General features: G+C 68.4%; 69 protein-coding genes and 1 tRNA gene. 35 read left to right on the top strand and 35 right to left on the bottom strand.

What is annotated here, in order from left to right:
• Positions 1-50: 50 nt before the first annotated feature.
• Both AC3WQR_RS17215 and aptA read right to left on the bottom strand, forming a co-directional pair.
• Positions 51-1,148, bottom strand: a complete 1,098-nt coding sequence (locus AC3WQR_RS17215) for a C45 family autoproteolytic acyltransferase/hydrolase (protein ID WP_492742947.1) — start codon at positions 1,146-1,148, stop codon at positions 51-53.
• A 56-nt stretch (positions 1,149-1,204) separates the two neighbouring features.
• Positions 1,205-2,563: an omega-aminotransferase AptA gene (gene aptA, locus AC3WQR_RS17210; protein WP_492742945.1), complete on the bottom strand. Its 1,359-nt coding sequence runs from the start codon at positions 2,561-2,563 to the stop codon at positions 1,205-1,207.
• 164 nt (positions 2,564-2,727) lie between these two features.
• On the opposite strand from aptA, the gene AC3WQR_RS17205 reads away from it, so the two are divergent.
• The 3 genes from AC3WQR_RS17205 to gabT are packed head-to-tail and all read left to right on the top strand — an operon-like array spanning position 2,728 to position 6,249.
• Entirely contained in the window at positions 2,728-3,675 is a 948-nt protein-coding gene (locus AC3WQR_RS17205; protein WP_487849427.1) for a GntR family transcriptional regulator, read from the top strand.
• A 14-nt stretch (positions 3,676-3,689) separates the two neighbouring features.
• Positions 3,690-4,928, top strand: coding sequence for a serine hydrolase domain-containing protein (locus tag AC3WQR_RS17200; protein ID WP_492742943.1), 1,239 nt, complete (start codon positions 3,690-3,692; stop codon positions 4,926-4,928).
• Positions 4,929-4,959: 31 nt separating this feature from the next.
• Positions 4,960-6,249 (top strand): 4-aminobutyrate--2-oxoglutarate transaminase, encoded by a 1,290-nt coding sequence (gabT, locus tag AC3WQR_RS17195; protein WP_492742942.1) that lies wholly within the window; start codon positions 4,960-4,962, stop codon positions 6,247-6,249.
• A 4-nt stretch (positions 6,250-6,253) separates the two neighbouring features.
• On the opposite strand, the gene AC3WQR_RS17190 is transcribed toward gabT, so the two are convergent.
• Complete coding sequence (locus AC3WQR_RS17190; RefSeq protein ID WP_062473196.1) at positions 6,254-6,637, bottom strand: response regulator; 384 nt, start codon at positions 6,635-6,637, stop codon at positions 6,254-6,256.
• 236 nt (positions 6,638-6,873) lie between these two features.
• On the opposite strand from AC3WQR_RS17190, the gene AC3WQR_RS17185 reads away from it, so the two are divergent.
• The 4 genes from AC3WQR_RS17185 to AC3WQR_RS17170 all read left to right on the top strand — a co-directional run bounded on the left by AC3WQR_RS17185 (position 6,874) and on the right by AC3WQR_RS17170 (position 10,510).
• Positions 6,874-7,671, top strand: a complete 798-nt coding sequence (locus AC3WQR_RS17185; protein WP_492742940.1) for an acetoacetate decarboxylase family protein — start codon at positions 6,874-6,876, stop codon at positions 7,669-7,671.
• Between the two features lie 46 nt (positions 7,672-7,717).
• Positions 7,718-8,533, top strand: a complete 816-nt coding sequence (locus AC3WQR_RS17180) for a helix-turn-helix transcriptional regulator (protein WP_492742938.1) — start codon at positions 7,718-7,720, stop codon at positions 8,531-8,533.
• Between the two features lie 31 nt (positions 8,534-8,564).
• Positions 8,565-9,560 (top strand): tRNA dihydrouridine(20/20a) synthase DusA, encoded by a 996-nt coding sequence (dusA, locus tag AC3WQR_RS17175; protein WP_492696866.1) that lies wholly within the window; start codon positions 8,565-8,567, stop codon positions 9,558-9,560.
• A 164-nt stretch (positions 9,561-9,724) separates the two neighbouring features.
• Entirely contained in the window at positions 9,725-10,510 is a 786-nt protein-coding gene (locus tag AC3WQR_RS17170; RefSeq protein WP_062473201.1) for an IclR family transcriptional regulator, read from the top strand.
• 138 nt (positions 10,511-10,648) lie between these two features.
• On the opposite strand, the gene AC3WQR_RS17165 is transcribed toward AC3WQR_RS17170, so the two are convergent.
• A complete protein-coding gene (locus AC3WQR_RS17165) occupies positions 10,649-11,296 on the bottom strand; it encodes a GntR family transcriptional regulator (protein WP_062473203.1) in 648 nt (215 codons plus the stop codon).
• A 130-nt stretch (positions 11,297-11,426) separates the two neighbouring features.
• Here AC3WQR_RS17165 and scpA point away from each other — a divergent pair, with 130 nt between their 5' ends.
• The 7 genes from scpA to AC3WQR_RS17130 are packed head-to-tail and all read left to right on the top strand — an operon-like array spanning position 11,427 to position 20,313.
• Positions 11,427-13,592 carry a methylmalonyl-CoA mutase gene (gene scpA, locus AC3WQR_RS17160; RefSeq protein WP_492742936.1) on the top strand — a complete coding sequence of 722 codons (2,166 nt, stop codon included), beginning with the start codon at positions 11,427-11,429 and terminating at the stop codon, positions 13,590-13,592.
• A gap of 11 nt (positions 13,593-13,603) precedes the next feature.
• A complete protein-coding gene (locus AC3WQR_RS17155; protein WP_062473207.1) occupies positions 13,604-14,077 on the top strand; it encodes a GNAT family N-acetyltransferase in 474 nt (157 codons plus the stop codon).
• A 44-nt stretch (positions 14,078-14,121) separates the two neighbouring features.
• On the top strand, positions 14,122-15,120 hold the full coding sequence (gene meaB / locus AC3WQR_RS17150; RefSeq protein ID WP_447748775.1) for a methylmalonyl Co-A mutase-associated GTPase MeaB: 999 nt from the start codon (positions 14,122-14,124) through the stop codon (positions 15,118-15,120).
• Positions 15,121-15,179: 59 nt separating this feature from the next.
• Positions 15,180-16,724, top strand: a complete 1,545-nt coding sequence (locus tag AC3WQR_RS17145; RefSeq protein WP_062473211.1) for an acyl-CoA carboxylase subunit beta — start codon at positions 15,180-15,182, stop codon at positions 16,722-16,724.
• Between the two features lie 21 nt (positions 16,725-16,745).
• Complete coding sequence (accC, locus tag AC3WQR_RS17140; protein WP_492742935.1) at positions 16,746-18,794, top strand: acetyl-CoA carboxylase biotin carboxylase subunit; 2,049 nt, start codon at positions 16,746-16,748, stop codon at positions 18,792-18,794.
• Positions 18,794-19,831 carry a biotin synthase BioB gene (gene bioB / locus AC3WQR_RS17135; RefSeq protein WP_062473215.1) on the top strand — a complete coding sequence of 346 codons (1,038 nt, stop codon included), beginning with the start codon at positions 18,794-18,796 and terminating at the stop codon, positions 19,829-19,831. Before accC ends, bioB begins: the two co-directional genes overlap by 1 nt.
• Positions 19,828-20,313 carry a VOC family protein gene (locus AC3WQR_RS17130; protein WP_056580047.1) on the top strand — a complete coding sequence of 162 codons (486 nt, stop codon included), beginning with the start codon at positions 19,828-19,830 and terminating at the stop codon, positions 20,311-20,313. Before bioB ends, AC3WQR_RS17130 begins: the two co-directional genes overlap by 4 nt.
• On the opposite strand, the gene AC3WQR_RS17125 is transcribed toward AC3WQR_RS17130, so the two are convergent.
• Positions 20,303-20,800 (bottom strand): Lrp/AsnC family transcriptional regulator, encoded by a 498-nt coding sequence (locus AC3WQR_RS17125; RefSeq protein ID WP_062473217.1) that lies wholly within the window; start codon positions 20,798-20,800, stop codon positions 20,303-20,305. The two genes, AC3WQR_RS17130 and AC3WQR_RS17125, sit on opposite strands and share 11 nt — an antisense overlap.
• A 116-nt stretch (positions 20,801-20,916) precedes the next feature.
• Here AC3WQR_RS17125 and yedA point away from each other — a divergent pair, with 116 nt between their 5' ends.
• Entirely contained in the window at positions 20,917-21,840 is a 924-nt protein-coding gene (yedA, locus tag AC3WQR_RS17120) for a drug/metabolite exporter YedA (RefSeq protein ID WP_369629169.1), read from the top strand.
• A 12-nt stretch (positions 21,841-21,852) separates the two neighbouring features.
• Here the strand turns inward: yedA and AC3WQR_RS17115 are convergent, their stop codons facing one another.
• The 4 genes from AC3WQR_RS17115 to AC3WQR_RS17100 form a co-directional block, all read right to left on the bottom strand.
• Complete coding sequence (locus AC3WQR_RS17115) at positions 21,853-22,488, bottom strand: LysE family translocator (RefSeq protein ID WP_492676657.1); 636 nt, start codon at positions 22,486-22,488, stop codon at positions 21,853-21,855.
• Entirely contained in the window at positions 22,485-23,117 is a 633-nt protein-coding gene (locus AC3WQR_RS17110) for an RnfABCDGE type electron transport complex subunit B (protein ID WP_492742933.1), read from the bottom strand. The genes AC3WQR_RS17115 and AC3WQR_RS17110 overlap by 4 nt, the downstream gene beginning before the upstream one ends.
• 19 nt (positions 23,118-23,136) lie before the next feature.
• Entirely contained in the window at positions 23,137-24,597 is a 1,461-nt protein-coding gene (locus AC3WQR_RS17105; RefSeq protein ID WP_492684071.1) for a polyhydroxyalkanoate depolymerase, read from the bottom strand.
• A gap of 155 nt (positions 24,598-24,752) precedes the next feature.
• A complete protein-coding gene (locus AC3WQR_RS17100) occupies positions 24,753-25,949 on the bottom strand; it encodes an amino acid aminotransferase (protein WP_492742931.1) in 1,197 nt (398 codons plus the stop codon).
• A 105-nt stretch (positions 25,950-26,054) separates the two neighbouring features.
• Here AC3WQR_RS17100 and uvrB point away from each other — a divergent pair, with 105 nt between their 5' ends.
• The 10 genes from uvrB (at position 26,055) to AC3WQR_RS17050 (ending at position 34,713) form a co-directional block, all read left to right on the top strand.
• A complete protein-coding gene (uvrB, locus tag AC3WQR_RS17095; RefSeq protein WP_492742929.1) occupies positions 26,055-28,172 on the top strand; it encodes an excinuclease ABC subunit UvrB in 2,118 nt (705 codons plus the stop codon).
• 238 nt (positions 28,173-28,410) lie between these two features.
• Complete coding sequence (iscR, locus tag AC3WQR_RS17090; RefSeq protein WP_056580055.1) at positions 28,411-28,947, top strand: Fe-S cluster assembly transcriptional regulator IscR; 537 nt, start codon at positions 28,411-28,413, stop codon at positions 28,945-28,947.
• An 87-nt stretch (positions 28,948-29,034) separates the two neighbouring features.
• Entirely contained in the window at positions 29,035-30,255 is a 1,221-nt protein-coding gene (locus AC3WQR_RS17085; RefSeq protein WP_062473230.1) for an IscS subfamily cysteine desulfurase, read from the top strand.
• Between the two features lie 50 nt (positions 30,256-30,305).
• Positions 30,306-30,728 (top strand): Fe-S cluster assembly scaffold IscU, encoded by a 423-nt coding sequence (iscU, locus tag AC3WQR_RS17080; protein WP_062473231.1) that lies wholly within the window; start codon positions 30,306-30,308, stop codon positions 30,726-30,728.
• Position 30,729: 1 nt separating this feature from the next.
• The gene (iscA, locus tag AC3WQR_RS17075; protein ID WP_007828190.1) at positions 30,730-31,053 is read left to right on the top strand and encodes an iron-sulfur cluster assembly protein IscA; all 324 of its coding nucleotides are present in this window, start codon (positions 30,730-30,732) and stop codon (positions 31,051-31,053) included.
• Positions 31,054-31,116: 63 nt separating this feature from the next.
• Positions 31,117-31,635 (top strand): Fe-S protein assembly co-chaperone HscB, encoded by a 519-nt coding sequence (gene hscB / locus AC3WQR_RS17070; protein ID WP_095947180.1) that lies wholly within the window; start codon positions 31,117-31,119, stop codon positions 31,633-31,635.
• Positions 31,636-31,641: 6 nt separating this feature from the next.
• Positions 31,642-33,504 carry a Fe-S protein assembly chaperone HscA gene (gene hscA, locus AC3WQR_RS17065; RefSeq protein ID WP_492742927.1) on the top strand — a complete coding sequence of 621 codons (1,863 nt, stop codon included), beginning with the start codon at positions 31,642-31,644 and terminating at the stop codon, positions 33,502-33,504.
• Between the two features lie 13 nt (positions 33,505-33,517).
• Positions 33,518-33,856 carry an ISC system 2Fe-2S type ferredoxin gene (gene fdx / locus AC3WQR_RS17060; RefSeq protein ID WP_070061051.1) on the top strand — a complete coding sequence of 113 codons (339 nt, stop codon included), beginning with the start codon at positions 33,518-33,520 and terminating at the stop codon, positions 33,854-33,856.
• Positions 33,856-34,563 (top strand): DNA polymerase III subunit epsilon, encoded by a 708-nt coding sequence (dnaQ, locus tag AC3WQR_RS17055; RefSeq protein ID WP_095745690.1) that lies wholly within the window; start codon positions 33,856-33,858, stop codon positions 34,561-34,563. Before fdx ends, dnaQ begins: the two co-directional genes overlap by 1 nt.
• A gap of 75 nt (positions 34,564-34,638) precedes the next feature.
• Positions 34,639-34,713, top strand: a tRNA-Val gene (locus tag AC3WQR_RS17050).
• 120 nt (positions 34,714-34,833) lie between these two features.
• Here the strand turns inward: AC3WQR_RS17050 and gmd are convergent.
• From gmd to AC3WQR_RS16955, 19 genes are read right to left on the bottom strand one after another with little or no spacing between them, the layout of a single operon-like run.
• Complete coding sequence (gmd, locus tag AC3WQR_RS17045; RefSeq protein WP_159271506.1) at positions 34,834-35,871, bottom strand: GDP-mannose 4,6-dehydratase; 1,038 nt, start codon at positions 35,869-35,871, stop codon at positions 34,834-34,836.
• A 35-nt stretch (positions 35,872-35,906) separates the two neighbouring features.
• The gene (locus AC3WQR_RS17040; protein ID WP_492742925.1) at positions 35,907-37,394 is read right to left on the bottom strand and encodes a mannose-1-phosphate guanylyltransferase/mannose-6-phosphate isomerase; all 1,488 of its coding nucleotides are present in this window, start codon (positions 37,392-37,394) and stop codon (positions 35,907-35,909) included.
• A gap of 60 nt (positions 37,395-37,454) precedes the next feature.
• Complete coding sequence (locus AC3WQR_RS17035) at positions 37,455-38,201, bottom strand: LuxR C-terminal-related transcriptional regulator (RefSeq protein ID WP_070061303.1); 747 nt, start codon at positions 38,199-38,201, stop codon at positions 37,455-37,457.
• A gap of 40 nt (positions 38,202-38,241) precedes the next feature.
• On the bottom strand, positions 38,242-39,351 hold the full coding sequence (gene galE / locus AC3WQR_RS17030) for a UDP-glucose 4-epimerase GalE (protein ID WP_492742924.1): 1,110 nt from the start codon (positions 39,349-39,351) through the stop codon (positions 38,242-38,244).
• Positions 39,348-40,619 carry a glycosyltransferase WbuB gene (locus AC3WQR_RS17025; protein ID WP_492742922.1) on the bottom strand — a complete coding sequence of 424 codons (1,272 nt, stop codon included), beginning with the start codon at positions 40,617-40,619 and terminating at the stop codon, positions 39,348-39,350. The genes galE and AC3WQR_RS17025 overlap by 4 nt, the downstream gene beginning before the upstream one ends.
• On the bottom strand, positions 40,616-41,884 hold the full coding sequence (locus tag AC3WQR_RS17020; RefSeq protein ID WP_492742920.1) for a polysaccharide biosynthesis protein: 1,269 nt from the start codon (positions 41,882-41,884) through the stop codon (positions 40,616-40,618). The genes AC3WQR_RS17025 and AC3WQR_RS17020 overlap by 4 nt, the downstream gene beginning before the upstream one ends.
• Positions 41,881-42,837 (bottom strand): hypothetical protein, encoded by a 957-nt coding sequence (locus AC3WQR_RS17015; RefSeq protein ID WP_492742918.1) that lies wholly within the window; start codon positions 42,835-42,837, stop codon positions 41,881-41,883. Before AC3WQR_RS17015 ends, AC3WQR_RS17020 begins: the two co-directional genes overlap by 4 nt.
• Before the next feature lie 25 nt (positions 42,838-42,862).
• Positions 42,863-43,816 (bottom strand): hypothetical protein, encoded by a 954-nt coding sequence (locus tag AC3WQR_RS17010; protein ID WP_492742916.1) that lies wholly within the window; start codon positions 43,814-43,816, stop codon positions 42,863-42,865.
• On the bottom strand, positions 43,813-44,904 hold the full coding sequence (locus AC3WQR_RS17005; RefSeq protein WP_492742914.1) for a glycosyltransferase: 1,092 nt from the start codon (positions 44,902-44,904) through the stop codon (positions 43,813-43,815). The genes AC3WQR_RS17010 and AC3WQR_RS17005 overlap by 4 nt, the downstream gene beginning before the upstream one ends.
• Positions 44,905-44,928: 24 nt before the next feature.
• Positions 44,929-46,242 carry a hypothetical protein gene (locus AC3WQR_RS17000; RefSeq protein ID WP_492742913.1) on the bottom strand — a complete coding sequence of 438 codons (1,314 nt, stop codon included), beginning with the start codon at positions 46,240-46,242 and terminating at the stop codon, positions 44,929-44,931.
• A gap of 19 nt (positions 46,243-46,261) precedes the next feature.
• Positions 46,262-47,239 (bottom strand): GDP-L-fucose synthase family protein, encoded by a 978-nt coding sequence (locus AC3WQR_RS16995; protein ID WP_492742911.1) that lies wholly within the window; start codon positions 47,237-47,239, stop codon positions 46,262-46,264.
• Between the two features lie 37 nt (positions 47,240-47,276).
• Positions 47,277-47,957, bottom strand: a complete 681-nt coding sequence (locus AC3WQR_RS16990; protein WP_159276456.1) for a sugar transferase — start codon at positions 47,955-47,957, stop codon at positions 47,277-47,279.
• On the bottom strand, positions 47,954-50,233 hold the full coding sequence (locus tag AC3WQR_RS16985; protein ID WP_492742910.1) for a polysaccharide biosynthesis tyrosine autokinase: 2,280 nt from the start codon (positions 50,231-50,233) through the stop codon (positions 47,954-47,956). The genes AC3WQR_RS16990 and AC3WQR_RS16985 overlap by 4 nt, the downstream gene beginning before the upstream one ends.
• Before the next feature lie 43 nt (positions 50,234-50,276).
• Positions 50,277-51,455 carry a polysaccharide biosynthesis/export family protein gene (locus tag AC3WQR_RS16980; protein ID WP_062473261.1) on the bottom strand — a complete coding sequence of 393 codons (1,179 nt, stop codon included), beginning with the start codon at positions 51,453-51,455 and terminating at the stop codon, positions 50,277-50,279.
• A 28-nt stretch (positions 51,456-51,483) separates the two neighbouring features.
• Positions 51,484-52,407: a hypothetical protein gene (locus tag AC3WQR_RS16975; RefSeq protein WP_492742909.1), complete on the bottom strand. Its 924-nt coding sequence runs from the start codon at positions 52,405-52,407 to the stop codon at positions 51,484-51,486.
• Entirely contained in the window at positions 52,400-53,221 is an 822-nt protein-coding gene (locus AC3WQR_RS16970; protein ID WP_492742907.1) for a serine aminopeptidase domain-containing protein, read from the bottom strand. Before AC3WQR_RS16970 ends, AC3WQR_RS16975 begins: the two co-directional genes overlap by 8 nt.
• Complete coding sequence (locus AC3WQR_RS16965; RefSeq protein ID WP_492742905.1) at positions 53,218-53,991, bottom strand: 4'-phosphopantetheinyl transferase family protein; 774 nt, start codon at positions 53,989-53,991, stop codon at positions 53,218-53,220. Before AC3WQR_RS16965 ends, AC3WQR_RS16970 begins: the two co-directional genes overlap by 4 nt.
• A gap of 2 nt (positions 53,992-53,993) precedes the next feature.
• On the bottom strand, positions 53,994-58,991 hold the full coding sequence (locus tag AC3WQR_RS16960; RefSeq protein WP_492742904.1) for an amino acid adenylation domain-containing protein: 4,998 nt from the start codon (positions 58,989-58,991) through the stop codon (positions 53,994-53,996).
• Complete coding sequence (locus tag AC3WQR_RS16955) at positions 58,988-66,193, bottom strand: amino acid adenylation domain-containing protein (RefSeq protein ID WP_492742902.1); 7,206 nt, start codon at positions 66,191-66,193, stop codon at positions 58,988-58,990. Before AC3WQR_RS16955 ends, AC3WQR_RS16960 begins: the two co-directional genes overlap by 4 nt.
• 1,246 nt (positions 66,194-67,439) lie before the next feature.
• Between AC3WQR_RS16955 and AC3WQR_RS16950 the strand changes: the two genes are divergently transcribed.
• The 4 genes from AC3WQR_RS16950 (at position 67,440) to AC3WQR_RS16935 (ending at position 69,917) form a co-directional block, all read left to right on the top strand.
• Positions 67,440-67,562: a hypothetical protein gene (locus AC3WQR_RS16950; RefSeq protein ID WP_062479916.1), complete on the top strand. Its 123-nt coding sequence runs from the start codon at positions 67,440-67,442 to the stop codon at positions 67,560-67,562.
• 35 nt (positions 67,563-67,597) lie between these two features.
• Complete coding sequence (locus AC3WQR_RS16945) at positions 67,598-68,701, top strand: NAD(P)/FAD-dependent oxidoreductase (protein WP_492742901.1); 1,104 nt, start codon at positions 67,598-67,600, stop codon at positions 68,699-68,701.
• A gap of 133 nt (positions 68,702-68,834) precedes the next feature.
• Positions 68,835-69,131 carry a glycine zipper domain-containing protein gene (locus AC3WQR_RS16940; protein WP_056580064.1) on the top strand — a complete coding sequence of 99 codons (297 nt, stop codon included), beginning with the start codon at positions 68,835-68,837 and terminating at the stop codon, positions 69,129-69,131.
• Between the two features lie 84 nt (positions 69,132-69,215).
• Positions 69,216-69,917 carry a phage holin family protein gene (locus tag AC3WQR_RS16935; RefSeq protein ID WP_070061031.1) on the top strand — a complete coding sequence of 234 codons (702 nt, stop codon included), beginning with the start codon at positions 69,216-69,218 and terminating at the stop codon, positions 69,915-69,917.
• Positions 69,918-69,945: 28 nt separating this feature from the next.
• Here AC3WQR_RS16935 and AC3WQR_RS16930 read toward each other — a convergent pair whose 3' ends face one another.
• Positions 69,946-71,025: a quinone-dependent dihydroorotate dehydrogenase gene (locus AC3WQR_RS16930; RefSeq protein WP_492684050.1), complete on the bottom strand. Its 1,080-nt coding sequence runs from the start codon at positions 71,023-71,025 to the stop codon at positions 69,946-69,948.
• Between the two features lie 40 nt (positions 71,026-71,065).
• On the opposite strand from AC3WQR_RS16930, the gene rpiA reads away from it, so the two are divergent.
• Positions 71,066-71,770: a ribose-5-phosphate isomerase RpiA gene (rpiA, locus tag AC3WQR_RS16925; RefSeq protein ID WP_062479923.1), complete on the top strand. Its 705-nt coding sequence runs from the start codon at positions 71,066-71,068 to the stop codon at positions 71,768-71,770.
• Positions 71,771-71,810: 40 nt separating this feature from the next.
• Here rpiA and AC3WQR_RS16920 read toward each other — a convergent pair whose 3' ends face one another.
• From AC3WQR_RS16920 to AC3WQR_RS16900, 5 genes are all read right to left on the bottom strand, one after another.
• Entirely contained in the window at positions 71,811-72,440 is a 630-nt protein-coding gene (locus AC3WQR_RS16920) for a glutaredoxin family protein (RefSeq protein ID WP_255221182.1), read from the bottom strand.
• A 59-nt stretch (positions 72,441-72,499) separates the two neighbouring features.
• Positions 72,500-74,548: a M3 family metallopeptidase gene (locus AC3WQR_RS16915; RefSeq protein WP_492742898.1), complete on the bottom strand. Its 2,049-nt coding sequence runs from the start codon at positions 74,546-74,548 to the stop codon at positions 72,500-72,502.
• A gap of 128 nt (positions 74,549-74,676) precedes the next feature.
• On the bottom strand, positions 74,677-75,528 hold the full coding sequence (folD, locus tag AC3WQR_RS16910) for a bifunctional methylenetetrahydrofolate dehydrogenase/methenyltetrahydrofolate cyclohydrolase FolD (protein ID WP_062479931.1): 852 nt from the start codon (positions 75,526-75,528) through the stop codon (positions 74,677-74,679).
• Between the two features lie 80 nt (positions 75,529-75,608).
• The gene (locus tag AC3WQR_RS16905; protein WP_056580071.1) at positions 75,609-76,244 is read right to left on the bottom strand and encodes a response regulator transcription factor; all 636 of its coding nucleotides are present in this window, start codon (positions 76,242-76,244) and stop codon (positions 75,609-75,611) included.
• Entirely contained in the window at positions 76,241-78,781 is a 2,541-nt protein-coding gene (locus AC3WQR_RS16900) for a PAS domain-containing sensor histidine kinase (RefSeq protein WP_062479933.1), read from the bottom strand. Before AC3WQR_RS16900 ends, AC3WQR_RS16905 begins: the two co-directional genes overlap by 4 nt.
• Before the next feature lie 183 nt (positions 78,782-78,964).
• Here AC3WQR_RS16900 and aceE point away from each other — a divergent pair, with 183 nt between their 5' ends.
• Genes aceE through lpdA form a run of 4 tightly spaced genes read left to right on the top strand, consistent with a single transcriptional unit; the run spans position 78,965 to position 85,809 of the window.
• Positions 78,965-81,694: a pyruvate dehydrogenase (acetyl-transferring), homodimeric type gene (aceE, locus tag AC3WQR_RS16895; RefSeq protein WP_062479935.1), complete on the top strand. Its 2,730-nt coding sequence runs from the start codon at positions 78,965-78,967 to the stop codon at positions 81,692-81,694.
• A gap of 49 nt (positions 81,695-81,743) precedes the next feature.
• A complete protein-coding gene (gene aceF, locus AC3WQR_RS16890; protein WP_307586929.1) occupies positions 81,744-83,399 on the top strand; it encodes a dihydrolipoyllysine-residue acetyltransferase in 1,656 nt (551 codons plus the stop codon).
• Complete coding sequence (locus AC3WQR_RS16885; RefSeq protein ID WP_159276485.1) at positions 83,396-83,989, top strand: Ntn hydrolase family protein; 594 nt, start codon at positions 83,396-83,398, stop codon at positions 83,987-83,989. The genes aceF and AC3WQR_RS16885 overlap by 4 nt, the downstream gene beginning before the upstream one ends.
• Positions 83,986-85,809, top strand: a complete 1,824-nt coding sequence (gene lpdA, locus AC3WQR_RS16880; protein WP_492742897.1) for a dihydrolipoyl dehydrogenase — start codon at positions 83,986-83,988, stop codon at positions 85,807-85,809. Before AC3WQR_RS16885 ends, lpdA begins: the two co-directional genes overlap by 4 nt.
• Before the next feature lie 88 nt (positions 85,810-85,897).
• Here lpdA and AC3WQR_RS16875 read toward each other — a convergent pair whose 3' ends face one another.
• Positions 85,898-86,473, bottom strand: a complete 576-nt coding sequence (locus AC3WQR_RS16875; RefSeq protein WP_492734847.1) for a C40 family peptidase — start codon at positions 86,471-86,473, stop codon at positions 85,898-85,900.
• 322 nt (positions 86,474-86,795) lie between these two features.
• On the opposite strand from AC3WQR_RS16875, the gene AC3WQR_RS16870 reads away from it, so the two are divergent.
• A partial coding sequence (locus tag AC3WQR_RS16870) for a PQQ-dependent sugar dehydrogenase (protein ID WP_492742949.1) occupies positions 86,796-86,975 on the top strand: 180 nt, incomplete at its 3' end.

Below are 86,975 nucleotides of genomic sequence, written 5' to 3'. Positions count from 1 at the left end.
GGGCAGGTTCATGGCAACACTCCTGGCGATGGCTGGGCGGGGCGGGCGGATCAGAGGGAATACTCGGTGAAGCGGTGCGCCTTGAAGGGCGCCGGCGCGATGCGCATCTTTCGTGCCGCCGTGTCCATGACGATGGTCGCCACGGTGGCCGACGAGGCCCCGCCGGGGCCCGCGCTCGGGCTGCGGCACACGGCGCGCGGCGCGCCGAAACGGTCCTGCAATGCGTCGAGCACGTCCTGCTCGGTGAGCAGGCCCGCTGCGCGCCTGTTGTGCAGCGCCTCGGTCACGCGGCGGTCGCGGTAGAGCGAATCGGGCGTGGTCTCCAGGCTGCGGTCGACCACGCGCGCCAGCGCCGCCGGGGTCTTGAAGTGGTTGGCGTGCACCAGGATGCCGCCTTCGGGTTGCTGCCAGAACACCTGCTCGGGGCAGGTCTCCAGGCTCACGGCCTCGCCCTCGGCGTGCGTGATGATCATGTTGTTGGAGATCGAGCGCGCACTGCGGCACACCACGCCCAGCGCGTTGGCGTACAGCGTCGACTGCAGGATGCCGCGGCGGATCAGCGCCAGCGGCACGCCTTGCTGCTTGCCGTCGTTGTCGGCCTTGATGAAGTTGCCGGTGACGGCGATGCCCGCGCTGTTGAGCCCCGCGCGCGCCAGCGTGCCGGCCTCGGCGAAGGTGAGCATGGCCGGGCCTTCGTCGGGCTGGATGCGCAGCACCACGCCGAGTTCGAGGCTCTCGACGCGCCAGTCCCAGTTCTGCGCGTGGATGAGCTTGCCGTCGCGCGCGGCCGAGGGCATGACGACCACGCCGGTGCAGCCGTCGGGCGGTTCGGTGGCTTCGAGCTGCTGGAAGGCGTAGAGCATTTCGCTGCGCGCGTTGAGCGCCACGATGTCCTCGGCCGGCACGCCCGCGCCTTCGCCCACGCCCTCGATCTCGCGCAGCATGCCGGCGTCGAAGGCCTCGACCATCGGCATGAAGCGGCGTGCCAGCGCGCGCGTGCGCTCCCAGCTCAGGTCCACGCGCTCGAAGGCGGCGCGGTAGGTGCGCAGGCTCAGGTCGATGCGGTCGCCTGCGGCGCGGCCGTACTGGCGCCCGCGCTGCTGCGCGTCGCCTTCGATGTCGTACAGGGGGAACGATTCGATGTCCATGGTGTGTCTTGTCTCCGGGGCTTGTCTTGTGTGTCTGTGCGTGCAGCTTGAGGTGGTCAGGCTGTCGTGTCGGTGGCTTGTGCGGTCTGCGAGATGGCGGCGCGCAGGCTGTCGATGATCTGGTCGATGTGCCGGCGCTCCAGCGTGAACGGCGGCGACAGCGCAATGGTGTCGCCCACCGAGCGCACCAGCACGCCGCTGTCGTCCAGGCAATGTTGCGCCACCGCCTGCGCATGCGTGCCGGGGCCCGAGGGCCAGCCTTGCAGCTCGATGCCGGCCAGCAGGCCGACGTTGCGCACGTCGATCACGCCCGGCAGGCCGCGCAGGCTGTGCAGGCCGTCTTCGAAATAGGGCGACAGCTCGGCGGCGCGGGCGATCAGGCCGTCTTCGGTGTAGGCGTCGAGCGTGGCCATGGCGGCGGCGCAGGCCAGCGGATGGCCCGAGTAGGTGTAGCCGTGCGACAGCTCGACCGCGCTCACGCTGCCGTGCATGAACGCGTCGTGCACCGCGCCGCGCATGAGCACGGCGCCCATCGGCACGGCGCCGTTGGTCAGGCCCTTGGCGGTGGTGATGAGGTCGGGCGTCACGCCGAACAGGTCGGACGCGAAGTTGCTGCCCACGCGACCGAAGCCGGTGATGACCTCGTCGAAGATCAGCAGGATGCCGTGCTTGTCGCAAATTTCGCGCAGGCGCTTCAGGTAGCCACGCGGCGGCGGCAGCACGCCGGTGGAGCCGGCCACGGGCTCGACGATCACGGCGGCGATGGTCGAGGCGTCGTGCAGCGAGACCAGCGCCTCGAGCGCGTCGGCCTTGTCGATGCCGTGCGGCGGCTCGCCGCGCGAGAAGGCGTTGCGCGCCAGGTCGAGCGTGTGCGGCAGGTGGTCCACGCCGTTGAGCAGCGGCCCGAAGGTGCTGCGCTGGCGCCCGATGCCGCCCACCGAGATGCCGCCGAAGCCCACGCCGTGGTACGAGCGCTCGCGCCCGATGAGCCGGTAGCGGCCCGCGTCGCCGCGCGCCCGGTGGTAGGCCACCGCGATCTTCAGCGCGGTGTCGACCGACTCGGAGCCCGAGTTGGTGAAGAACACGTGGTCCATGCCGGCCGGCGCCATCTGCGTGAGGCGCTGCGCCAGCGTGAAGGCGGCGGGGTGGCCGATCTGGAAGTTGGAGGCGTAGTCGAGCACGTCGATCTGCGCCTTCATCGCCGCGCTGACCCGCGGGTTGCGGTGCCCGGCGTTCACGCACCACAGGCCGGCAATGGCGTCGAGCACGCGGCGGCCGTCGGCCAGGTCGTAGTGCAGGCCCTCGCTGCCGACGATGAGGCGCGGCGCTTGCTTGAACTTGCGGTTGGGCGTGAAGGGCATCCAGAACGCGTCGAGCGAACCGGGTGGCGTTGTCAGGGTATCGGCGGAAGCCACGGTGTTTTTCTCCTTGGGAAACGACCCGTCGTCCGGGTCGGCGTGGGGCCGATCTTGGAATCCAAATTGTATTTTTGGCGTGAGATGTACATGGTTTTTTAGGGCCAAAAATACAAAGAACCCGCGATGATCGGCACCCAGCCCGTGTTTCCGGAGACCCATGGATGGCCCCGCAGCAGCAGATGCAGACGCAGATGGACAACAAGTCGGTCCCGCCGCTCACCCAGCGCGTGAGCCGCTACATCCTCGACCAGGCCTTGGCCGGCGGCTACGAGAACGGCCGCCACATGACCGAGACCGACCTCGCGGGCCGGCTCGGCATTTCGCGCACGCCGGTGCGCGCCGCGCTGCGCCTGCTGCACGAGCGTGCGCTGCTGGCGCACGTGCCCAACCGCGGCTACACGCTGGTGGCCGACCGCGAGGCGCTCGACCGCGCACGCCGCGAGATGCCGGAAGACGAGGAGAAGACGCTCTATTACCGCGTGCTGCGCGACCGCCTCGCGGGCAAGTTGCCGACGCGCGTCAACGAACTCGAGCTGGCCCAGACCTACGGCGTGCCGCGCCCGCTGCTGCGCAACGTGATGACCACGCTGCTGCAGGACGGCGTGCTGCGCGGCCGCCACTACCAGCGCTGGGAGTTCACCGAAACCCTCGACTCGGTCGAGAGCGAGCGCGAGAGCTACCGCTTCCGCCTGGTGGTGGAATGCGCGGCGCTGCGCGAGCCGGGCTTCAAGGTCGAGCACGAGCGGCTGCTCGCCTGCCGCGAACAGCAGCAGACCTTGCTGACGCACGCCTCGCGCCATTCGTGGATGGAGTTCTTCGAGGCCAACGCGCAGTTCCACGAGCTGCTGGCCAGCGCCTCGGGCAACCGCTTCATCCTCGATGCCGTGAAGCAGCAGAACCGGCTGCGCCGCATCTCCGATCTGTCGGACTACCCACTGGTGAACATCGACCTGCTGCGCAAGTCGTGCCGCGAGCACCTGCAGATCCTCGACGCGGTCGAGGAGAACAAGCTCGAAGTCGCCGCCAAACACATGCACGCCCACCTGAGCCGTGCCAGCGACATCCTGGAGCGCCGCGTGATGGGCGACCTGGATGCGCTCGGCGAATGAGCCACCGCACACCCATGATCACCCTACAAACGACGGTTTCCGATGCCGCGCTGGCCGACGGCTGGCACGATGGTTTTCCCACGGCCGGCACCGCGGTGCAGCGCCCACGCGAACGCCCGATCTTCCAGGCGCCCGAGAACCGCTGGGCCTTCTCGCACCTGCGCGAGCTGCAGCCGACACGCAACGTGTCGCGCGGCACCGGCCCGGTGTCGGTGCTGCCGCGCGCCGAGCGGCCGGAGCTCGACACGCTGGCCTTCTCCTTGCCCGCCGACGGCTCGCGCACCGACTGGCACAGCGCGCTCACAACGATCTGCGCCGACGGTGCGGTGGTGCTGCACCGCGGGCGCATCGTCTACGAGCGCTACTTCGGTGCGCTCGACGAGCACGGGCAGCACATGGCGATGTCGGTCACCAAGTCGGTCGTCGGCACGGTCGGCGCGATGCTCGCGGCCGAGGGTTCGCTCGATGAGCATGCGCAGGTGCGGCACTACATCCCCGAACTGGCGATGAGCGCCTTCGGCCATGCGACGGTGCGCCAGGTGATGGACATGACGACGGGCATCGACTACTCGGAGGACTACACCGACCCCGACGCCGGCGTGTGGAAGCACGCACGCGCCGGTCAGTTGCTGCCGCGCCCCGCGGGCTACGCGGGCGCTGAGGGCTACCGCCAATTCCTGCAGAGCGTGCAGGGGCAGGGCACGCACGGAGAGGCCTTTGCCTACCGCACGGTGAACACCGACGTGCTGGGTTGGCTCATCAGTCGCGTGGCGGGCCAGCCGCTGGCGCGGGTGCTGGGCGAGCGCATCTGGTCGCGCCTGGGCGCCGAGCAGGACGCGGCCTTTGCCGTGGACGGGCAGGGCGCCGAGTTCGCGGGCGGCGGCCTGTGCACCGGCCTGCGCGACCTCGCGCGGCTGGGCGAAATGATGCGGCTGGGCGGCGCCTTCAACGGCGCGCAGATCGTGCCCGAAGCCGTGGTGGCCGACATCCGCCGCGGCGCCGATCCGGCGCGCTTTGCGCTCGCGGGCTACACGCGGCTGGCCGGCTGGAGCTATCGCAACATGTGGTGGGTGGCGCACGACGCGCGCCGTACTTTCACCGCACAAGGCATCCACGGCCAGGCGCTGCACATCGACCCCGAGGCCGAGATGGTGGTGGCGCGTTTTGCCTCGCACCCGCTGGCTGCCAACGCGCACCTGCCGACCTCGATGCACGCCTTTCGCGCGCTGGCCGAGCACCTGATGCGCGGCTGATTTCTGTCTCTTCTCTTTCTATTTTTTCTTCATGCTCACCCAAGTCACGACCAACGCGAGCCTGCAGGCTCGCAAGAACGCCGCCTGCGCGCAGGGCATCGGCACGCTCACGCCGCACTTCACCGCCCGCGCCGACAACGCCGAGCTGTGGGACGTGGAAGGCCGGCGCTTTGTCGACTTTGCCAGCGGCATCGCCACGCTCGCCACCGGCCACCGCCATCCGCGCATCGTGGCGGCCGTGCGCGCGCAGCTCGACGACTTTCACCACACCTGCTTCCACGTCACGCCGTATGAGGAGTACGTGGCACTGTGCGAGCAGCTGAACCGCGTGGTGCCCGGCCCGAGTGCCAAGAAGAGTGCGCTCTTCACGACCGGCGCCGAGGCCATCGAGAACGCGATGAAGGTGGCGCGCGCCGCCACGGGCCGCAGCGGCGTGGTGGCGTTCTCGGGCGCCTTCCACGGCCGCACCTTCATGGGCATGGCGCTCACCGGCAAGGTCGCGCCATACAAGGCGGGCTTCGGTCCGATGCCGGGCGACGTGTGGCATGTGCCGTTTCCGGCCGCGCCGCTGGGCGTGACGGTGGACGACAGCATCGCGGCGCTCGACAGGCTGTTCAAGACCGACGTCGATCCGCAGCGCGTGGCGGCGATCGTCATCGAGCTGGTGCAGGGCGAGGGCGGCTTCTACGTGGCGCCGCCCGCGCTCATGGAACACCTGCGCGCGGAGTGCGACCGCCACGGCATCCTGCTGCTCGTCGACGAAATCCAGACCGGCTTCGGTCGCACCGGCAAGCTCTTCGCGCTGGAGCACTACGGCATTGAGGCCGACCTGGTGACGACTGCCAAGAGCCTGGCCGGCGGCTTTCCGCTGTCGGCGCTCACGGGGCGCGCCGAACTCATGGACGCCACGCGCGTCGGCAGCCTGGGCGGCACCTACGCGGGCAACCCGCTGGCGGTGGCCGCGGCGCTGGAGACGATGCGCGTGATCGAGGACGAAGGGCTGGTCGCACGCGCCCGCATGCTCGGCGAACGGCTGACGGCGTGCCTCGCGGCGCTGCGCACCGAGGTGCCCCGCATCTGCGACGTGCGCGGCCTCGGCGCGATGGTGGCGGTGGAGTTTCGCGATCCGCACAGCGGCGAGCCCGACGCCGAGTTCACGAAGCGCGTCCATGCAGCGGGGCTCGAACGCGGCCTGCTGCTGCTGACCTGCGGCGTGCATGGCAATGTGGTGCGCTTTCTGTTTCCGCTCACCATTCCGGAAGCGGTTTTTGAAGAAGGACTGGGGCTGCTGGCCGAATCGATTCGCGCGGCCAACGTCTGAACGTCTAACGGCGCGGCGCAATGCCGAGCGTGCGGCAGAAGTCGTAGAAGTCTTCGAGCTGCAGCGATTTGTCGAACACCGCATCGACGCCCGCCGACAGCGCGCCTTCACGCACCTCGGAGGTCGCGTGGTTCATGAACACCACGGTGCGCTGCGCGGGCGACTTGCGTTCCCTCAGGTGGTTGGCCACGGTCAGGCCGTTGCCCTGCGCGAGGAACACGTCGATCACGGCGGCGTCCCAGGCGTCGGGGTTGGCGTCGAGCCAGTCGATGGCTTCATCGCTGCTGCTGGCGGTGGCGACGACTTCGCATCCGGAGAATTCCCTCAGTCCATCGGTCAGGGTGGTGGCGATCAGGGGGTTGTCTTCTATGAGGTAGATGCGGGTCATCGGTGCGTAGCCTGGAAATGAAATGCGTCGGCTCGTCTGCGCTTGTGGCGCGGGTCTGCCGGGCCGGTCCATTGTCACGAGGCGAGGGCGGGGCGGAGTCGGACAACGCCGCCACATGGCGTCCCCCGCGCACGCGAAAGCGCTGTTTGTGCATTGCATCACTGGCGTACAAGACGCGGAGGCGGGGCGTGCCTATCTTGCGGGGCTTCTTTGACTCCGTCACGACAGGTTGTTTGATGTCGCCTTCTTCTTCGTCTTCCTTCGCTCCCCCCTTCACCGCTTCGGGCCGCAGCGCGCTCGTGCAGGCGCCGCCGTGGCACTACGCCGGGTGGCTGGTCAACGTGGGCTTCTCGTTCGATGCCGCACGCGGCGCCGCGCTGGTCCCGCCGGAGGTCGGCGTGGCCACGGGCCATGGCTGCGTGCATTTCGCCGACTGGCAATCGTGCGGCGACGACGGGCGCGAAATGCTCGACCCCGTGTACGCGCAGTACCGCGAGACCATCGTGGTGCTCGAGATCGAACCGGCGCGCGGCGACACATCGCGCCGCTGCTTCTACTGCCCGCTCATCTACGTCGACCAGGACATCTCGATGCTGCGCGGCTGGCTGCAGGGCTGGCCCAAGAAGATCGGCCAGACCTGGCTCACGCGCAGCCTGCCGCTGATCCATCCGGCCGCCGCGCCGATGGCGGCCGGCAGCCGGCTCGGCGCGAGCCTCAGCGTGAAGGAGCGGCGGCTGGTGGATGCGACGGTCGCGCTGTCGGGCGAGGCGAGCGGGCCGCTCGGCTTCCTGGCCGCGCCCACCATCGGCGCCATCGGCTGGCCCGACCTGACGCAGCCGGGCAGCGTGGCGGTGCCGCGCTATCTGCGTGCCGACATCATCGACCGTGTCGAAACGGGCTGGGTGCGGGGCGAGGCCACGCTGCGTTTTCACGAGCACCCGGTGGAGGAACTCGCGCTGCTCGGCCCCGTGCAGGCGACGCAGGCCAGCGCGGGCTGGATGGGCCTCACGGTGCGCGGCGCGATCGCGGTGTGAGGAGGGCGCTGCCTTCGGCGGGCGGCTGCGCTACCCTCGGCGGGCCATGAGGCTTCCCGCCCCGACGACCTCGCACGTGATCGGCCTGCCGCTGGCCGACGGCACGCCGGTCGAGGTGATGTTTGCGGGCGATCCCAAGGCGCACTTCGCATTGCACTGGCATGCGGAGTGGAGCGTGGGCGCGATCGTCGAAGGCCGCTGCGAGTTCGTCTGCGCCGGCGCGCCCTGCACCGCGCAGGCCGGCGAGCTGGTGCTGATGCCGCCGTTCGCGCTGCACACGGCCGGCGTGAGCGCGCAGGGCTTTCGCATGGTGATGCTGTATGTGCCGCACGCCTGGGTGGCGGCGCGAATGGGGTGGCCGGTTGGTCGGCGCGGGTCGCTGCGGCAGGAGGTCTGGCGCGACGAGGCGAGCGTCGATGCGCTCGCGCAAGCGGCATCGGCGAAGGACGGTGCGCGCATCGGCGCGCTGCTCGACGGCATCTTCCGAACGCAGACGACCGAGCCGCTCGTGGCGGTCGCACGGGCCGCGGGCGATGCGCGCGTCGAGGCCGTGTGCGACCTGCTCGCGACCGAGGACGCCTGCCGCATCGAACCCACGTCGCTCGCCGAACGGCTCGGCGTGTCGCGCGAGCATTTCCATCGCCTGTTCCGCGCGGCGGTCGGCATGGCGCCGGCGCAGTACGCGCGGCTGGCGCGCATCGCTCGCGCCAAGGTGCTGCTGCGCGAGGGCCATGCACCCGCCGAGGTGGCCGCGCAATGCGGCTTTGCCGACCAGGCGCATTTCTCGCGCTGGTTCCGCCGCTGCTTCGGCGTGACGCCGGGGAACTACCGGGCAGGCGGCTCGCCAAAAACCGTCGCGTGAGAAACTACGCCCCCGAGCGAGCGCCCCGCGTATGAACGACAAGTCCTTGAATCTGAAAGAAAAAATCATCTCCGTCGCGCCCATGATGGACTGGACCGACAGGCATTGCCGTGTCTTCCACCGCCTCATGACGCGCCACGCGCTGCTCTACACGGAGATGGTGACCACCGGCGCGCTGATCCATGGCGACGTGCCGCGCCACCTGCGCTTTCACGAAGAAGAACATCCCGTCGCGTTGCAGCTCGGCGGCAGCGAGCCGCACGACCTCGCCCATTGCGCGAAGCTCGGGCAGGAGTGGGGCTACGACGAGATCAACCTGAACTGCGGCTGCCCGAGCGAGCGCGTGCAGCGCGGCGCGTTCGGGGCCTGCCTCATGAACGAGCCGCAGCTGGTGGCCGATTGCGTGAAGGCGATGGTCGACGTGGTCGATGTGCCGGTCACGGTGAAGCACCGCATCGGCATCGACAAGATCGAGAGCTACGAGTTCGTGCGCGACTTCGTCGGCGCGGTGAGCGAAGCGGGTTGCGGCACCTTCATCGTGCATGCGCGCAACGCCTGGCTGCAGGGCCTGAGCCCGAAGCAGAACCGCGAGATTCCGCCGCTGCGCTATGCGCTGGTGCACCGCCTGAAGCACGACTTTCCGGCGCTGCAGTTTTCGATCAACGGTGGCATCGCCACCAACGCCCAAGTCCACGAGCACCTGCGTCTGCTCGACGGCGCCATGATCGGCCGCGAGGCGTACCACAACCCCTGGTGGCTGGCCGAATGGGACGCCGAGTTCTACGGCGACGCCCCGCAGACGCTCACGCGCGAGGACATCGAGGCGCGGATGTGCGACTACATGGTGCGCGAGGCGGCCGAGCACGGCACGAACTGGTGGTCGATCGCGCGCCACATGCTGGGTCTGCGCAACGGCCTGCCCGGCGCGCGCCGCTGGCGCCAGGTCTGGAGCGACCACCGCCTGAAGACGCGCCCGCCGCACGAAGTGATGGCGCTGGCGCACGAACCTGCCGCCCAGGCCGCCTGAATTCCGGCCCCGCCGCCCCGACTTTGTAGACAGTCAACACAATTGAGCGAAGTTGACGCTCGATGGAACACAGTTTCATGACAATGCAACAACAAGTGTGAGCGAAGCACCTGTTTTTGCTCAAGAATAAGGCGGTCAGGGAAACAAGAAAAAGGTTCTGTCTTATGAGTGAAGCTGCAGGCAGCAAGGAAGAAGTCAGTGCGCTTGCCAGGGGGTTGTCGCTGCTGAAGGTCATCGGGATGGCGGCAGCGCCCGTCGGAAACCGGGAATTGGCCGACACCACCGGCATTCCGAAGGCCACGGTGTCGCGCCTCACGGCGACGTTGGTGGGGGCGGGGTATCTGCGGCAGTCGCAAGACAGCGAGCGTTTCAGCCTGGGGCCGGTGTTGCTCGACATGAGCAGCCGCTACCTGCGCAATTTCGACCTGAGGGCGCTGGCGCGTCCCCATCTGAGCAACCTGGCCGAACTGTCGGGCGCCAGCATCCACATGGCGGTGCGCGACGACCTGGACATGCTGGTCATCGATTCGCTGCGCCCGCGCTCGGCGCTCATCAGCTCCCGCATCGACGTCGGCTCGCGCATGTCCATCGCCACCTCCGCCTCCGGCCGCGCCTACATCGGCGCCTTGCCCGGGCCTGAGCAGTCGGCGTTGCTGGAGCAGATCCGGCTCGAAACCGGCGAGAACTGGCACGCCATCGAGCCGCGCCTCATCGCCAGCCTCGAAGAGCACGCCCGCCTGGGCTACTGCACCTCCTTCGGCGAATGGAACCCCCAGATCCACGCCTTGGGCTTCGCGCTCGAAGGCCCGCGCGGCGAACGCTACGGCGTGAGCTGCGGCGGCCCCGCCTACCTGCTGCCGAGGGAGGCCATGCTCAGCCGTGTCGCCCCGCGCATGCTGGAAATCGCCCAGCGCATCGCGACAGAGGCAGGCACCCTCACGCTAGGCTGAAAAAGGAAATAGACCGCGCCCGAAGGGCGCCGGTCACCTTCGTGAGACGCCGCGGAACCGGCTTCGCCGGGCCGCAGGCGTCGCCCCCGGAAGGGGGTTGGCGAAGCGACACGAAGTGCGCGAAGCCTGGGGGTGAACCTAGACCGCGGCTTCCAGGCCGTTGAGGAAGTGCTCGCGCATGCGTGCCATGGCCGTGGCCGCGTCGCGCGCCTCGATGGCCGCCATCACCGCCCGGTGCTCCGCCAACGACTCGCCAATGCGCCCCGCCTTCAGCAGCGAGTTGTGGCGATTGAGCTTCATCACCTTGCGCAGGTCGGCCACCATCTGGTCGCGCCACTTGTTGTTGGCAATGGCCAGGAGACTCATGTGGAAGCGCTCGTTCACCGCAAAGAAGTGCTCGCGGTCTTCCTTGCCGGGGGCGGCGGCGGCTTCCAGCTCGGCGTGCAGCGCCTTCAGCTCGGCGCGCTGGGCGTCGGTGGCGCGCTCGGCCACCACGCCGGCGGCGTCGCTCTCGAGCAGGGAGAGCAGGTGGTACACGTCGGCCAGGTCCTGCTCCGACACCTCGGTGACGTACGCGCCGCGCCGCACCTTCATCGTCACCAGCCCTTCGGCGGCCAGCACTTTCAGCGCCTCGCGCAGGGGCGTGCGGCTGATGCCGTATTCCTCGGCCAGCTTGAGCTCGTCGATCCAGCTGCCCGGCTCCAGCTCGCGGCGGAAGATCCGCTGGCGCAGGAGCTCGGCCACCTCTTCATAGAGGGCGCGGGGGGTCAGGGTGACGGCGGACATGGGCTGAACTGTACTTCAAAATCGCGTTTGAATTAATAATTACAGATGGGTTAGACTTGTGAACGGCTTGCAAATCCGTGCAAGCGACCTTGCGAATCCCGTCAGACCACCGCCTGGAGCGGCGCCTTCCATGAGCAGCAGCACACCCGAACCCACCTACAAGCCGGCCGATCTCGACGCCTGGGCCAAGTCCGCCGCCAAGTCGGCGCCCGGCGGCGACGTGAATGCGCTGAACTGGATCACGCCCGACGGCATCAGCGTGAAGCCGCTGTACACCGCGGCCGACCTGCAAGGCCTGAAGTACACCGACACGCTGCCCGGCTTCGAGCCCTACCTGCGCGGCCCGCAGGCCACCATGTACGCGGTGCGCCCCTGGACCATTCGCCAGTACGCCGGCTTCTCCACCGCCGAGGAATCGAACGCGTTCTACCGCAAGGCGCTGGCCGCCGGCGGCCAGGGCGTGAGCGTGGCCTTCGACCTGGCCACCCACCGCGGCTACGACAGCGACCATCCCCGCGTGACCGGTGACGTCGGCAAGGCCGGCGTGGCGATCGACTCGGTCGAGGACATGAAGATCCTGTTCGACCAGATCCCGCTCGACAAGGTGAGCGTGTCCATGACGATGAACGGCGCCGTGCTGCCGGTGCTGGCGGGCTACGTGGTCGCGGCCGAAGAGCAGGGCGTGGCGCAAGACCAGCTGAGCGGAACCATCCAGAACGACATCCTCAAGGAGTTCATGGTCCGCAACACGTACATCTTTCCGCCGGCGCCGAGCATGCGGATCATTGGCGACATCATCGAGTACACGGCGCAGAAGATGCCGAAGTTCAACTCGATCTCGATCAGCGGCTATCACATGCAGGAAGCCGGCGCCAACCAGGCGCTGGAGCTCGCGTTCACGCTGGCCGACGGCAAGGAGTACGTGAAGACCGCGCTGGCCAAGGGTCTCGACGTCGACGGCTTTGCCGGCCGCCTGAGCTTCTTCTGGGCCATCGGCATGAACTTCTACCTCGAGGTGGCCAAGATGCGCGCGGCGCGCCTCCTGTGGTGCCGCATCATGAAGGAGTTCAACCCCAAGAACCCCAAGAGCCTGATGCTGCGTACGCACTGCCAAACGTCTGGCTGGTCGCTCACCGAACAGGACCCGTACAACAACGTGGTGCGCACCACCATCGAGGCGATGGCTGCGGTGTTCGGCGGCACGCAGTCGCTGCACACCAACGCGCTCGACGAAGCCATTGCGCTGCCCACCGAGTTCAGCTCGCGCATCGCGCGCAACACGCAGCTCATCATCCAGGAAGAGACGCACATCACGAACGTGATCGACCCCTGGGCCGGCAGCTACATGATGGAAAAGCTCACGCAGGACATGGCCGACGCCGCCTGGACCATCATCGAAGAGGTCGAGGCGATGGGCGGCATGACCAAGGCCGTGGACAGCGGCTGGGCCAAGCTCAAGATCGAGGCCGCCGCCGCCGAGAAGCAGGCGCGCATCGACTCGGGCAAGGACGTGATCGTCGGCGTCAACAAGTACAAGCTCAAGAACGAAGACGCGATCGACAGCCTGTCGATCGACAACGTGAAGGTGCGCGAGCAGCAGGTGGCGCGCCTGCAGAGCATCCGCGCCTCGCGCGACAACGCCAAGGTGCAGGCCGCGCTGGACGCGCTCACCGATGCCGCCGAGAACAACACCGGCAACCTGCTGGCGCTGAGCATCGACGCGGTGCGCGCCCGCGCCACCGTCGGCGAGATTTCCGACGCCCTCGAAAAATCATTCGGCCGCCATCGCGCCGACACGCAGAAGGTGACCGGTGTGTACGCTGCCGCCTATGACTCGGCCGAAGGCTGGGAAAACCTCAAGACCGAGATCAACGCGTTCGCCGAGGCGCAGGGCCGCCGTCCACGCGTGATGATTTCCAAGCTGGGCCAGGACGGCCACGACCGGGGCGCGAAGGTCGTTGCCACGGCGTTCGCCGACCTGGGTTTCGACGTCGACATGGGCCCGCTGTTCCAGACGCCCGAAGAATGCGCGCGCCAGGCCATCGAGAACGACGTGCATGCCGTGGGCGTGAGCACGCTCGCCGCCGGCCACAAGACCCTCGTGCCGGCCATCATCGAAGAACTGCGCAAGCAGGGCGCGGACGACATCATCGTCTTCGTCGGCGGCGTGATTCCGCGCCAGGACTACGACTTCCTGTATGAAGCCGGCGTCAAGGGCATCTACGGCCCGGGCACGCCCATCCCGGCCAGCGCCAAGGACGTGCTGGAGCAGATCCGCGCGGCCGTCGCAGTCTGAGACGAAGCGACGTGGGCGATCTCTTGTCGCGGCTGTCGCTGCAGCCCGTGGATTCCAGCGATTTCGAAGACATGCTGGCCGTGCGCATCGATGCGATGCGTCCGAGCCTGGAGCGCGTCGGCCGTTTCGACCTCACGCGCTCGCGCGAGCGCCTGTCGGCCGGTTTCGTGGTGCCGTACATGCACCACATCGTGCTCGACGGTGAGCAGCGCCTGGGCTTCATCACGCTCAAGCCCGAGGACGCGGATGCGCTGCGCCTCGATCACCTGTACCTGCGCACCGGCTTCCAGGGGCGCGGCATCGGCGAATGGGCGCTGCGCTGGGCCAAGGCGCAGGCGCGCGAACAGAAGCTGGACATCAAGCTCACCGCGCTCGTGCAGAGCGACGCCAACCGCTTCTACCAGCGGCACGGCTTCGTGCTCGAAGGCGAGGAGGGCGTCGACCTGCACTACCGCTGGCGCGTGGCGTCGGAGGCCGCGTGCTGAACACCGTCGGCGCGCTCGAACGCGCGCTGGCCGATGCGCCGGGCATGGCGCAGCGGCGTGCCATCGCCAAGGCGATCACGCTGCTCGAATCGACGCGCGCCGACCACCGCGCGCAGGCCGACGAGCTGCTCACGGCCTTGCTGCCGCGCACCGGCGCATCGTTTCGTCTCGGCATCTCGGGCGTGCCCGGCGTGGGCAAGTCGACCTTCATCGAAACGCTGGGCCTGCTGCTGATCGGCAAGGGCCACCGCGTGGCGGTGCTCACCATCGACCCCTCGTCCACCGTGTCGGGCGGCTCCATCCTGGGCGACAAGACGCGCATGGAGCGCCTGTCGGTGCACGAGCGCGCCTACATCCGGCCCAGCCCCTCGAGCGGCACGCTCGGCGGCGTGGCCGAGAAGACGCGCGAGGCCATGCTGGTCTGCGAGGCCGCGGGCTACGACATCGTCATCGTCGAGACCGTGGGCGTGGGCCAGAGCGAAACGGCGGTGGCCGGCATGACCGACATGTTCGTGCTGCTGCAGCTGCCCAACGCGGGCGACGACCTGCAGGCGATCAAGAAGGGCGTGATGGAACTGGCCGACCTGGTCGCCATCAACAAGGCCGACATCGACCGCGACGCCGCCACGCGCGCGCAGGCCCAGATCACCTCGGCGCTGCGCCTGTTCGGCCACCAGGGCAACCCCGACCATGCGCACGCCGTGCACGACGCCCACAGCGGCGTGGAGCGCCGCTTCTGGCTGCCCAAGGTGCTGCAGCTCAGCGCGCTCGCTGGCACCGGCGTCGACGCCTTCTGGGACGCCGTGCTCGAATTCAAGGCGCTGCAGACCGCCAACGGCAAGCTCGCGAAGCGCCGCGAAAAACAGGCCACCGCGTGGATGTGGGAACGCATCGACGCCGGGCTCAAGCAGGCGTTTCGCCAGCACGCGCAGGTGCGCGAGCTGCTGCCGCAACTCACGCAGCAGGTGGCCCAGGGCAGCCTGCCGGCCTCGACGGCGGCGCGCCAGCTGCTCGCCGCGGCAGCCATCACCGCCCGGGTGTGACACCCCGGCCCCCACAAGTCTCTCCCAGCAATCCAGAACCACAGCTTCGGAAGCACACCATGCAAGAACTGATCGAACAACTCGAAAAGAAGCGCGCCCAGGCGCGACTCGGCGGCGGGCAGAAGCGCATCGACGCGCAGCACGCCAAGGGCAAGCTCACGGCGCGCGAGCGCATCGAGCTGCTGCTCGACGACGGCACGTTTGAAGAGTGGGACATGTTCGTCGAGCACCGCTCGGTCGACTTCGGCATGGCCGAGCAGAAGATCCCCGGCGACGGCGTGGTCACGGGCTACGGCATGATCAACGGCCGCCTCGTGTTCGTGTTCAGCCAGGACTTCACGGTCTTCGGCGGCGCGCTCAGCGAAGCCCACGCCGAAAAAATCTGCAAGGTGATGGACCAGGCCATGAAGGTCGGCGCACCGGTCATCGGCCTGAACGATTCGGGCGGCGCCCGCATCCAGGAAGGCGTGGCCTCGCTGGGCGGCTATGCCGACGTGTTCCAGCGCAACGTGATGGCCTCGGGCGTGGTGCCGCAGATCAGCATGATCATGGGCCCGTGCGCCGGCGGCGCGGTGTACTCGCCCGCCATGACCGACTTCATCTTCATGGTGAAGGACAGCAGCTACATGTTCGTCACCGGCCCCGAGGTGGTGAAGACCGTGACGCACGAGAGCGTGACGGCCGAAGAACTGGGCGGCGCCATCACCCACACCACGCGCAGCGGCGTGGCCGACATGGCGTTCGAGAACGACGTCGAGGCGCTGATGATGCTGCGCCGCCTGTACAACTACCTGCCGCTGAACAACCGCGAGAAGCCGCCGGTGCGCCTGGGCAACGACGGCCAGGGCGACCCGGCCGACCGGCCCGACTACTCGCTGGACACGCTGGTGCCCGACAACCCGAACAAGCCCTACGACATCAAGGAACTGATCCTGAAGGTGGTGGACGACGGCGACTTCTTCGAGCTGCAGCCCGACTACGCGAAGAACATCGTGATCGGCTTCGCGCGCATGGAAGGCCAGACGGTCGGCATCGTGGCCAACCAGCCGCTGGTGCTGGCGGGCTGCCTGGACATCAAGAGCAGCATCAAGGCGGCGCGCTTCGTGCGCTTTTGCGATGCCTTCAACATCCCCGTCATCACCTTCGTCGACGTGCCCGGCTTCATGCCCGGCACCGGCCAGGAGTACGGCGGCATCATCAAGCACGGCGCCAAGCTGCTGTACGCGTACGCGGAGTGCACGGTGCCCAAGATCACCGTCATCACGCGCAAGGCCTACGGCGGCGCGTACGACGTGATGGCCTCCAAGCACCTGCGCGGCGACGTCAACCTGGCCTGGCCGCGCGCCGAGATCGCGGTGATGGGCGCCAAGGGCGCGGTGGAGATCATCTTCCGCGAAGACAAGAACGACCCCGAGAAGCTCGCGGCCCGCGAGGCCGAGTACAAGGCCCGCTTCGCCAACCCGTACGTGGCCGGCGCGCGCGGCTACATCGACGACGTGATCCTGCCGCACGAGACGCGCAAGCGCATCTGCCGCTCGCTCGTGATGCTGCGCGAGAAGAAGCTCGAGAACCCGTGGCGCAAGCACGGAAACATTCCGCTCTGAGCCGCACGGAGAAAGAAGAACATGTTCAAGAAGATCCTGATCGCCAACCGCGGTGAAATCGCCTGCCGCGTGATTCAAACGGCCAAGAAGATGGGCATCCTCACCGTCGCCGTCTACTCCGACGCCGACAAGGAAGCCCGCCACGTCGAGCTGGCCGACGAGGCCGTGCACATCGGCGCCGCGCCCAGCCGCGAAAGCTACCTGCAGGCCGACCGCATCATCGCGGCCTGCAAGAAGACCGGCGCCGAGGCCGTGCACCCGGGCTACGGCTTCCTGTCGGAGAACGAAGCCTTTGCGCGCAAGGTCGAGGAAGAGGGCATTGCCTTCATCGGCCCGAAGCACTATTCGATCGCGGCCATGGGCGACAAGATCGCCTCGAAGAAGCTCGCGAACGAAGCCCAGGTCAACACCATTCCCGGCTGGAACGACGCCATCGAGACGGCCGAGCGCGCGGTCGAGATCGCCAAGGACATCGGCTATCCGGTGATGATCAAGGCCTCGGCTGGCGGCGGTGGCAAGGGCCTGCGCGTGGCCTTCAACGACAAGGAAGCCTTCGAGGGCTTCACCTCGTGCCGCAACGAAGCGCGCAATTCCTTCGGCGACGACCGCGTGTTCATCGAGAAGTTCGTCGAGGAGCCACGCCACATCGAGATCCAGGTGCTGGGCGACTCGCACGGCAACGTCATCTACCTGAACGAGCGCGAGTGCTCCATCCAGCGCCGCCACCAGAAGGTGATCGAGGAGGCGCCGTCGCCCTTCATCACCGACGCCACGCGCAAGGCGATGGGCGAGCAGGCCGTGGCGCTGGCCAAGGCCGTGAAGTACCAGAGCGCGGGCACGGTGGAGTTCGTGGTCGGCAAGGACCAGAGCTTCTACTTCCTGGAGATGAACACGCGCCTGCAGGTGGAGCACCCGGTGACGGAGTGCATCACCGGCCTGGACCTGGTCGAGCTGATGATCCGCGTGGCGGCCGGCGAGAAGCTGCCGCTGGCGCAGGCCGACGTGAAGCGCGACGGCTGGGCCATCGAGTGCCGCATCAACGCCGAAGACCCGTTCCGCAACTTCCTGCCGTCGACGGGCCGGCTGGTGAAGTTCCAGCCACCGGCCGAGAGCATGTTCGCGAGCGACACCGGCCACCTGCACGGCGTGCGCGTGGACACCGGCGTGTACGACGGCGGCGAGATCCCGATGTACTACGACTCGATGATCGCCAAGCTCATCGTGCACGGCAAGGACCGCAACGAAGCCATCGCGCTCATGCGCGAGGCACTCAACGGTTTCGTGATCCGCGGCATCAGCAGCAACATCCCGTTCCAGGCCGCGCTGCTGGCGCATCCGAAGTTCGTGGCGGGCGATTTCAACACCGGCTTCATCGCCGAGCACTACGGCAAGGGCTTCCATGCGGAAGACGTGCCGCACGCCGATCCGGCGTTCCTGGTGGCACTGGCCGCCTTCGTCAACCGCCGCTACCGCGCGCGCGCCTCGGGCATCAGCGGGCAGCTCGCGGGCCACGGCGTGAAGGTGGGCGAGCAGTTCGTGGTGGTCGAGCTGGGCCCCGAGGGCAAGCACGTGCACCACGCGGTGTCGGTGAGCGACTTCCAGGACAAGACCGGCGCCAGCGTTGTCACGGTGGGCGACAAGCGCTACCAGATCGAGAGCGACTTCGCGCTCGGCGCGGTGCGCGTGCAGGGCACGGCCAACGGCAAGCCCTTCACGGCGCAGGTGGAGCGCGGCGCGGGCAAGAACCCACTGGCGCTGCGCGTGTCGCACGACGGCACGCAGATCGAGACCATGGTGCTGTCGCCGCTGGGCGCGCGCCTGCTCGAGCTGATGCCCTACAAGGCGCCGCCCGACCTGAGCAAGTTCCTGATGTCTCCGATGCCGGGCCTGTTGGTCGAGGTGTCGGTGGAGCCGGGGCAGCAGGTCCAGGCCGGCGAGAAGCTGGCCGTGATCGAGGCCATGAAGATGGAAAACGTGCTGTTCGCCACGCAGGACGGCGTGGTGGGCAAGATCTCGGCGGCCAAGGGCGAATCGCTCGCCGTCGACCAAATCATTCTGGAGTTCAACTGATGGGTGCCAACGACCTGCAACAGGCAGCAATCACGCTGCACCGCCCGGCCAAGGCCGTGGCGACGCCCCAGGGCCCCTGGTCCGTGGAGGCCATCCAGGCGCTGCTCGACAAGCCTTTCATGGAGCTGCTGTTCGAGGCGCAGACCGTGCACCGCCGGCATTTCCCCGAGGGCGACATCGAGCTGGCCACGCTGCTGTCGGTGAAGACCGGCGGCTGCCCCGAGAACTGCGGCTACTGCCCGCAGTCGGCCGAGTTCGACACCGGCGTGAAGGCGCAAAAGCTCATGGAGGTCGACGAGGTGGTGCGCGCCGCGCAGGCCGCCAAGGACGCCGGCGCCACGCGCTTCTGCATGGGCGCCGCCTGGCGCGCGCCCAAGGACCGCGACGTCGAGAAGGTGGCGGTGCTGGTCGAGGCCGTGAAGGGCCTGGGCCTGCAGACCTGCGCCACGCTGGGCATGCTGGAGCCGCACCACGCGCAGCAGCTCAAGGCCGCGGGCCTCGATTACTACAACCACAACCTGGACACCGCGCCCGAGTACTACACCGACGTGGTCGACACGCGCACCTACCAGGACCGCCTGGACACGCTGGCGGCCGTGCGCAGCGCCGGCATCAGCGTGTGCTGCGGCGGCATCGTGGGCATGGGCGAGCAGCCGGTGCACCGCGCCGGGCTGATCGCACAGCTCGCCAACATGGACCCGTACCCGGAGTCGGTGCCGATCAACAGCCTGGTGCGCGTGCCCGGCACGCCGCTGGCCGATTCGGAGCCGGTCGATCCCTTCGACTTCGTGCGCATGATCGCCGTGGCACGCATCACCATGCCGACCGCGCGCGTGCGCTTGTCGGCCGGCCGCCAGCAGATGGGCGAGGCGGTGCAGGCCCTGTGCTTCATGGCCGGCGCCAACTCGATCTTCTACGGCGACAAGCTGTTGGTCACCGGCAACCCCGACGTCGATGCCGACGTGCAGCTGCTGCGCAAGCTCGGCCTGCGCTCGCACCGCACGCAGGAGCAGGCCGAAGAAGGCGGCTGCGCATGACCACGCCGCGTCCCTTCAAGGTGCTGGGCATCCAGCAGATCGCCATCGGCGGCCCCGACAAGCTGCGGCTGCAGAAGCTGTGGGTCGACATGCTGGGGCTCGAGGTGACGGGCACCTTCCGCAGCGAGCGCGAGAACGTCGACGAAGACATCTGTTCGATGGGCAGCGGCCCGTTCAAGGTCGAGGTCGACCTGATGCAGCCGCTGGACCCCGAGAAGAAGCCGGCGGTGCACACCACGCCGCTGAACCACGTCGGCCTGTGGATCGACGACCTGCCCAAGGCCGTCGAATGGCTCACGGCGCAGGGCGTGCGCTTTGCGCCGGGCGGCATCCGCAAGGGCGCGGCCGGTTTCGACATCTGCTTCTTGCACCCCAAGGCCAACGACGAGTTCCCGATCTCGGGCGAGGGCGTGCTGGTCGAGATGGTGCAGGCGCCGCCCGAGGTGGTGACGGCCTTCAACGCGCTCGCCGCTACGCGCTGAGCGCCTTGCGCACCGGCGGCTTCACGTCGGCGCGCTGCGGCGGCAGCATCGGCTGGTGCTCGCGCGCCGGGTTCAGGATGATCGAGGTCGCAGTCTCGGTCAGGATGCAGAACTTGGCGAGCACCGCATCGAGGTGCGGCACGTCGATCACCGCGATCTCGAGGATCCAGCTGTCCTCGCCGGTCACGTTGTAGGCATTGACGCACTCGGGCGTCTCCTGCACCAGCTTCACCACGAGGTCGTAGTCGGCCCGCCCGACGCGGATGATTCCGCGGATGCCGTAGCCCAGCCGTGTGAGGTTCACGGTGGCGCGGTAGCCGGTGATGACGCCGGCGGCTTCCAGCTTTTTCACGCGCTCGGTCACGGCCGGCTGGCTCAGGTGCACGCGGCGGCCCAGCTCGGCCATGCTCAGGCGCGCGTCGGCCTGCAGTTCGGCCAGGATGCGGGTGTCGTGGGCGTCCAGCGTGGGGGTCAAGGTGAAGTCCATGGAAGTCCTTTAATTCGACGGTGCGGTGCGAGCAGAACCATGAAATTCGCATGGCTGCCGGGCGGTGGCTTTCATACCATGACGGGCATCCGATACCAAGAAGAGACACCCTCGATATGTCGACACTCGCCACGCCCGCGCAGGCCGCGCCTGCCGCTTCCTCCTCGCGCCCCCGGCTGACGCCGCTGCTGTGGCTGTGCCTGGCCGCCACCTGGGTGGTCTGGGGCTCGACCTACCTGGCCATCAAGTACGCGCTGATCAGCTTTCCGCCGTTCCTGCAGATGGGCTCGCGCTTCCTGGTCGCGGGCGTGCTGCTGGCGGCGTGGATGCGCTGGCGCGGCACGCCCTGGCCGACGCGCCTGCAGTGGCGCAATGCGCTGGTCGTCGGCGCGCTGATGCTCGGCGGCGGCATGGGCGGCACCGCCCTGGCCGAGGTGTCGATCGGCTCGGGGCTGGTGGTGGCGTTCATTGCCGTCATTCCGTTGCTGATTGCGCTCTTGAACCTGATCTGGGGCGTGAAGCCGGCGCGGCTCGAGGCGGCCGGCATCGCGCTGGGGCTCGTCGGCGTGCTGATGCTCACGCAGGGCAGCGGCTTCAAGGCCTCGCCCGAGGGGCTGGTGGCGATCTGCGTGGCCTGCATCTGCTGGTCGCTCGGCAGCGTGCTGAGCCAGCGCAAGCTGCCGCTGGCACCCGGCGCGATGGGCTTCGCGAGCGAGATGCTGTGCGGCGGCGTGGTGCTGATGGTGCTGGCCGCGGCGTCGGGCGAAACGATGAGTTGGCCGCCGCAGCCGGTGGCGCTGGGGGCTTGGGTCTACCTCGTGGTGTTCGGCTCGCTGATCGCGTTCAACGCCTACATGGTGCTTCTCGCACAGGCGCCGGCCGGGCTGGCGGCGAGCTACACCTTCGTCAACCCGGTGATCGCGATGCTGCTGGGCGTGTGGATCGCCCACGAGACGGTCACGCGCTTCGAGTGGTACGCCGTGGGCGTGGTGCTGGCGGGCGTGCTGCTGTTGCTGTTCAAGCGCCCGCAGAAGGGCTGAGTTCGACGAGGCTCAGGCCGGGCGGCGCCAGAAGGCGAGGGTGGCGGCCAGCAGCCACATGCCGACCGCGCAGCTGCGGTTGAGCACCTTGAGGCCGCGGCGCGAGAGCCAGCGCACGGCCTGCGTGCCGGCGCCGGCATAGGCCAGCATCACGCAGGTGTCGAGCACCACGAAGATCGCGCCCAGCACCAGGTACTGCATGCCCTGGGGCTTGGCGGTGTCGATGAACTGGGGCAGGAAGGCGGCGAAGAACAGCACCGTCTTCGGGTTCGACAGCGCCACCATCAGGCTGCGCACGAGGGCAATGCGCCCGTGCGGACGGACCTCGACGGCCGACTTGGCCAGCGCCGTGCCCAGGTCGGTCGCCTCGCTGCGCCACAGCTTGATGCCGAGCCACACCAGGTAGGCCACGCCCGCGACGCGGATCGCGTTGAAGAGCCATTCCGAGGCCGCGAGCAGCGAGCCCAGCCCGAGCGCCACGACCGCGATCAGCGAGACGCTGCCCAGCGAGGCGCCCGCGATGCCCCAGCTGGCGCGGCGCATGCCGCCGTCGATGCCGTTGGACAGCGCCAGCAGCATGGTCGGGCCGGGGATCACCGCCAGGGCGAGCGAGGCGACGGCGTAGATCAGCAGGGTGTCGAGGGTCATGGTTTGGTGGCAGCTTGGCGTTGTTCGGCGGCGGCGCGGGCACGTGCCAGGGCGGCTTCGACGATGGAGCGCTTGCGCGTGTCGGCGGCCTGCGGTTCGGTGGCGGCAGGCGCGGGTTCGGCCTCACGCTTCGCGGTCTCGCGATGTCGGGCGTGCAGCTTGTAGCGCTGCAGTGCGGCCTCGGCCTGTGCCTGCGACCACGCCTGCCAGCCGCTGCGACCGGGTGTTTCGACTTCGAGCGAGATGCAATCGACCGGGCACACCGGAATGCACAGCTCGCACCCCGTGCAGTGCGCCTCGATCACCGTGTGCATGCGCTTGTGGATGCCGATGATCGCGTCGGTCGGGCAGGCGTCGAGGCAGAGCGTGCAGCCGATGCACCAGGCCTCGTCGATGACCGCCATGGCGCGCGGGCCCTCGGTGCCGAACTGCGGATCGAGCGGTTGCGCGGCGCGGCCCGTGAGCAGCGCGAGGCGCTCGATGCCCTCGGCACCGCCGGGCGGGCATTGGTTGATGTCGGCCTCGCCGTCGGCGATGGCCTGCGCATAACCCGCGCAATCGGGGTAGCCGCACCGTGTGCACTGCGTTTGAGGCAGTGCGTCGTTGATGCGTGCGGCCAGCCCGTTCACGGTGGGTGATGCGCGCGGCTCAGCGCGCGGCGCTGGCGCGGGGCTTCTTTGCCGCTGCGGCCGGCTTCTTGGCAGCCGGCGCAGCCTTCACGGCGACCGCTTTCTTGGCGGCGACCGGCGTCTTGCGGGCCGCGGCGGTTGCCACGACCTTCAGCTTCTGGCCCGGCTTGATGCGGTCTTCGGCCGGCAGCTCTTCGCGCGCACCGGCGCGGCGCTGGGGCTCGTCGCTGGCGGCGATGAAGTTGCGCACCTTCGGGTAGACCAGGTCGCGCCAGCGGCGGCCGCTGAAGATGCCGTAGTGGCCCGCGCCCTTGACCTCGTAGTGCTCGCGCTTGGCGTCGGCGATGCCGGTGCACAGGCTGTGCGCGGCCTGGGTCTGGCCCGAGCCGGAGATGTCGTCGAGTTCGCCTTCGACGGTGAGCAGGGCGGTGGCATGGATGTCCTGCGGACGCACGCGCTCCACCTGGCCGGCGGGGCTCTTCACGTCCCAGGTGCCGTTGACCAGGTCGAAGTCCTGGAACACGGTGCGGATGGTCTCGAGGTAGTAGTCCGCGTCCATGTCGAGCACGGCGTTGTACTCGTCGTAGAACTTGCGGTGGGCTTCGGCGCTGGCGTCGTCACCCTTGATCAGGTCCTTGAAGTAGTCGTAGTGGCTGCTGGCGTGGCGGTCGGGGTTCATGGCCACGAAGCCCGTGTGCTGCAGGAAGCCCGGGTAGACCTTGCGGCCCGCGCCCGGGAAGCCTTGCGGCACGCGGTAAATCACGTTGTTCTCGAACCACTCGAAGCTCTTGTTGGTCGCGAGGTTGTTCACGGCCGTGGGCGATTTGCGCGCGTCGATCGGGCCGCCCATCATGGTCATCGTGAGGGGCAGCGGCTCGCCGCGGCTGGCCATGAGCGACACGGCCGCCAGCACCGGCACGGTGGGCTGGCACACGCTCACGACGTGGCAGTTGCCGTACTCGGCCTGCAGGCGGCGGATGAACTCCTGCACGTAGTTGATGTAGTCGTCCAGGTGGAACTCGCCGTCCGACAGCGGCACCAGGCGCGCGTTCTTCCAGTCGGTGATGTAGACCTTGTGGTCCTGCAGCATGGTGCGCACGGTGTCGCGCAGCAGCGTGGCGTAATGGCCCGACAGCGGCGCCACGATCAGCACCACGGGCTGGCTCTTGAGCGTCTTGAGGATATGCGGTTCGTCGGTGAAGCGCTTGAAGCGGCGCAGTTCGCAGAAGGGCTTGTCGAGCTCGACGGCCTCCTGGATCACGACCTCTTCGCCGTCGACCTTGACGGACTTGATGTTGAACTCGGGCTTCTCGTAGTCCTTGCCCAGCCGGTACAGCAGGTCATAGCCGGCGGCCATGCGCTGTGCCATCGGCAGTTGGCTCCAGACGGCGCCGGGGCCGTAGAGCTTGGAGGCGGCCTGGGCGAAGTCCGAAAAGGGCTCCATCAGGGAACGCTGGGCTTCGTAGAGTTGATAGAGCATCGCGGGTCTTTGAGTGGATGTTGCAGTGCAATATATCAGTGCATTTGCCGCGGCGCAGGGGGCCGAACCCTAGCCCGCAGCGGGCTGGATTCGGCTTCTGTGGCCGAATGTGAACGAATCGTCAAAAAGTCGATTCACTCACACCCGGTTGTCACCTAGATGACCTTCGCAATCGACGCGCAGACGTAGTCGATGTTCTTGCTGTTGAGCGCGGCGACGCACATGCGGCCGGTGTCGGTGCCGTACACGCCGAACTCGTTGCGCAGGCGCACCATCTGGTCCTTGGTCAGGCCCGAGTAGCTGAACATGCCGATCTGGGTGGTGATGAAGCTCATGTCTTCCTTCACGCCGGCGGCCTTCAGGCCGTCGACCAGCTTCTGGCGCATGGCCTTGATGCGCACGCGCATCTCGCCCAGTTCCTTTTCCCACAGGGCGCGCAGCTCGGGGGTGCCCAGCACCGCGGCCACCACGGCGCCGCCGTGGATCGGCGGGTTGCTGTAGTTGGTGCGGATGGCGATCTTGAGTTGCGACAGCACGCGGCCGGCTTCTTCCTTGTTCTCGCACAGCACCGACAGGGCGCCGACGCGCTCGCCGTACAGGCTGAAGCTCTTGGAGAACGAGGTCGAGACGAAGAAGGTCAGGCCGGCGTCGACAAACTTGGCGACGGCCGCGCCGTCTTCCTTCAGGCCGTAGCCGAAGCCCTGGTAGGCCATGTCGAGGAAGGGCACCAGGCCCTTGGCCTTGACGGCGGCGACCACCTGGTCCCACTGCGCGGGCGTGATGTCGTAGCCGGTCGGGTTGTGGCAGCAGGCGTGCAGCACGACGATGGTACCGGCCGGTGCCGCGTTCAGGGCGGCCAGCATGCCGTCGAAATTGATGCCGCGCTGGGCGGCGTCGTAGTAGGGGTAGCTTTCGACCGTGAAACCGGCGTTGGTGAACAGCGCGCGGTGGTTTTCCCAGCTCGGGTCGCTGATCAGCACGGTGGCGTTGGGGTTGAGCTTCTTGAGGAAGTCGGCGCCGACCTTCAGGCCGCCGGTGCCGCCGATGGCCTGGATGGTGGCCACGCGGCCGGAGGTGACGGGCTCGCTCTCGGGGCCGAAGACCAGGCCCTTGACGGCGTTGTCGTAGGCCACGATGCCGTCGATCGGCAGGTAGCCGCGGGCCGAAGGGGCCTTCATCATGTTCTGCTCTGCGGCCTGCACGCACTGGAGCAGGGGCAGCTTGCCGTTGTCGTCGTAATACACGCCGACGCCGAGATTGACCTTGTTGGGGTTGGTGTCGGCTGCAAATTGCTCGTTGAGGCCGAGGATCGGGTCGCGCGGCGCCATTTCGACCGCGGTGAACATAGACATGGAAAGGTCCTTTGGGATGAAAGCTTCGCTGGCAACCGGAGGAGGCTTTATCCTTTCCGGTTGCCTTGAATTTTACCGGCGCCACGCCACCTGTCGGGAACAGCCATGCCAGAGAACACCGAAGCCATAGCAGACCTGAAGAAACTCGACCCCATCGGGCCGGCGAAGCAGGGCGAATTCATCCGCTACCCCGATTCGCCGTTCGAGCTGTTCCAGCCCTATCCGCCGGCGGGCGACCAGCCCGCGGCCATCGACGGCCTGGTGGCCGGCGTGCTCGACGGCGAGGTGTTCCAGACCCTGCTGGGCGTGACGGGTTCGGGCAAGACCTTCACCATGGCCAACGTGATCGCCCGCCTGGGCCGTCCGGCCATCGTGTTCGCGCCCAACAAGACACTGGCGGCGCAGCTGTACAGCGAATTCCGCGAGTTCTTCCCGAAGAACGCTGTCGAGTACTTCGTGAGCTACTACGACTACTACCAGCCCGAGGCCTACGTGCCGCAGCGCGACCTGTTCATCGAGAAGGACTCCTCGATCAACGAGCACATCGAGCAGATGCGCCTGTCGGCCACCAAGAGCGTGCTGGAGCGGCGCGACACGGTCATCGTGGCCACGGTGAGCGCCATCTACGGCATCGGCACGCCCGAGGACTACATGGAGATGCGGCTGATTGCCCGCGTGGGCGACAAGGTCGGCCAGCGCGACCTGATCTCGCGGCTCATCCGCATGCAGTACACGCGCAACGAGCAGGACTTTGCGCGCGGCACGTTCCGCGTGCGCGGCGACACCATCGACGTGTTTCCGGCTGAGCACAGCGAGCTGGCGATCCGCTTCGAGCTGTTCGACGACGAGATCGAGTCGCTGCAGCTGTTCGACCCGCTCACCGGACGCATCCGCCAGAAGGTGCCGCGCTTCACGGTGTACCCGTCGAGCCACTACGTGACGCCGCGCGACAAGGTGCTGGCGGCGGTGGAAACCATCAAGATCGAGCTGGCCGGCCGGCTCAAGGAGCTGACCGGCTCGGGCAAGCTGGTCGAGGCGCAGCGGCTGGAGCAGCGCACGCGCTTCGACCTGGAAATGCTGGCCGAAATCGGCCACTGCAAGGGCATCGAGAACTACACGCGGCACCTCTCGGGCGCGCAGCCCGGCGACCCGCCGCCCACGCTCACCGACTACATGCCGAAGGACGCGTTGATGTTCCTCGACGAGAGCCACCAGATGGTCGGCCAGCTCAGCGCCATGTACAACGGCGACCGGGCGCGCAAGGTCACGCTGGTCGAGTACGGCTTTCGGCTGCCGAGCGCGCTGGACAACCGGCCGCTCAAGCTCGAGGAGTTCGAGCAGCGGGTGCGCCAGTGCATCTTCGTGTCGGCCACGCCCGCGCAGTACGAGAAGGACCACGCCGGCAACGTCGTCGAGCAGCTGGTGCGGCCCACCGGGCTGATCGACCCCGAGGTCGAGGTGCGTCCCGCCACGCACCAAGTGGACGACGTGCTGGGCGAGATCCGCATCCGCGTCGACAAGAACGAGCGCGTGCTGATCACCACGCTGACCAAGCGCATGGCCGAGCAGCTCACCGACTACCTGGGCGACAACGGCGTGAAGGTGCGCTACCTGCACAGCGACGTCGACACGGTCGAGCGGGTGGAAATCCTGCGCGACCTGCGCCTGGGCACCTTCGACGTGCTGGTGGGCATCAACCTGCTGCGCGAGGGGTTGGACATTCCCGAGGTGTCGCTGGTGGCGATCCTCGATGCCGACAAGGAAGGCTTTCTGCGCGCGGAGCGCTCGCTGATCCAGACCATCGGCCGCGCGGCGCGCAACCTGAACGGCAAGGCCATTCTTTATGCCGACCGGATGACCGAGTCGATGAAGAAGGCCATGGGCGAGACCGAGCGCCGCCGCAACCGGCAGATCGCCCACAACGAGGCGAACGGCATCACGCCGCGCAGCATCGTGAAGCAGGTGCGCGACCTGATCGACGGCGTCTACAGCGAGAAGACCGGCAAGGAAATGGCCAAGCTCGACCTGGAACGCGCCAAGGTCGAGGACATGAGCGAAAAGGACATTGCCCGGGAAATCAAGCGGCTCGAAAAGCAGATGCTGGAGCACGCCCGCAACCTCGAGTTCGAAAAAGCGGCCCGGGTGCGCGACCAGCTGGCGCTGCTGCGCGAGCAGGCGTTCGGGGCGTCGGGCGGCGACAACATCGCCGGTTTGGCGTCCTGATTTCAGCTAGGTCATAAGTTCGCTTTCTTCAAGCGAACCGCGCTGGGGTTTACCCGAGCAGATCTCAGGGGCTTCTGCTATACTTGACCGAAATACTCAACAACAAAGAACTTCGCGATGAAGGACCGACTCCTACCGGCTGGTTCACCAGCGTCGGGGTCGGGCAGGGCGGAGACGAAGTCACCGCGGCCCAAGGCTGTGGTGTCATTTCAACGGTAAGCACTTGAAGGAGCTTGCGATGCGTCTCACTACCAAAGGCCGTTTTGCGGTCACAGCAATGATCGATCTGGCGTTGCGTCAGAACACCGGTCCGGTCACGCTGGCTGCGATCAGCCAGCGGCAGCAGATTTCGTTGTCGTACCTCGAACAGCTGTTCGGCAAATTGCGCCGCCACGAGCTGGTCGAGTCGACCCGCGGCCCCGGCGGCGGCTACAGCCTCGGACGCAAGGCGGCGGACATCACGGTCGCCGACATCATCGTGTCCGTCGACGAGCCGATCGATGCCACGCAGTGCGGCGGCAAGGAAAACTGCCTCGGTGAGCAGGGTCGCTGCATGACGCACGAACTCTGGGCCTCGCTGAACCAGCGCATGGTCGAGTTCCTCGACTCCGTCACGCTGCAGAAGCTGGTCGACGACCAGATCGCCAAGGGCGTGCAGATCGAGAACAAGCCGGTCGTCAAGCGCGCCATCTCGGCCCAGCCGGTGGTCAAGCCCATCCGCGTGAATGCGCCGAATTCGGTCTTCGCCCTCGGCAACGTCTTCGCGAAGTCCTGACCCGATGAGTCCGGCGATGCCTGCGGGCATCGCCCTGAGTTTGCCCTGATCCCAGAACACAACCCCCCACGCCAGCCCGAGCCAGCCATGGACGTCACTCCTCATTTCCCGATCTATCTCGATTACGGCGCCACCACGCCGGTTGACCCGCGTGTGGTCGACGCCATGATTCCCTGGTTGCGCGAACATTTCGGCAACCCGGCATCGCGCAGCCACGCCTGGGGCTGGGAAGCCGAAGAGGCGGTCGAGAAGGCGCGCGGCCAGGTGGCCGACCTGATCAACGCCGACCCGCGTGAGATCGTCTGGTCGTCGGGCGCCACCGAGTCGATCAACCTGGCGCTCAAGGGCGCGGCCCACTTCTACAAGGGCAAGGGCAAGCACCTGATCACCCTGAAGACCGAGCACAAGGCCGTGCTCGACACCATGCGCGAACTCGAGCGCCAGGGCTTCGAAGTGACCTACCTCGACGTCGAGGAAAACGGCCTCGTCGATCTCGAGAAGTTCAAGGCGGCCATCCGCCCCGACACCATCCTGGCCAGCGTGCTCTTCGTGAACAACGAAATCGGCGTGATCCAGGACGTGGTCGCGCTGGGCAACGCCTGCCGCGAAAAGGGCGTGATCTTCCACGTCGACTCGGCCCAGGCCACCGGCAAGATCGACATCGACATCACGAAGCTGCCCATCGACCTGATGAGCCTGGCTTCGCATAAGACCTACGGCCCCAAGGGCATCGGCGCGCTGTACGTGCGCCGCAAGCCGCGCATCCGCCTCGAAGCGCAGATGCACGGCGGTGGCCATGAGCGCGGCATGCGCTCGGGCACGCTGCCCACGCACCAGATCGTCGGCATGGGCGAGGCCTACCGCATCGCCAAGCTCGAGATGAAGGACGACATCGCCCATGCGGCGCGCCTGCAGAAGCGCCTGCTCGACGGCCTGAAGGATGTCGAACAGGTCTTCATCAACGGCGACCTCGAGCGCCGTGTGCCGCACAACCTGAACATGAGCTTCAACTACGTCGAAGGCGAGTCGCTGATCATGGGCATCAAGGGCCTGGCGGTGTCGTCGGGTTCGGCCTGCACCTCGGCCAGCCTGGAGCCCAGCTATGTGCTGCGCGCCCTGGGCCGCAGCGACGAGCTGGCCCACAGCAGCCTGCGCATGACCATCGGCCGTTTCACGACCGAAGAAGAAATCGACTACGCCATCTCGACCATCAAGCACAACGTCGCCAAGCTGCGCGAGCTGAGCCCCCTGTGGGAGATGTTCCAGGACGGCGTCGACATCAGCACGATCCAGTGGTCGGCCCACTGACCCAGGCCAGCCCAAGGCTCCACGATTGAACAAAGTTTGAGAGGTACACCATGGCATATTCTTCCAAGGTCATCGACCACTACGAAAATCCCCGCAACGTCGGCTCCTTCGAAAAGGGCGACGACTCGGTAGGCACCGGCATGGTCGGTGCACCGGCTTGCGGCGACGTGATGAAGCTGCAGATCAAGGTCAACCCCGAAACCGGCGTGATCGAAGACGCACGCTTCAAGACCTACGGCTGCGGCTCGGCCATCGCCTCGTCGTCGCTCGTGACCGAATGGGTCAAGGGCAAGACGCTCGACGAAGCGGCAGCCCTCAAGAACGCCCAGATTGCCGAAGAACTGGCGCTGCCGCCGGTCAAGATCCACTGCTCGATCCTCGCGGAAGACGCCATCAAGGCGGCCGTGAGCGACTACAAGGCCAAGCACGGCGCCAAGACCCCCGAGTCGACCGCCGAAGCTGCTGTTCACTGAGATGGCCGTCACGCTGACCGAAGCCGCTGCGCGCCACGTCACCCGCTACCTCGGCAAACGGGGCAAGGGCGTGGGCGTGCGGCTGGGCGTGAAGACCACCGGCTGCTCGGGCCTGGCCTACAAGCTCGAGTACGTCGACGAGTTCACGCCTGAAGACGTGGTGTTCGAAGACCACGGCGTGAAGGTGCTGGTCGACCCGAAGAGCCTGGCCTACATCGACGGCACGCAGCTCGACTTCGTGCGCGAAGGCCTGAACGAGGGCTTCAAGTTCATCAACCCGAACGAACGTGATCGCTGCGGCTGCGGCGAAAGTTTTCGCATCTGATGCGTCGTCGCTGACCGCGACCACAGCCGCCACCATGTCATGTGCTGGCGGTTTTTTCTTGCCATGAATCTGAACGACACCGACTTCCAACTGTTCGCCGTCCCGGCGACCTTCGCGCAGGACCGCGCCGTGCTCGACGCGCGCTGGAAGGAACTGCAGCGCGAGGCGCACCCGGACCGCTTCGCCGCGCAGGGCGCCGCGGCGCAGCGCGTGGCCATGCAGTGGTCGGTGCGCATCAACGAGGCCTACCAGCGGCTCAAGGACCCGATCCGTCGCGCGAGCTACATCTGCGAACTCAACGGCGCGCCGCTGAATGCCGAGAACAACACGGCGATGCCCGGCGCCTTTCTGATGCAGCAGATGGAGTGGCGCGAAGCGCTCGACGACGCCCGCGACATCGCCGCTGTCGAGGTGCTGCAGGAGGACGTCGAAACCACGCGCGCCCGCGCACTCTCGTCGCTCGACTGGCTGATCGACGAAAAGGGCGACTACCCCGGCGCCGTGCAGCAGGTGAGAGCCCTCATGTTCATTGAGCGCTTCAGCCAGGACGTCGAAACAAAACTCGATCAGTTGGGACAATAAGCCCTTATGGCTCTTCTTCAGATTTCCGAACCCGGCCAGGCGCCCGACCCGCACCAGCGCCGTATCGCCGTGGGCATCGACCTGGGCACCACGCACTCGCTGGTGGCCTCGGTGCGCAACGGCGTGGCCGAGTGCCTGCCCGACGACCAGGGCCGCGTGCTGCTGCCCTCGGCCGTGCGCTACCTCGACGGCGACCGCCGCCAGATCGGCTTCGACGCCGTGGCTGCACGCGCGCAGGACCCCGCCAACACCATCACCTCGGTCAAGCGGCTCATGGGCCGCGGCCTGGCCGACATCGCGAACCGCGATGCCATGTCGTACCGCATCGGCGGTGACGACGGCGGCATGGTCAAGGTGCAGACCTCGGCCGGCGAGAAGTCGCCCGTCGAGATCAGCGCCGAGATCCTGGCCACGCTGCGCTACCGCGCCGAAGACACCTTCGACGACGAGCTCTACGGTGCCGTCATCACCGTGCCGGCGTACTTCGACGAAGGCCAGCGCCAGGCGACCAAAGACGCCGCACAGCTGGCAGGCCTGAACGTGCTGCGCCTGATCAGCGAGCCGACCGCCGCTGCCATTGCCTACGGCCTGGACAACGCCAGCGAGGGCGTCTACGCGGTCTACGACCTGGGCGGCGGCACCTTCGACATCTCGATCCTGCGGCTCACGCAGGGCGTGTTCGAAGTGATCGCCACGGGCGGCGACTCGGCCCTGGGCGGCGACGACTACGACCATGCCATCGCCGACTTCGTGCTTGCGCAGACCGGCCGTCAGGCCGGCAGCGACAACGACCGCGCCGCGCTGCTCGTGGCCGCGCGTGCCGCCAAGGAGGCACTGACCGATGCCGAGTCGACCCTCTTCAGCGCCGCGCTGGCGGGCGGCAAGGCCGAATTCACGCTGACGCGCGCGCATTTCTTTGCCGCCACGCAGGCGCTCACCGACCGCACCCTCGCGGCCGTGCGCAAGGCGCTGCGCGACGCGAAGCTCAAGCCCGAAGACCTGCAGGGCATCGTGCTCGTCGGCGGCTCCACGCGCATGCCGCAGATCCGCAGCGCGGTGGCCGCCTATTTCGGCCGCGAACCACTGATCAACCTGAACCCCGACGAGGTCGTGGCGCTTGGCGCCGCGATCCAGGCCAACCAGCTGGCCGGCAACAACGGCGCGGGTGAACTGCTGCTGCTCGACGTGATCCCGCTGTCGCTCGGCATCGAGACCATGGGCGGCCTGGTCGAGCGCATCGTGCCGCGCAACCAGACCATCCCCACCGCGATGGCGCAGGACTTCACGACCTACCAGGACGGCCAGACGGCGCTGGCGCTGCATGTGGTGCAGGGCGAGCGCGACCTCGTGTCCGACTGCCGCAGCCTCGCGCGCTTCACGCTGCGCGGCATCCCGCCGATGGCGGCCGGCGCGGCGCGCATCCGCGTGACCTTCACCGTCGACGCCGACGGCCTGCTGAGTGTGAGCGCCAAGGAGCAGGGCAGCGGCGTCGAGGCCAGCGTGGCGGTCAAGCCGTCGTACGGCCTGTCGGACGACCAGATCGCGACCATGCTGCAGGAGAGCTTCTCCACCGCCCAGCAGGACATGCAGGCCCGTGCGCTGGTGGAATCGCGCGTCGATGCCGACCGCATGCTGCTGGCCACGCAGAGCGCGCTCGATGCCGACGGTGACCTGCTGAGCGCCGAAGAACGCGCCGCCATCGACGCCTCGATGGCGCGGCTGCGCGAAACCGCCAAGAGCAGCAACGAAGCCGCCGCGATCGAAGCCGCCACGAAGGCGCTGGCCAACGACACCGAAGCCTTCGCCGCCCAGCGCATGAACGCGGGCATTGCACGCGCGCTCGCCGGCCGCAAGGTCGAATCCCTGTAGACAGAACCATTTCATGCCCACGATCAAGATCTACCCGCATCCCGAGTACTGCCCGCAAGGCGCCGAGATCACCGCGCCCGCCGGCACCTCGATCTGCGAGGCCCTGCTCGACCACGACATCAACATCGAGCACGCCTGCGAGATGAGCTGCGCCTGCACCACCTGCCACGTGATCGTGCGCGCGGGCTTCGACTCGCTGAACGAGGCGGAAGAGGGCGAAGAAGATTTGCTCGACCGCGCCTGGGGCCTGGAGCCGCAATCGCGCCTGAGTTGCCAGTCGATCCTGGCGCAGGAGAATGTGACGATCGAGATTCCGAAGTACTCGATCAACCACGCCAAGGAAAACCACTGATGTCGCGCCAGATCGTTCTCGATACGGAAACCACCGGGCTCTCTGCGGAGAACGGCGACCGCATCATCGAGCTGGGCTGCGTGGAGCTGTTCGCGCGCAAGCTCACCGGCAACGACTTGCACATCTACTTCAACCCGGAGCGCGAGAGCCACGAGGACGCGCTCAAGGTCCACGGCCTGACCACCGACTTCCTGCGCGACAAGCCGAAGTTCGCCACGCTGGGCAAGGACATCATCGAGTACCTGCGCGACGCCGAGCTGATCATCCACAACGCGGCCTTCGACGTCGGCTTTCTCAACAAGGAATTCGAGCGCGCCGGCCTGCCGCCGCTCAAGACCTTCGTGAGCGAAGTGACCGACACGCTGGCCATGGCCAAGCTGGTCTACCCGGGCAAGCGCAATTCGCTCGACGCGCTGTGCGACCGCTTCGGTGTCGACCGCTCGAACCGCACCTTCCACGGCGCCAAGCTCGACGCGCAGCTGCTCGCCGACGTCTACATCAACCTCACGCGCGGGCAGGACGCCCTGCTGATCGACGTGGCCTCGAACGAACCCGCGCAGGGCACCACCGTCGTGGCCATCGACCTGAGCCAGTTCGAGCTGCCGGTGATCGCGGCGGCCGAGCACGAACTCAGCGCGCACGAGGCCGTGTTGTCGCAACTCGACAAATCCAGCGGCGGAAAAACTTTATTTCGCCAAAACAGCTGAAAAGCTATGGCATAATCTGAGGCTTCGCACAACGCGATACGTGTTCAAGACACTGAACTCAAAAGCAGTGTCTCAGGGCGGTTAGCTCAGGGGTAGAGCACAGCATTCACACTGCTGGGGTCGGAGGTTCGAAGCCTCCACCGCCCACCATTTCAGACCTACGACAGACGGCACCATCAGGTGCCGTTTTCGTTTCAGGCGGCACCTTCGGGTGCCGTTTTTGTTGGTCCCGCGCAAATCCTGGTGCGATTCAGGACGGGCCTTCTGCACTCAGAACGACCGGCCTTCGCGGTTGCGCCGCAGATCGGCCTCCACCATCATCGCGCACAGCTCCTCCAGCGTCGTCCGGGGCTCCCAGCCCAGCGTCTTCCTGGCATGCGACGCATCGCCGATGAGCAGTTCCACCTCCGCCGGGCGATAGAACTTCGGATCGATCCTCACGAGGACCTTGCCGCTCTCGCGGTCGATGGCGACCTCTTCCTGCGCCGTCCCTTCGAACCGGAGCTCATAGCCCGCGGCCCTGAACGCCATGTCGACGAAATCCCGCACGGTTTCCGTGCGGTTGGTGGCGAGCACATAGTTGTCCGGCTTGTCGGCCTGCAGCATGCGCCACATGCCATCGACGTATTCCTTCGCATAGCCCCAGTCGCGCTTGGCATCCATGTTGCCCAGCGTGAGCACATCGAGCTTGCCGAGCCGGATCTTGGCCGCCGCGTCGGTGACCTTGCGTGTCACGAATTCGCGGCCGCGCAACGGGCTCTCGTGGTTGAAAAGGATGCCGCAGCAAGCGAAGAGCCCGTAGCTCTCGCGGTAGTTCATCGTCATCCAGTGGGCGAAGAGCTTGGAGACGCCGTACGGGCTGCGGGGATAGAAGGGCGTGTCTTCCTTCTGCGGAATGGCCTGGACGTTGCCGAACATCTCCGACGTCGAGGCCTGGTAGTACCTGATGCCGCGGTCCGTCAGGCGGATCGCGTCGAGCAGGTGGAGGGTGCCCAGTCCGTTGATGTTCGTGGTGGCTTCAGGCTGGTTGAAGCTCGCGCCCACGTAGCTCTGCGCCGCCAGGTTGTAGACCTCGTCGGGCTGCGCATCGCGAATGAGCGTGATCGAACTGCCCAGGTCCGTCAGGTCGTACTCCACGAGATGAAGCTCCGGATGGTCCTGGATGCCGAGCGACTCGATGCGCCAGAAGTTCACCGAACTGGTTCGGCGGAAGGTTCCGTAGACGGTGTAGCCCTTGCCCAGCAGCAGCTCGGCCAGGTACGCCCCGTCCTGTCCGGTAATGCCAGTGACGACAGCACGTTTTTTCATGGCTTCAATGAGGTGAGAGGAAGGGAAGGGACGGGTCAGGCCGGCGCATCGACGCCACGTTCAGCCGTGGGCTGCAGGGCCGCTTGCAACGCGAGCGCCTCGCGCTTCTCGGCCGCGGGGCAGCGGCCGTAGGTGTCGTCGAAGCGCACGATGTCGTCTTCGCCGAGGTAGCTGCCGGTCTGCACCTCGATCACTTCCAGCATCGTCTTGCCGGGGTTCTCCAGCCGGTGGATGGTGCCCGAGGGCAGGTAGATCGACTCGTTCTCCCGCACCAGCAGCACTTCGCCGCCGCGCGTGGCCTTGGCCGTGCCCTTGACGACGATCCAGTGCTCGGCGCGGTGGTGGTGCATCTGCAGCGACAGCTTGCCGCCGGGCTTGACGGTCAGGTGCTTCACCTGGAAGCGCTCACCCGTGTCGATGCTGTCGTAGGCGCCCCAGGGCCGCACCACGCGGCGATGCTCGGTGGCCTCGACCGTGCCCTCGCGCGCCAGCAGGCGCACCACCTCGGCCACCTGTTCGGCGCAGTCCGCGCCCGCGACCAGCACCGCGTCCGGCGTGTCCACGATGATCAGGTCCTCGGTGCCGAGCGCCACCACGGGCCGGTGCGGCGCATGGACGAAGGTGTTGCGCGAGTTCAGCACGCTGCCCGCGCCGCTCACGCGGTTGCCCGCCTCGTCGGCCGGGTGCAGCTGGGCCACGGCGTTCCAGCTGCCCACGTCGCTCCATGCGCCCTCGAAGCGCACCACCGCGACGTCGGCGTGCTTTTCGAGCACCGCGTAGTCGATGCTGTCGCTGCGGCAGCCTTCGAAGGTTTCGCGGTCCAGCCGCACGAAGCTGCCGTCGACCGACACCGCGGCGGTCGCGCGTTCGCAGGTGGCGAGGATGTCGGGCGCATGCGTGCGCAGGGCCGCGACCAGCGTGCGCGCCTGGACCAGGAAGATGCCCGCGTTCCAGCAGTAGTTGCCCTGCAGGATCAGCGTTTGCGCCACCGCTGCCGTCGGCTTCTCGACGAAGCGCGCCACCGCGTGGCTGGGGCCATGGCCCGTGGCCCCGGCCGCCTCGATGTACCCGTAGGCCGTGCTCGGAAAGCTGGGCGCGATGCCGAAGGTGACGATCTTGCCTGCCAGGGCTGCTTCGACGCCGCTGCGCATCGTGGCCTCGAACAGCGCCACGTCGGGAATGTGGTGGTCCGCAGGCGCAAAGAGCAGCAGGTCGTCGGGCTCGGCCAGCAGGGCCGCCGCGGCCATCGCGGCGGCCGTGTTGCGGGGCACGGGCTCGAGGATCTGGCGGCCCTGCGCGTGCGCGTTCTCGATCGCCTCGCGCACCAGGAAGCGATGCTCTTCCGACGCGACGCAGGTGATCGTCCGGTTCAGGGTCGCGAGCCGTTCGAGCGTGAGGTGCAGCAGGCTCTTGTTGCCCACGATCGGTGCGAACTGCTTGGGAAAGGCCTTGCGCGACAGCGGCCACAACCGCGTGCCGCTGCCGCCGCACAGGACCACGGGATGAATGGTGGGGGTGTTCATGGTGACCAGCCTTTGTGTGTGCAGTGGGTGACGAACCGGATCGCTTCGAGGGCGTGCCGCTCAGATCAGGCCCGTGTGAACGGCGAGGTTCACCGCCTGGGCGCGCGAATGCACATGCAGCTTCTTGTAGATGCTCTTGATGTGCACGTTGACCGTCTGGCCGGTGATGCCGAGCTTGGCGCCGATCTCCGCCGAGACGTAGCCCGACGCCACGTGGCGAAGGACCTGGCTCTCGCGCGGTGTCAGCGTCGTGTCGCGCGGCGGCGACGCGTCGTCGGCGGGCTGCGGCTCGCGGGGCTGGTGGTTCAGGCGGTGCAGCAGGCGCCGCGCGAGCCGCGGCGTGATGACGGCGCCGCCGTTCACCACGTGCAGCACCGCATCGGCAAAGCTCTGCAGCCAGGCGTTCTTCAGCAGGTAGCCCGTGGCGCCCAGTTCGAAGGCGCGCAGCACGTGGGCATCGTCCTCGAGCGCGGAGATCACGATGATCTCGCCGTTGCCATGGTGGCGGCGCGCCTCGGCGATCAGCTCGAAGCCCATGCCGTCGCTGAGCCGCAGGTCGACCATCAGCACGTCGAACGCATGCGTGGCCAAGAGCTTGCGCCCCTCGCGGATGCTGTCGGCCTGGCCTTCGAGCTGGATGCGCAGGTCCGACAGCAACTCCTGGGCGATCACCCGGCGCATGTACTCGTCGTCGTCGATGAGCAGCACGCGCACCGGCGATTTTTCCTGGCCCGTCATGAAGTCCGGCCACAGCCTCGCGGCGGGCGCGCACACGGGGGCGGACGGGCCCGGGCGGCGCGGCGCCATCACGGCGGGGGTGGGGTCGCCAGAGGGTGTGAGCGTGTTTTCAGCCATGTTCTTGCCCCGGTTGAAGTGAGTGAGTGACGGCGGTCGGTGCGGCGCCGTCGGCGGCGCGGACCGGGAAGCCCGGCATCGGTTCGTCGAAGCCGCGCGGGTTCGCCAGCTGCCAGCGCCAGCTGTCGGCGCACATCTGGTCCAGGCTGCGCTGTGCGCGCCAGCCGAGCCGGTCCTGGGCGTGCTGCACGTCCGCCCAGTAGGCCGGGGCATCGCCGGGACGGCGCGGACCGATGTGCACCGCAATGCGGCGCCCGCATGCGCGTTCGAAGGCCGCGATCACGTCGAGCACCGACGCGCCGTGCCCCGTGCCCAGGTTCACCGTGAGCAGGCCCCGATGCAGCGTCGCGTACCGCAGGGCCGCCACATGGCCTTCGGCCACGTCCATCACGTGCACGTAGTCGCGCACACCGGTGCCGTCGTGCGTCTCGTAGTCGTTGCCGTGCACGACGACGTGCCCGCGCTCGCCCACCGCGACCTGCGAGACATACGGCACCAGGTTGTCGGGCGGTCCCTGCGGGTGTTCGCCGAGCAGGCCGCTCTCGTGCGCGCCGATGGGGTTGAAGAAACGCAGGCATGCGATGCCCCAGCGCAGATCGGAGCGGGCGAGGTCCGCGAGCATGCGCTCCACCATCACCTTGGAGCGCCCGTAGGGGTTGACGGCCGCGTACGACGCGCTCTCCCGTATCGGCGAGCGCGGGATGTCGCCGTAGACCGTGGCCGAGGACGAGAAGATCAGCGTGCGCACGCCGGCACGCTCCATGGCACGCGCCAGCGCGAGGCTGCCCGCCACGTTGACGTCGTAGTAGCCGAGCGGGTCGCTCACCGAGCGGCTGACCGCCTTCAGCCCCGCGAGATGCAGCACCGCGTCGACCCCGTGCTCGGCGAACACGCGGTCGAGCACCGCCGCGTCGCGCACGTCGCCGCGCACCAGCTGCGGCTGCACACCGCAGATGCGTGCCACGCGCTCCAGCGAACGCGGGTCGCTGTTGACCAGCGTGTCCAGCACCACCGGCAGGTAGCCGGCCGCGATCAACGCCACGCAGGCGTGGCTTCCGACGAAGCCGGCGCCACCCGTCACCAGAATCTTTGAGTGGGTCATGGTTGGGACTCGCGCAGTGGGGATGGCGTGGCCGTGCCTCGGTCTGCCACGCAGCGAAGCAGCGCTTGTTCGAGGCGCGACAGGATGGCGTCCTGGTCGAGCTCCGCCAGCGCGAACGCGCGGCCCGCCGCACCGAGCGCTTGGCGCAGGCCCGGCGAGCACGCGAGCTGCGCGATCGCGTCGGCCAGCACGGCCGCATCGCCCGGGGGCACCACGAAGCCACGGTCCGCGACCACGCGGGCGAGTTCGGTGCCGGGGTGCGCCGTGGCGATCACGGCCTTGCCGCTCGCGAACATGCCGGCCAGCTTCGAGGGCATCACGAGGTCGGCGGCATCGGCGCGCTGCGGCAGCACGTGGATGTCGGCCATGCCCAGCAATTCGTTGAGCCGTTCGGCGGGCTGCAGGTCGAGAAAGTGCACGCGGTCCAGGCCGGCGCAGGCCGACATCAGCGGGCCGCGGCTCGGGCCGTTGCCGCAGATGACGAAGTGAATGTTCCGCCGGTCGGCCAGCAGGCCCGCGGCCTCGGCCAGCAATTCGATGCCCTGCTTGGCGCCCAGGCTGCCCGCATAGAGCACGACCACGGCATCGGGCGCAATGCCCAACTCGGCTCTGTAGCCATCGGCCGCGCGGGGAGCGGGGCGGATCGCCGACACGTCCACCCAGTTCGGAAAGAGAACCAGCCGGCCTTCGCCGATGCCCTTGCTCCTGGCCTTGTCGACCATGGCTGCCGAAATGGTCGACACGCGGTCGAACCTCGCCAGCAACCATCGCTCGAGCGACAGCGCGACACGCCGCATGCCCGCGCCGCGCACGAGGCCCAGGCCGAACGCCGCATCGACTTCGAAGTCCTGGATGTGCAGCCACGACCTGATGCCGAGCAGCTTCGCGAAGCACAGCACCGCGGGCGCGCAGAAAAGCGGCGGCTCCACGACGAACACAAGATCGGGCTTCCAGCGCGCCTGCGCCAGCAGCAGCGGCATGCTCGACAGCATGAACGAGCACAGGTGCGCCACGCGCGCCAGCGCACGCGGTTGCGAAGGCACCCAGGTGGGCGCGCGCCAGACCGTGAGGCCGTTGCGCCCGGTGGTCTTGCGATAGGCCCAGGCCGAATGGCCCTCGAACACCGCCCAGTGCGGGAAGAAGGGCGGCGCCGCGATCACGCGCACGTCGTGGCCTCGGGCCTGCAGCCAGTCGGCCATCTCGCCCGAGTACTTGCCGATGCCGGCCAGCTCGGGCGCGAAGTTCATCGAGTACAGCAGGATCTTCACGGCGAGCTCCCCAGGGCCGGGCGCAGGAGGCGCACGATCGGAAAGAAGCCGAACAGCGCGCGCATGCGCAGCTCGTACAGCACGAAGTCGGTGACGAAGGCGATGAAGAAGACGTAGTGCGGCTTGTCGGGAAAGAGCGAGATCACGACGCCATACGAGGCCAGCCGCAGCGAGAACTCCAGCAGCGTCCACCACCCGAGCGAGCCCATCGTGGCGTTCAGCGCGAGCATCGTTTCGTGGTGGACCGTGTAGGTCCTCAGCAGGAAGTACGGCGCGATGCACACGAAGATGTCGCGCGCCTCGGGGCCGAGCTTCAGCAGTGGCGCGGCCACCGCCATCAGCCCCGCCAGCCCCACGAAGAGCACGCAGCCGAGCAGGAACGAATGCCGCGCCAGCCGCAGCTTCTCGATCGTCAGGTTGCCCGCGTTGGCGTCCAGCATCGCCGGCGTCTTCGTGACGAGAAAGGCCTGCACGAACTGCGAGGGCGCCTCCGCGAGAAGGAAGGCCAGCTTGAACGCGCCCACGTAGCCCAGCGGCATGAAGAGCGCCACCAGCAGCAGGTCCGACTTGCGCAGCAGGAAGGTCAGCAGCGCATACACCGTGGCGCTGGCCTGCGACGCGAGCGCCAGCACGGGCGGCCCGGCCGGCGGCGCTGCGCCGTTCGCCGGCAGGAAGATGGCCGCGCCCACGAGCACCAAGGCCAGCAGATTGATGGCGAGCAGGTGCGCCACGCCGATCTCCAGGCCGAGCGCAGCGAGCGTCGCCACGCCCAGCACCAGCACGGTCGCGCGCACGCCCGACTCCAGGTTGAGCAGGCCCGCATGGCCCAGGCCCCGGCTGTACGACAGGCGCAGGCTGTTGAAGGCGAAGACCGCGAGCGACAGCAGGATCAGCATGAAGGGCGCGCCGGCCACCGGCAGGCGCTGCGCCCCCACGACGCCGGCCGCGAGCAGCGCGGCCAGCGGCAGCCCGATCGCCAGCGTGCGCAGCAGGTCGCCGCGCGTCACCCGGGGCGGCACGCTTGCGGCATTGCGCGAGAACAGCAGCGAACTGCCCAGCGTGCCCACGACCAGCGCCACTTCGAGCACCGACTGGTAGACGGAGTACTCGCCGAAGCGCGCGGGCGCCACCTGCGCCGCGATCAGGAAGATCGCCAGGAAACCCGACAGGTACACATACAGCCGCGACGCGAGCGCCCCCAGTCCCAGGCGCTGTGCCAAGCGGATGCCGGGCAGGGCGAACGAGGTGCCGGCGGCGGGCTTCATGGCGTGCTCCCGTCCGCGGGGTGCTTCGGCGTTGGCGCCTGCGCGACGCCCAGGGTGTCGGCCATGCGGCGCGCGCGCGAGGCGATCCGGTGCGCGTTGTTCTTGGCCCGGCGTGCCATCTGCAGTGCCCAGGTCAGCACCGCAACGGCGTACACGCGGCGATGCAGAGCGGGCTGCATCGCCAGCTTGGCGGCGCCCTGGAAGTGCAGCGCGAGCACGCGCACCGTCTCGCCCGCCGGCGTCTGCAGGCAAGGCTGGCCGTCGACGAAGGCCAGGCGCTTGGCGCCGCCGCGCACGCGGAACTCGCGCACGAAGTGGTTGGTGCCGCCGTTGACGTTGTGGTCGATCACCTGGCCGTCGAACACCCGATTGATCGGCACCGTGTTGCCGCTGGCCTGCGCCCACAGGTACAGCAGCGTCATGTCGGACACCCCGCCGCGCACGCTGCGGGCCGCGAAGCGCTCGGCGATCTCGCGCAGCTGGTGCAGGCCGGCGGGCGTGCTGTACATACGGATGAGGCAGGCGACGAAGTCCTGCAGGCCGGCCGCCGTCCAGTAGCTCACGTGCGGCGAGATCTGGCAGGGGTTCCAGCCGTCCGTGGGCAGGATGCTGGAGCCGGAGAAGTCGGCCTTGCCCACCAGGCGTGCAATGTGCGCGCCGACGCCTTGAAACAGCAGCACGTCGCTGTCGATCAGCACGAAGGCACGGCAGTCGGGGTGCGCTGCGAGATGGTTCGCCAGGAGGAAGTAGCGCCGGAAGCAGATCTTCTCGAACGCCGGCGTGTTGCTCGACAGGTGCACGTAGGCCTGGCAGAAGCGTTCGTATGCCGGTCCGGCGTCGGTGTCCGACAGGACGACGAGCTGCTCCTGCGCCATGGCCGCGGATTCGCAGCACAGGCGCAGGGCCGTGTTCTGGCGGTCTTCCGCAACGATGAAGGGGAGGGCGTGGTCCATGGTCGGGCAAGCGGGTTGGTACGGGTCAGGGCCGCGGCGCGGTGGCGCTGCGCACCAGCGCGACGTGGGCGGGAAGAAAGTGAAAGTCGGCGTCCAGCGGCATGTCGAGCGTGAGCATTCCGCCCCGGGCGTTCGCATCGCCGATCCAGCCACGCAGTTGCGCGGCCGAGAAGCGCGGCGCGCTCGGCTGGGCCCAGGAAGCGCCCAGCGGCGTCAGCACGTGCAGCCGGAGTTCGGAGGGCGGCGAGGCCAGGCGTGCGGCGGGCTGCAGGTACTCGCCTGCCATGAGGTTCTGGCACGGCGCGCTCTTGAGGCTGAAGCGCGCCGCCCCCTCGCCGGCATTGAAGGCCAGCCACCGGGTGGGTGCGCCGTTGCGCGCGGCCGCGCAGAACCGGTCCCAGTCGCGCGTCGTCATGCCCGTCGTGTTGTAGACGCCGTCGAACCACCAGCCCGTGGCGAGTGGGCCGTAGTGCTGCGACCAGCTGTCGATCACCGCCGACCAGGCGGCGATGAAGCGCGTCGGCGGTGGCTGCTGCTCGGAGACATCGCCCAGGCATTCCATCAGGTAGGCATCCCCTTGCGGCGCGCGGAAGGGCAGGTAGAGGATCAGCGCGATGCCGTGGCGCCGCAGCGCGCGGCCGATCTCCATCGGCAGGTCGCGCGGCGAACGGTGCGCGGCGCTGCGCGGGCACAGTGCTTCGAGGGCGGCATTCGGTGCGATGAACTGGCCGTTGTTCTGCCCGAGCGTGAGGATGAGATGGCTGGCGCGCATCTCCGCGAGCGAAGCGGCGAAGGCGTCGACGTCGAAGCGGCCGATGCCGGCGATGGACTGCTTGTCGGGCAGGTAATGCACCATCACGCCGAAGCCAGGGACGCCCTGCGTTTCGGGAAGTGCTGCGACGGCCGGCCGCACCCACGCGGCCAGCCCGAGCGCCAGCACCGCGAGCGCGCGAAGCAGGGAGCGTGCGCGGTTCGTCATGGCGTGGCCCTCGCCAGCGACGCGTCACCGCGCTTCAGCCTGAGGTAACTCGCCGCCACCGCGCCCGGCGTGCAGGCCCGCGAGAGCGACCATGCGGGGCGCGTGCGCTGGTGCGCGGCCAGGTAGCGCTCGATGCCGCCGAGGCCGACGAATTCGTTGCCGATGAAGAACGCGTAGCCCGCGAAGAGCTCCCGGTGCACCGGAAGGTCCGAGAGCAGCAGCGGCACGCCCAGCGTGGCCGCCTCGGCGGCCGACAGGTTGAAGCCCTCGAAGGTGGACAGCGAGATGAAGGCCGTCGCGCCCCGGTACAGCCGCAGGAGTTCTTCCCGCGATACCAGCCCCCGGTGCCGCACGCAGCCGCGGAACGCGGGCGCCATGGCCGAGATCATGCGTTCGACCTCCTTGGCGCCGTTGCCGGTGATGTCGAGGTAGTCGACCAGGCCCTGGCGCTTCATGCGCACGAACAGCTTCAGGATGCCCTCGAAGTTCTTGTGCGGGTAGTAGTGGTAGGCCGCGATCAGGTAGCGTCCGTCAGGCGCTGCCGTGTGGTCGGCGTTCGCGGTGACGGCACCCGCATCCACGGGATTGAAGATCACCGCCGGGTGCTCGCAGCGCCTGAAGTGCCGCTCGAAGTCTTCCTGGCTGCTGCGGCTGATGAAGACCACGTCGGCGGCGCTGCGCGCGACGCGGTGCAGGTTCCAGTCGAGCCAGAGGCGCTTGCGCGCGCTGAAGTACTGCGGGTACGACTTGTACTGCACGTCGTGCACCACCACGATCGAATCCCGATGGCGGCCGAAGGGCGCCAGCAGCGAGAACGGCAGGAAGTAGTTCGGGAACAGCGAGTACACGCGCTCCCCGCGCAGCCACCCGCGCACCAGGTGGACGTTGTAGAGCAGCGTGTCGAGGATGAAGCGGCTGATCTTCAGCCGCCGTGCGGCCGCGTACAGGTGCGGATGGCGCTCGCTGATCGGCTGCACCTCGTGGCCCGGCGCGTCGCGCATGCTCTCGAGCAGCACCTCGGACACGTTCAGCACCCCACCCGCCGACGCGTTGAGCCGGATCGTGTCGTAGAAGAGGTAGGTGGCCATGGTCGCTCCTGCGTGCGTGCGTTCTCATGCGGTCGGCAGGCTGGCGCGCGCCGGGCGGGGGGCCGGCCTGCGGAACCACGCCGCGAGGCTGCCGGCGACGACGGCCGCGACCAGCCCCGAGACGGCGAACGGTCCCCAGCCCAGGATCGGCCCGCGCAGGAACGGCACGTAGGCCGCCAGCAGCACCAGCGCGCACAGGTAGCCGGCCGTCAGCGTGCGTTGCGGGTCGACAGCCTTGTCGACGAGGCGAAAGAGCGCCGAGACCGCGAAGCCCAGCAGGGCTGGGCCCGCCAGCCCGAAGTCGAAGTAGGCGGTGGTGAAGGGCGGCAGCGACAGGTTGCTCTGGGAGAAGTTGCCCAGCACGGCCGGCCAGCCGAGCGGGTCGTAGCCCGGGAACATCTTCAGTTCGCGCGGCAGGATGAAGGAGAAGGCCGAGAGCAGGTAGCGCCCGTAGCCCAGATCGGGCGAGGGCGCACGCTCCAGGATGCCCGCGACGACGAACATCGCGTCGAAGTCCTGGCTGAAGGGGTACGACGCCAGCTCCGCGCCCCACATGGCGTCCCGCGAAATCAGGTTCAGCACCGGCCCCAGGCCCGCGATGGCGCCGAAGATCACGGCGGCGAGCGTCCACCGGTGGCGCCGCCCCAGGGCATGGATGAGCAGCGGAAGCAGCCCGATCAGGATGACCTGGCGCGCCGTGTTGACCGGGTTCGCGGCGATGGCGGCCAGTGCGAACGCGAGGCCCGCGACGCACCAGGCCCACAGCGTGCGCTGGCGCGTGGCGTGGATCGCGAGCGCCACGCAGCACAGCAGCACCATGAGCTTGGGCAGCGTGGAATAGACGATGTACTGGACCGGCGCGGCCTCCTCTTCGGAAATCACGCCGCGCGCCGTGAAGTTCATGTCGGGGCGCAGGAAGAGCATGGCGAACGCCACCTCCAGGCAGGCCAGCAGCAGGAAGGGGTGGGCGACGCCGGCACTGAGCGCGCGCTGCGCCGGCCGGGGCGTGGCGGGCGGCTCGGGCAGGCCCAGCCGTGCGGCTTCCACGCCGGCCATGTACAGCAGCACGAGCATCAACGCCTGCGTGTGCGCGGCCTGCCCGACGATGCCGACCTCCCAGAAGTCGGTGTCGGCCGCAATCTGCATCGCCGGCGCCAGCGAGAAGTAGATGAGAACCGCCGTGTAGTGGATCAGCAGGAACACGCTGTTGCCAGCGGTGCCCAGCATCGACAGCTGCACCACCGTCAGCACGAACACCACCCCGTAGCCCCAGACAGGATCGATCAGCCCGCACAGTGCGGCGCAGACGATGCCGGACCAGAAGACGAGGGTTCTCATGGCGAGGTCCGTTTCTGCTTCAGGCGTGCTCGGCCTCGGCGGCGGTCCGGCGCGCCGCCTGGTAGTCCGCATAGGTGCGGCGCAGCCCTTCGGCCAGCGGCACGGTGGCGTGCCACCCGAAGCTGGCCGCGCGCGACACGTCCAGCAGCTTTCGCGGTGCGCCGTCGGGCTGGGCCAGGTCGTAGTGGATGCTGCCCTCGTAGCCCACCACCTCGCGGATGTGCTCCACCAGCTCGGCGATCGAGACGTCCTCGCCCGTGCCGAGGTTGATGTGGCCGCGCATCGGATCGGTGTGCTGGTCGTAGGCGGCGCGCGACAGGTTCATCACGTCCAGGCAGCCTTCGACCATGTCGTCCACGTAGAGGAACTCGCGCCGTGCCCGGCCGCTGCCCCAGATCAGCACGCTCGGCGTGCGGCTGATCTTGGCCAGGTGAAAGCGCTGGATCAGCGCCGGCACCACGTGGCTGTTCTCCAGGTGGTAGTTGTCGCCGGGGCCGTAGAGGTTGCTCGGCATCACGCTGCGGAAGTCGACGCCGTGCGTGGCGCCGTACTGCCGGTTGTAGCTCTCGCACAGCTTGATGCCCGCGATCTTGGCGATCGCGTAGGGCTCGTTGGTGGGCTCGAGCTTGCCGGTGAGCAGGGCCTCCTCGCGGATCGGCTGTTCGGCCAGGCGCGGGTAGATGCAACTCGAGCCGAGGAACAGCAGCCGCTTGACGCCGGCGAGAAAGGCCTGGTGCGTGAGGTTGGCCGCGATCAGCAGGTTCTCGTAGATGAACTGCGCGGGGTAGGTCATGTTGGCGTGGATGCCGCCGACCTTGGCTGCCGCCACGTAGACCTGGTCGACGCGCTCGGTCGCGAAGAAGCGCGCGACGGCGGCCTGGTCGAGCAGGTCGAGCTCGGCGTGGCTGCGCGTCACGACCTCGTGGCCGAGTTCGCCCAGGCGCCTCGTGAGCGTCTGGCCGACCATTCCGCGATGACCTGCAACATAGATTCGCATGGCGTTCTTTCAGTGAAGGAAGAGGGGGCTTCGGGTCTCAGCGCGAACCGCGCGCCCCGAGCACGACGCGGAAGGTTTTCAGCAGGATCACCACGTCGCGCAGCAGCGACAGCGTGGCGACGTACTCGGCGTCCATGGCGGCGCGGCGGCGGTAGCTCACCTCGTTGCGTCCGCTGATCTGCCACAGGCCCGTGATGCCCGGGCGCACCGCGCAGTAGTACGCCCAGTACGGGCCGTAGAGCTCCTTCTGGGCAAACATGCAGGGGCGCGGGCCGACCATGCTCATGTCGCCCTTGAGCACGTTCCAGAACTGCGGAAATTCGTCGATGCTGTAGCGGCGCAGGAAGGCGCCGAAGCGGGTGATCCGCGGGTCGTGCTCGAGCTTCTGGAACTTCTCCCATTCGCGCCGCGCCGCGTCGTTCTCGCGCAGGTGGCGGGCCAGCAGGGCATCGGCGTCGGGCGCCATGGTGCGGAACTTGTAGAAGCGGAAGATCCGGCCGTCCCTGCCGTAGCGCGGCTGCACGTAGATGGCCGGGCCGCCCGAGGTCAGCAGCACGCCGAGGGCGATCAGCGCGTAGGCCCAACCCAGGAACAGGAAGAAGGCGCCCGCCAGGAGGATGTCCATGGCGCGCTTGGCGGCCTGCAGGAGCCGCGAGCCGCCCACCGGCACGGGGCGCGCGGCGGTGCGGTGCGGCGTGCGTGAAAGGTGCGTGCTCATGATGTCGCGCGCTCCGGTTCGGCGCGGGGGGTGTGCCCCAGCGCGGGCGGATAGATGTTCGGCGGCAGGCCGTAGGGCCCGTAGTCGTAGCCGTAGGCGTTGTGGCGTTGCCGCGCGTCCTGCGCGTTGAGCACCACGCCGTGGAACGCCGCGCCCACGTGCGCCAGCCGCTTGGCACTCTCCACCAGGTCGCCCAGCTCGCTGTCGCCGGCGCGGGCCACGAGCATCAGGGTGCCCACGTCCGGTGACATCGCCACGGTCTCGGTCGCCAGCAGGATCGGCGGTGCATCGATGACCACGGCGTCGTACAGCGCCGAGAGGGTCTCCAGCAGGCGCGTGAACGCAGTGGAACCCATCATCGTGGCCGGATCGAGCGGCAGCTTGCCGGTGGTGATCACGTCCAGGTGCGGCAGCACCTGCGCATGCACCGCCTGCGCGAGCGTGGCGGTGCCGGCGATCAGCTCCGACAGGCCGGTGGTCGCCTTGAGCCCGAACTGGCTCGCCAGCTTGCCGCGGCGCATGTCGGCGTCGATCAGCAGCACGCGCCTGCCGGAGGCCGCCAGCACGGCCGAGAAGTTCGCCGACAGGAAGGTCTTGCCCGCGCCCGGCGTGGCGCTGGTCAGCAGGATGCGGTTGTTCTGCGCGCCCGCCATCAGGAAGCCCAGCGCGGTGCGCAGCCTGCGCACGCCTTCGAGCGCCGGGTCGTCCGGGTGCGAGGCCGCCAGCAGCTTCACCCCGGGCCGGCCCTGGCGGATGGCGCGGTCGAGCGCGCCCTGCCGCGTGCTGAGTGCGATCGTGCTGTAGACGTTCAGGCCGGTGCGCATCTCGATCTCGTCGGGGGTGGCGACCGTGTTCTTGAGCACCTTGCGAAGCACCGACGTGACCGCGCCCAGGAACAGCCCCACGACCAGCGCCAGCGCCATCACGATCACCGCCTTGGGCCGCACCGGCTTCTCGGGCGACAGCGCCTGGTCGAGCACGCGCACGTTGCCGATGCGGCCTTCGCGGGCCAGGCGCATCTGCAGCGAGCTGTTCAGGAGCGACGAATAGAGCTCGGTGTTGACCTTGATGTCGCGCTGCATGCGCAGCGAGTTCTGCTGCAGCATCGGCATGCGGCGGATGCGGTTGTCCACGCCGCCCAGCTCCTTGCGCAACGAGGCGATCTGCGCGTCGAGCGTGATCAGCATCGGGTGCTGGCTGGTGAAGCGGCTCGCCAGGTCCAGGCGCTTCTGGCGCGCGTCGAGCAGCTTGGCCTGCAGGTCGACGTTCTGCGACAGCGCGTTGCGCGCCTCGTCGTCCAGGCTGATGGTTCCGTTCTGGTTGCGGTACTGGTTGTAGGCCTCTTCCGACTGTTCCAGCTGCTGCTTGAACTTGGGCAGCTCGGTGCCCAGGAAGTTCAGCGTGCGCTCGGCCTGCGCGGTCTTCTGGTCGATGTTCTGCCGCATGTACAGGCGCGCCACCTCGTTGAGCAGGTTCGCCAGGTGCTCGCGATCGTCGGTCTGCCAGCTCACGTCGATCACGCTGGACTGCTTGCCCTTCTCGATCACGCGCAGCTCGCGCTGCAGCTCGAGCATGGTGAGCTGCGTGGAATGCCGCGTCAGCTCGAAGGCGCCGCCGGGCCGGGCGTCGATCGAGGCCACGAGCAGGTGGACCGTGCCGCCCGGCACCGAGCTGTCCTGCGGCTCGCCGACCCGGCCGTGCAGCGGGGTGTCGAGGTCGGGGTGCGTCAGGGTGTAGGCGCCGTCCTTGCCAGTGGTCAGCAGGAACTTCTTGCCCTCGAGGGCCGGCGGCACGTCCATCTGCGCGACCGCGATCCGCTCGGTGCCCGACACATAGCCGCGCATGCCGAGGAAGCCCGGCCTGGACAGCGTCTTCGAATGCCGCGCCATGAACGCGCCCACGACCGGGATGTAGTGCGGGCGGGCCTTGATGAACAGCTTGGTGTTCTCGATCGCCTGGCCGAGCACCATGCGCGACTTCAGGATCTCGGCCTCGCCCGAGGTCGGCGTCTTCACGCCCACGCCGTTGACCGCGGCATCGCCCGCGCCGCCGGGCGAACGTTCGGCATCCTCGAGCTGGATCAGCACGTTCGCTTCGTACACGCGCGGCCCGAAGAGCGCGTAGCCCGCGCCCAGCACCAACACCGCGGCGGTGACCGAGGCGATCAGCCATCGGTTGTCCAGCATCAGGTCGACGTATTCCTTGAACCGCGAGTGCGGGCGCTCGGGTTCCGGGCTGTACGGTGCGGGAAGCGGGGGGTACCAACGCGCATTCATGGGCTTCACCTTCTTTGTCGTGTTCGGGCCGGGGCTGCGCGGCCTACCTGCTGCGGGCGGTGTCGCGCGCGAGGTTGATCACCTGGGCGGCGGGAAGGATCAGGTTGGCGACCCGGTTCCACGAGACCAGCGGCACGCGGTCGACATAGACCACGTCGCGCGGCCGCAGCTCGAAGCGGTCGGCCAGTGCGAGCGCGGCCGGGTTCTTCGCGTTCAGGCTGAAGATCTGCGGCGTGTCGGGCGTCTGCGGCGAGTTGCGGATCACGTAGATCTGCCCGGGGTCGGCCGTGAGCAGGTCGGGCCCGCCCGCATCGCCGAGGGCCTCGTTCAGGCTCATGCGGCCGTTGCGCATCAGCAGCGCCGAGGGCCGCAGGATCTCGCCCATCACGTAGATGCGGCTGTCGTCCCGGCTGCCGACGTACACGATGTCGCCGTTGCGCAGCGGAATGTTGTTGGCGTCGGCGCCGAAGCGCTTGAGCTGCATCAGGTCGATGACCACCGTGCGGTCGCCGCGCGTGAGCGTCACATGCGAACGGTCGCCCCCGGCGGTGATGCTGCCCGCGCGGTTGAGCGCCTCGGACAGCGTCATCGGGATGTCCGTGAAGATCTGCAGCCCCGGCGTGCGGACCTCGCCCTCGACATAGGCGCGCTGGCTGCGGAACGACTGGATGCGCACGCTCACCAGCGGTGCCTTGATGATGCTGCCGATGCGTTTGGCGATCAGCTCGGACGCACCGCTTTCCGTCAGGCCCTGCAGCCGGGTGCGGCCGATGTAGGGAAAGCTGATCTCGCCCGCGGCATCGACGATGAAGCCCGGCGCCACGGTGACGCCGGTCGGGTCGCTCTGCTGCGCGATCACCGCGCCCAGGTTGGGCTGCAGCTCGGGGTTGTTGTAGACGGTGATGCCCACCACGTCCCCCGGCCCGATGGTGTAGGGCGCGGGCCGGCCGAACAGCGCCTTCACGTCGGGCGGGATGCCCGTGTTCCCGGCGAGCTGCGCGCGGACCAGCTCCGGCGTGATGGCCGCGATCCTGCCGCCGGCCGTGCCGTCGGCCGACTGCAGCGGGCCCGGCGTGCCGAAGCCGGGTGCGCAGCCGCACAAGCCGAGCGACAGCAGCAGCGCCATGGCGCGCGACCGGAAGCGGCCACCGGGAAGGGCGCGGGCGCCCTCGGTGGCGAGGAGGCGCTCGCCGCGCGGGTTCGCTGGGGTTGCGGATGTCATGGCAATCTCCTTGGCTTCGGTTGTTGTTTCAGGGCGCGGCGAGCGTGGCCGGGATCGCGCGCGGGGTGCCTGTCGCCGGACGGTCCTGCCGCTGCGGGCTGCCGGTGGCCAGACAGTGCTCGACGACCCAGTCGCCGACGGACTGCAGGAAGAGCTGCTGGCCCTTCACCGTGCAGACGGTGTGGTCCACGTCCCGCATGAACTCGTACTGCAGGCCCTGCATGAACGGTTCGCGGCGCAGGGCGCCGAGCTGGTCGCGGTCGCGGTCGCAGACATGCAGCGATCCCGAATACAGCAGCTGCACTGCCACCTCGCGTTCGACCAGCCGCTTCATCGTGGCTTCGAACCAGATCGCGTTGACGTTGGGCGGCCGCCGGTCCACGAAGTAGCCCGGCAGCGGCTTGCCCACCGTGCTGCCCGGCAGATGGCGCAGCACCCAGCGCCGCGCCTTGCCGGGGAACGACGGGTGCAGCGGCGCCGCGAGCGCGCGGCGCACCGTGAGCTCCCAGCGCGTGCGCCGCTGCGGGAAGGCAAAGCCGTCGAACAGCGAGAGCGCCACCATGCGCGCGTCCACCGCGGCGGCCGACATGGCGTGCTCCACCCCCGAGCACATGGCCACGGTCGCGAACTGGCCGATGCCCTGCATGCGCTGCACGAGGTCCATGGCGGCCTGCAGGCTGTGCACCGCGCGCGTCTGCAGGTCGGGCCCGGTGTCCAGCGCCTCGCTGTCGCCGATGCCGCCCAGGTCGAAGCGCAGGCTGCCCACGCCGCGCGCGGCCAAGAGGTGCGCCAGCTTCACGTTGATGCGGCGCGGCCCCACGCGGTGGTTCGCGCCCATGTTGAACATCAGGCAGGCGACAGGCGCCGCCGCGCGCTGCGCGGGCACGGTGAGCATGCCCATCAGTGCGTTGCCGGGGCCGAAGCACACCGGGGTCTGCGTCATGTCATTCATGGATCGCTCCCTGGAGGCGGTTGAGCGCATCGGCCGGCACCATCGCGCTGTGGGGAAAGGGGTCGGACGTCCAGTCCAGCGGATGGCTCAGGTAGGCCAGGCGCACCGGCATGTGGCGCGACTGCTGCTCGGCCGCCCATTGCGCGGTGGACGTGTCGTCGGGCGGGGCCAGCACCAGGGTGTCGTGCAGGGCCGTGAGCGGCAGCGACTGCGGCGTGAGGGTGCGCAGCTGCGCCTGCAGCGCCGGCGACAGACGCACGCCCAGCGCCTCCTCGGGCAGCGCGTCCGGTTCCCGCGCGAGGTGGCGGCGCCAGGACAGGTCGGGGATGCAGAAGGTCGTGTCGATCGCCTCGACGTGCCGCTCGCGCAGCAGGCGCGCGTAGCCCGGCCCGTCGATCACCGGTTCCCAGAGCACCAGCCGCGCCGGGTCGCAGCGCCCGTTGCGCGCGGCCAGCACGGCCAGGGTGGCGCCCAGCCGCGCGCCGATCCACACGATGGCGGCATGCGGTGCGTGCCGCCGCAGCTCCTCGTGCGCCGCGCACAGGTCGCGGCGCCAGCCGTCGAGCTCGCCCTCGCTCTCGTCGCCCGGCGAGTCGCCGGAGCCGTAGAAGTCGAAGCGCAGCGTGGCGATGCCGGCGCGCGCGAGGCGTTCGGCCAGCACCTTGAAGAAGCGGTGGGTGCGCAGGCCCTCCTGGCCGAAGGGCGGGCACAGGAGCACCGCGGTGGGCTCGCCCCGGTCCTCGTCGGCAGCGTGGAACGCGCCGAAGACCTGGCGCGAGGCCGGTCCGAACATGAGCGGCGTGAAGAGGGTCATGCGACACCCCCTGCGCATCGCGCCTCGCTCATCCCCTTGCGCGGATTCGGTGGGCGCTGGCGGCGGCCTTCGGCGCCGGCCTGCGAGGGCCGGGCGCGGGCTTCGGTATGGCGCCATTCGGCGAGCGAGCCCACGCTGTCCGCCCGCGCGGGCGCCGGTCCCAGCGCCAGCACGAGGATGCGGCCGGCCACCGGCAGCTCGACGCTGCGGCTGTCCGGTGCCAGGCCCACGTCGAAACTCTGCGGCGACACCAGCAGGCCCACGCCGATGGCCTTCAGGCAGGCTTCCTTGCGGGTCCAGCAGGTCAGGAAGGCGCGGTCGTGTTCGTCGGCGGGCAAGGCGGCCAGCGCCTCCTGTTCGCGCCGCGTGAAATGCGCCGCCGCCAGGTCGGCCGCGTCCGGCATCGGGCGCAGCAGCTCGACGTCGGCGCCCAGCGGGCCGCGACCGCCGATGGCGATCAATGCCAGGCCCTGGCTGTGGCTCAGCGAGAACTGGGTGCGCGGATGCCCCGCCAGCGACGGCTTGCCGAAGGCGCCGGTGGCCAGCGTCAGTGCATCGGGCGCCAGACCCGTGTACGCACACAGCGCCTGGCGCAGCGCGACATGGGCCGCCAGGAAGCGCTGGCGGTCGACGGGAAAGCGCAGGTTCTCGGCGCGCGCGCGCTCTTCGTCCGACAGGACCTGCGCGGGCAGGGTGTCGGTGAAGCTGTCCAGCTCGACGTACCGGCAGACCGGTGCGTCGATGGACAGTGCGTTGGCGGCGCCGGTCATGGTCACCCCTTGCGCAGCCAGCTGCCGAGGGCGCCGAGCAGCCCGCCGCGCTGTGCATGCGCGGCGGTGCCGGCGGCCAGGTCGGCGAGGTCCGAAGGCACGCCGTGCGGCGTGGCGTGCGCCGAGGACGCGATCTGCCCGAGGTTCTCGAACAGGTAGCGGCGCGGCTCCACGCGGTGCCCCAGCGTCTGCGCCGCCTGCTGCACGGCGCGCAGCACCAGCAGCGAGTCGCCGCCGAGGTCGAAGAAGTTGTCGCTGGCGCGGATCTCGTCGACGTCGATGCCGATCACGTCGGCCCAGATCTGGGCCAGCTGGGCGTGCTCGGGGCTGAGCAGTCCGCGCTTCGCCTCGTGCGCGTCGCCGTTGAGGGGATCGGCCGGCGCACTCTTGTCCGCCTCGTCGGCCGCCAGCTTGCGCAGATAGCGTGCGCTGGCCGAGCCTTCGGTGCTGGCGATCTCCGCGAGCGTGGCGTTCGGGCGGTCGGCGACGCGGGCCAGCACCTCGAGATAACGCTCGCGCAGCTGGGCGCCGGTCTCGCGCAGGTACACGTCGGCGTTGTAGAGCAGCGCGCCTTCCAGGCCGTGCGGCTTGTCCATCAGCCACACGCCGACGTCGTCGGTGGCGCCGTGCTGCATCACGTGCACCTGGCGGGTCTGCAGGCTGCCGACGGTGCGCGCTCGCTCGCGGGCGTCCTGGAACGAGAACATCGCCTGGTAGGGCCCCGAGGCCTTGATCTGCCCCGCATAGCCGGGCTCGGCCATCAGGCGCTCGAAGGGCACCTGCTGGTGGTTCATCATCGACAGCAGCTCCTGCTTCACGTAGCGCATGAAGTCGGGCAGCGGCAGCGCCATGTCGACCGCGAGCGAGACCGGCAGCACGTTGTTGAAGAAGCCCATGACGTCTTCCGTCTCGGCCTGCTGGCGCCCGCGCACCGGGTTCGCGATGACGATGGCGTCGTTGCCGGTGGCCTGGGCCATGGTCAGCGCGTAGATGCCGAAGGTCAGCATGCTGAGCGTCACGTCCATGTCGCGTGCCACCTCGCGCAGCCGCTGCGTGCTCTGCAGGTCGATGTGGATCCAGTGCGCGCCGCCCTGGCCGCTCTTGCCCGCGCGGCGCGGCATGTCGGTGCGGGGCGGGCGCACGGCCCTGGCGCTTGCGAGCCGGCCGCGCCAGAACGCGAGCTGCTCCTCGCAGGCCGGCTCGGTCAGCCAGGTCTCCAGCCACTCGGCGTAGTCGCCGTGGGTGGTGGCGAGTGCATGCAGGTTGTGGGGCCGGCCGCGTTCGGCGGCGTCGTAGAACGCGCCCAGCTCGCGCTGCATCAGGTCGAAGGACCAGCCGTCCCAGATCAGGTGATGCGGCACGAACAGGAAGACGTGCTCGTTGTCGTCGAGCTGGAACAGGGTCGCGCGCATCATCGGCGCGCTGTGGATGTCGAGCGGCCGGTCGGCCAGCTCCTGCATCTGCTCGACCAGCTCGGCCTCGCGCTGGTCAGCGGGCAGGCCGCGCAGGTCGACCAGCGGCAGGGCGAACTCCACCGACTCCGCGATCGACTGGATCGGGCGGCCCGTGTCCTCGTCGAAGCCGATGCGCGTGCGCAGCGACGGCTGGCGGCGGATCATCTCGCGCAGCGCGCCTTCGAAGCGCGCCGCGTCGAGCTTGCCGGTGAGCCGCTGGGCCGAGGGCGCGTTGTAGACCGACCGGCCCGTGTACAGCTGCTCCATGAAGCGGATGCGTTCCTGCGAAGGCGTGAGCGGCGCGCTGCGGCGATCGGGGTGGCAGGCAATGGGCGCCTGCAGGCCGACGCCCGCGCCCTGCAGCGCCTCGATGACCGCGGTCAGCTTCTCGGCCGTGGGCGCCTCGAACAGCGCCCGCAGCGGCAAGGTGACCTGGAACTCGCGGCTCAGCAGCGTGGTGAGCCGCGCGGCCAGCAGCGAGTGGCCGCCCATGGTGAAGAAGTTGTCGTGCATGTCCAGGCCCGGCAGGCTCAGCACCTTCTCCATGACCGCGAGCACCTTGCGCTCGTGCGCGTTGCGCGGACCCGCGCCGCGCCGCACCTCGTTGCGCGCCACCGCCTGCGGCGGCGGCAGCGAGACGCGGTCGACCTTGCCGTTGGCCAGCGTGGGCAGGGCGTCGAGCGTCACCACGTGCTGCGGCAGCATGAAGGCCGGCAGGTGCTTGCGCAGGTGCACCATCAGCGCATCGAGGTCGAAGCCGCCCTCGGGCGCCAGCGCCAGGTAGGCCACCAGGCGCACGTCGCCGGGGTTGTCCTCGCGGGCCACGACCACGCTGCGCGAGACGCCGGCCACTTCGCAGCAGCGCACCTCGATCTCGCCGGGCTCGATGCGGTAGCCGCGCACCTTGACCTGGAAGTCGAGCCGCCCGAGGTGGTCGAGCAGCCCGTCGTTGCGCCAGCGGCCGCGGTCGCCGGAGCGGTAGACCTTCTTCGTGGCACCGAAGATGCGCACCGTGACAAAGCGCTCGGCGGTCAGTGCGGGGCGGTCGAGGTAGCCCAGCGAGACGCCTTCGCCCGCGATGCAGATTTCGCCGGGCACGCCGATCGGGCAGGGCTGCAGGTCGGCGTCGAGGATCCAGATCTCGGTGTTGTCGACGGGCCTGCCGATCGAGATGCCGCGCGAGGCGATCTCTTCGGGACGCACATGCCAGGCGGTGGAGTACACCGTCGTCTCGGTCGGGCCGTAGCCGTTCCACAGGCCTTCCATGCGCTCGCACAGCGCCAGCGCCATGCTCGGGCGCAGCGCCTCGCCGCCGGTCCAGCCGCGGAAACCGGGCGTGCCGCCGGCCCACTGGGCATCGAGCAGCAGCTGCCACATGCCGGGCGTGGCCTGCAGCAGCGTGATCTGTTCGTCGTCGAGCGCCCGCGACAGGCGGTTGCCGTCCATCGCGACCTCGCGCTGCACCATCACCAGTTCGGCGCCCGCCGCCAGCGGCAGCAGCAGGTCGGGCACGGCCATGTCGAACGACAGCGTGGTGACGGCGGCGATGCGGTCGGACGGGCCGATGCCCGATTCGCGCTGCATCCACTGCAGCAGGTGCGCCACGCCCCGGTGGTGCGCGATGACGCCCTTGGGCAGGCCGGTCGAGCCGGAGGTGTAGATCACGTAGGCCGCGTCTTCGGACCCGGGGTCGTCACTGCTCGGCGGCAGCGCTTCGCCCGACAGCTGGCGCCAGGCGGTGTCGCGGTCGATCTCGAAGACGCGCTGGTCGGCGTCGGCGCGCCAGTCGCGCGGCGCCACCGCGATGTCGGACGAGGTCAGCATCAGGCTGAGGGTGGCGTCGCTGGCGTAGTGGTCCAGCCGCGCCTGCGGAAATGAGGTGTCCATCGGCACGTAGGAGGCCCCTGCCTTGAGGATGCCCAGCATCGCGACGACCATCTCCAGGCTGCGTTCCAGGCACAGCCCCACGCGCTGGCCGCGGCCCACGCCGCGCGCGCGCAGCGCACGCGCCAGTCGGTTGGACAGCGCATCGAGTTCGCCGTAGCTGCAGCTGCGCGCGCCGTCGCGCACCGCCGGGCGGTGCGGCTGCTGCGGCACGCGCGCCACGAAGCCGGCGTGCGCCAGCGGCGCGCCGCGCAGCGGCACGCGCGCCGGCTGCAGCGCCAGCAGCGCACGCGCGGCGCCGGCGGACAGCACGTCGAGCCCGCCGATGGTGTCGTCGGGCTTGTGCGCGGCCGACTGCAGCACGCACTCGAACATGTCGAGCCAGCGCTGCACGCTCACGTCGTCGAACAGGTCGGTGTTGTACTGCGCCTCGACCTGCAGGCTGCCGGCGTGCGGGCGCAGGTTCACGAAGAGTTCGAAGTTCTCGTAGCGCCGGGCGATGGTGTCCTGCACCACGTCGAGCGTGGTGAAGGCCTGCGCGCTGCTCGCCACGTCGGGGTCGACGTTGAAGGTCACGCTCACCAGCGGCAGCCGGCTCGGGTCGCGCTCGAGCGAGAGCTGGCCCAGCAGCGCGCCGTAGGTCAGGGCCTGGTGATCGAAGGCGTCGAGCACGGCGGTGCTGCATTCGTCCATCAGCGCGTCGAAGCGCATGGCGGGGTGCGCGGCGATGCGCAGCGGCAGCAGGTTCACGCAATGGCCGACCAGGCCGGGCACGTCGTGCGCGAGCTGGCCCGAGGTCGGGATGCCGACCACGATGTCTTCCTGCCCCGTGAGGCGGTGCAGCGTCGCGACGAAGCCGCTGAGCAGGCCCGTGAACAGGCTGACGCCGGCCTTGGTGCTCGCGATGCGCACGGCGCCCACCACGCGCCGGTCGAGCAGGCGCTCGGCGCGGCGCGAATTGAAGGTGCGCGCGGCCGGGCGGGGGCGGTCCAGCGGCAGGTCGAGCACGGGCTGCGTGTTGCCGGCAAAGCGCTCCAGCCAGTAGTCGATGTGCGCCTGCATGTCGGGGCTCGCGGCGGCCACGGCTTCCTCGGCGGCGAAGTCCGCGAAGAGCGGCGCGGCCTTGAGCTTCAGCCCGATGCCGGTTTCCTCGGCATAGAGGTGGCCCAGCTGCTCGGTGATGACCGCCCACGACCAGCCGTCGCAGACCACGTGGTGCGCGGACATCACGAGCTCGTGCTCGTCATCGCCCAGGCGGTACAGCACCGCCCGGAACAGCGGCCCGTGTTCGAGCGAGAACGGCGTGCACACCGCCTCGTCGTGGGCCGCGTGCAGCGCCTGCGCGAGGGCTTCGGGCGCGAGCCCGCCCAGGTCGTGGCGCACCAGCTGGTTCCCGGCCGGCGGGCTGACCAGCATGAAGGTGCCGTCGGGCGAGATCGTGGCGCGCAGCGCCTGGTGGCGTTCGAGCAGCCGGTCGGTGGCGCGCGCCAAGGCGTCGCCGTCCAGCGCGCCGCGCAGGCGCAGCACGACCGACTCGTTGTAGGCCATCGAGGCCTCGGGGCTCAGCGTGGCGCCGAGCCAGATTTCGCGCTGCGACTCGGTGGTCGCAATGATGCATTCGACGAGGCCACCGCTCGCGGTGGGCTTGAGTGCGGCGTTCATGCTGCGGCCTTTCCGTTGATGAGGCGCTCGTGCAAGGCGGCGTCTTCGGGTACGTACCAGTACGGCTGGCCGTCGCTGTCGCGGGCCAGCACGCTGCCGTCCTCGACGGGCTTGCGCGCGTCGAAGCGGGTGGGGGCGGGAGCGCGGCGCGGAAGGAAGCCGGATTCCTGCATCTCGGCGACCGATTCCTTGAAGGCGCGCTGCAGGAAGGCGATGTCCTCGGCGCTGTGCGCGCTTGTGAGGAAGCACGGGAAGTTGTCCAGGATGTGCACGCCGCGGCTGCGCATCATGGCGAACAGCAGGTCCTGCAGCGGCTGGTCTTCGAGCCAGCTCACGCGCCACAGCGACGCGAAATGACGGATCTCGATCGGTGCGCCGACCTCCTGGCACCAGCCCGAGAGCTCCGTGGCCATGGCGGTCGTGCTGGCGGTGAGCCCGGCCTGCAGCGCGGGCCCGGCCTCCTTCAGGTGCGTGAGCGAGGCCTTGGCCGCAGCGAGTGCGAGCGGATGGCGCACGAAGGTGCCGGCGAAGTAGGTCACGCCCACGCCCGGGATCGAGTCGTCGCCGTACTGCCAGGCGCCGCCGTCGAGCGCGTCCATGAACTCGCGCTTGCCGGCGATCACGCCGACCGGAAAGCCGCCGCCGATCACCTTGCCGTAGGTGGCCAGGTCGGCGCGCACGCCGAACAGCTCCTGCGCGCCGCCCAGCGCGCTGCGAAAGCCGGTGATGACCTCGTCGAAGATCAGGCAGCAGCCGTTCTTCGCGGTGACGTCGCGCACGTCGTGCAGGAACTCGCGCGGCTGGAAGTCGGGGCGGCGGCTTTGCACCGGCTCGACCAGCACGGCCGCCAGGTCCGCGGCGTTGTCGCGGATGAAGGCCAGCGCCTCGGGCGTGCCGTAGTCGAGCACGCGGATGTCGCCGAACATGCCGCTCATCACACCCGGCGCGGCCGACAGGCCCTTGCCGCCCTTGCCGGCGCGCACCAGCACTTCGTCGAAGGTGCCGTGGTAGGAGCCCGTGAAGGCGACCACCGTGCTGCGGCCGGTGACGGTGCGCGCGATGCGCAGCGCCGCCATCACGGCCTCGGAGCCGGTGTTGCACAGGCCGGCGCGCTCGCTGCCCGTGAGTTCGCAGATGAGGCGGGTCACGTCGGCCGCGAGCGGATGCTGCGGCCCGATCTCGTAGCCCGCATCGAGCTGGGCCCGCACGGCGTCCTGCACGAAATCGGGTTGCCAGCCGAACAGGTTCAGCCCGAAGCCGTTGAGCGCGTCGACGTACTCGTTGCCGTCGAGGTCCCAGAGCCGGGAGCCCTTGGAGCGTTCGATCACGATCTGGTAGGTGATCTCCTTGGTCAGCGGACGGAAACCGTTGACCACGCGCGGGTCCGCCATGTGGGCGCGGTTGTCCTCGGTGAAGCGCTTGCTCTTTGGCGTGCGCTCGACATAGCGCCGCACGAAGGTCGCCAGCCGCGCCTTCTGCCGCGCGCTGGGTTCGGCGGTGCGCTGGGTGTGGATGCGGGCGATGGCGCCGAAGGCCTTGTTGACGTCGTAGCGAAGCGGCGCTTCGGCGGGCGGCTGCGGCTGCGCGGCGGGTGCGGCCTCGGCCGACACGGGTATCGCCGCCACCGCCACTGGCGCGGCCGCGCCGGACAGGAGCGCGAGCTGCTGGCGCATCAGCTCCATCTGCTGTGCGATCACCTGGTTCAGCAGGCCGGTGGGCTGCGCAAGCCCTTGCGGTGGCGTTGGCATCGACACCTGCACGGCGGAGGCCGCAGGCATGGCGGGCATGGCGGGCACAGCCACCGGCTCGGCCTCGGGCGGCAGGCTCTTCAGCAGGTACGCGGCCAGCGCGTCGAAGCTGCGGTAGTTCTCCATCAGCTGGCGAAAGCTCAGCTCGACCTTGAAGCGCTTCTTGATCTGCGTGGCAGCCTGGGTCAGCGTGAGCGAGTCCATCCCGATCTCGCCGAACGGGGCCTGGCCCTCGGCCTGGGCCATGTCGATGCCCGAGATGTCTTCGAACAGGGCCCGCAATCGGCTGTCGACCGACGCCGCGCGCGACGCCTCGGACGGCGGGGAAGAAGGCAGAGGAAGGTCAGGCGAGGGCGCTGCAGCGGTCACGATCGGCTCCAATGAAACAGGCAGGGCAGGCGCAAGGGCCGGTGACACCGGCGCGGTGAGCGCGATGTCGACCCACAGGCGCTTGCGTTCGAACGGGTAGGTGGGCAGGCACACGCGCCGGGCGCCGGCACGCGGTGCCAGCAGGGCGAGGTCGACCTCGGCGCCACAGGTCCACAGGCGCGCGGCGGCCAGGCGCAGGGTCCGGGTCTCGTCGGCCGGTTCGCCGTGCAGCAGCGACACCGCCACCGCGCCGGCCTTCGACGCCGGGGCCAGGCCCGGCAGGCGGTGCTGGCGCACCAGCGCGGCCAGCGTGTTGCGCGGACCGACTTCCACGAAGACCGGATGGGTGGCGTCGTCCGCCGCGCTCTGCAGCGCCGGCGAGAAGCGCACGGTGCCGCGCAGGTGCTGCGCCCAGTAGGCGGGGCTCGTGGCTTGTGCGTCTTCGAGCAGGCGGCCGGTGAACGTGGAGTAAATCGGGATCTGTGGCGCGTGCAGCGCCACCTGGCTCACGAGCGCTTCGAAGGGCGCCACCGCGGCGTCCATCATGGCGGAGTGGAAGGCGTGCGAGGTCTGCAGCAGCCGGCAGGCGACGCCCTCGGCTTCGAGCGCGGCCTGGAGTTCGGCGATGGCCTCGGTGGGGCCGGCGGCCACGCAGGCGCCGGGTGCGTTCTCCGCGGCGAGCGAGATCTGGGGCGAGGACGCGAGCCGCGGGGCCAGCGCGTCCGCACCGAGCCGCACCGACAGCATCGTCCCCGCGGGCTGTGCCTGCATGAGCGCGCCGCGGCGGGCAATGAGCCGGGCGGCATCTTCCAGGCGCATGACGCCGGCGATCACGGCCGCGACGAATTCGCCGACGCTGTGGCCGATCAGCGCGTGCGGGCGCAGGCCCAGCGACAGCAGCCGCCGTGCGAGCGCGTACTCGAGCGTGAAGAGCGCGGGCTGCGTGACGGCCGTCGGCGCGAGCGCCTGCGGGTCGTCTGCGAACAGGCGTTCGCGCAGGTCGAAGTCCAGTGCGCCCTCGAAGGCGCGCAGGCAGTTGTCGAACGCGGCCGCGAACACCGGGTCGCCTGCATGCAGCGCGCGGCCCATGCCCGGGTACTGCGCGCCCTGGCCCGGGAACATCAGCACGGGCTGCGGCGCGCGCTCGGCGATCCGGTCGCTCACGCGCCACGCCGTGTTCTCCGATCGCAGCGCCTCGATGGCCTGCGCCGCATCGCCGGCCACCACGGCGCGGCGGAAGGCATGGGCCTTGCGGCCGACGCACAGGGTGAACGCCGCGTCGCCCAGGCAGAGTTCGGGCTGTTCCTCCAGGTGCGTGGCCAGCTGCTGCGTCGCGACCGCGAGCGCGGCCTCCGAGCGGGCCGACAGCGCCAGCACATGGACGCCCGGTTGCGTGGTGCGTGCCTGCCGCGCCGGCGCTTCCTCGAGCACGACGTGCGCGTTGGTGCCCCCGACGCCGAACGAGCTGACGCCCGCGCGGCGCGGCAGCGCGGCCCGCGGCCACGGCTGCAGCTGGTTGCTGACGTGGAACGGCGTGCGCGCGAAGTCGATCGCCGGGTTCGGCGCCGTGAAGTGCGCGGTGGGCGGAATCAGTTCGTGGTGCAGCGACAGCGCCGTCTTGATGAGGCCGGCGGCGCCCGCGGCCGTGACCATGTGGCCCACGTTGCTCTTGAGCGAGCCCAGCGTGCAGTAGCCCCGCGCGTCGGTGTGCTCGGCGTACGCGACGGCCAGCGCCTCGACCTCGACCGGGTCGCCCATCGGCGTGGCGGTGCCGTGCGCTTCCACGTAGGAAATGCTGCGCGCGTCCACGTCCGCCGCGGCCAGCGCGGCGCGGATCACTGCCGCCTGACCGTCCACGCTGGGCGCGGTGAAGCTGGCCTTGGCGCCGCCGTCGTTGTTGACGCAGGCGCTGCGCAGCACGGCATAGACGGTGTCGCCGTCGGCCTGCGCGTCGGACAGCCGCTTGAGCAGCACCACGGCGGCGCCGTCGCTGAACACGGTGCCCTTGGCCTGCGCGTCGAAGCTGCGCGTGTGGCCGTCGGGCGAGAGCATCGAGCCCTCGTTGTAGAGGTAGCCGCTGCGCGGCGGGCAGGTGACCGAGGCGCCGCCCGCCAGCGCCATGTAGCACTGGCCCGTGCGCAGTGCGTGGAAGGCCTGGGCCACCGCGACCAGCGAGGTCGAGCACGCGGTGTTGACGCTCACCGCCGGCCCGCGCAGGTTGAGCCGGTTGGCCACGCGGGTGGTGATGTAGTCCTTCTCGTTGGCCAGCATCACCTGGAACTCGCCGACGGCCTCCACGAGGTCGGGCCGCGAGGTGACGTGGCGCTGGAAGTAGGTCGCGTTGTACGTGCCCGCGTACACGCCCACCGGGCCCGGCGCTTCGTCGGGCACGTAGCCCGCGCGCTCCAGGCACTCCCAGCAGATCTCGAGGAACACGCGGTGCTGCGGGTCCATGAGTGCGGCTTCCTTCGGGCCAATGCCGAAGAAGGCGGCATCGAAGCCTTCGATGCCGTCGATCACGCCGCGAGCCCGCACATAGGCCGGGTCGCGGCGCAGCGACTCGCTGACGCCGGCGTCCAGGCTGGCGTCGTCGAAGAAGCTGATGGTGTCGCGCCCGGCGACGAGGTTGTCCCAGAACTGCTCCACATCGCCCGCGCCGGGGAAGCGACCGGCGGTGGCGATGAGAGCGATGGGCTCGGGGACGCTGGCGGCGTCCTCGCGCACGGGCACGGGGTGTGGCGCCTGTGGCGCCTCGCCAGCGGACTGCAGTTGCGCCGCGATGGCGCCCGGCGTCGGGTGGCGAAAGAAGAGGTTGGTCGACAGCGGCGGCGCGCCTTCGCGCTGCAGGTCCGCCAGCACCTGCAGCACCAGCAGCGAGCTGCCGCCCAGGTCGAAGAAGTTGTCGTGGCGCCCGGCCTTGTCGATGCCCAGGGCGCGCGCGAAGGCGTCGCAGACCTGCTGCTCGAGCGCGTCGCGCGCGGCCTCGAAAGGCTGCGCGAGTTCGGGGCGCTCGGCGGCCGGCTCGGGCAGGGCGTTGCGGTCGAGCTTGCCGTTGGGCGTGACGGGAAGCTGCGCAAGCCACACCTGCGCCGACGGCAGCATCACCGCGGGCAGGCGGGTCGCCAGGTGCGCGCGCAGCGTGTCCCACGCCAGCTTCTGCGTGCGGGCGACCAGGTAGGCGACCAGGCGCAGCTGGCCGTCGCGACCGGGCCGCGCGACCACCGCGCAGGACTGCACCGCGGGGTGCGCGAGGATCGCCGCCTCGACCTCGCCGGTCTCGATGCGGTGGCCGTGGATCTTGACCTGGCCGTCGATGCGGCCGATGAATTCGAGGGTGCCGTCGGGCAGCCAGCGGGCGAGGTCGCCGGTGCGGTAGAGCCGGTCGCCGGGCGCGCTAAAGGGGTCGGGCACGAAGCGCGCGGCCGTGAGTTCGGGCTGGCCCAAATAGCCGCGCGCCAGGCCGTGTCCGCCGATGCACAGCTCGCCCACGAGTCCGCTGGGCAGCAGCTCGAGCGTCGGGCTCAGCACGCGCAGCACGGTGTCCTTGATCGGGCGCCCGAGCGGTACCGAGCGCGGGCCCGCTGCGATCGCGGCGCGTTCGATGCGATGGGTGGTCGCGAAGGTCGTGCACTCGGTCGGCCCGTAGCCGTTGCTGAGCGTGAGCCCGGGGAGTGCGTCGAGCGCGTGCCGCACATGGGGTACCGACAGCGCCTCGCCGCCGGTGAACAGGTGCGCCAGGCCCGCGAGGTGCTGCGGATCGCCATCGATCACGGCGTTGAAGAGCGAGGCCGTGAGCCAGGCGGTGTGGACCTCGTGGCGGGCGATGGTGCGTGCGAGGCCGGCGCCGGTGGGTACCCGTTCGTCGTGGATCACGCAGCGCCCGCCGTTGAGCAAGGGCCCCCAGACCTCGAGCGTCGAGGCGTCGAAGGCGAGCGGCGCCGCATGCAGCATCGCGCGCCCGGGTGCGAGCTCGATGTAGTCGACATCGACGACCAGCCGCAGGATGGCGCGATGGCTGATCTCGATGCCCTTGGGTACGCCGGTCGAGCCCGAGGTGTACATGAGGTACGCCAGCGATTCGCCGTCGATGGCCGGCGGCGTCCACGGCGCGGGGGCCGCGCCGTCTTCGGGCGCATCGACCCGCACGGCGGTGCAGGGGGCCGGCACGAGAGAGGCCAGCGCCTCGGTCGTCACGACCCGGGTCACGCCGGCCTGGTCGAACATCGTGGCGACGCGTTCGGGCGGGAAGTCGGTCGGCACGGGCACGTAGGCCGCGCCGGCCTTGAGGATGCCGAGCATGGCGACGATGGCGGCCATCGACCGCTCGAACACCATCCCGACGGGGTCGCCTGCCTGCACGCCCGACTGCTGCAGGCGTTGTGCGAGCCGGTCGCTGCGCGCGTCGAGCTCGGCGTAGGTCATCGTTTCGTCGCCTTCCACCAGCGCCACGGCGTCGGGCGTGGCCGCGGTCCGGCGGCGGAACACGGCGGGCACGGTGAGCGACAGGTCGGGCGCGGCGGGCGGCGTGGCCCAGGCGGCGAGCTGGTCGCGGCGGTCGGTGTCGGGCAGGGCGCGGATGTTGTGGAGCGCCGCACCGGGATGCACCAGCAGATCGGCGGCGGTGTCGGCGATGGCTGCGAGCAGGCGGCTGGCGCAGGGCGCGTCCATCAGGCTCGCGTCGACGTCCAGATGCAGGCTGGCGGGGAGTTCTGTCCGGGCTTCGAGCCGCAGGGGCGGCAGGGTGTCGGCGGTCTGCGGCGTGGCCCGCCGGTCGAGGTCGAGCTGGGTCAGCCACGCGCTCGCGGTGCCGGGCAGCGACGTCGGCATGCCGTGAGACCCCGGCAGGGCCGCGCCCAGCCAGCGCGATTGCAGCAGCAGCCAGGCACCCACGAAGAGCGTGTCCGGCAGGTACCCCGTGGTGCCCAGCGACGCTTGCCAGCGCTGCGCGAACCCGGCTTCGAGGACCAGCGAGACGTCGAGCCGTTCGCCTGCCGCCGCGTGCGCGGGCGGCGACACGAACAGATCGCCCAGCGCGGCCTGCGAAGCCACGGCGGCCTCCGGCGACGAAGCAATGTGGGTTTCCATGCAATTACCCGGCTGCAGACTGTGAATGGAAAATTCAATTGAAGGAATCGAATTGATTTCAATTGGATTTGGTTCTTGGTTTGTCGCGATCCTATGAACTTGGTGAGCCTTCTGTTGGGCTCTTTTCTCCATGTTTACATTTGGATATAAATATTTCCGAATCGAACTACCTAAGCCATGACATTTGAGGTACCAAGGCCATTTGTGGTGGGCGTTTTGTCACCCCTGTAGGAAGCCATGATGGAACGTCGATTCAAAAAAATGGCCATTCTTCTCCGCCATCTCTGCAGACCTGCGAGTCTGAGTTTCGGTATCAATTCGATGAATATTTCTAGAATCAGACAAGTTTTGACGGTTGACAAGAAACTTTTCGCGAATTGAGACAGCTGGAAGGAGTCGGCATTCGAGCGTTGAGCACTCAGGATGGGGTAGATATTTTTCTTCTGTGGAATGGTTTTCCGTCTTTTGGTTAATTAGAGGGTGAATTTGAAAATCCTCAGAAGGCCTAAAAAATCTAATGAAAAATGTTACTTGCCATCTGATTTTTGGTGCCTGGGATGCAACTGTTTCGTGATTCTTGGTGATCATTGAAATTAGAATGATGTCCATTTTTTTAATGAAATAGAGAGCAATGGGGATCGAGGTACTTTCCCCTCTGTCAGCGCACGGAGCGCGGGGATGCATTGCGACAATCGCCGGCAAATTTCGGAAAGGCGGTCGCGCCATGGGTACCGGCATTGATCCCGGTTGATTTCCGTCGCGCCGGCGGGAAGGCCTGAGCCGGGTCGGGGCATCGACGCAGCGGGCCCGTCATTTCGTCCGCAATTCACCGCCGGACCGCGGCGCGAATGCTTTGCGGGCACGGGTTTTTTCAGGCCGGACGGACGGCGTTTTTTTCGACGCGACCAGCGGGTCGTGGGGGCCGCGCCGGGCACGCGGTCCCAGGCAGGCGCTTTGTCACGCTCGCATGCACGCCGGGCAGGGCGCATGGCTCCCTCACCAAAGGGCGCTTCGCTCATGTGCGAAGGCACGGCGATGCCTAGACTGGCCCTGCCATGCATCGTCCACTGTGATCCTCCCTGTGTGGTGTGGGAGGGGCGAGGACACAGCAGCGTGCGTGGCCCTGTTGCTGGAGTGCCTGGGCGAAGGCCTTGTCGGTGCGCACCGACGACGCCTTCCGCCACGGGCCGCTTGCAGGCGCGTGAAAGCGCGCTAGAACGACGAGATGGAACGAAGGAGTGCAGCCATGGCCACCCAACCCGATCTTCCGTCTCCGATCACGCCCGACCTGCCGGTCGAGCCCGATGAAGGGCCGGAGCACGCGCCCGACGAGCCCACCGACCCCGAGCCGCCGCCCAGCGCGAGGTAGGCCGAACGCCCGTCGTGCCGCGCTAAGCTCGCGCGATGGATGAAATCGATTGCGCCGTCATCGGTGCCGGCGTGGTGGGTCTGGCCGTGGCGCGCGCATTGGCGCTCGCGGGCCGGGAGGTGCTGGTGCTGGAGTCCGAAGGGGCCATCGGCACGGGAACGAGTTCGCGCAACAGCGAGGTGATCCACGCGGGCATCTACTACCCGCAGGGCTCGCTGAAGGCGACGCTGTGCGTGGAAGGACGCGACGCGCTCTACAGCTACGCGCAGGCACGCGGCGTGCCGCACAGCCGCTGCGGCAAGCTCATCGTGGCGACCTCGGCCGAACAGGTGGGGCAGCTCGACGCGATCCGCGCCAAGGCTGCGGCCAACGGCGTGGGCGACCTGGTGCTGCTCACCGCGCAGCAAGCCAACGCGATGGAGCCGCAGCTGCATTGCGTGGCGGCGCTGCATTCGCCGAGCACGGGCATCGTCGACAGCCACGCGCTGATGCTGGGCCTGCTCGGCGATCTCGAGAACGCGGGCGGCATGCTGGCGCTCAAGTCGCCCATCGAGCGCGCCGAATGCGTGGATGGGGCCGTCGTGCTGATCGCCGCCGACGGCACGGCGCTGCGTTGCCGCACCGTGGTCAATGCCGCGGGGCTGGGCGCGCCGGCGCGGGCGCGCCGCTTCGAAGGCATGCCGGCGTCGGTGGTGCCGCGCGAGTACTTCGCCAAGGGCAGCTACTTCACGCTCGCGGGCCGCGCGCCTTTTGGTCGGCTCATCTATCCCGTGCCGGAACCGGGCGGGCTCGGCGTGCACCTGACGCTCGATCTCGGCGGACAGGCCAAGTTCGGGCCCGACGTGCAGTGGGTCGAGGCGGCCGACGATCTCGTGGTCGATCCCGCACGCGGCGAACGCTTCTACGACGAGGTGCGCCGGTACTGGCCGGCGTTGCCCGACGGTGCGTTGATTCCGGGCTATGCGGGCATGCGTCCGAAGATCTCGGGGCCGGAGGAGCCCGCGGCCGACTTCGTGATCGCGGGGCCCGCCTCGCATGGGGTGCCGGGGCTGGTCCATCTCTTCGGCATCGAGTCGCCCGGACTCACCAGTTGCCTGGTCATCGGACGGCATGTCGCGGACCTGCTCGCCGAGGCCTGATGCATGCACTCGGGCACAACTGAGCACATCTGTCGCGCATGAGGGGCTTTCGAGCCTGTAACATGACAGCACGCCATATGCTGGCGTGAAGCCGCCGGCGCGGTGCCGGTGTCATCACGGAGGAAAGATTCCAATGAGTGCATCCAACAATCTTGAAGCAGCAGCCGAAGACATCGCAAGCGACGTGCGCGGCGTGCTGGCCAGCAAGGACCTGGATTCGGTTCCCCACATCAAGGCGCTGCGCCAACGCATCGACACCAAGCTCGCCATCGCGCGCGAGCTGGCTTCCGAAAAGAGCAAGCTGGCCGCCAAGAAGGCGCGCCAGGCGGCCACCGCCACCAACACCTACGCCCACGACGAACCTTGGCAGGTTGCCGGCGCCGCCCTGGCCGTCGGCGTGCTGGTGGGCCTGTTGCTTGGCCGCCGCTGAGCGTCACTGCACCGGCCTGAGCGCGCACCGCCGTCCCTTTGTTCGCCGTCGCCACACTGTGGCCGGTGAGGGCGGAGGCGGCGCATGAGACTGCTGTCCCTGTTCGGGCTCGATGCCCGCATCCGCCGGTTGCGCATCGCCGCCGCCGAAGGTGCGCTGGCGGCCGAGGACCGGGTGCAGTTGCTGCGCATGGCCTGGGAGGACGAGAAGCAGCGCCTGAAGCTGACCCTCGTCCTGGTCGTCGCCGTGCTGGGGCTGACCACCGTGGCGGTGGCACTGCTCTCGATGGCGGTGGTCGTGCATTACTGGGACACGCCGTACCGCGTCACCGCCGCCTGGGTTGTGGCCGGTGTCTGGGCGGTGCTGTGGCTGGCGGCCGTCATCGGCCTGATGCGCAGCCTGAGCAACGCTTCCAACAGCTTCGTTCCGACCTTTCAGGAGTTCGAGCGCGACTGGGCCTGGGTCCAGGACCGCTTCAACCTCGGCAAGGACCCGGAGCTGGACGACGAAGCGCCGCGCCCGCCGCGCCCCGCCACGCGCGAAGAGCTGCTGGCCCGCATGGACCGCCAGCGCGAGCGCATCGCCACCTTGCAGGGCGGTCGCGAGACGCAGCCGGCCTCGGGCGAGCCTGCGAACGAATCGGCTGCGGCCACGGCGTTGCGCATTGCGCGCGAGCACCCAGTGGCTGCCGGGGTGGTCGCTGCCGCCGCCGTGGCGGTGATCCGCCCGAAGCGGCTGTTGCGCTGGGCCACGGTCATTGCGCCGGTGCTCTGGCGCATGCGCTGAGCCACCGGCAGCAAAGAGAAGAACCGGCTCAGGCCTTGCGGCGATCCTGCTGCAACGCCTGGGCCGTTTCGCGGACCAGCCCGGGGCCGCGATAGATCAGGCCGGTGTAGATCTGCACCACGTCCGCGCCCGCGGCGATCTTGGCCTTGGCATCCGCTGCACTCAGGATGCCGCCCACCCCGATGATCGGAAAGTCCTTGCCCAGTGCCGCGCGCAGTTGCGCGATCACGCGGTTGCTGGCTTCGCGCACCGGCGCGCCCGAGAGGCCGCCGGCTTCCTGCGCGTGCGGCAGGCCGGCCACGGCGTCGCGCGCGAGCGTGGTGTTGGTGGCGATCACGCCGTCCATGCCGTGGCGTTGCAGCGTGGCGGCGATCACCGCGACCTGCGCGTCGTCGAGGTCGGGGGCGATCTTCACGAACAGCGGCGCGCGCTTGCCGTGGCGCGTGGCCAGCGCTTCACGCCGCTCGGCCACGGCGCCCAGCAGGGCGTCGAGCGCTTCGTCGCTCTGCAGCGAGCGCAGGTTGGCCGTGTTGGGGCTGGAGATGTTGATCGTCACGTAGTCCGCGTGCGGGTAGACGCCGTCCAGGCAGGCCAGGTAGTCGTCCACCGCGCGCTCGATCGGCGTGGCTGCGTTCTTGCCGATGTTCAGGCCCAGCAGCATGGGCGACTTGCTGCCACCGGCCTGCTTGCGGAAACGGGCCTTCTGCACGTTGGCCAGGAAGGCGTCGAGCCCTTCGTTGTTGAAGCCGAGCCGGTTGATCAGTGCATCGCGCTGCGGCAGGCGGAACATGCGCGGCTTCGGGTTGCCGGGCTGGCCCTTGGGCGTGACCGTGCCGACCTCGACGAAACCGAAGCCCATGGCCGCGAAGGCGTCGATGCAGCGCGCGTTCTTGTCCAGCCCGGCGGCCAGGCCGACGCGGTTGGGGAAATTCAGGCCTGCCAGCTGGATCGGGTCTTCGACGCGCGTCGCCGCGTAGGCGCAGGCCAAGGGCGTGTTCTGGGTGCGGGCCAGGCCGTCGAGGGTGATTTCATGGGCGTGCTCGGGGTCGAAACCGAACAGAAAAGGGCGGGCCAGGCCATAGAGCGAAGAGGGCAACAGCAGGGGCATCGGATAATTCTCGACTTCAATGAGCCAAGGATTCTCCGCGATGACCGCACCCGCCTCCCCAACCCCTCTTTCCCAGGATGAACTCAAGGCCCAGGTCGGCCTTGCCGCGCTGGCCTACGTGGTCAAGGGCGAGATCGTCGGCGTGGGCACCGGCTCCACGGTCAACAAGTTCATCGACGCGCTGGCCACGATCAAGGACGAGATCAAGGGCGCCGTCTCCAGTTCGGTCGCGTCCACCGAGCGCCTGCGCGCACTGGGCATCCCGGTGTTCGACAGCAACGAGGTGGAAGAACTGGCCGTCTACATCGACGGCGCCGACGAGATCGACCACCGGGGCTTCATGGTGAAGGGCGGCGGCGCGGCGCTCACGCGCGAGAAGATCGTCGCGGCGCAGTCCAAGCGCTTCGTCTGCATCGCCGACGCCTCCAAGCTGGTCGAGACGCTCGGCGCGTTTCCGCTGCCGGTGGAAGTGATCCCGATGGCCGCGCGCCGCGTGATGCGCCAGTTCGCCGGCCTGGGCGGCATCGCCCAGGTGCGCGAGAAAGACGGCCTGCCGCTGGTGACCGACAACGGCCAGCACATCGTCGACGTGACCGGCCTGCGGATCACCGACCCGCGCGCCTTCGAATCCGAAGTGAGCCAGTGGCCCGGCGTGGTGACGGTGGGGGTCTTCGCGCACCAGAAGGCCGACGTGTGCCTGCTGGGCACGGCGTCGGGCGTGAAGACGTTGCAGTTCGCCGGCTGAACGGCGGCGATGCAACACGGGGGCGGGGCCCCCGTCGTTCCTAGAACTTGATGCCGGCCGGGTTGTTCGGGCCCGGTGCGTTCGAGGGCGGTGCCGGCGCGGGGTTCGGCGGCTGCAGGGGCGTGTCGGTCGCACGGGGCGCTGCCGCTGCCGGTGCCTGCTGCGCGACGAGCGGGCGCGCGGCGGGCGGGCGGTAGCCTGCGGGCAGGCTGTTGCTCTTGGGATAGCCGGCCGCGTCGAGGTAGCGCGACCATTCCACATCCGAGAAGCCCTTGAGCTGCTGCGACCCGACGGTGAGCAGCGGCAGCGCGTTCTGTCCGCTCAGGCGCTGCAGGGCGTCGACGTCCTCGTTGCTCTTGATGGTGCGTTCCTCGAAGGGAATGCCGCGCGTGGTGAGCAGCGTGCGCGCCTCGTTGCAGGGGCCGCAGCCTTCGCCGCTATACAGCGTGACGGGATAGCGCTGTGCCACCTGGCGCAGTTCGTAGGGAAGCCCGCTGTTGGCCGGCGCGTTGGCGCTGGCCGGTTGCGGCCCGCCCGTCGGCGCGTTGGTGACGACGGGGGGCTGGTCCGAGAACGTGACCTTGCCGTTCTTGTCGACCTGGCGGTAGACCGCCTGCGCCAGCACGCTGGCGGTCGACAACACGAGGACCAGGCCGATCAGGCCGCGCATCGGGAGTTTGTAAAAAGTCGGATACATATCTCCCGAGTATCGCAAGCTTCAGCGCCGTATCAAGCGGGCTGGGCCTGAGCCATGCCCTGATGTCGCAGCAGCGCATCAAGCTGCGGCTCGCGGCCCCGGAAGGCCTTGAACGAATCCATGGCGCTGCGGCTGCCGCCGGCCTCCAGGATGGCCTGGCGGTATCGGCGGCCGGTCTCGATGTTGGGCTCGCCGTCGGCGCCCACGGTTTCCTCGAAGGCCGCGTAGGCGTCGGCGCTCAGCACCTCGGCCCACTTGTAGCTGTAGTAGCCGGCCGCGTAGCCGCCCGAGAAGATGTGGCTGAAGGTGTTCGGCGTGCGGCTGAACGGCGGCGAGGGCATCACGGCCACTTCGGCGCGCACCTGGCCGAGCAGCGCCATCACGGCGCCCGGGGCGGCGGCTGCGGCCTGGTGCTCGGTGTGCAGCAGCATGTCGAACAGCGAGAACTCGATCTGGCGCAGCGTCTGCAGCCCGCTCTGGAAGTTCTTGGCGGCGGTCATCTTGTCGAAAAGGGCGCGCGGCAGCGGCTTGCCGGTGTCGACGTGGGCCGTCATGTGGGCGAGCACGTCCCACTCCCAGCAGAAGTTTTCCATGAACTGGCTCGGCAGCTCGACCGCGTCCCACTCGACGCCGCTGATGCCCGACACGTCGCGCTCGTTCACCTGCGTGAGCATGTGGTGCAGGCCGTGGCCGAACTCGTGGAAGAGGGTGGTCACGTCGTCGTGAGTGAGCAGCGGCGGCTTGCCGTCGACACCGCTGGCGAAGTTGCACACCAGCTGCGCGATCGGCGTCTGCAGCACGCCGTCGTCGGGGCGCAGCCAGCGGGCGCGCACGTCGTCCATCCAGGCGCCGCCGCGCTTGGCGGCGCGGGCGGAGGGGTCGAGGTAGAACTGGCCGACCTTCTGGCCGGCGCGCTCGATGCGGTAGAACTCGACGCTCGGATGCCAGGTGGGCGCGCTGTCGCGGCGGATCGACACCTCGAACAGCGTCTCGACGATCTTGAACAGGCCAGCCATCACCTTGGGCGCGGGGAAGTACTGCTTCACCTCCTGCTCGCTGAAGGCGTAGCGCGCTTCCTTGAGCTTCTCGCCGACGTAGGTCCAATCCCAGGCTTGCGGATCGACGAGGTTCAGCTGCTCGGCCGCGAAGGCGCGCAGGTCGGCCAGGTCGCGCTCGCCGTAGGGCTTGGCCTTGGCGGCGAGGTCGCGCAGGAACTTGACGACCTGCTCGGGTGATTCGGCCATCTTGGGCACGACCGAGAGTTCGCCGAAATTCTTGTAGCCCAGCAGCTTCGATTCTTCCTCGCGCAGCGCGAGGATCTCGGTGATGAGCGCGGTGTTGTCGAACTTCGGATCGCCGAGTTCGCTGGCGCGCGTCACGTAGGCGCGGTACAGGGTTTCGCGCAGCGCGCTGCTCTTGGCGAACTGCATCACCGGCAGGTAGCACGGCATCTTGAGCGTGAGCTTGTAGCCTTTCTTGCCTTCGGCCTCGGCGGCCGCGCGCGCGGCGCTCACCACGTCTTCGGGCACACCGTCGAGTTCACCCAGCTGCGCGTAGTGCGCGAAGGCGTCGGTGGCGTCGAGGGCGTTTTCGCTGAACTTCTGGCTCAGCTCGGCCTGGCGTTCCTGGATGTCGGCAAAGCGCTGCTTGGCCTCGCCCTGCAACTCGGCGCCGCCAAGCACGAAGTTGCGCACGGCGTTCTTGTGCGCCTGGCGCTGTTCGGGGTTGAGCGTGGCCGGGTCGATGGCCTTGTACTTGGCGTACAGGCGTTCGTCGGAACCCAGGCGGGTCCAGAAGGCGGTGACGCGCGGCATGGCCTCGTTGTAGGCGGCGCGCAGCTCGGGCGTGTCGGCCACGGCGTTGAGGTGACCGACAGCGCCCCAGGCGCGGCTGAAGCGTTCGGAGGCCACGTCGAGCACCTTCGAGATCGCGATCCAGTCGGCCGGAAATTCGGGCGCCGTCACCGTCTGTAGCGCGGCCTCGGCATCGGCCAGCAGCGCGTCGACCGCGGGCGACACGTGTTCGGGCTTGATGCGGTCGAACAGGGGGAGGTCGGTGAAGTCGAGGAGCGGATTGGTCATGTGAAAGATCCTGGGCGAGCGTAGCGAAGCCATTTCGGGAACCACCGCGGAACGGCCTTGCCGGGCCGCTGGTGGTGCCCCTTGAGGGGGAGGCGGCTACACGCAGTGAGCCAACAACGGGGTGTTTCTTATCTTGCGGCGCGTTCGGCCGCTTCAAGGGTGTTGACCAGAAGCATGGCGCGCGTCATCGGTCCGACGCCGCCGGGCACGGGGGTGATCCAGCCGGCCACTTCCTTCACGCCGTCGAAATCGACGTCGCCGGCCAGCTTGCCGTCGGCCTTGCGGTTCATGCCCACGTCGATGACGACCGCGCCGGGCTTGACCATGTCGGCGGTCAGCAGGTCGAGCTTGCCCACGGCGGCGACGACCACGTCGGCCTGGCGCGTGAGGGCGCCCAGGTCTTTCGTGGCGCTGTGGCAGATGGTGACGGTGGCGCTCTTGGCCAGCAGCATCATGGCCATCGGCTTGCCGACGATGTTGCTGCGGCCGATGACCACGGCGTGCTTGCCGCGCAGGTCGTAGCCGATCGATTCGAGCATCTTCATGCAGCCGTGCGGCGTGCAGGGCCAGAAGCCGGGGGCACCGGTCATCAGCGCGCCGGCGCTGGCCACGTGGAAGCCGTCGACGTCCTTGGCGGGCGAGATGGTCTCGATGACCTTCTGGCTGTCCATGTGCTTGGGCAACGGCAACTGAACGAGGATGCCGTGCACCTTCGGGTCGTCGTTGAGGGCGCGGATGCGCGCCAGCAGGTCGGCCTCGCTCAGGTCGGCGGGGTAGGTCTCGAGGGTGGCCGAGAGGCCGGTCTCGGTGCTGTCGTTGACCTTGTGCTTGGTGTAGACCTGGCTCGCCGGATCGCTGCCCACCAGGATGATGGACAGGGCCGGGTTCACGCCGCGGGCCTTCAGCGCAGCGGTGCGGCCGGACACCTCGGCGCGGATGGTTTTGGCGAGAGCGTTGCCGTCGATCAGTTGGGCGGTCATCGGTTTTGATTTTCCAAGTAAAAACGCCCGCTTGCGCAGGCGTGGGGAAGGTGCGTGGCTATCGCAGGGATAGCTGCGGCTCAGGAGGCCTTGGCGGCTGGGGCCGCTTGCCCGAGCGCGATCTTGAGCAGATCGGCCACGGTGTTGGCGTTGAGCTTTTCCATGATGTTGGCGCGGTGCGCCTCCACCGTCTTGATGCTGATGCCCAGGTCGTCGGCGATCTGCTTGTTCAGGCGGCCGGCGACGATGCGCTCGAGCACCTGCGCCTCGCGGCCGGTGAGCTTGGACAGCAGCGCGTCGCGGCTGGCCGACTGCTGGTGCTGCGTGAAGGCGCCGCGTGCGTGCTCGAGCATGCGCTCGACCAGTGACACCAGCTCTTCGTCGTTGAAGGGCTTCTGGATGAAATCCATGGCGCCCTTCTTCATGCTGTCGACCGCCATCGGCACGTCGCCGTGGCCGGTGATGACCACGATCGGCAACGGAGAACGCCGTTCGATCAGCCGATCCTGCAATTCGAGGCCGGTCATGCCGGCCATGCGGATATCGACGATCAGACAGGCGACTTCGCGCGGGTCGTATCGGGAGAGAAAGGATTCGGCGGACTCGAAACAGCGGACTCTGTAGTCCTTGCCTTCGAGCAGCCATTGCAGCGAATCGCGTACGGCTTCGTCGTCATCGACGACATAGACCGTGCCCTTCTTCGGAATCAAACTCATGCAGGTACCTTTGCCTCGTCGCTTGCTACGGAACTGATAGCGTCCAACACCGGAATCCAGAAGGAAAAACGGCATCCGATCACATCCGGGCCATTGTAGATGTTCTCCGCCTGCATCCGGCCGCGGTGCGACTCGACGATGGTGCGGCACAGGTTGAGGCCGATGCCCATGCCCTCGGGCTTGGTGGAGAAGAAGGCCTCGTAGAGCCGGTCCATGACCTCGGGCGAGAGGCCCTTGCCCGTGTCCTGCACCGAGAACTCGATGGCATTGTGCCCCTCGATCACCTTGGGCAGCACGCGCAGCTCGACGCTGCGGCGCGCCAGCGGGCGGTCGGCGATGTCGATGGATTCGGCCGCGTTCTTCAGCAGGTTGACCATCACCTGCTCGATGAGGATCGGGTCGACGCGCACCACCGGCAGCCGCGCGGCCACGTAGTGGTTCAGGCGCACGTTGCGCCGGCGCAGCTCGATGCCCGCGAGTTCGACCGCCTCGCTCACCATGGTGGCGACGTCGGCCGGCGTGCGGTTGGGTTCGCTGCGCTTCACGAAGGAGCGGATGCGCTGGATGATCTGGCCCGCGCGCTGCGCCTGCTTCGAGGTTTTCTCGAGCGCGGCGAGCAGGGCGTCGTTGTCGATCGTCTGCCCCTTGATGCGCGACATCATCCCGTTGCAGTAGTTGGCGATGGCGGTGAGCGGCTGGTTCAGCTCGTGCGCCACGCTCGACGCCATTTCGCCCATGGTGATCAGGCGGCTCGCGGCCTGGGCCTTGTCGGCCTGCGCGGCGGCCTGCTCTTCGGCGTCGCGGCGCGGCGTGATGTCGGTGGCGATCACCAACTGCGCCAAGCGACCGTCGACCCAGGTCAGGTAGCGCGAGCGCACCTCGAGCCACTTGCCCAGGTGCGGCACGAAGATTTCGTTGTTCGCGGTCTGGGCGGCGGTGAGGGTGTCGATGGGCAGGCCGGCGTAGGGGTCGACGTCGTCCAGGCCTTCGTCGTGCGCGTTCGACGGCGGCACGCCGGCTTGCGCCACCATGCCCAGGTGGCCCACGGTGTCGGAGCCGAACCACAGGCGGTACAGCTTGTTGGCGAACAGCAGTTCTTCGCTGCCGATGGGTGCCACCGAAACAGCAGCGTCGAGCGCCTCGAGCACGGTGGTGAAGCGTTCGTACGAGGCGGACAGCTGCTCGCGGATGCGCGTCGGCTCGGTGATGTCGGTCATCGACGTCATCCAGCCGGTCTGGTGGCCGCGCGCATCGATCAGCGGCGACACGTACAGGCGGGCGTTGAACACGCTGCCGTTCTTGCGCTTCACGCGCACCTGGAAGCCGCCGGGCAGGGCGCGGCCGTGCAGTTCTTCTTCGAGGCGCTCGTTCATCACCTCGCGGTCGGATTCGAGCCAATAGGGGAAGGGCGGCGTCTGGCCGACCAGCTCGTCTTCGCTCCAGCCCGTCATGGCGCAGAACGCGGCGTTCACGTAGGTGATGCGGCCTTGCAGGTCGAGCACGCGCATGCCGGTGAGCATGGAGTTTTCCATTGCGCGGCGGAAGTTGGTTTCGGCCACGAGCCGCTGCTGCGCCTGCAGGCGGCGGCGCGTGTGGCGCCAGGTGCCGATCAGCATCCAGCTGGTCATCACGCTGAGGGCGCACACGAGCCAGAAGAGGCCGTTGCCCACCACCCCCTGCGAGGTGCGGTAGGCCTGCGCGCGCAGCATCAGCGCATTGCCCACGGGCGACACCGGCACTTCGTATTCGTTGGTGGCTTCGGTCCAGGGCAGCAGGCGGGTGCCGCTGTTCTTCAGCGGCGTGGTGTTGCCGGCGATGACGTTGCCCTTGGCGTCGAGCAGCGACACGGCGTAGCGCGCCTGCACTTCGGAGGGCATGCCGTAGCGCAGCAGGCCGTCGATCGAGAACTCGCCGAGCACGACGCCGGCGAACAGGCCCTGGTCGAACAGCGGGATGTGCAGCTGCAGCATCGCGGCCGGCTCGCCGCCGGCCACGGGTTGCGAGTACACCGGCTGGCGCAGTTCGCGCGCCAAGGCGTAATTGCTTTCGATGTCACCGGGGCGCAGCACGTCGCCGATCAGGTGCTGTTGCGCCGGATGCACGCTGGGCGCGGCATAGCCGGCCTTGAAGCGGCGGCGGTCGTCGATCCAGCTGATGGTCTGCAGCTCGGGGAACTGGCTCACCAGCGACTCGGCGCGGCTCGTGAACTCGACCGGATCGATCTCGCGGTTGGAGGCATCGCGCGCGATGCGCATCAGCTGTTCCTGCCGCTCCAGCAGGCGAAGTCGCATGCGCTGTTGCGCGTACTCGACATCGCGCCGCACCGACTCCTGCTCGCGCTCGACTTCTTCGGAGCGCAGGTACCAGAACGCCGACACGATGGCCGCGAGAAACAGCAGCACGGCCGCCATCGGCGCGAGCATCGCGACGGCGTCCTGCAGCACGGGTGTCTGCTTGCGCCACCACGTGCGCCACCAGGACAGCGGCGAGGCTTTGACGGCACTGCGGGCGACCGCGAGCGGGGAGGAAAGGGGCATGGGCGGAGTTTAGGTGATGGCCCTCGCGGGCAAGAGGCCCTGCCGGGGACGTGCTTCCTTGATATTTCACAATAAGAAATCAACAAGCACTATTTGAAATAGGGAAACTTCTATGAGAAACTCCGGCGCGCTCGGTGCCCAGCGCACTAAATTACAGCCACAGCCCTAAAAGGAGAGACAAGCATGTCGGCAAATCCCGAGAACCTGTTCGGCTCGGCCGCAAACGATGCGGACGCCCAGGAGACGCGTGAATGGATGGATGCACTGTCTTCCGTCATCCAGAGCGAAGGGCCCGAGCGGGCGCACTTCCTGCTCGAACAACTGCTCGAACATGCGCGCCAGAACAGCGTCGACATGCCGTTCTCGGCCAACACCGGCTACGTGAACACCATCGAGCCGGGCGTGGAAGCCCGCAGCCCCGGCAACCTCGAGATCGAACAGCGCCTGCGCGCCTACATGCGCTGGAACGCCATGGCCATGGTGGTCAAGGCCAACCGCATCCACCCGCCCGAAGGCGGTGACCTGGGCGGCCACATCGGCTCCTTCGCGTCGCTGGCCAGCATGTTCGGTGCCGGCTTCAACCACTTCTGGCACGCCGAGAGCGAAAACCACGGCGGAGACCTGCTGTACATCCAGGGCCACGTGTCGCCCGGCATCTACGCCCGCGCCTACCTCGAAGGCCGCCTCTCCGAAGACCAGCTGCTCAACTTCCGCCAGGAAGTGGACGGCAAGGGCCTGTCGAGCTACCCGCACCCGAAGCTGATGCCCGAGTTCTGGCAGTTCCCCACGGTGTCGATGGGCCTGGGCCCGCTGATGGCGATCTACCAGGCGCGCTTCCTGAAGTACCTGCACGCCCGCGGCATCGCCAACACCGAGAACCGCAAGGTCTGGGTGTTCTGCGGCGACGGCGAAATGGACGAAGTCGAATCGCTGGGCGCCATCGGCCTGGCCGCGCGCGAGAACCTCGACAACCTGATCTTCGTCATCAACTGCAACCTGCAGCGCCTGGATGGCCCGGTGCGCGGCAACGGCAAGATCATCCAGGAGCTCGAAGGCGAGTTCCGCGGCGCCAACTGGAACGTCATCAAGCTCATCTGGGGCAAGGGCTGGGACGCGCTGCTCGAGAAGGACCATGACGGCGCGCTGCGCAAGATCATGATGGAGTGCAACGACGGCGACTACCAGTCGTTCAAGGCCAACGACGGCGCGTACGTGCGCAAGAACTTCTTCGGCCGCGACCCGCGCACGCTGAAGATGGTCGAGCACCTGACCGACGACGAGGTCTGGAACCTGCAGCGCGGCGGCCACGACTCGCAGAAGGTGTACGCCGCCTTCCACGCCGCCCAGAACCACAAGGGCCAGCCCTCGGTGCTGCTCGTCAAGACCGTCAAGGGCTTCGGCATGGGCAAGATCGGCGAAGGCAAGAACACGGTCCACCAGACCAAGAAGCTCGGCGACGAGGACATCAAGGCCTTCCGCGACCGCTTCAACATCCCGATTCCCGACAGCCAGATCGCCGAGCTGCCGTTCTACAAGCCGGCCGACGACACGCCGGAAATGCGCTACCTGCACGAGCGCCGCAAGGCCCTGGGCGGTTACCTGCCGCACCGCCGTGTGAAGGCCGACGAGAGCTTCACGGTGCCCTCGCTCGACACCTTCAAGGCGGTGATGGAGCCCACGGCCGAAGGCCGCGAGATCTCGACCACGCAAGCCTACGTGCGCTTCCTCACGCAGCTGCTGCGCGACAAGGCCCTGGGCCCACGCGTCGTGCCCATCCTGGTGGACGAGGCCCGCACCTTCGGCATGGAAGGCCTGTTCCGCCAGATCGGCATCTACAACCCGCACGGTCAGCAGTACACCCCGGTCGACAAGGACCAGGTCATGTACTACAAGGAAGACAAGGCCGGCCAGATCCTGCAAGAGGGCATCAACGAAGCCGGCGGCATGTCCAGCTGGATCGCGGCGGCCACGTCGTACAGCACGAACAACCGCATCATGGTGCCGTTCTACGTGTACTACTCGATGTTCGGTTTCCAGCGCATCGGCGACCTGGCCTGGGCGGCCGGCGACATGCAGGCCCGCGGCTTCCTGCTGGGCGGCACCTCGGGGCGCACCACGCTGAACGGCGAAGGCCTGCAGCACGAAGACGGTCACAGCCACATCCTGGCCAACACCATCCCGAACTGCGTGAGCTACGACCCGACCTTCGCGCACGAAGTCGGCGTGATCCTGCACCACGGCTTGAAGCGCATGGTCGAGAAGCAGGACAACGTCTATTACTACCTGACGCTGCTCAACGAGAACTACGCGATGCCCGGCCTGCAGCCCGGCACCGAAGAGCAGATCATCAAGGGCATGTACCTGTCCAAGCAGGGCCCGGTGGTCAAGGCCGCCAAGGGCGCCAAGGAAGCACCGACCGTGCAACTGCTGGGCAGCGGCACCATCCTGCGCGAGAGCTTTGCCGCACAGGAACTGCTCGAGAAGGAGTGGGGCGTGTCGGCTTCGGTGTGGAGCTGCCCGAGCTTCAACGAGCTGACCCGCGACGGCCAGGACGCCGACCGCTGGAACCTGCTGCACCCCGACCAGACGCCGCGCGTGCCCTTCGTGGCCGAGCAGCTCGGTGCCTCGACCGGCCCAGTGATCGCCTCGACCGACTACATGAAGGCCTACGCCGAACAGATCCGTCCGTTCGTGCCGAAGGGCCGCAACTACAAGGTGCTGGGCACCGACGGTTTCGGCCGCAGCGACTTCCGCGCCAAGCTGCGCGAACACTTTGAGATCAATCGTCACTACATCGTCGTGGCCGCGCTCAAGGCGCTGAGCGAAGATGGCACCGTGCCGGTGGCCAAGGTGGTGGAAGCGATCAAGAAGTACGGCATCAATGTCGACAAGGTCAACCCGCTTTACGCTTGAACATCAACAACCAACGAACGAACGGCGCCTGACGGCGGGAGACAACGATATGGCAGCAGTGGAAGTGAAGGTGCCGGACATCGGCGATTTCGATGAAGTCGCGGTGATCGAGGTGCTCGTGAAGGTGGGCGACACGGTCAAGGCCGAACAGTCGCTCATCACGGTCGAATCGGACAAGGCGTCGATGGAAATCCCGTCGTCCACGGCCGGTGTGGTCAAGGAAATCAAGGTCGCCGTGGGCGACAAGGTCAAGGAAGGCTCGGTGGTGCTGGTGGTCGAGGCCGAGGGCGCGGCTGCCGCCGCCCCGGCGCCGGCCGCTGCGCCTGCTGCCGCGGCACCCGCTCCGGTTGCTGCAGCGCCTGCGCCCGCCGCAGCCGCACTGGTTGCTTCGGGCCCGGTCGACATCAAGGTGCCGGACATCGGCGACTTCAAGGACGTCGCGGTCATCGAGCTGCTGGTGAAGGTGGGTGACACCATCGCCGCCGAGCAGTCGCTGATCACGGTGGAGTCGGACAAGGCGTCGATGGAAATCCCGTCGTCGGCCGCCGGCGTGCTGAAGGAACTCAAGGTCAAGGTGGGCGACACCGTCAACATCGGCGACCTGATCGCGGTGCTCGAAGGCGCCGCAGGCGCCGCGGCACCAGCACCCGCGCCGGCACAGGCTGCGGCTGCCGCGCCCGCCGCAGCAACCGCCAGCGCACCTGCGCCGGCCGCCGCAGCACCTGCTGCAGCCGCCCCGGCCCACCAGCCGACGTCGGCTCCCACCGGCAGCCTGCCGCACGCCTCGCCCTCGGTGCGCAAGTTCGCACGCGAACTCGGCGTGCCGCTCGAAGAGGTCAAGGGTTCCGGTCTCAAGGGCCGCATCACGCAGGAAGACGTCCAGAACTTCACCAAGGCCGTGATGAGCGGCCAGGCCAGCACCAAGGCCTCGGCGGCCAAGGCGCCGGCCGGTGGTGGTGGCGACGGCGCGGCGCTGGGCCTCATCCCGTGGCCGAAGGTCGACTTCACGAAGTTCGGCACCGTCGAGCGCAAGGACCTGTCGCGCATCAAGAAGCTCAGCGGCGCGAACCTGCACCGCAACTGGGTGATGATCCCGCACGTCACCAACAACGACGAAGCCGACATCACCGAGCTCGAGGCTTTCCGCGTCTCCACCAACAAGGAGAACGAGAAGTCGGGCATCAAGGTCACGATGCTGGCCTTCGTGATCAAGGCGGTGGTCGCGGCGCTGAAGAAATTCCCCGACTTCAACACCAGCCTGGACGGCGACCAGCTCGTCTACAAGCAGTACTACAACATCGGCTTCGCGGCCGACACGCCCAACGGGCTCGTGGTGCCGGTGCTGAAAGATGCCGACAAGAAGGGCATCCTGCAGATCAGCGCCGAGATGGGCGAACTCGCCAAGAAGGCGCGCGACGGCAAGCTCGGCTCGGCCGACATGCAGGGCGGCTGCTTCTCGATCAGCTCGCTCGGCGGCATCGGCGGCACGCACTTCACGCCCATCATCAACGCCCCCGAAGTGGCCATCCTCGGCCTCTCCAAGGGTCAGATGAAGCCGGTGTGGGACGGCAAGCAGTTCGTGCCGCGCCTCACGCTGCCGCTGTCGCTGTCGTACGACCACCGCGTGATCGATGGCGCCCTGGCTGCGCGTTTCAACGCCTACCTGGGGCAAGTGCTCGCAGACTACCGCCGCATCCTGCTATGACCACCGTAGTGGCCGTCCGCAAAGGCGGCCAGGTCACGATGGCGGCAGACTCGCTGGTGACCTTCGGCGACACGCGCATGTCGCATAACGCCGAAGCGAACCAGAAGATCTTCACCGTCGAGGATGCCGCGGGTCAGAGCCTGTTCGCGGTGGCGGGCGCCGCCGCGCACCAGTTGGTGCTCCAGCATGCGCTGGCGGCCCAACCGCGCGAGGCGCTGCAGTTCGGCAGCAAGCACGAGGTGTTCCACACCTTCACGCTGCTGCATCCGGTGCTGAAGGACTCGTTCTTCATGCAGACCAAGGAAGACGAGCACGAGCCCTACGAGTCGAGCCAGTTCACGATGCTGCTGGCCAATCCGAGCGGCATCTACGGCATCTACAGCTACCGCGAGGTGTTCGAGTTCAAGCAGTACTGGGCCATCGGCTCGGGACGCAGCTTTGCGCTCGGCGCCATGCACGCGGCCTATGACAACAAGTCGCGCAACGCGCGCGACGTGGCGGAGGCGGGCATCGCCGCCGCCTGCGAATTCGATCGCAATTCGGCCCTGCCGGCCGACGTTCTCACACTCAAACTGAAAGTGTCCAAATGAGCGAACAACACATCAAGGTGCCGGACATCGGCGACTTCGACGAAGTCGCGGTGATCGAGGTGCTGGTCAACGTCGGCGACACGGTCAAGGCCGAGCAGTCGCTCATCACGGTCGAATCGGACAAGGCCTCGATGGAGATTCCCTCGTCGGCCGCCGGCGTGGTGAAGTCGCTGGCCGTGAAGGTGGGCGACAAGGTCAAGGAAGGCTCGGTCGTGCTCACGCTCGAAGTCGACGGGGCCGCCGCGCCTGCGCCGGCTGCCGCAGCGCCCGCACCTGCGGCTGCTGCGCCCGCGCCCAAGGCGGCTGCACCGGCTCCGGCCGCCGCAGCGCCCGTGGCGGCGTCCACCTACGGCGGCAAGGTCGATGTCGAGTGCGACGTGGTCGTGCTCGGTGCCGGCCCCGGCGGCTACTCGGCTGCCTTCCGCGCAGCCGACCTCGGCCTGAAGGTCGTGCTGATCGAACGCTACGCCACACTCGGCGGCGTGTGCCTGAACGTCGGCTGCATTCCGTCGAAGGCGCTGCTGCACGTGGCTTCCGTCATGGACGAGGTGAAGCACTTCGCCGACCTGGGTGTGAGCTTCGCCGCGCCCACGGTCGATCGCGCCAAGCTGCTCGGCCACAAGAACAAGGTGGTGGGCAAGCTCACCGGCGGCCTCACGGCCATGGCCAAGATGCGCAAGGTGACCGTGCTGCGCGGCGTCGGCAACTTCATCGACCCGTACCACCTGGAAGTCGAAGAGACCTCCGGCACGAGCTGGGACACCACCGGCAAGAAGCAGACCGTCAAGTTCCGCAACGCGATCATCGCGGCCGGCTCGCAGTCGGTGAGCCTGCCCTTCATGCCGAAGGACCCGCGCGTGGTCGACTCGACCGGCGCGCTCGAGATGGGCACCGACCCCAAGCGCATGCTGATCCTGGGCGGCGGCATCATCGGCCTCGAAATGGGCACCGTGTATTCCACATTGGGCGCACGCCTGGACGTGGTCGAAATGCTCGACGGCCTGATGCAGGGCGCCGACCGCGACCTGGTGAAGGTCTGGCAGAAGATGAACACGCCGCGCTTCGACAACATCATGCTCAAGACCAAGACGGTCGGCGCCGAAGCCACGAAGGAAGGCATCAAGGTCACCTTCGAGGGCGAGAACGCGCCGAAGGAACCGCAGGTGTACGACCTCGTGCTGCAGGCCGTGGGCCGCAGCCCGAACGGCAAGAAGATCGGCGCCGAGAAGGCCGGCATCACGGTGAGCGATCGCGGCTTCATTCCGGTCGACATCCAAATGCGCACCAACGTGCCCCACATCTTCGCCATCGGCGACATCGTGGGCCAGCCCATGCTGGCGCACAAGGCGGTGCATGAGGCGCACGTGGCGGCCGAAGTGATTGCCGGCGAGCAGAAGGGTGACAAGGAGCTCTCCAGCGCCGCCTTCAACGCCCGCGTGATCCCCAGCGTGGCCTACACCGACCCCGAAGTGGCATGGGTCGGCCTCACGGAAGACCAGGCCAAGGCCGAAGGCATCAAGGTCAAGAAGGGCCATTTCCCGTGGACCGCGTCGGGCCGGGCCATTGCCAACGGCCGCGACGAAGGCTTCACCAAGCTGCTGTTCGACGCCGAGACACACCGCATCCTGGGTGGCGGCATCGTCGGCACGCATGCCGGCGACATGATCGGCGAGATCGCGCTGGCCATCGAGATGGGCGCGGACGAGATCGACATCGGCAAGACCATCCACCCGCACCCGACGCTGGGCGAAAGCATCGGCATGGCGGCGGAAGTGGCGCACGGCACCTGCACGGACCTGCCGCCGGCGAAGAAGGCCTGAGCGACATATAAGAAGGGCGCCGAACTGGCGCCCACAAAAAATCCCGCCGCGGCGGGATTTTTTTCGTCCGGGATTCGGGGAAATCGAATCAGTCGCTGGCGTTGGACATGGCCGCAGCCTTGACCTCGTCGCCCTGGCCGCTGAGCACGCGGCGGGCGCCGTCGAAGCGACGTTGCCAGTAGCTGCCGTTCATGTCTTCGACACGGACCTGGGCGCCGGAGCGGGGGGAGTGGATGAACTTGCCTTCGCCGACGTAGATGCCGACGTGGCTGAAGGTGCGGCGCATGGTGTTGAAGAACACGAGGTCGCCGGGCTTGAGCTGGCTGCGGTCGATCTTCTCGGTGGCGGCGGCCTGTTCTTCGGCGCGGCGCGGGAGCACGTGGCCCACCGTCTGGTTGTACATGGCGCGGACGAAGCCGCTGCAGTCGAAACCGGATTCGGCGGTGTTGCCGCCACGGCGGTAAGGAACGCCGAGGAAACCGATGGCGGTCACGACGAGGTCGGACGTGCGCTCTGCGACGGTCTGGCGAACCTGATGGAACTGGCCGACCAGGCCGCGTTCGGCAAGGATTCGGTCCATCTCATCCGATCGATCCTGTTGAGGGGGGGCGGCGTGGACGGCCACGGCGAACAGGAGGGATACGGGTAGGACGAAAAAACGCATGGCGCGTAGGATATTGATGACGCGCAGTTATGTCAATTTAATCTGAATTGTTGAAGGCGTGCGTAAACCATTGATTTACATGGACTTTTTCGATCTGGCGGAAGAAAAAATGTAACGGTGAACGTTTATGCGGCATAAGGATTCGAATGTAAACACCTCGGCCGATATGACTTCGAAGTCTTAAAAGTCGATATGTGCATTCCATTTGTTGTCAAGACGGCCTCAAATTCAGGAAATCTTCATGAACTTGCGAAATTTCTCCTTTCGTCGCTCCCTGGGAAGCCTCGTGGTGCTCGCCGGTTGCGGCTTGGCTGGCGCGGCCATGGCGCAAGTGCGTGCCGAAACCGTCGCCTCCGGTCTTGAGAGCCCCTGGGGCGTGGCCTTCCTGCCGGAGGGCCGTTTCGTGGTCACCGAGAAGCCCGGCCGCCTGCGGCTGGTGGCAGCGGATGGCAAGCTGGGCGCGCCGATCCAGGGCCTGCGGCCCGTCGCGGCGGGCGGGCAG

The organism is Variovorax sp. FW305-3-2-15-B-LB1, from assembly GCF_058787635.1.
Note: the sequence above shows the minus strand (reverse complement) of the source record. Positions and strands in the feature narration are given on the sequence as shown.

What these genes read in the sequence shown, in the direction of transcription:
- AC3WQR_RS17215 (WP_492742947.1), bottom strand. Translation starts at nt 1,148, where the DNA reads ATGGACATCGAATCGTTCCCCCTGTACGACATCGAAGGCGACGCGCAG.
- AC3WQR_RS17205 (WP_487849427.1), top strand. Translation starts at nt 2,728, where the DNA reads ATGGCCCCGCAGCAGCAGATGCAGACGCAGATGGACAACAAGTCGGTC.
- AC3WQR_RS17200 (WP_492742943.1), top strand. Translation starts at nt 3,690, where the DNA reads ATGATCACCCTACAAACGACGGTTTCCGATGCCGCGCTGGCCGACGGC.
- gabT (WP_492742942.1), top strand. Translation starts at nt 4,960, where the DNA reads ATGCTCACCCAAGTCACGACCAACGCGAGCCTGCAGGCTCGCAAGAAC.
- AC3WQR_RS17190 (WP_062473196.1), bottom strand. Translation starts at nt 6,637, where the DNA reads ATGACCCGCATCTACCTCATAGAAGACAACCCCCTGATCGCCACCACC.
- AC3WQR_RS17185 (WP_492742940.1), top strand. Translation starts at nt 6,874, where the DNA reads ATGTCGCCTTCTTCTTCGTCTTCCTTCGCTCCCCCCTTCACCGCTTCG.
- AC3WQR_RS17180 (WP_492742938.1), top strand. Translation starts at nt 7,718, where the DNA reads ATGAGGCTTCCCGCCCCGACGACCTCGCACGTGATCGGCCTGCCGCTG.
- dusA (WP_492696866.1), top strand. Translation starts at nt 8,565, where the DNA reads ATGAACGACAAGTCCTTGAATCTGAAAGAAAAAATCATCTCCGTCGCG.
- AC3WQR_RS17170 (WP_062473201.1), top strand. Translation starts at nt 9,725, where the DNA reads ATGAGTGAAGCTGCAGGCAGCAAGGAAGAAGTCAGTGCGCTTGCCAGG.
- AC3WQR_RS17165 (WP_062473203.1), bottom strand. Translation starts at nt 11,296, where the DNA reads ATGTCCGCCGTCACCCTGACCCCCCGCGCCCTCTATGAAGAGGTGGCC.
- scpA (WP_492742936.1), top strand. Translation starts at nt 11,427, where the DNA reads ATGAGCAGCAGCACACCCGAACCCACCTACAAGCCGGCCGATCTCGAC.
- meaB (WP_447748775.1), top strand. Translation starts at nt 14,122, where the DNA reads ATGGCGCAGCGGCGTGCCATCGCCAAGGCGATCACGCTGCTCGAATCG.
- AC3WQR_RS17145 (WP_062473211.1), top strand. Translation starts at nt 15,180, where the DNA reads ATGCAAGAACTGATCGAACAACTCGAAAAGAAGCGCGCCCAGGCGCGA.
- accC (WP_492742935.1), top strand. Translation starts at nt 16,746, where the DNA reads ATGTTCAAGAAGATCCTGATCGCCAACCGCGGTGAAATCGCCTGCCGC.
- bioB (WP_062473215.1), top strand. Translation starts at nt 18,794, where the DNA reads ATGGGTGCCAACGACCTGCAACAGGCAGCAATCACGCTGCACCGCCCG.
- AC3WQR_RS17130 (WP_056580047.1), top strand. Translation starts at nt 19,828, where the DNA reads ATGACCACGCCGCGTCCCTTCAAGGTGCTGGGCATCCAGCAGATCGCC.
- AC3WQR_RS17125 (WP_062473217.1), bottom strand. Translation starts at nt 20,800, where the DNA reads ATGGACTTCACCTTGACCCCCACGCTGGACGCCCACGACACCCGCATC.
- yedA (WP_369629169.1), top strand. Translation starts at nt 20,917, where the DNA reads ATGTCGACACTCGCCACGCCCGCGCAGGCCGCGCCTGCCGCTTCCTCC.
- AC3WQR_RS17115 (WP_492676657.1), bottom strand. Translation starts at nt 22,488, where the DNA reads ATGACCCTCGACACCCTGCTGATCTACGCCGTCGCCTCGCTCGCCCTG.
- AC3WQR_RS17105 (WP_492684071.1), bottom strand. Translation starts at nt 24,597, where the DNA reads ATGCTCTATCAACTCTACGAAGCCCAGCGTTCCCTGATGGAGCCCTTT.
- AC3WQR_RS17100 (WP_492742931.1), bottom strand. Translation starts at nt 25,949, where the DNA reads ATGTCTATGTTCACCGCGGTCGAAATGGCGCCGCGCGACCCGATCCTC.
- uvrB (WP_492742929.1), top strand. Translation starts at nt 26,055, where the DNA reads ATGCCAGAGAACACCGAAGCCATAGCAGACCTGAAGAAACTCGACCCC.
- iscR (WP_056580055.1), top strand. Translation starts at nt 28,411, where the DNA reads ATGCGTCTCACTACCAAAGGCCGTTTTGCGGTCACAGCAATGATCGAT.
- AC3WQR_RS17085 (WP_062473230.1), top strand. Translation starts at nt 29,035, where the DNA reads ATGGACGTCACTCCTCATTTCCCGATCTATCTCGATTACGGCGCCACC.
- iscU (WP_062473231.1), top strand. Translation starts at nt 30,306, where the DNA reads ATGGCATATTCTTCCAAGGTCATCGACCACTACGAAAATCCCCGCAAC.
- iscA (WP_007828190.1), top strand. Translation starts at nt 30,730, where the DNA reads ATGGCCGTCACGCTGACCGAAGCCGCTGCGCGCCACGTCACCCGCTAC.
- hscB (WP_095947180.1), top strand. Translation starts at nt 31,117, where the DNA reads ATGAATCTGAACGACACCGACTTCCAACTGTTCGCCGTCCCGGCGACC.
- hscA (WP_492742927.1), top strand. Translation starts at nt 31,642, where the DNA reads ATGGCTCTTCTTCAGATTTCCGAACCCGGCCAGGCGCCCGACCCGCAC.
- fdx (WP_070061051.1), top strand. Translation starts at nt 33,518, where the DNA reads ATGCCCACGATCAAGATCTACCCGCATCCCGAGTACTGCCCGCAAGGC.
- dnaQ (WP_095745690.1), top strand. Translation starts at nt 33,856, where the DNA reads ATGTCGCGCCAGATCGTTCTCGATACGGAAACCACCGGGCTCTCTGCG.
- gmd (WP_159271506.1), bottom strand. Translation starts at nt 35,871, where the DNA reads ATGAAAAAACGTGCTGTCGTCACTGGCATTACCGGACAGGACGGGGCG.
- AC3WQR_RS17040 (WP_492742925.1), bottom strand. Translation starts at nt 37,394, where the DNA reads ATGAACACCCCCACCATTCATCCCGTGGTCCTGTGCGGCGGCAGCGGC.
- AC3WQR_RS17035 (WP_070061303.1), bottom strand. Translation starts at nt 38,201, where the DNA reads ATGGCGCCGCGCCGCCCGGGCCCGTCCGCCCCCGTGTGCGCGCCCGCC.
- galE (WP_492742924.1), bottom strand. Translation starts at nt 39,351, where the DNA reads ATGACCCACTCAAAGATTCTGGTGACGGGTGGCGCCGGCTTCGTCGGA.
- AC3WQR_RS17020 (WP_492742920.1), bottom strand. Translation starts at nt 41,884, where the DNA reads ATGAAGCCCGCCGCCGGCACCTCGTTCGCCCTGCCCGGCATCCGCTTG.
- AC3WQR_RS17015 (WP_492742918.1), bottom strand. Translation starts at nt 42,837, where the DNA reads ATGGACCACGCCCTCCCCTTCATCGTTGCGGAAGACCGCCAGAACACG.
- AC3WQR_RS17010 (WP_492742916.1), bottom strand. Translation starts at nt 43,816, where the DNA reads ATGACGAACCGCGCACGCTCCCTGCTTCGCGCGCTCGCGGTGCTGGCG.
- AC3WQR_RS17005 (WP_492742914.1), bottom strand. Translation starts at nt 44,904, where the DNA reads ATGGCCACCTACCTCTTCTACGACACGATCCGGCTCAACGCGTCGGCG.
- AC3WQR_RS17000 (WP_492742913.1), bottom strand. Translation starts at nt 46,242, where the DNA reads ATGAGAACCCTCGTCTTCTGGTCCGGCATCGTCTGCGCCGCACTGTGC.
- AC3WQR_RS16995 (WP_492742911.1), bottom strand. Translation starts at nt 47,239, where the DNA reads ATGCGAATCTATGTTGCAGGTCATCGCGGAATGGTCGGCCAGACGCTC.
- AC3WQR_RS16990 (WP_159276456.1), bottom strand. Translation starts at nt 47,957, where the DNA reads ATGAGCACGCACCTTTCACGCACGCCGCACCGCACCGCCGCGCGCCCC.
- AC3WQR_RS16985 (WP_492742910.1), bottom strand. Translation starts at nt 50,233, where the DNA reads ATGAATGCGCGTTGGTACCCCCCGCTTCCCGCACCGTACAGCCCGGAA.
- AC3WQR_RS16980 (WP_062473261.1), bottom strand. Translation starts at nt 51,455, where the DNA reads ATGACATCCGCAACCCCAGCGAACCCGCGCGGCGAGCGCCTCCTCGCC.
- AC3WQR_RS16975 (WP_492742909.1), bottom strand. Translation starts at nt 52,407, where the DNA reads ATGAATGACATGACGCAGACCCCGGTGTGCTTCGGCCCCGGCAACGCA.
- AC3WQR_RS16970 (WP_492742907.1), bottom strand. Translation starts at nt 53,221, where the DNA reads ATGACCCTCTTCACGCCGCTCATGTTCGGACCGGCCTCGCGCCAGGTC.
- AC3WQR_RS16965 (WP_492742905.1), bottom strand. Translation starts at nt 53,991, where the DNA reads ATGACCGGCGCCGCCAACGCACTGTCCATCGACGCACCGGTCTGCCGG.
- AC3WQR_RS16960 (WP_492742904.1), bottom strand. Translation starts at nt 58,991, where the DNA reads ATGAACGCCGCACTCAAGCCCACCGCGAGCGGTGGCCTCGTCGAATGC.
- AC3WQR_RS16955 (WP_492742902.1), bottom strand. Translation starts at nt 66,193, where the DNA reads ATGGAAACCCACATTGCTTCGTCGCCGGAGGCCGCCGTGGCTTCGCAG.
- AC3WQR_RS16950 (WP_062479916.1), top strand. Translation starts at nt 67,440, where the DNA reads ATGGCCACCCAACCCGATCTTCCGTCTCCGATCACGCCCGACCTGCCG.
- AC3WQR_RS16945 (WP_492742901.1), top strand. Translation starts at nt 67,598, where the DNA reads ATGGATGAAATCGATTGCGCCGTCATCGGTGCCGGCGTGGTGGGTCTG.
- AC3WQR_RS16940 (WP_056580064.1), top strand. Translation starts at nt 68,835, where the DNA reads ATGAGTGCATCCAACAATCTTGAAGCAGCAGCCGAAGACATCGCAAGC.
- AC3WQR_RS16935 (WP_070061031.1), top strand. Translation starts at nt 69,216, where the DNA reads ATGAGACTGCTGTCCCTGTTCGGGCTCGATGCCCGCATCCGCCGGTTG.
- AC3WQR_RS16930 (WP_492684050.1), bottom strand. Translation starts at nt 71,025, where the DNA reads ATGCCCCTGCTGTTGCCCTCTTCGCTCTATGGCCTGGCCCGCCCTTTT.
- rpiA (WP_062479923.1), top strand. Translation starts at nt 71,066, where the DNA reads ATGACCGCACCCGCCTCCCCAACCCCTCTTTCCCAGGATGAACTCAAG.
- AC3WQR_RS16920 (WP_255221182.1), bottom strand. Translation starts at nt 72,440, where the DNA reads ATGCGCGGCCTGATCGGCCTGGTCCTCGTGTTGTCGACCGCCAGCGTG.
- AC3WQR_RS16915 (WP_492742898.1), bottom strand. Translation starts at nt 74,548, where the DNA reads ATGACCAATCCGCTCCTCGACTTCACCGACCTCCCCCTGTTCGACCGC.
- folD (WP_062479931.1), bottom strand. Translation starts at nt 75,528, where the DNA reads ATGACCGCCCAACTGATCGACGGCAACGCTCTCGCCAAAACCATCCGC.
- AC3WQR_RS16905 (WP_056580071.1), bottom strand. Translation starts at nt 76,244, where the DNA reads ATGAGTTTGATTCCGAAGAAGGGCACGGTCTATGTCGTCGATGACGAC.
- AC3WQR_RS16900 (WP_062479933.1), bottom strand. Translation starts at nt 78,781, where the DNA reads ATGCCCCTTTCCTCCCCGCTCGCGGTCGCCCGCAGTGCCGTCAAAGCC.
- aceE (WP_062479935.1), top strand. Translation starts at nt 78,965, where the DNA reads ATGTCGGCAAATCCCGAGAACCTGTTCGGCTCGGCCGCAAACGATGCG.
- aceF (WP_307586929.1), top strand. Translation starts at nt 81,744, where the DNA reads ATGGCAGCAGTGGAAGTGAAGGTGCCGGACATCGGCGATTTCGATGAA.
- AC3WQR_RS16885 (WP_159276485.1), top strand. Translation starts at nt 83,396, where the DNA reads ATGACCACCGTAGTGGCCGTCCGCAAAGGCGGCCAGGTCACGATGGCG.
- lpdA (WP_492742897.1), top strand. Translation starts at nt 83,986, where the DNA reads ATGAGCGAACAACACATCAAGGTGCCGGACATCGGCGACTTCGACGAA.
- AC3WQR_RS16875 (WP_492734847.1), bottom strand. Translation starts at nt 86,473, where the DNA reads ATGCGTTTTTTCGTCCTACCCGTATCCCTCCTGTTCGCCGTGGCCGTC.